Raw genomic sequence first — 111,423 nt, 5'->3', positions numbered from 1 at the left:
ATGGGCGAGGACGTCGGCAAGCTCGGCGGCGTCTTCCGCGTCACCGACGGGCTGCAGAAGGACTTCGGCGAGGAGCGGGTGATCGACACGCCGCTGGCCGAGTCCGGCATCGTCGGCACCGCCATCGGCATGGCGCTGCGCGGCTACCGGCCGGTGGTGGAGATCCAGTTCGACGGTTTCGTCTTCCCCGCGTACGACCAGATCGTCACCCAGCTCGCCAAGATGCACGCCCGCGCGCTCGGCAAGATCAAGATGCCGGTCGTCATCCGTATCCCCTACGGCGGCGGCATCGGCGCGGTCGAGCACCACTCCGAGTCCCCGGAGGCGCTGTTCGCGCACGTCGCGGGCCTGAAGTGCGTCTCGCCCTCGAACGCCTCGGACGCGTACTGGATGATGCGTCAGGCCATCGAGAGCGACGACCCGGTCATCTACTTCGAGCCCAAGCGCCGCTACCACGACAAGGGCCGCCTGGACACCGAGGCGATCCCGGACCCGTTGCACGTGGCGCGGGTGGCGCAGGCCGGTACGGACGTGACGCTGGCCGCGTACGGCCCGATGGTCAAGGTCTGTCTGGACGTCGCCAAGGTCGCCGCCGAGGAGGGCAAGTCGGTCGAGGTCCTGGACCTGCGCTCGATCTCGCCCATGGACTTCGACGCGATCCAGTCCTCGGTGGAGAAGACCCGGCGGCTGGTCGTCGTCCACGAGGCACCGGTCTTCCTCGGTTCGGGCTCGGAGATCGCCGCCCGCATCACCGAGCGGTGCTTCTACCACCTGGAGGCGCCGGTGCTGCGGGTGGGCGGTTTCCACGCGCCGTACCCGCCGTCCAGGCTGGAGGACGAATACCTGCCGGGACTCGACCGGGTGCTCGACGCGGTCGACCGCGCGCTGGCGTACTGAAGGGCTTGAGGAGTAGTGACCATGACCGCAGCCGAGCAGCGCTTCCGCGAGTTCAAGATGCCCGACGTGGGCGAGGGACTCACCGAGGCCGAAATCCTCAAGTGGTACGTGAAGCCGGGTGACACCGTCACCGACGGGCAGGTCATCTGCGAGGTGGAGACCGCCAAGGCCGCCGTGGAGCTGCCCTGCCCGTACGAGGGCGTGGTGCACGCGGTGCATTTCGAGGAGGGCGCCACGGTCGACGTGGGCACCTCGATCATCGCCGTGGACACCGACCCCGGCGCCGGCCCGGCCGAGGCACCCGCCCCGGCCGCCGAGGCTGGGCCCGCTCCGGCCGCCGACGAGGAGGAGGCCGAGTCGCAGGGCCGGCAGGCCGTCCTCGTCGGGTACGGCGCGGCCCCGTCGTCCACCAAGCGGCGGGCGCGCAAGCCGCAGCCGGGCGCACCGGCGCGGGAGCCGGCCGCCGCGGCGGTCCAGGCGGAGCTGAACGGCCACACCGCGGCGTCGGCCCCGGCCGCCCCCGCCACTCCGGCACCTCCGGCCCCCTCCGCCCCGGCTGCCGTCCCCGCGGCCGGGCGCCCGCTGGCCAAGCCCCCGGTCCGTAAGCTGGCCAAGGACCTCGGCATCGACCTGGCCACGGTCACCCCGACCGGCCCGGACGGCGTGATCACCCGCGAGGACGTGCACGCCGCCGCGGCCCCCGCGCCCGCGGCCGAGGCCCCGGCCCCGGCCGCGCAGCCGGCCGCCACCGGAGCCGCCGCGTCCGTCCCGGGCTCCGAGGCGTTCCGCGCGCGGGAGACCCGTATCCCGGTCAAGGGCGTACGGAAGGCCACCGCGCAGGCGATGGTCAACAGCGCCTTCACCGCGCCGCACGTCACGGAGTTCGTCACCGTCGACGTGACCCGCACGATGAAGCTCGTCCAGGAGCTGAAGCAGGACCCCGACATGGCGGGCCTGCGCGTCAACCCGCTGCTGCTCGTCGCCAAGGCGCTGCTGGTCGCCATCAAGCGCAACCCCGAGATCAGCGCGGCCTGGGACGAGGAGAACCAGGAGATCGTCCGCAAGCACTACGTGAACCTGGGCATCGCCGCGGCCACCCCCGCGGTCTGATCGTCCCGAACATCAAGGACGCGGACGCCAAGACCCTGCCGCAGCTGGCCGCCGCGCTCGGCGAGCTGGTCACCACGGCCCGCGAGGGCAGGACGGCGCCCGGCGACATGGCGGGCGGCACGGTGACCATCACCAACGTGGGCGTCTTCGGCGTCGACACCGGCACTCCGATCCTCAACCCCGGGGAGCCGGCGATCCTCGCCTTCGGCGCGGTCAAGCTCCAGCCCTGGGTGCACAAGGGCAAGGTCAAGCCCCGTCAGGTCACCACGCTGGCGCTCTCCTTCGACCACCGGCTGGTCGACGGCGAGCTGGGCTCCAAGGTCCTCGCGGACATCGCGGCGATCCTGGAGCAGCCCAAGCGGCTGATCACCTGGGCCTGACGGGTCACGGCCCGGGCTCCGGCCCCGGCCCCCGCACCGCAAGAGGGCGGGCCCGGAGGCGACCGAAACGGTTCGCCTCCGGGCCCGCCCTCACGACGTTCTGCTCTGCTCAGCCCCGGATGATCTCGACGGCGCGGCTGAGGTGCCCCACGGGCCCGTCCGTCGCCGCGTGGTCGGCCTGTGCCGCGCCCTTCGTCAGCGCGATACCGCCCCACAGCGCGGCCACGAGCAGTGCGACCATGACGGTGGTCCGAGCACGTCGGCCGGCGTTCGTCCTGGACTGCATGGTGGTCTCCCCTTGCGTACGGTTCGGAGCCTGACTTCCAGCCCCTCCCTTCCATTACGTCACGGGAAAACGCCGATGTCGTACGCGCCAGGTACAGACTCACGTCAGCCTTAAGTCGGACACCGGCGGGGCTCCGGATACATCCTTCGGCAGATTGCGGCGGCGCGACGGGGGCGCCGGAGCCGCTGCGGCCCGCAAATGCAGTTGCCGACTCCCCCGTCCTCCCTACCGTCGACCGGATGAGCAGCGCGACGATCATCCGCCCCTACCGCCCGGCTGACGAGCCCGCCGTCATGGACCTGTGGTCCCGCGCCGTACGCCGGGCCCACCCGTTCATCGAGGGCGAGGGTACGGGTGAGCGCGCCCGCGAGGTCCGCGAGGTGTACCTCGTGCAGGCCGACAACTGGGTGGCTGAGGACCGTCAAGACGGCACCGTCCTGGGCCTTCTCGGCCTCCTGGACTCCGAGATCGGCGGCCTCTTCGTCGCCCCCGAGGCGCAGGGCCGCGGCATCGGCGCCCAGCTCCTCGAACACGCCGCGTCTCTCCACGGCGCCCTCACCCTCGGAGTCTTCGCCCGCAACGAGGCGGCCCGCGCGTTCTACGCCCACCTCGGCTTCACGGAACGCGACCGCCGCACGGACGAGGCCACCGGCGAGGAGGTGATCACCCTGGCCCGCCCGGCGCCCCTGCGCTCCGTGGGCTGGCTGCACGTACGCGACGGCCGCCTGCTCAGCGTCCGTACGCGCGGCAACGACACGTTCTACCTGCCCGGCGGCAAGTACGAACCGGGGGAGACCGCCCCCGAGGCGCTGTCCCGCGAACTCTCCGAGGAACTGGGCCTGACGGTCCCGGCCGCCGACCTCACCGAGGCCTTCACCGTCCACGCCACGGCCCACGGCGCGAACGCCGGCCGCCCCCTGCACATGACGTGCTTCACCGGCGGCCCCCAGGACATCGCCCCCGCGCCCGGCCGCGAGATCGCCGAATACGCCTGGTTCGACCGCCACGAGGCGCGCGAGCGCTGCGCGCCGGCTCACATGCGGGTGGTCAGCCGCCTGATCGCGCAGGGCCGCATGACCGCTTGACGGCGCGGGGCCGGAGCCCCAGCTCCGCCCACACGGTCTTGCCGACGGTACGGGGCTCGACCCCCCACCGGTCGGCGAGGCCGTTGACGAGCACGAGCCCGTGCCCCGAAGTGGAGGCCACCCCGCGCCTCTTCCGCGGCACGCGCTCCCCACGCGGATCACTCACCTCGACCCGCAACAGCGACGGCCCCATCACCAGCCGCACCCGGAAAAGCCGCCCCCGCAACGTCCCGTGCAGCAGCGCGTTGGTGGCCAGCTCCGAAACGATCAGCGCCGCGTCCCCGGCGGCTTCGGCCTGCCCCCACTCCGCCACCAGCCGCGCCGCCCGCCGCCGGGCGAGGGAGACGCTGCGGGCGGTGGGGGTGTAGTCGAGCTTGTCTTCGTGGACGAGTTGGGAAACTGGCATGGCTGATCGCCTCCGTCTTGGGGCCAACGTTCTCGCTGTGCGAGCGAGTGGCAACAGACGGTAGTGTTGCTGTGCGTGATGAGGCAAGTTGCTCGCGCAGAAATATTTACTGGTACTGGCTTGGTCAACTCAGAGGGAAGGGGCGGGACATGACGGAAGGCCGACCCGAACGGGGGACCTCGGTATCGACGGTGCTGGGCCGCAGACTGGGCGGCGAACTGCTGCGCATGCGCGAGGCGCGCGACCTGCGTCAGGCCCACGCGGCGGAGGCGCTCACGGCTTCGGTCCCGAAGGTCGCGAAGATGGAGCGCGGGCTGGTCCCGATGCGCGATCCGGACATTCGTGCGCTGTGTCATCTCTACGGGATGGATGACTCCGGCACGGTGACGCGGCTGTTGAGCTTGGCGAAGCTGGACCGGGAGCGGCGGAAGGCGAAGGGGTGGTGGCACCATTCCCCCAACGCGGGGGCCTTGGCCGAGTACGTCGCTTTGGAGGATGTGGCGAGTCGGATTCGGAACTGGCAGTTGTCGCTGGTTCCCGGGCTGTGTCAGACCCGCGAATACGCTCGCGCGCTGGAGGTGAGTTATGGGGCGTGGCAAGATCCGGACGAGATCGAGCACATCGTCGAGGTCAGGCTGCGCAGACAGGCGAGGCTCGGCGGGGAGCGTCCCCTTCAGTTGTACGCCGTGGTCTGGGAGGCCGCCCTCCGGCAACTGGTGGGCGGCGCCGAGGTCATGCGCCAGCAATTGGAGCAACTGATCGACCTGGCAGGGCTGCCCAATGTAAAGCTGCAGGTCCTGCCGTACCGGGCGGGCGGCCACCCGTGCATTACGAGCCCGTTCAACATCGTCTCGTTCGCCGAGAACGAGGCGGTGGACGTCGTGCACGTCGACGGCATCGCCTCTACTGTCTGGATGGAGGACGCGGAGGACAGCGCCACTTACGCCACCTTCTTCGATCGGACCGCCAGATTGAGTCTGGCGCCGCGCGACTCAGTCACCCTGATCGACACCATCCGCAAGGAGTTATGACACGTGCGCGAATTCCAGTTCATGAAGTCCAGCCACAGCGCCCCGGGCGGCGGCGAGTGCGTAGAGGTCGCGACCAACGTGCCCGCCGTCGTCGCCGTCCGCGACTCCAAGTACCCGTCCGGACGCACCTTGCTCTTCGGCGACCGTGATTGGCTCGCCTTCCGTTCCGCCGTGATCGACGGGCAGATACGCGCGGCCTCGGTCACCGCGTAACCCCTCCTCCCTCCCGCGCAGCGTGCCGGGGAACAGGAGGGCGCCGATCATGCTGAGCCACGGCGTGGCCAGGATCGCGGCGGCGCACAGCAGCCGGCCGCGCAGGTTGCGGCGCTGCCGCCACAGGGTGAGGGTCAGCCCGATGGCGCCGAGGAGCACCGTCATCACCATGTACTGGGCGTCGTGGAACTTGGCGTGGGGCGGCCACCCGGGGTTGAAGGCGTGCTGGGCCGCCAGGTCTGGGACGACGAGATCGGCCAGTACGGCGCTGACCGTGGTGATCGCTCCGACGAAGGCCATCACGATGCGCGGGAGGAGGTGTCGTGTTGCAACACCGCGTCCCCTCTCAGTAGGGCGCCAGGGTGACCTGGAGAATGTGGACGCACTGGTGTCGCGGAATGACCTGGTGTAGGAACATGCCGCCGGAGATCACCACTTCGCTGACCTTCGGGGAGGCGCCCCGGTAGGGGGAGCCGTCGAGGAATTGGGCGGCAGCCGCCCGCACCAATTCGTCGGCTGTCTCCTCGACCCTCGCGATGAACGCCAGGTCGTCGAGGCCGCCGATCACGTGGTCTGCGGTGGGGTCGTACTCCCAGCGCCACTCAGCCACCGGTCACCGCGCGGCGTGCCTCGTTGTATACATCCCGGACCTCGTCCATGGCGGCTCGCCACTTCGGGTCGTCACGGTCGAGGGTGTGTACGAGGTGCTGTGCGGCTTCCATGCGCTGATCGAGGTCGCGGCGCCGCTTCACCTCGATGACGGTCGCCCACTTGAGCTGGAAGCCCTTGATGGGTTCGAACGACCCTGCCTCCGTGGCCCTGGTGAACTGCACGTCACGGTCGGCCAGCATCTCGGGCACCTGGGCGGGGGCGACTCGGGAAAGCGCAGTGCGCAGGCTGGGGAAGGACAGGTCCGGGCGGGGAACCAGTTCCTGGGGCCGTTCTTCGGGTTGGGCACTCATGCCGCTGCCCTCTCCTTCGTGCCGGGTATTGGCCGGGGGCGCCGTGCTCGCGCATCCTAGGGCGGCAGGCGGGGTGCGTGCTGCTGAAGCGAGTCGACGGAGCTCACAACCGACGGGCATGGCTCTCCGGGCAGGCGTCGGAAGAGAGCCCCACCGCGTCGGCCAGTGACCCGATTTCGAGAGTGAGGAGCGTCGCGGAGTCGTGGCCCATGCCTTGGAAGCTGCCCTGGACTTCGAGGCTGACGATGCCGTGCATACGGGACCAGGCGAGCACGGAGGCCGCGAGCGGGTGGACCGGGTCGTCGGCGGCGGGGGCGTGGGCGGCGACCCACTCGGCGACCGCAGGGGTGCCCTCCACCCAGGCGCGCACCTCGTCGTACAGCGGCTCGGCGGCCGGCCACGGCGTGCCCTCCGCCAGGACGGTCAGGAACGGGCCCATGACCGCGCGGGCGCTGTCCGTGGTGCGGGCGGGGGCCTCGTACGTCGCCGCGGGGGTGCCCGCGAGCAGCAGGTAGCGGTGCGGCTGGGCGAGGGCCCAGTCGCGGTACGCGTGGGCGAGGGCGAGCAGCCGGTCGCGCGGTGACCGGTCGGCGGCCCGGTGCGCGGCCGTGCGGATGGCCTCGGCGGCGTCCTCGTACCCGTCGCTGATCAGTGCGGTGAGCAGGTCGTCGCGGTTGCGGAAGTACTTGTAGAGGGCGGGGCCCGACATGCCGAGGGTCTTGGCGATGGCGTTGATGCTCAGCGCCTCGATGCCGCCGGCCGCGATCTGGGTGAGCGCGGCCTGCTTGATCTCCTGCTGGAGCTGGGCCCGGTAGCGCTGGCGCGGGGTCTGGGCGGTGTCGGGTGTGTTCGGCGGCATGGGGCGGCTCCAGCGGGGGCGGGGACGGGCTCTTCGGAGTAGAGGGTAGCGAGGATCGGATTGCTTGTAGATTTAGTTAGAACCTGTAGCTATGGTGATGGGTAGTAGTGCAGTGCGGTGAAGCCCGCGCTGCCCCGCGCCGCCGAACCTTCGCCCCGGCGTCGCCATTCCTCGGAAGACAGGGGTTCCGCATGTCCGCCGTCACGTCGTCCCGCCCGCTGCACGTCGTCCTCGGCACCGGCCCGGCCGGCACCACGCTGGCCGAGGAACTGCTCCGGCAGGGCCTCCGCGTACGGACTGTCGACCGCTCGGGCCGGGGCGGTCTGCCCGGTGCGGAGGCCGTCGCCGCCGACCTGGGGTCACCGGCCGCCGCACGGGAGGCGGTGGCCGGGGCCGAGGTGGTTTACCACTGCGTCAACGTGGCCTACGAGCTTCAGGTGGAGGTGATGCCCGCCCTCCAGAAGGTCATCGTGGACGCCACGGCGGCGGCCGGTGCCCGGCTGGTGGTGATGGACACCCTCTACCCGTACGGCCCGTCCGGCGGCGCACCGCTGACCGAGGACTCCCCGTGGCGGGCCACCTCCCGCAAGGGACGTATGCGGGCCGAGCTGGACGGCGCGTACCTGGCGGCCCACGACGCGGGCCGGCTGCCGGTCGTCCTGGCCCGCGCCGCCGACTTCTACGGGCCGCGCGTCCTCAACTCGACGCTGGGCGCCACGGCCTTCCCGGCGGCCCTGACCGGCGGCACGGCCTTGGCCCTCGGCGACCTGGACCTGCCGCACAGCTTCACGTACATCGCGGACGTCGCCCGCGGCCTGGCCCGCCTCGGCCAGGAGCCGGACGCGTACGGGCGGGCCTGGCACCTGCCGACGGCCCCGGCCCCCACGGTGCGCGAGGTGCTGGCTCTCGTGCGGAAGTGCGCCGGGGTCCCGTTCGAGACAGAGGTGCTGGCGGAACCGCGTCCCTGGGGGCCGTTCGACGAGGCGTTCATGGCGGAGTACGCCGAGCTGTTCTACCAGCACACCGAGGCGCAGGCGATGGTCTCGGACGCGTTCGAGCGCCGCTTCGGCATGACGCCGACGCCGCTGCTCGACGGGATCGGCGCGACGGTGGATTGGTACCGGGGCCGGCTCGCGGAGCAGCAGGGGGCGGGGGCGGACGGCGGTACGGCCTGAGCGCCAGTCCCGCGCCCTTTCGCCGGGCAGCGTGCTGCTCGGCGAAAGGGCGCGGGAAATACCAGCGGAAACCCAACTCCCGCTGTGGGATGATGATCAACCGCCCGCGCGGAAATGCGCCGGGCGGTCATCCGCGCGACCGTCGCGGATGAGTTCAGATGCGTACGCCCGGCACCATCGGGCGGAAACGGGGTTCACGGGGAATGCGGATTTCGGGAAAGCGCGGCCGGGCGGCCGGAATCGCGGCCACCGCGGTGTTCGTCGGCGGCATGCTGCTCGGTACGGCCTCGCCCGCCAGCGCCAAGTCGAACGACTACGCGTGCGGCAACTGGAAGAGCGGCCAGCACAAGTGGACCGCGAGCTGCATCGTCTGGAGCGGCAAGGCACGCGCCGAGACCGAGTGCTGGAACAAGAAGCGGAAGACCTACGCCAAGTACGGCGCCTGGGTCGGCCGTGGTTCGTGGTCGTTCGGCGGCAACTGCGGCAAGGACAAGCTGGTGTCGGTCGGTACGAACTGGAAGCGCTGATCCGAAGCGCTGACCTGAAGCACTGAAACGAGAGGGCGTCCGGGGCGGTTCCACCGCCACCCCGGGCGCCTTTTCCGCTACGGAGGCCGGCTCCGGCTGCGCCTTCGCACCGCACCCCGCACACTGGCAACAATTGCCTCGTCGCGTGGCACGAAGCCGTCATTCGCGGCACGAATCCGCCATTCCGGGGGCGCGGCGAATCAAATCAGCGGGACCGAAGGGGCTGATTTGTGATGCGAGTAGCGGTCATAGGACAGGGATATGTGGGCTTGACCGGAGCGGTCGCCCTCGCCCACCAGGGTCACCACGTCACCGGGGTCGAGCAGGACCCGGACCGGCTGCGCGTCCTGGACGCCGGCCGGGCGCCGGTCTTCGAGCCCGGACTGCCGGAGCAACTGGCGGCCGCCCAGGCCACCGGGCGGCTCCACTTCTCCGGCTCCGTCACCGAGAGCCACCGGCGGACGCCGTTCGACATCGTGCTCGTCACGGTCGGCACGCCGCCCGCCCCCGACGGGTCCGCCGACCTGACGCAGGTCACCTCCGTACTGGACGAGGTCCTGCAACTGCTGCCCGCGCCCTGCGTGGTGCTGAAGTCCACCGTGCCGCCCGGCACCAGCGCCGTGCTCGCCGAGACGTACCCCGGACTGCGGGAACGCTTCGCGTACAACCCCGAGTTCCTGAACCAGGGCAGCGCGCTGGAGGACTGGTCGGTGCCCGCCCGTATCGTCGCCGGCACCTGGGGTGAAACCGGCCTGCGGGCGCTGCGCGAACTGTACGAGGGGATCGCGGCGCCGTGGGTCGAGACCACGCCGTCCGGCGCCGAAATGATCAAGTACGCCAGCAACGCCTTCCTCGCCACGAAGATCAGCTTCGCGAACGAGGTGGCCGGCATGTGCTGCGGCCCGGACATCGACGTCGACCACGTGATGCAAGGCGTCGGCTTCGACCCCCGGATCGGCCACGCCTTCCTCCAGCCCGGCCTCGGCTACGGCGACTCCTGCCTGCCCAAGGACACCAACGCGCTGGCCCACTGGGCGAGCACCGCGGGCCTGCCGACCCCGCTGCTGCGCGCCACCATCGCCGTCAACGACGCCCAGTTCGGGCTGGCCGTCCAGCTGCTGCGCACCGAACTCGGCGACGGACCCGCCGGCGGCCTGGCGGACGCGGAGATCGCGGTGCTCGGCGTACGGTACGAGCCCTGGAGCGACGACCTGCGCGCGGCGCCCAGCCGTACGGTGGTCCCGGCGCTGCTCGGCCAGGGCGCGCGCGTACGGGTGTGGGACCCGGGCACCGACACGGACGCCGTCGCGGCGCTCTTCCCCGGCGCCCGCCCGGCGGCCGGCCTGACGGAGGCGGTCGAGGGCGCGCACGCCGTCGTGGTGCTCACCGAGTGGCCGCAGGCGATCGAGGCGGACTGGCGGGCCCTGGCCGCCCTGCTGTACGAGCCGCGGCTGGTCATCGACGGGAAGAACTGTCTGAGCCCCGAGCAGATGGCCGCCCTTCCGGTCCGTTACCGCAGCATCGGCACCCGGCTGCCCGCCTCGGCCGTCAGCGGCAGATCCGGCCCGGCGGCCGGTGCCCGCGGCGCGGAACCGGCACCGGGGGCCGCGGTCCGCAGCCGCCCTCCGGAGCCGCCGCCCTCTTCCCCGGAACCACCCTCCCTGCCGGAACCGCCCTCCCTCCCGGAACCGCCCCCTCTCCCAGACCGGTGAATCTCGGGATGTAAGAGACCTTTCCCGGGCGTCGCGGGTACGGACACAAGGACACAGCGGTCGGTGCCCACGGCGAGGAGAGCGTTTCCGGTGAATCAGCCACCCGTGCTGGACGAGCCGCCCCCGGACGAAGCGCCTCCGGAGGCGGCCCGTCCGGAACCGTCGGCGTGGGCCCCGATGCGCCGCCGGATGTTCCGGGCGCTGTGGATCGCCCAGCTCGCCGCCAACATGGGCACCTGGATGCAGACCGTCGGCGCCCAGTGGCTGATGGGCGACCTCGGCGGCGGCCCGCTGGAGGTCGCCCTCGTCCAGACCGCCACCACCCTGCCGGTCTTCGCGCTGGTGGTGCCCGCCGGAGCGCTCGGCGACATCCTCGACCAGCGGCGGCTGCTCCTCGGCGGGCAGTTGCTGATGTTCATGGGGGCGGCCGGCCTGTCCGCCGTCACCGCCGCCGACGAGGCGACCCCCGCCTCGCTGCTCTGGCTCACGGCCCTGATGGGCGTCGGTGAGGCCTTCTGCATCTCCTCCTTCCAGTCCATCCAGCCCGAACTGGTCACCAAGGACGAGATCCCCCAGGCGGCCCTCCTCAACAGCGCCAACGGCAACGTCGCACGCGCCGCCGGACCCGCCCTCGGCGGCCTGCTCATCTCCGCCGCCGGCCCGGCGGCCACCTTCGGGATCAACGCGCTGTCCTTCCTGGGTGTCATGGTCGTCCTGTACGCCTGGCGGCGGCCCGCCACCCACCGGCCGCTGGGCTCGGAGCACGTACGCGGCGCGATCCGCGCGGGCGCCCGGTACGTCCGCAGGGCGCCCATGTTCGGTGCCGTACTCGGCCGCTCGGGGCTGTTCATGCTCTTCGCGGGCGGGCTGTGGGCGCTGCTCCCGGCCATCGCCCGCGGCCCGCTGGGCATGAGCGCGGGCGGCTACGGGCTGCTGCTCGGATGCGTCGGGGTGGGCGCGGTGGGCGGCGCGCTGGCGCTGCCCGCGGTACGACCGCGTACGACGACGAACGGCCTGGTCACCGTCGCGATGATCCTCTACGCGGCCACCATGGCCGTGATCGGACTGGTGACCTCGTCGCTCGTCGCCGCCGTCGCGCTGATCATCTCGGGGCTGGCCTGGGTGGCGGTGCTGTCCACCCTCTCCGCCTCCGCCCAGATCCTGCTGCCCGTCTGGGCGCGCACCCGCGCGCTCGCCTACTACCAGTTGGTCTTCATGGGCGGCCAGGCGGTGGGCGGGGTGGGCTGGGGGCTGGTGGCCGACTGGTTCGGCGTACAGAGCGCGTTCGTGATCGCGGGCGTCGGGCTGGCGCTGACCACGGTGGTCGGCATGCGGACGATGCCGATGCCCGCGGGCCACATCGACATGGAACACGTCCAGCACTGGCCCGAGGCGGAGAGCATGCAGACGCCGGGCCGCAACATCGGGCCCGTCATGGTCATCGTGGAGTGGCGGGTGGACCGGCCGGACGCGGAGGCGTTCATCCGGGCCATGCGGCCGGTCGGCCAGGCCCGGCGGCGGACCGGCGCCACGATGTGGGGCCTGTACGAGGACATGGACGATCCGACGCTGTTCCTCGAAACGTTCACCGTCGTCTCCGAGCGGGAGCACCTGCGCCAGCACCTGGAACGCGGGACCAAGGAGGACCAGGAGCTGGAGATCCGGGCGCGCGGCCTGACCCGTCCCGGAAGCGCTCCCCGTGTACGGCACCTGATCTGGGCGTACGCCCTGGACCGCGACGAGGAGCTGTCGGCGCACGAGCACTGAGCGCCCTCTGCGCCCCTGCCGGGCTCCCTGCGCCCCCGCCCGGCCCCCTGCGCCCCCGCCCCGCTCCCTCCCTGCCCCCGCCCCGCTCCCGTCCGCATCCTGGACCGCCCTGCCTGACGCATACGTGTTGTATCTATGCTGTGCGCATGTCCTCAGCCGCCGCTCCGGTCACTTCTGCCCCGGACACCCCACGCGCCACGAACGCCCCCGCCCCCGCTCCGGCCAAGGCCCCGCCCGCCGCTGAACGCGTCTACGCCTACGTCAAGCAGGCCGTACTGGAGCGCCACTACGAGGGCGGCATGCTGCTCACCGAAGGGGAGCTGGCCGAGGCCGTCGGCGTGTCGCGCACGCCCGTACGGGAAGCGCTGCTGCGCCTGGAGGTCGAAGGGCTGCTGAAGCTCTACCCGAAGAAGGGCGCCATGGTCCTGCCGGTCTCCGCCCAGGAGATCGCCGACGTGGTGGAGACCCGGCTGCTCGTCGAGGAACACGCCGCGCGCAAGGCCGTGCCGGCTGCCCCCGCGCTCATCGCCGAGCTGGAGGAACAGCTCGCCAAGATGGTGGAGCTGGCCGCCTCCGGCGACCTCGCCGCCGTCTCCGTGGCCGACCGCTGCTTCCACGCCGCAATCGTCCGCAACGCCGGCAACCAGATCCTGGACCGGCTGTACGAGCAAATGCGGGACCGGCAGCTGCGAATGGGCGTCGCCGTGATGCACGCCAACCCGGACCGGATCGCGAAGAACATCGCGGAGCACGGCGAGATCCTCCAGGCGCTGCGCGCCGGAGACGCGGCGGCGGCCGTGGACGCCGTGCACCGCCACGTCAGCTGGGTGCGGAACCTCGCGCGGGGAGACGTCCGATGAGCGGCGGCACCACCGCGGGCCGGGGCACCCTGCTGCCCGGAGACCCGCCCGGCGGCCGCAGAGCCGTGGCCGTCTGGGGCATCGGCGTCGCCGTCTACTTCGTGGCGATCACCTACCGTACGAGCCTCGGCGTGGCCGGACTGGACGCGGCGGAACGTTTCCACATCAACGCCTCCGCGCTCTCCACCTTCTCCATCCTCCAGCTGCTCGTCTACGCGGGCATGCAGATACCCGTCGGCCTGATGGTCGACCGGCTCGGCACCAAGAAGGTGCTGATCCTGGGCGTCGTGCTCTACACCGTCGGCCAGTTCGGCTTCGCGCTGTCGCAGTCGTACGCCATGGCGCTGGGCTCCCGGGCGCTGCTCGGCTGCGGCGACGCGCTGACGTTCATCAGCGTGCTGCGGCTCGGCGCGCGCTGGTTCCCGGCCCGCCGGGGCCCGCTGATAGCCCAGATCGCCGCCCTCATCGGCATGGCGGGCAACCTCGTCTCCACCCTCGTCCTGGCCCGCCTCCTGCACACCTTCGGCTGGACCCCGACCTTCGTGGCCAGCGCGGCCGGCGGCTTCGTCGTCCTCGCCCTGGTGCTGGCCTTCCTCAAGGACCACCCCGAGGGCTTCGAACCGGCCCCGGCGCCCGCCCACCACACCGGCGGCGCGTACGTCCGGCGCCAGATAGCCGACGCCTGGCGCGAGCCGGGCACCCGGCTGGGCATGTGGGTGCACTTCACCACCCAGTTCCCGGCGATGGTCTTCCTGCTGCTGTGGGGCCTGCCGTTCCTCGTCGAGGCCCAGGGCCTGACGCGCGGCGAGGCGGGCGAACTGCTCACCCTCGTCGTGCTGTCCAACATGGCCGTCGGCCTGGTCTACGGGCAGGTCATCGCCCGCCACCACAACGCCCGTACGCCACTGGCGCTCGGCACCGTCGCGGCCACCGCGCTGCTGTGGGCGGTCACCCTGGCCTGGCCTGCCGACCACGCGCCCGTATGGCTGCTGATCGTCCTGTGCGTGGTGCTCGGCGCCTGCGGCCCCGCCTCGATGATCGGCTTCGACTTCGCCCGCCCGGCCAACCCGCCGGAGCGCCAGGGCACCGCCTCCGGCATCGTCAACATGGGCGGCTTCACCGCGTCGATGACCACGCTGCTGGCGATCGGCGTCCTGCTGGACGCCACCGGCGACAACTACCGGATCGCGTTCATCTCCGTCTTCGTCCTGGAGGCGCTGGGCGTCGCGCAGATCCTGCGGCTGCGCGGACCGGCGCACCGGCGGGAGCGGGAGCGGGTGGTGACCAGCCGGGTGGAGGCGGTGCACGTACCGGTGTGAGGGCGGCGGCAGCGCGCCCCGGCCGTTACGGCGTGACCGCGAAATGCTCCAGCACCGCTTCCGCCAGCGGCCGGTCGCCGTCGATCTTCACCTGCCCGGCGACGGCGGCGGGCCGCACCCGGCCGCAGGCCAGCCGGAAGAACGTCTCCCAGTCCATCGAGAGCGTCACGGCCGGGCCGAGCGAGACGCTCTCGTCGATCGAGCCGGTGCCCTGCGCGTCCACCCGGACCGTCCGCATGAACTCCAGCGCGCCGCCCACGTCGAAGACCACGGTCGCATCGGCGGGCGCGCCCGCGTCCTTGGCGACCACCTTCGGCAGCGCGAGCAGCAGCAGGTCCCGGGTGAGCTGCGCGCCGGGGGAGTCGAGGTTGCCGGGCAGGTTCAGCGCGTGGCGCAGGTCCTGTTCGTGGACCCAGACGTCGAACGCCCGCTGCCGCAGGGCGTACGCCAGCGTGCGGTCCTCACCGAGCGGGGTACGCAGCACCGTCTCGGGGTCGCGGGTCTCGTTGCGCAGCGACCGCGCGCGGCGGATGACCATGTACTCCAGTTCGGCGGTCATCTCCGGGCCGGTGTGGTGCCGCCGGACGTCCACCTGGAGTTCCATCCGGCGGGCGAATTCCGTGCGTACGTGGTAGAGGTCGCGCGGCAGGGAATGGATGGGCCGGGGGTCCCCGAGCATCTCGCTCTCCAGGCCGATGATGTGCGAGACGACGTCGCGCACGGACCACCCCGGGAGGTCCGTCGCCCGGTTCCACTCGCTTTCCACAAGTGGCTTGACCAGCTCGGATATCGCCTCGATGGAGTGCGACCAGGCATCGATGGAGGGCTGCAGGCTGGGATGGACGGTCACGGGACCCCTCGGACGGTTCGTACGCGGGCTGCGGTCTGTTCAGTTAAGTTACGCTGCGCACGGGCACCCCGGCAGCGCTTTCGGGTGACCATCGTAGGCTGATTTTTGACGGCGGACCGGTTCGAATGCTTAGGCGGTGGTACTGTGCGCGCTTCATTGATCCAGATGCACGTGGACCCGGCGGAACCCGTCAACTCACGCCATGAACGGGCCGGTTCACTGATCCGCGAGCGAGCGGCCGGCGACTTGGTCGTCCTCCCCGAACTGTGGCCGGTCGGCGCCTTCGCGTTCGAGACGTTCGCCGACGCGGCGGAACCCTTCGAAGGCCCCACCCACCAGGCGATGTCGCAGGCCGCGCGCGACGCCGGCGTCTGGCTGCACGCGGGCTCCTTCGTCGAACGGGCCCCCGACGGCACCCTCTACAACACCTCCCTCGTCTTCTCCCCGGACGGGCAGCTCGCCGCCTCCTACCGCAAGATCCACCGCTTCGGCTTCGACAAGGGCGAGGCGGTCCTGATGGGCGCCGGCGACACCCCCGTCACCGTGCCGCTCCCCGACACCACCCTGGGCCTCGCCACCTGCTACGACCTGCGCTTCCCCGAACTCTTCCGGCAGTTGACGGACGCCGGCGCGCAGACCCTCGTCATCCCCGCGGGCTGGCCCGCCCGCCGCCGCGCGCACTGGTCGCTGCTGGCCCGCGCCCGCGCGGTCGAGAACCAGAGCTACGTACTGGCCTGCGGCACCGCGGGCACCAACGGCGGCGTCGAACAGGCGGGCCACAGCGTCGTCGTCGACCCGTGGGGCGAGGTCCTCGCGGAGGCCGGACCGTACGAGGAAGTGCTGACGGTGGACCTGGACCCGGCCAAGGTCGCCAAGACCCGCGCCGACTTCCCGGTCCTGCGCGACCGCGTACTGGGGCGTTCTTGACGGCTCTTGGACGGTGTCGCGGAGCCAGATGAAGATCGCGGTGACGGTGAGAGTGCCGTTGAAGGTGTAGTCACGCCGCCAGTGTGCGTCGGCCGATTCATGTCGCCGCACCATGCCGACGTCTGCCCAGCTCAAGGCTTGGCCACCCCGCCCGACACAAGTCATCAGAAACGCCCTGGGCGCAGGCGGGCGCGTGCGGTACAACCAGGCTATGGAGGAAAGGCGCCTGCCGGGCGGCCGGACCGTGGGGGCGGTGCGAATCGGTGGGACGGTCCACCGCCCCGCACAGCCCTGGACCCCTGCCGTGCACGCAGTGCTGCATCATCTGGAGGAGGCGGGGTTCGACGGCGCGCCCCGGGTGGTGGGGATGGACGGGCAAGGGCGTGAGGTCTTGACTCTCTTGGAGGGTGAGACCGCTGGCGAGGACCTTCCGTGGCCCGCATGGGTGTACTCGGACACCGCGTTGGTGAGCGTCGGCCGCTGGGCCCGTCGGCTGCACGATACGACGGAGACGTTTGTGCCGCCGCCGGGCGTGCACTGGCTGGCCGGACAGACGTGGCGGCCGGGCCTGGTCATCGGGCACCATGACGCCGCCCCGTGGAACGCGGTATGGCGCGAGGGCGAGGTGGCCGGGTTCTTCGACTGGGACACCGCGGGCCCTTCGTCGCGCGAGTTCGATCTGGCGTACATGGCGTTGACCTGGGTACCGTTGCACGCCCGTCGACTGGCCGAGCGGACGGGTTACACCGCGTTCGACGACCGGTCCCGGCGCCTGCACCTGCTGCTCGACGCTTATGGCTACGACGGCGACCGTTCCGCCTTCGGGACGGTGGTTGCCGCCCGGGCCCGGACCAACGCCCATGTCATCGGCCGCATGGCCGCCGCCGGCGACTCGGTCTACGTCGCGCTGGGACCGATCGCCGACGACCTACGCCAAGCTGCCCACGAAGTCGAGGCGCTGCCTGTCTGCTTCTGGAACCCCGCCCGCGGCTAGGCCGTGTCCGATGGCGCTCGGCCGGGCGTTGGACTGATCGTCGACGCAGCGTGAGCCACCTCGTGATGCGCCGGCGGCCCTTCCGGGCACGCCAGTGACAGCCATCGGACGGTTCCGAGGTCCATCAGAACCGCCCTAGGCCTCGACACCCCGTAAAACCCGGCCTGCTCCGCCCCCTCATTCCTCCCTCTCCCGCTCCGCCAGCCGAATCACACACGCCGCCACGGCGATCAGCAGCGCCGCGTCGGCGTCCTCCCGCACCACGTGCACCGCATAGGTGTCCCGTACGGACAGCCGGCGGCGCGAGATGTCCGCCAGCAGTTCGCCGTCGTACTCGACGGCGAACTCGCGGTCCAGGATCTTGCCGCTGACGTCCAGCTCGGTGCCGTCCACCAGCTCCACCCGGTAGTGGTTGCGCAGCAGCGACAGCCGCTTGCGCCGGACGGTGGCCAGCGGCCGGTCGTCCCGCTCGATCGTCATGGTGTCCCGCAGGGCGAGCCACTTCTTGCGGATGGTCACCAGCACCCGCCGCTCGGTGTCCTTCAGCTCGAAGGTCTCCCGCAGCCGCAGCGCCTTGCCGTCGACGAGATAGGCATGCCGTCCGTGCTCGTCGTCGATCCAGTAGTCGTCACCGATGCCGAAGATCCGGTCGTGCACGAGATACCTCATGCCGCCCATGTTCCCGGCCACCCTGCCCCCACGCGCCCGTACACCCCGGGACACGCCGCCACCCGGCCCGCCCGCGCACCCAGGTGACCTTCCCCGCCCCCGCGCGGGTCCTTCACCCCCACAGGCCACCGCACCCGGACCATGACCCCATGGCAGACGCGGCGACGACACGGCGGTTCACCCCGGTCCCGGGCTGCACCCGCTGCACCCACCTGAACACAGCACGCCGCCACGCGGCAGCCACCCGCGACCACAGCGCCGAGACGGACGCCCGGGTCCTGATCAGACAGCACATGCGCGGGGCGCACGGGACGGAGCTGGAGGAGGGGTGGGTGTGAGGCGCGGGGGATCAGCCCAGATGAGCGGGCAGCTCGCCGTGCTGCCGTTCACACCTGTCGTACTGCAAGTGCAGACGACGGAGGTCTTGCAGAGCAGCAACGGGAAATGGGTGCTGAACCCACTTCTCCCGGTAGCCGTCCTCCCCATGGAGCCGGACCACCGATTGAGCAGCCTCCAAGACGACGTGTCCGAGGAGACTGAGGGGCTGAGTGGAAGTCCACGCGAGTGTGCCTGCCTGGTCCGGCGCGTCGAAGCTCGCGGACATGTCGGGAAACCGGTAGATCGCGACGTTCACGTCTGAGCTTGTGCGGCGCAGCACCCACCGCACTTCGTCCGGCTCAAGATCGAAGGAGAAACGCTGGACGGAGGTGCGACCGTAGAGCCCTGCGACACCGTGGAGCACGTCCGCAAGGGCGTCCGTGCAGTAGCTCACGAAGTCTTTCCGCTCCGAGACACCGTCCGCGATGCGGCAGGTCGCCCAACCACTACCACTGAGTTCCCAGCTGAATTCAAGCTGACTCATCCCGCCCCCTGCCAGTGATCTTCTCCCGAAGACGACGGTACAGCGGCGCTGCCTTGGCGGAGATCACGGCAACCGCGTGGTGCCTGAATCCGGGCCGCCGATGGACCTCTGAGCCGAGGGGGAAGGGCCTGACTGAGCAGGCGTTTCGTACGGGCGTGACCCCGCGTTCACGGACGGGTGGCACCCTTGAACCATGAACGACGCCGCCCCCGCTTCGAACGCCCCGCGCCGTGCCCGTGTCCGCGCCCCCGAGCTGATCGGCAAGGGCGGCTGGCTGAACACCGGCGGTAAGGACTACACCCTCGCTGACCTGCGGGGACGCATCGTCATTCTCGATTTTTGGACCTTCTGCTGCGTGAACTGCCTGCACGTCCTCGACGAGCTGCGGGAGCTGGAGGAGCGGCACCGGGACACCGTGGTGATCATCGGGGTGCACTCGCCGAAGTTCGTGCACGAGGCCGAGCACCAGGCCGTCGTGGACGCCGTCGAGCGGTACGAGGTCGAGCACCCCGTGCTGGACGACCCCGAGCTGGCCACCTGGAAGCAGTACGCGGTGCGGGCCTGGCCGACGCTCGTCGTCATCGACCCCGAGGGGTACGTCGTCGCCCAGCACGCCGGCGAGGGGCACGCGCACGCCATCGAGACGCTGGTGGCGGAGCTGGAGGCCGAGCACGAGGCGAAGGGCACGCTGCGGCGCGGTGACGGCCCGTACGTACCGCCGGAGCCGGTCGCCACCGACCTGCGCTTCCCCGGCAAGGCACTGCGCCTGCCCGGCGGCACGTTCCTGGTCTCCGACACCACCCGGCACCAGCTCGTGGAGCTGGCCGCGGACGGCGAGACCGTACTGCGCCGCATCGGCAGCGGCGAGCGCGGCTTCGGCCCGGACTCCTTCAGCGAGCCGCAGGGCCTGGCGCTGCTCCCGGACGGCAAGGTCGCCGTCGCCGACACCGTCAACCACGCCATCCGTACGTTCGACCCGGAGACCGGCGAGGTCGCGACCGTGGCCGGCACCGGCAAGCAGTGGTGGCAGGGCTCGGCGACCTCCGGGCCCGCCCGCGAGGTGGACCTGTCCTCGCCGTGGGACGTGGCCTGGTGGCAGGACCGGATGTGGATCGCGATGGCCGGCGTGCACCAGCTGTGGACGTACGACCCGGCCACGGGGACCGTCGAAGCGGTCGCCGGTACGACGAACGAGGGCCTGGTGGACGGCCCGGCGGCCGAGGCGTGGTTCGCGCAGCCGTCCGGGCTGGCGGCGGGCGGCGACCGGCTGTGGGTCGCCGACTCCGAGACCAGCGCGGTCCGCTGGCTCGACACGGACCTGGTCGTGCACACGGCGGTCGGCACCGGTCTGTTCGACTTCGGGCACCGGGACGGCGACGCGGCCCAGGCGCTGCTCCAGCACCCGCTCGGCGTCACCGCGCTGCCCGACGGCTCGGTGGCCGTCTCCGACACGTACAACCACGCGCTGCGCCGCTACGACCCGGCGACCGGCGAGGTCACCACGCTCGCCACCGACCTGCGCGAGCCGTCGGACGCGGTGCTGGTGGGCGGCGAGGGCTCCGGCGACCCGGAGATCGTGGTGGTCGAGTCGGCGCGGCACCGCCTGACCCGTCTGCGGCTGCCCGAGGAGGCCGTACGGGTCGAGTCCGTCGCGCACCGCACCCAGCGCGCGGCGACCGAGGTCGGCCCCGGCAAGCTCAGCCTCGACGTCATCTTCCAGGCCCCGGCCGGCCAGAAGCTGGACCTTCGCTACGGCCCGTCCACCCGCCTCCTGGTCAGCTCGACCCCGCCCGAACTGCTGGCCTCCGGCGACGGCGCGGACACCGACCTCAGCCGGGACCTGGTCCTCGCGGACGGCGTGACGGAAGGCGTGCTGCACGTTTCCGCGATGGCGGCGTCCTGCGACGACGACCCGGCGATCGAGTACCCGGCCTGCCATGTGCACCAGCAGGACTGGGGCGTCCCGGTACGGGTGGTCGAGGGCGGCACGGGCCGGCTGGCGCTCGTGCTGGCGGGGATGGACGAGGCGAGCGCGGAGTGACGCGGAGCGGTCCGGGCCGCGTGCCCGGACCGCCACCCTCACCCCTTCGGCTTCGTGTAGCTCTCCGCCCGGTTCAGCGTGCTCTGCCAGTACGTGACCTGAGAGGCGCCCACCGCCACCGGCGCCGTCGGGAAGGAGACCCGCTGCGGCGGCCCCTTCGGGGCACCGTTCAGATCGCTGCCGCTGAACTCGATCGTCGCGTACGTCTTCTTGCCGCTGCCCTTCTGGGCGGCGGTGGCGGTCGGGATGCTCGCCCAGACCGCGCCCTTGGGCCGGACGGTCTCCACGTCCCCACCCATGGTGTTGCTGCCCTTGAGCAGCGGCAACGGGTCCTTGGCACCGCCGAAGCGGATCAGCGGGTGATTGTAGACCAGGCAGGAGCGGGTGCTGCTGGTGTTCACGGCCTTGATCACGACGTGATCGTTCGGCGTATGCGAATACACCTCGAAGCGGAACATTCCCGGACCGCACGCCCGCGCACTCCGCGACCCGGCCGCGGCCCCGGCACCCGCCGCCGCGCCGCCACCGATGATCTTTTTCTTCTTGCTCTTCGACGAGGACTTCGAGGACTTGGAAGACGACTTCTTCGCGCTCTTCTTGCTCTTCGAATTCCCGGAACAGCCGGTCAGAGCAAGCGATCCGGCCATCGCGACAGCGAGCGCCGCATAAGCGGCGGAGCGGCGGGAGCGGCGTGCGGTCATGGTTCCCCCAGTGGTGTCACTGCGATCAGTGGTACGGGTGCGGCGGCGGTGCGTGTGACGGTGTCATGGCACGGACACCATAGCGAGTGGAGCGCGGGACGCCAGCGCCGTCACCTTCGGCACCAAATCCCCACACGTCGCCGGTACGTGTCCTCAGTGACGCGTGTCGCCGACCAAGTTGGCTTTTATGCGGACGAGAAGGTCGCGGAATGCATGGCGTCCGGACGTGATGGTGCGAGTGGCGTCATCGCTTTCGCGGAGTGCCACGTCTGTGTCCACGGCGGTGATCTCTATGCAGGCGTTGCCGGAAGATTCGGAGAACGAAGACTTGATCCACCGGGACTCGGCCAAGGCGATACCTCTCAAATCTGCTTGATGATGTCGAGGATGAGGTCCCGCGACTTATCCGGATTCAACGCCACCTGTTCGACCACGTCCAGACGGCGCCGGAAGTTGCCGAGGTGAGTCGGTGAGTCGAAAAACACGGCACCTACCGGGGAATCCATCTCCACGGTGTCCAGGTGGGGGTTGGCGGCGGTCGCGTACATCAACGTGTCTCCGGCCATGGGAAATCCCCCGGCCGCGAAGGGGATGACGAGGAGTTTCACATTGGCGCGCTCGCTCTCGTGCAGCAGGCAGTCCAGTTGCGCCCTGGCGGTCTCGCGGCCCCCTACCTCCAGGCGAAGCGCCGCCTCATGTACCAGGCCCACATACGGGATGCCCGGCTCTCGTGTCACCTTCTCGCGCCGCGCCAGCCTGTGCGCCACCCGCAACTCAAGCTCCAGCCGAGGCAGCGCCGGGATGAAGAGATCGAACAGCGCCCGGGCGTGGTCCTCGGTCTGGAACAGCCCGGGAATGTGCACCGTTTGCAGCGTCCGCAAGCTCGTCGCGTGGTGCTCCAGCTCCGCGACGTCCAGGAAGTCCGGCGGGATCTTTCCCCGGTACTCGTCCCACCATCCCTTCGACCGGCCACCGGTCATCGTGGCGAGGGCGTCGACCAGATCGGGGTCGTCACATTCGTAGATGCTGGCCAGGCGGCGCAGACGCTCCTCGCTGATGCCGAACCGGCCCGCTTCGATGTTGGAGATCATCGTCCGGTCCGCGCCCAGCCGTTCACCGGCCACCGGGGCGGTCATGCCGACGGCTTCGCGCAGACGCCGGAGTTCGGTGCCGAAGCGGCGCTGGCGGACGGTGGGTACTTGGCGTGGGGCCATGGGCAACTCCTTGCTCGGGTGCCACAGCGTCGCGGTCTCGGAGGTCGGCTGTCCGTCGAATATGTAGGAGACACTCGTTGGAGTGACGGAAGTAGCACCCGTTCAAAACGCAGGGCTACGGTGTGAGCCACGTCACCCGGCTGCCCCGGTGGCGACCCGTACGGCACGTACGTCCCGTACCCCTTCGCGCCCCGCATGGAGGTGCCCCGTGAACTTCGAATCCTGGCCCCCGTCCCCCGAACCCCTCGCTTTCACCGACCCGTGGGAGTACGAACTCGCCTTCCCCGGCGACCCGCGCGGCCCCGGCATCGCCCGGCTGACCTTGCGCGCGGTGCTGGCCGCCCACGGTGTGCCTGAACTCATCGAGCGGGCCGAGCTGCTGACCTCGGAACTGGCCACCAACTCCGTACGGCACGCCAAGGGTTCCGCGAGTGTCCGTCTGCGCTGGGCGCATCCCGTCCTGCGGGTCAGCGTCTCGGACACAGCTCCGCTCCTGCCTGCCACGCCACGGTCTCCCTCGCCCGAAGCAGGCAGCGGACGCGGTCTGTTCATCCTCGACCGCGTGGCGGACCGGTGGGGCGGTTGCGCGCTCGGGGACTCGCTGCTCGGACCGGGTGGCAAAAGCATCTGGTTCGAACTGGCGGTACATACCGGCCCGCCGCCGGCAACGACGCCCGCGCTGGCGGCTTGAGTCGTAACGAAAGGACCAGCAGCCGTGCACGGACAGCAGGAAGACATGAGCCGTCCACCCGAACCCGCCCCGGGCTGCGAGACGTGCGCGGCACTCGCCGCGCAGCGCGCCGAGGCGCGGGCGAGGTTCGACGCCAGCGCACAGACCGACGCCGATGTCCTGATGCGTCAGCATCAGCGATCGGAGCATGCCTGATGCCCCGGCGGACGTTCCGGTACGTGCCTTTCACGATCACGCAGGACACGACGGCGGAGCCGGAGTACGCGGCTCGGTGCGTGTCCGGTGACGAAAGCGAGTGTGGTGCGGCGTCCGGTACGCACCACACCCCGCGCCCGGTCGAGGAGTGGCAGCGCAAGCACACGCAGGAGACCGGGCATCGGCGCTATCGCCGGAACTTCGGAGACTACGCGGTGCTACAGCCTCGGTCGGACATCGCGGGGCTCGTGCCGCCGGCCGGCGGCACGACGTGAGTGCCCACCGAGGCGATTCCCGCCGTACACCACCGCATGAAGCGACCAAGGAGGAAACATGGACCCGGAGTTCGTAGGCACGGAGACCGCCGTACCGGCCCCGTGGGGAATGCGCCGTCTGGCACCACTGCGCAACGGTGTCTCCTCGCCGTGGCGGTACGAGGGGATCGACTCCGTTACGCAGACCGGCCGATGGAGCGGGGCGGACGGGACGATCACGCCGGCTGAACTCGGCAAGCACGGTACGAGCGTGAACACCTATCCGCCCACCCAGGTCGGCAAGGACGGCAAGATGGACTCCGACACCGGCCACGATGCCACGCAGGACTAGGCGGCAGCGCGATGGACGAACGCCCGGTGCTGATCTGTACGGAGTATGAGGACGCGACCGCCGACCTCGTCATCGCGGGGCTCAACCGGCGGCGGGTGCCCGTCCTCCGGTTCGACCCGGGGCGCGATTTCCCGGCGTCCGTCTCGCTCGCCGCGCGCATCGGGGCGGGCGACGCCTTCCGTACGCGCCCCGGCGGAGGGTGGGACGGTTACCTGAGAGCCGGGGAGCGTACGGCCGACCTTGCCTCAGTACGGGCCTTGTATCACCGACGGCCGAGCCCCTACCCGACGGGTAGCGGTGAGCAGGCGGCCCGGTTTGCCGCTCAGGAGAATCGCCGTGGCCTGGGTGGTGTACTGGGAGCGCTGCCGGCGTGCCTGTACCTGAGCCATCCGCAGGCCATTGCCCGGGCCGAGTACAAGCCCGCGCAGTTGGCCGTCGCCATGCACGTAGGGCTTGCGGTGCCAGCCACTCTCATCACCAACGACCCACAAGAGGCAGCACGGTTCTGTGCCGAACGCCCGGCGATCTACAAGCCGCTGCACGCCGGTCCGTACGAGGTCGGTGGCGAGCCTGCCGGGATCTGGGCTGCGCCGGTCGAAGCGGAGGAGATCGACGGAGCGGTGAGCCGTAGCGCGCACCTCTTTCAAGCGCGGGTGCCGAAGGAAGCGGATCTGCGGGTGGTCGTCGTCGGTGAGCAGGCGTTCAGCGCGCGGATCACCGCCCCGCCCGGGGTGGTGGACTGGCGGTCCGAGTACCAGAACCTCACTTACGAGCCGGTCGCCTGCCCGAAGGACACCGGCGGTGCGCTGGTGCGATTCCTTGCTGCCTTCGGGCTGAAGTTCGGGGCCTTCGATTTCGCCGTGACTGCGGACGGCACATGGTGGTTCCTGGAGTGCAACCCCAACGGCCAATGGGCGTGGCTCGAAGACGCGGCCCGGCTGCCGATCACGAGAGCTGTCGCAGACCTGTTGGAGAACGGAGCAACCCCGCATGACTGATCCCCGGGATTCTGAACGCCTACGGGCCGACCTGGTCCAGCACCTGCGCAAGTCCGGCGCTCTGCGCAGCCCCGTATGGGAGGCCGCCGTCATGGCGGTGCCTCGCGAGGCGTTTCTCTCTCGTGGGTGGTTCGAGTACGAGGAGGGTGGCTGGTATCGGCCGGTGGCGAAGGATGCCCCGGGCGGTCTCGCGCGGGTCTATGAAGACGACACCCTTGTGACGCAGGTTGCCGGGGGTGTCTTCCCCGATCAGGTCGAGGGACGCATCGCCGCGGCTCCGTCGTCGTCATCCACTCTGCCGAGCCTGGTGGTGCGGATGCTCGAAGAGCTGCGGGCGGCCGAAGGCATGCGGGTCCTGGAAATCGGTACGGGAACGGGCTACTCGACCGCGCTGCTCTGCCATGCCGTCGGTGAGGACAACGTGACCACGGTCGAGGTCGATGCCGAGGTGTCCGCCCGGTCCGGAATGGCTCTTGCAAGCGCTGGTCATTGGCCTGTCCGCGTGGTTGGTGACGGTCTCGCGGGCCATGAGGAGGGCGGTCCGTACGATCGCGTGATCGCTACGTGCGGTGTGCACACCGTGCCGTCCGACTGGCTCGCTCAGACCCGGCCCGGGGGTGAGGTGCTGGTCACGGTCGGCGGGTGGCTGCACGCGTCCGAACTCGTGCGGCTGACGGTCTCCCGCGATGGCGCGGCCAGTGGCCCGGTACTCGGCGGCCAGGTCTCGTTCATGCTGGCCCGCCCGCACCTACCGCCTCCGTTGGGCCTTCTGCCGGATCTCAGTGAGGGGAGGCGGTGCCCGTCGAGCTGGGTGCGGATGCGCTCGATGACTGGACGGCTCGGTTCGTCGCACAGTTCGCGGCACCGCGGGCGCAGCGGATCATGCTGGAGCGGGACGGCCGGGCGGAATGTGTCGTCATGGATGTGGGTGCCGGGGCGTGGGCGGTCGTCTTCCACGACGGCTCGCGGTGGATGGTGCGGCAGGGCGGGCCCGGGCGGCTGTGGGACGAGATCACTGAGCGGGTGAGGGAGTGGCAGGCGGATGGGTGTCCGTCGGCCGAGCGTATGCGGCTGCACGTCGGCCCTGGCGGGCAACGTCTCACGTGGCGGTGACGGGCCCCAACCGGTAAACCGACACATGCGACCCCGACTCGGCCGTGAACTCGCCGCCCTTCCAGTCCGCATGCCGGGATTCCAGCTCGAAGCCGGCGAGTTGACCCATGAGGTCGAGTTCGGCGGGCCAGATGTAGCGGTGGGGGCTGCGGGCCAGGCGGGCCTGGCCGTCTTCGGTGTAGTGGAAGTGGTGGGAGGTGAGGTGCTGGTGGAGGGGGTCGTAGGTGTCCACGCCCAGGTAGCCGGGGCCCGAGGTGAAGACCACGGCGTGCTGGCCGGGTGGGAGTTTTCGCAGGTCCGGTACGTGCAGTTCGATGACGAAGCGGCCGCCCGGGATGAGGTGGCGGGCGGCGTTGCGGAAGCACTCGACCTGTTCGGGCTGGGTGAGGAGGTTGGAGATGGTGTTGAAGACGAGGTAGACGAGGTGGAAGGGGCCGGGGGCGGAGGCGGTTGCCATGTCGCCGACGACGACCGGGATGGTTGCTTCGTCCGTCTTCGAGCGGAGTTGGGCGATCATCGGCTGGGACAGTTCGATACCGGTGACCGGTACGCCGTGCCGTGCCAGCGGGACCGCGATGCGGCCGGTGCCGATGGCGAACTCCAGGGCCCGGCCGCCGTCCGCGAGCTCCGCGAGGCGGTGTACGGCGGGCTCCACCACGTCCGGTGCAAACATGCCGGTGCCGGGCGTGTCATAACGCTGGGTGGTGTCCTCGCCCCACAACTCGTCCTGTCGCATGGCGTACACGATCCTCGCAACGTCCCTTGGTGTCGAAGGGATTTGTGGCGCCTGCGGGGGAGGGGCGAGCAGATCAGTCCTCGTAGTGCATGCGGTGGGTCTCCTCGACCACCGGGGCCGCCGGGCTCGGCGGCTGCATGCGGCGGCGCTTGAAGATGCTGACGTACGCCGCGATGCCGATGATGCCGACCGCCATCAGGATCAGGCCGACGAGGTGGAGGTTGACTCCGGCCATCTGCCAGTCCACCGCGAAGGTCAGGATGCCTCCCAGCGCGAGCAGACCGATGCACCATCCGATGCCCATGGTTGTTGCCTCCGTACGCAATTGGATGTTCCGGGCCGGTCGTTGACCGGGTACCCGGGGCCGGTGGGGGCAATCGCGTGACTCGGGGGTGGGGCGGTATGGCCGGACTGTGCCGTTCCGGCGGGCGGAACGTTACGGCCGGACCGCGCGGTTCACGTCGTACTGCCAGTAGGTGACCTGCGCGGCGTCGTCGAACCGGACACCACCGGGCAGCCGGACGTGCGCGCGGGCCCCCGCCCCGGGTATGCCGTGGCCGTGCTGGTCCGTGAAGCCGACCGAGAGGGTGTGCCGCTCGGGGGCGGAACTGGCGGCGGACGGCGTGAGGGCGGCGTACGCGGTGCCGCCGGGGGCGAGGGTGAGGGGCGAGCGGGGCGCGCTGCGGGCGTTCGGGGCGGTGGTGGGGGAAGCGTCGCCGTCCCGCAGGCGCGGGAAGCCGTACAGGTCGCAGGCGGCGGCGGAGGTGTTGGTGACCTGGAGGAGGATGCGGCCGGGCGGCTGGGGGACGGGTTTGGCCGCGACCACCACCTTCGAGGCGTCGCAGGCCGGGCGGCCGCTGTTGCCGACGGCCTGGTCGGTGCGGGAACTGCTGGGCATGCCCGGACCCAGCGGCTCGTCCGAGCCGCCGGAGTCCTTCCCGAAGGGGTGGAACGGCTTGGCGTCGCTGGTCTTGAGCGCCTCCTGCCCGCCGCAGGCGGTGAGCAGACCGAGGGCGGCCACGGCCGTGAGTCCGGCGGCGACGGTCCGCAGCGTGCGGGTACGAGCACGCCTGCCGTCGGCACGGCGGCGGGCGCTGTGGGCGGTGGCGGCCTCCGTAACGGTGTGGCGCGGCATGGGGTCTCCCGGGGTCGCTACGTTCGCTGCATGCTGTACTGCCACCCTGACGTGCTCCCCTGGCGCCTGGCTAACGCTTGCCTAACGGAACCGGCGCGGATCGGCCGCGGACCGGCGCGGTGCTCCCGGGCGCCGCTTCAGCACGGTCCGCCGACGACGGTGCGGAGCGCTCCGCCCGCGTTCTCGTCGTCGGTGCCGAGTACGCCGTGGCGGGAGTGCGGCAGGCAGGCCAGCGCCTCTATCTTGTGGCCGGCGTAGCGGCCGAGGGGCTTCGGGGACTGCCGTATGGTCAGCCGTATCGTGCCCCGGCCGTCCACGGACACCGTACCCGCGTCGTAGAGGGCGGAGTCGAACGGGCCGTCGTCGCCGTTGTCCGAGGCCGCGGAGACCTTGAGCGCGCCGGACGCGCCGATCTTCAGGTCGCTGACGTGCCGTACGTGCTCGGCGGGGTACGGCGCACGGAAGGTGGCCGTGACCGGGGCGGCGAAGGCGCGCCGGGTGAGGTCGAGGTGGGCGGCGTGCAGGGTGCCGGGGCGGCTGTCCTCGCCGCGGTCCGCCCACACGGAGACGAGCCGGTGCCCCTGGGAGGTGAGCGCGAAGCCCTCGTAGTTGTCGTCCTCCGAGGCGCCGGGGACGGTGAAGGTGCCGAGGACGCGCGCGGTTCCCGCCGCCGCGTCCAGGCGCAGGTGGTAGCCGGTGCCGGCGCTGGCCAGGGCGACGTACTCGCCGGGCCGGCCGGGGACCGCGTCGAGCGCTTCCAGGTCGGCGGGTGCCCGGCTGCCCCGCCAGGTCAGCGGGCGGACCTGGGGGCGGTCGCCGGGGCGCAGGCGTATGAGGGCCAGCCGGTTCTCGCCGGGCTTCTTGTTGTCGCGGGCGACGAGGAGGTCGGTCCGGTCGGTCCGGCCCGCCCGGGAGCCCGGTACGACGGCGAGGCCGCTTATCCCTGACGTGATGCCGTCGCCCACCTGCTGCCAGGCCGGGGCAGCCGGCCGGGCCGTGGCGGACTGGGCGGCGAAGAGGGACGCCGTGCAGGCGAGAGCGGTGGCAGCGGCCGTGTACCGGCTTTTGATCATGTGCATCCGGTGACGGTAGGGGGTACCGGCCGGGAAGGGAACAGTGCGAACGGGAGGTAGGGGCAGGCGCGTTGCGGAAAGGTGGGGGTTCGGCGAGAGGTGTCTGTTACGTCCCTCGGGGCCGGGACGGAGCGTACGCCGGGTCAGCCCCTGGCACGTGCTGCGACAACCCGTCCTGGGCGCCTGCTGCTACGAACCGCCCCGCCCCTTGTGCCCGCCCTCCGGACCGTCCCCCGTTGTCCGGCGTCTCCGCCGGCGGCCCGTCGGTCGTGCGTCCGCCCTCGGTCGTGCGTCCGGCCTCGGTCGTGCGTCCGGCCTCGCGCCGGCTGCCGCTCTCAGCTGCCGCTCTCAGTTGCCGCCGGTTCCTCCGCCCGACGCTCCCTCCGGCCCCCCGGAAGACCCCCGGAAGACCCCCGGCCGGCCCTTCGTCGCGCGCGAACAGCTGGGTCAGCGTGCTGATCGTGTAGACGTCGGTGGCCTCCTCGTCGACCAGGTGCATCTCGGTGAGCCGGTCCAGGCCCTCCTGGATGAGTTCCGGGTCGGTACCGGCCAACGCCGCCGCGACGGACGCGTTCAGATGGCCGTCGGCGTTCGCGGCGAGCGCGCTGAGCAGGCGCGCGTCGTCCGCCGAGAGGCGGGCGACGGACATCCGCAGGGCCGCCGCGACCCCGGTGTCCTCGGCGGACAGCAGGGCCAGGCGCCGCCGTTCGTCGCGCAGGGCGGCGGCCAGGCGGGCCAGCCGCCAGCGCGGCCGGGCCGTCAGCTGCGCGGCCGCCGCGCGCAGGGCCAGCGGGAGCCCGTCGCACAGGGCGACCAGTTCCTGCGCGGCGTCCGGGTCGTCGGCGACCCGCTCCGCGCCGAGCATCGCCCCGAGCAGGGCGGTGCCTTCCGCCGCGCCGAGCGCCTGGACGGGCACCGGCCGGGCCACGTCGGTGGCGACCAGGCCGTCCAGGCGGCTGCGGCTGGTGACGACCGTCGCGCAGTGCGCGCCGCCGGGCAGCAGCGGGCGTACCTGGGCGGAGCTCTGCGCGTTGTCGAGGACGACCAGCAGCCGGCGTTCGGCGACCAGCGACCTGAACAGCGCGGAGGCCGACTGCGCGGATGTCGGTACGCGGTCCGGGGGCGTGCCGAGCGCGAGCAGGAAGTCGCGCAGGATCTCGACGGGTTCGGCCGCCGCGCCCTCGTTGAAGCCGCGCAGGTCCGCGAAGAGCTGGCCGTCGGGGAAGGCCCCGGCGTACGCGTGGGACCACTGGACCGCGCAGGCGGTCTTACCGACACCGGCCGGCCCGGTGACGACGGCGAGCGGGCTCTCACCGGGTACGGCGGACTGCACCACCGTGGTGAGCGCGGCGAGTTGCTGCTCCCGTCCCAGGAAGCGGGCGGGTGGCCGGGGGAGCAGGCGGGGTACGGCGGGCGGGCCGGTGGTACGGCCGGGTGCGCCGCCCGTGGGGCCGCGGCCGCCCTGGGCGGGTACGCGGGGGTCCGCGGCGGTGGTGCGGCGCGGGTCGGAGGCGCCCGCCTCCTGCTCCGCGCCCTGCGCTGCTCGTCCCGCGCCGCCTGCCGGGCCGGTCGCACCGCCGCCTCGGCCGGTGCCGGAATCCGCGCCGCCTCGTGTGTCGCCCCCGGCTCCCGCTTCCTCCGCGCGGAGGATCTCCTCGTAGGCGCCCTTGAGCCGCGCCCCGGGGCCGACGCCCAGTTCCTCGTCGAGCAGCCGCCGGGTCCGGTGGAACCACTCCATCGCGTCCGACTGTCGCCCCGTACGGAACAGCGCGCGCATCAGCTCGGCGACCATCCCCTCCCGCAGCGGGTTGTTGACCGCGGCCGTGTAGAGGATCGCCGCGGCCTGTTCGTGCTCGCCGAGCGTGCCGTGCGCCCTGGCCAGCGCCTCGGTCGCGGCCAGCCGCTGCTCCTCCAGCGCGTGCGCGGCGGCGGCGAACGGCGGGCTGGTGACCGTGCCGGTGAGGGCCGGGCCGCGCCACAGTCCGAGCGCCTCGCGCAGCAGCGGCACCGCGTCGGCGGGCGCCGCCTCGGGGCGGGCCAGCGCGACCAGTTCGGCGAAGCGGTGGGCGTCGATCAGCTCCTCGGGCAGGCGCAGCAGGTACGCCGAGCCGTGGGTGGCCAGTTCGATGCCGTACGCCTCGGCGCCGCCGCGGGCCAGCGTGGCGCGCAGCCGTGAGACATGGCCCTGGACGACCGTACGGGCGTGTTCGGGTGGTTCCTCCTCCCACAGGGAGTCGATCAACTGCTCCAGGGGAACAGTCGTATTGGGCTGCAACAGCAGCAGCGCGAGCACGCTGCTCCGTTTGGCGGGCCCGAGCGCCAGCTCACCGGCACCGGTGGTGACGGATATCGGGCCCAGCAGGGAGAAGTCCAACTCAGCCCTCCAGGAAGGCCGTCAGGGCGCTCGCCAGCAGGTGCGGGTCCTCGCTGCCGCACAGCTCGCGCGCCGAGTGCATCGACAGGATGGCAACGCCGATGTCGACCGTGGCGATTCCGTGCCGGGCCGCGGTGATCGGCCCGATGGTGGTGCCGCAGGGCATGGCGTTGTTCGAGACGAAGGACTGCCACGGCACGCCGGCCCGCTCGCAGGCGTCCGCGAAGACCGCGCGGCCGCTGCCGTCGGTGGCGTACCGCTGGTTGACGTTGACCTTCAGGATCGGCCCGCCGTTGGGCAGCGGGTGGTGTCCGGGGTCGTGCCGCTCGGTGTAGTTGGGGTGCAGGGCGTGGCCGGTGTCGGAGGACAGGCAGACCGTGCCGGCGAAGGCGCGGGCGCGGTCCTCGTACGCGCCGCCGCGGGCGAAGACCGAACGTTCCAGCACCGTACCGAGCAGCGGGCCGTCGGCGCCGGTGTCGGACTGGCTGCCGTTCTCCTCGTGGTCGAAGGCGGCGAGCACCGGGATGTACGGCGGCTCCTCGCCGGACGTCGCGACCGCCGCCAGCGCGGCCGTACCAGCGTGCACGGACAGCAGGTTGTCCATCCGCGGCCCGGCCACCAGCTCGCGGTCGCGGCCGAGGTAGGCGGGCGGCTCGATGCTGTGGAGCATCAGGTCCCAGCCGCGTATGTCGCCGGCCGGCACCCCGATCTCCTCCTCCACGAAGGCGACCAGGTCGCCCTCGCGCACCTCGCCCAGGCCCCAGATCGGCGTCATGTGGCGCTGCTTGTCGAGCTTGAGGCCGTCGGCGTTGACCGAGCGGTCCAGGTGCACGGCGAGCTGCGGCACCCGCAGCAGGGCGCGGTCGACGTTGACCAGCCGGCTGGTGCCGTCGCGCAGCGTGACCCGGCCGCTCAGGCCCAGGTCACGGTCGAGCCAGGTGTTGAGCAGGGTGCCGCCGTAGACCTCGACGGCGACCTGCCGCCAGCCGCGGTGGCCGGTGTCCGGGATGGGTTTGACGCGCAGGTTGGGCGAGTCGGTGTGGGCGCCGACGATGCGGTACGGAGTGGCTGCCGTGGCGCTCTCCGGGACGTACCAGGCGATGATCGCCCCGCCGCGCAGGACGTACTTGCCGCCGCTCTCCCCGTCCCAGGCGTCGGTCTCGGCCACCTGCCGGAATCCCGCCTTCTCCAGCCGCTCGGCCGCGTTGGCCACTGCGTGGTACGGCGAGGGGGAGGCGGCGAGGAAGGACATCAGGTCGTCGGTGTGGCCGCGGTCGAAGCGGGCGGAATGGCTCATGGATTCAGCATAAGGACTAGTGGGTGCCCTTCCCCGGTATACGAATCGGCATGCATCACGGTATGGGAACCGGAACGCCCCGACGGCGGCCCGGCGACCGGCGCGGGCGCGGCTCCGGAAGGCCCGTGACCGCATCCCCCGCAGGTCCGTACGGGAAGTCGGGCGGCCCGTTCGGGCACCTCCTGGAATCCCGTTCGGAACCCTCGGCCAGGCCCGTTCGGGCACGGTCCGCCAGGTCCGTACGGCAGCTTCCCGAACGACGATGCCCGCCTCCCCGGGGGATGGGAGGCGGGCAACGCCAGCTTGGCGCGCTTGTCTGAGAACGCTGTGAGAGCGTCCCGTAAACCGGTTTTTTCCGGACGGGTTTTAAGCCGCCCTTAGAAGACCCGCAGAGCGCGCCAGGCCCCTCGGGTCACCTCAGAACGCGGCCTCGTCCAGCTCCATCAGCGACTGGTCGACGGTCTCGGCCAGGCCACGCTGCACGGACACGCCCGGCAGCACGTTGTGCGCGAAGAACTTCGCCGCCGCGATCTTGCCCTCGTAGAACGGCTTGTCCTTGCTGGAGGCGCCCGCCAGCTTCTCGCTCGCGACCGCGGCGCCCTTCAGGAGCAGGTAGCCGATGACGACGTCACCGGAGGCCATCAGCAGGCGGGTGGTGTTCAGCCCCACCTTGTAGATGGACTTCACGTCCTTCTCGGTGCCGGCCAGGTCGGTCAGCATCGCGCCGACGATCGCCTCCAGGTCGGCGGCGGCCTTGGCCAGCTCGCCGCGGGCCGTCTCCAGCGCCTCGCCGCCGACGGCCTCCGCGAGGAACTTCTTGATCTCCTCGGAGAGCGCGGTCATGGCCTGGCCCTGGTCCCGGACGATCTTCCGGAAGAAGAAGTCCTGGCCCTGGATGGCGGTGGTGCCCTCGTAGAGGGTGTCGATCTTGGCGTCCCGGATGTACTGCTCGATCGGGTACTCCTGGAGGTACCCGGAGCCGCCGAAGGTCTGGAGCGACTGGGCCAGCTGCTCGTAGGACTTCTCCGAGCCGTAGCCCTTGACGATCGGCAGCAGCAGGTCGTTCAGGCGGGTCGCGGCGGAGGCGTCCTCGCCCGCGGCCTCCTTGGCGATGATCTCGTCCTGGACGGTCGCGGTGTAGAGCACCAGGGCGCGCATGCCCTCGGCGTACGCCTTCTGCGTCATCAGCGCGCGGCGCACGTCGGGGTGGTGGGTGATGGTGACGCGCGGCGCGGTCTTGTCGGTGAAGGCGGCCAGGTCCGGGCCCTGCACGCGCTCCTTGGCGTACTCCAGGGCGTTGAGGTAGCCGGTGGAGAGGGTGGCGATGGCCTTCGTGCCGACCATCATCCGCGCGAACTCGATGATCTTGAACATCTGGCGGATGCCGTCGTGCTTCTCGCCCAGCAGCCAGCCCTTGGCCGGGTGGTTGGCGCCGAAGGTCATCTCGCAGGTGTTGGAGGCCTTCAGGCCCATCTTGTGCTCGACGTTGGTGGCGTAGACGCCGTTGCGCTCGCCCAGCTCGCCGGTCTCCCAGTCGAAGTCGTACTTCGGCACGATGAACAGCGACAGGCCCTTGGTGCCCGGACCGGCACCCTCGGGGCGGGCCAGCACGAAGTGCACGATGTTCTCGGACATGTCGTGCTCACCGGAGGTGATGAAGCGCTTGACGCCCTCGATGTGCCAGGTGCCGTCCGCCTGCTGCGTGGCCTTGGTGCGGCCGGCGCCGACGTCCGAACCCGCGTCGGGCTCGGTCAGCACCATGGTGGAGCCCCACTGCTTGTCCACCATCAGCTGCGCGATGCGGTGCTGCTCCTCGGTGCCCTCCTCGTGCAGTACACCCGCGAAGGCCGGGCCGGAGGCGTACATCCAGATGGCCGGGTTGGCGCCCAGGATGGTCTCGGCGAAGGCCCACAGCAGGGAGCGCGGCGCGGTGGTGCCGCCGATCTCCTCCGGGATGCCCAGGCGCCACCACTCGGCGTCCATGTACGCCTGGTAGCTCTTCTTGAAGGTGTCGGGCACCGGCGCGGTGTTGGTGTCCGGGTCGAAGACCGGCGGGTTGCGGTCGGTGTCCGCGAAGGAGTCCGCCAGCTCGTTCTCGGAGAGCCGGGCGATCTCGCTCAGCACGCTCTTGGCGGTGTCGACGTCCATCTCCGCGAACGGTCCGGTGCCGTACACGCTGTCGCGCCCGAGCACCTCGAAGAGGTTGAACTCGATGTCGCGGAGATTCGACTTGTAGTGGCCCATGGGTACGGCTCCGTAAGGTTCGGGAGGAGACCCAGCGCTTGGAAGCGAGGGACCTCAAACGCAATACCAGCAAGTAGCTACGATGATGCTACCCGTCGGTAATAAGAAGCAACCCCTGACCGCCCATCTGTGACGAGCGTCAATGAGCGGCGCCAGGGCCCCTGCCGTACGTCTCCGGGGGCCGTGATGCCCTGTTTGTGCAGCTCCGGAGGGGCCGGACGGTCCTTCCGTACGCCCTTGTACCTCCTCCTACGCCTCCTGCGTCCCTACCGCCACTGCTGCGACGTCTCACTGGTGGTCACCCGGCACACGGCGGGCTCGCCTCGCCCCGGCGACTTCCCCGAGGCGACCTGGCGCTGGCCGTCGAGCAGAATCCGGCAGGAAGCCGTCCCGTTCCCGGCCGGCCGCACCTCCAGCCGCGCCTCCTCGCCGGCGTCCACGACCACCGTTTCCCGCCAGGGCAGGCGCGTCCCGCCGGTCTCCTCCTCGTGCTGGTCGCCGCCCTCGGAGTGCCGGTAGCGCACCTCGGCGGCCCGCGGCGGCCCTCCCGTGGAGGTGGCCTCGTACGTCAGGGCCCAGGAAACCTGCGCATTCCTGAGCTGGACGGCGCCGAAGAGCATCAGCCCGCAGGCGGTCACGGCGCTGACGGTGAGCAGCACGCCGCCGCGGGTGATGCGCGGCTTCGGTCGGTCGCGGTCGGTCATCGGTGTGTGGCCTCGATCGGTCGGGCGGGCTCGGAGCTCTTCAAACGTAGCGGCGTATGTGCCGCGCCGACTCAGTACGCTGTGCCGCATGTACGGCTACGACCAGAACGCGGGCGCCGGGCAGCAGCAGTACGGTGCGCCCCCGCCGCAGCACCCGGCCCCCGGCGGCTACGGCGAGCAGCCCCTCTACCCCGAGCCGTCGCCGCCCTCCCTCGCCGACGCGGTGCGGGCCTTCACCACCGGCTCGATGTCGGCGGAGGACTTCCAGGGCATCTTCTCCACCTCCAAGGTCTACTGCCCGCGCGGCGACAACCCCGGGTTCCTGGCGCTGCACAACACGCAGCAGCCGGTCATCCCGATGTTCACCTCGCTCAAGGAGCTGCGCCGGTACGCGGGCAAGGAGTCCAAGTACTTCGTGATCACCGGCGCCGAGGTCCTGGACCTGCTCCCCACCGGCTACGGCTTCGTCCTGGACATGGAGGGCGACCACCGCATGGTCTTCGACGCCAAGTCGGTGGAGCAGATGGTCGACTTCGCGATGCGCCGGATGTACGGCTGACACACGCCTGGCGGCGGCCCCGTACGGTGCCGCCGCGCTCCTTCCGCTTCCGCGCCCGTCAGTCCAGCCCGGCCTGCGCCTTCGCCACCAGCTTCCCGTCGGAGAAGGTGAGCGAGGCGTTGCCGAGCCCGTCGGCGGCGGTGCAGGTGTAGCCGGTCGCCGAGCTGCCCGCGATGTCGGTGTCGGAGTTCTTCTCGCACGTCCCCGCGACGGCCAGCGCTTCCTTCTCGGGCATCCCGGTCCGCAGCCGGTCGTACTTCGCCTTCGTCATCGACCCCTTCCGTGCCTGGCCGCCGCCGAGCCCCACCTGCCCCTTGGCGGCCAGCCGCCCGTTGCTGAAGGTGAACGTCGCCGCGCTGAACAGCTCGCTGCCCCGGCAGGTCAGCACCTTGCCCTTGACCCCCGCCACCTCGTCCTCCGCCGAGGACTCGCACGGGCCGGTGATCGCGGTGACCTGCTGTTCGGTCATGCCCGTACGGACCCGGTCGTACATCTCCTTGGTGATCTTTCCCCGCCCGGCGGAGGCGGACGACGACCCGGAGGGGCCGGAACCGCTCTTGTCCTTGCCGCCGTCGGAACCGCTGACGGAGACGACCACGAGGACGATGACGATCACCGCCCCGACGGCCGCGGCGATGCCGCAGGTCATACAGCCTCTGCGGCGCTTGCGCCCAGGTGGCGGTGGTGGTGCCGCGTACGGCGAGCCGGGCGGTGCCGGCTGCCCTTGGTCCGAGGCGGCCGGGGGACCCTGGCCCGGCTGCCTCCACTCGTCCTTGCGGCCCGCTGGGTCCGGAGCGGATGTGCTCATGCGGTCCAGAGTGCTCCCGTCGCGTGCCCGGCGCGAGAGGCGTGCGTGTGCCGGAAGTGGTGTCCTGCGTACCGCTTACCGGCGAGGCTGTGACCAGCGGATTTCCCGTCGTCGGCGAGCGGGGAATGAGCGACGCCTTGCAGGTTGTTCAGAGTTCAACTAAGTTGAAAGTCGAACGACCGAGGAGGCCGTCATGCCCGCAGTGACCGTAGAGAACCCGCTGACCCTGCCGCGCGTGGCGGCGCCCGCCGACGCCCGGCCGCGGGCCGTGCTCGCGGTGTCCACAGCGCCCGGCGGCTTCGAGGGGGAGGGTTTCCCGGTACGCCGTGCCTTCGCCGGCATCGACTACACGCACCTGGACCCGTTCATCATGATGGATCAGATGGGCGAGGTGGAGTACGCGCCGGGCGAGCCCAAGGGCACCCCCTGGCACCCGCACCGCGGCTTCGAGACCGTCACGTACCTGATCGACGGCAGCTTCATCCACCGTGACTCGCACGGCGGCGGTGGCGTGATCAACGACGGCGACACCCAGTGGATGACGGCGGGCTCCGGCCTGCTGCACATCGAGGCGCCGCCGGAGGAGCTGGTCATGACGGGCGGGCTCTTCCACGGCCTCCAGCTGTGGGTGAACCTGCCCAAGAAGGACAAGATGATGGCGCCGCGCTACCAGGACATCGGCGGCGGCCAGGTCAAGCTGCTGACCTCGGCGGACGGCGGCGCGCTGCTGCGGCTGATCGCGGGCGACATCGACGGTCATGAAGGACCCGGGATCACCCACACGCCGATCACGATGATGCACGTCTCGGTCAATCCGGGGGCCGAGGTGACCATCCCGTGGCGGTCGGACTTCAACGCGCTGGCGTACGCGCTGGCCGGGCGCGGCACCGCGGGCCCGCTCGGGCGGCCGTTCCGTACCGGGCAGGCCGTCGTGTTCGGCCCCGGCGGCGACTCGCTCACCCTCCGGGCGGACGCCACGCAGGAGTCCCGCAGCCCCAACCTGGAGGTCGTGCTGCTCGGCGGGCAGCCGATCCGCGAGCCGATGATGCACTACGGCCCGTTCGTCATGAACACCCACGCCGAACTGGCCCAGGCCTTCGAGGACTTCCAGGCGGGGCGGCTGGGGACGGTGCCCGCCGAGGGCCACTGAGCCGGGAGGGCGGGTACGGGCCGGGGCCACTGGGCGGCCGCGGACGGGTACGGGCCGGCGGCGGCCCGTACCCGCCCGCGCCCGTATCAGCCCTGCATCCGCTCGCGGCGGAAAGCCGCCCCGTACGGGCGGCCCCGTGATCCACTGGCGGGGTGCGAAACGATCTGAGATCCCCGGACCGTCAGCCACTGCTCCCGGACGCCGCCCGCCGCGCCGCGGCCTGGTGCGGTGTGGGCCTGCTCGTCGCCGCCGTGGCGGCCGTCGGCGTCTGGCTGTGCGTGACCCTGAGCGCCGCCGTCACCCCCGTCCTGCTGGCCCTGCTCGGCAGTGCGCTGCTGGGGCCGGTCTACCGGCGGCTGGTGGCGATGAAGCTGAACCGTTCGCTGGCCGCCGGGCTGACCTGCGCCCTGCTGATCGTGGTGGTCGGCGGCGCCGGCTACATCGTCGTCAGCGCGCTGATCGACACCGGTGACCAGATCATCGCCTCGCTCAAGGACGCCGCCAAGGAGGTGTCCCGGCACTTCGGCGCCGCCGGCACCTCGCTGGACGACATCGTCTCCAACGCCAAGCCCTTCATAGGGAAGTTCGGCGGCACCGCGGCCACCGGCGTCCTGGAAGGCGTCGGCGTGGTCGCGGCCACCCTCGCCGCTTCCGTACTCGCCCTGTTCCTGACGTTCTTCTTCCTGCGCGACGCGGACAAGGCCGTCCGCGCCCTGCACGACTGGGCGCCCGGCGACTCCGGGCCGGGGCTGGAGCAGATGGCCCGCCGCGGCTACCAGGCCATCGAGGGCTTCATGCGCGGTACGACGCTGATCGCGCTGATCGACGCGGTCGGCATCACCGTCGGCCTGCTGATCCTCCAGGTGCCCGGCGCGTTCGGCCTGGGCGCGCTGGTCTTCGTGGGCGCCTACATCCCGTACCTGGGCTCGTTCCTGTCCGGCTCGGTGGCCGTACTGGTCGCGTTCGCCGACGACCGGGGCCCGGCCATCGCGCTCTGGACGCTGGGCATCGTCCTGGTGGTGTTCTTCCTGGAGGGCCACATCCTCCAGCCGATTGTGCAGAGCCGTACGGTCCAGATGCACCCGGCGATCGTGATGCTCGCGATCACCGCGGGCGCCAGCGTCGCCGGGGTGATGGGGATGCTGCTGTCCGTGCCGCTGACCGCGGCGGCGTTCGGCGTGCTCTCCGAGCTGCGCCGGCACTACGCCGCGGGTTCGGGCAGCGGGCCGGCCGGCGGATCGGCCGACGGGGCCGCCGGCGGGGCGGAGAGGTCCGCCAGCGACGGCTCGGCGCCGCCCGCCGCGTCCTCGTAGAGCTCGAACCACGTCGACTTGCCGTCGCCGCGCGGGTCCACGCCCCACGCGCCCGCCAGCAGTTCCATCAGCACCAGGCCGCGCCCCGAGGACGCCAGCTCGCCCGGGGTGCGGCGGTGCGGCAGCTCGTCGCTGCTGTCGGCGACGTCCACGCGGATCCGGCGGCTGCCCTTCTCGCCGGTGATCTCCGCGACCAGCAGCGCGTCGCCGTCCGTGTGCATCAGCACATTGGTGACCATCTCGGAGACCATCAGGACGGCCGAGTCGACCTGGTCCTCGTCGGTCCAGTCGTGCAGCACGTCGCGGACCTGGTGACGGGCCTCCGCTATCCGCTCGGGCTCGGCCTGCTTGACGGTCAGCACCGTACGGCGGACGGGCCGGTGCGCCGCCGTGCCGCCCGTACCGACCCCGCAGCTGCCGCCCTCGCGGCACAGCAGCAGCATCGCTATGTCGTCCTCGCGGCGGTCCATGAACGGACCGGTGGTGTGGTACGACGGCGGCCCGTGCACCGCCTGGACGAGCGCGTCGGCGAGCTTCTCCAGGCCCGCCGCGTCCTCCAGCGTCGGCGCGACCACGTCCGTGGCGTTCCCGGACGGGTCCTCGGCCCCGTACGTCTCGATGACGTGGCGCAGCCGCGCCCAGCCCGACTCCAGGTCGTGTCCGCCGGTCTCGATCAGCCCGTCCGTGCAGACCAGCATCGTCTCGCCGGGCTCCAGGACGAGCCGGGTGGTCGGGTAGTCGGTGTCCGGCACGATGCCCAGCGGCAGGCCGCCCGCGGTGGGCCGGACGAGTACGGTCCCGTCGGCCATCCGGATGGTCGGGTCGGGGTGCCCGGCCCGCGCGATGTCCAGCAGGCCGGTCGCCGGGTCCACCTCGATGTAGAGGCAGGTGGCGAAGCGCGGGTCCTCGCCGCCGAACTCGGTGTCGTTGATGCCGGCGAGGAAGCGGGAGGCGCGGGAGAGCACCGCGTCGGGGTGGTGGCCCTCGGAGGCGTAGGCGCGCAGCGCGATCCGCAGCTGTCCCATCAGGCCGGCGGCCCGTACGTCGTGGCCCTGCACGTCGCCGATGACCAGCGCGAACCGGCCGGACGGCAGCGTGATCATGTCGTACCAGTCGCCGCCGACCTCCAGGCCGCCGCCGGTCGGCACGTACCGCGCCGCCACCGTCATGCCGGGGATGTCCGGGTGCACCGTCGGCATCATGCTGCGCTGGAGGCCGTCGGTCAGCTCGCGCCGTGACTCCTGGTCGCCGGCGCGGGCCAGCGCCTGGGCGAGCATCCGGGCGACGGTGGTGAGCACCGAGCGCTCGTCGGGCGTGAAGGCGACCGGTGTGCCGAAGGCCGCCATCCAGGCGCCGATCGTGCGGCCCGCGCTCACCAGGGGCAGGAAGGCCCAGGACTCCCGGCGGAAGGCGGCGGCCAGCGGCCAGGTGGCGGGGTAGCGGCGGCGGTAGTCGCCGGGGGTGGGCAGGTAGACGGCGCGGCCGGTCCGTACCACCTCGGCGGCCGGGTAGTCGGTGTCCAGCGGCATGTCGACGAAGGGGGCGAGGTCGCCCTGCCGGTGCCCGTGGTGGCCGATGACGGAGATCCGGTCGCCCTCGATGCCGAAGACGGCCAGGCCGTCCGGGCTGAAGCCGGGCATGGACAGGCCGGCGGCGACCCGCAGCACCTCGGCGGTGGAGTGCGCCTCGGCGAGCGCGCGGCCGGCGTCCAGCAGGAACGCCTCGCGGGAGCGGCGCCAGTCGCCGGTGGCCGGGGCGTGCGGGGAGGCGGTGCCGGGCTGGGTCTCGAAGATCTCCTGGACGGTGCCGACCAGCTCGTAGTCCGTGTCGTCGGTGTCGCTGCGCAGGAAGGCGCGGGAGCGGGTGCGGACGGTGCGCAGCACCCGGCCGGCGCTGTCCATGACGCGCAGCCGGCCCTCGGCGATGCTGCTCTCGGTGACGGCGAGGTTGACGATGCCGGTGATCTCGGCGAAGTCGGCGGGGTGGAGGCGGGAGCGCATGGCCGCCTCGGACAGCTCGGTGGGCTCCGCGGGCAGCCCCAGCAGCCGGGCGGTCTCGGCGTCGAGGGTCACTTCCCCCGAGACGTTGTCCCAGCGCCACAGGCCGGTCGCGGTGGCGGCCAGGAGGTCCTTGGTGCGCATTGCATCACTTTATGTGGGTTTGACGGGAGCCGACCAGCGCGGCGGGCACCGCGGCGGACACCCCCATCTTCGCATGGCCCACTTGACGCGGATATGTCAATCGGCGGCCCAGGTCGACCGGTAACCTGGAGCAGTTAACTCTCACACTCCAACTTGCGACGACTTGGATGAGCGATGCATCGGTACCGGTCCCATAACTGTGGCGAGCTCCGAGCCTCGGACGTCGACACCGACGTCCGCCTCAGCGGCTGGCTGCACAATCGACGTGACCTGGGCGGCATCCTCTTCATCGATCTGCGCGACCACTACGGCCTGGTCCAGCTCGTCGCCCGTCCCGGCACCCCCGCCAACGAGGCGCTCGGCTCGCTGACCAAGGAGTCCGTCGTCCGTATCGACGGCAAGGTCAGCGCCCGCGGCGCGGACAACGTCAACCCCGACCTGCCCACCGGCGAGATCGAGGTCGAGGTCACCGCCGTCGAGGTGCTGGGCGCCGCCGAGCAGATCCCCTTCACGATCAACGCCGAGGACGGCGTCAACGAGGAGAAGCGCCTCGAATACCGCTTCCTCGACCTGCGCCGCGAGCGGATGCACCGCAACCTGATGCTGCGCACCGCCGTCATCTCCGCCATCCGGCACAAGATGACCGCGCTCGGCTTCAACGAGATGGCGACGCCGATCCTGTCCGCGACCTCTCCCGAGGGCGCCCGCGACTTCCTCGTCCCGTCCCGGCTGCACGCCGGCAAGTTCTACGCGCTGCCGCAGGCCCCGCAGCAGTTCAAGCAGCTGCTGATGATCGCGGGCTTCGACCGCTACTTCCAGATCGCGCCCTGCTTCCGTGACGAGGACGCCCGCGCCGACCGCTCGCCGGGCGAGTTCTACCAGCTCGACGTCGAGATGAGCTTCGTCGAGCAGGAGGACGTCTTCGGCCCGATCGAGCAGCTGATGACCGAGCTGTTCACCGAGTTCGGCGGCGGCCGCACGGTCACCTCGCCGTTCCCGCGCATCCCGTTCCGCGAGTCGATGCTCAAGTACGGCTCCGACAAGCCGGACCTCCGCGCCGAGCTGGAGCTGGTCGACGTCTCGTCGGTCTTCGCCGGCTCCGGCTTCAAGGCCTTCGCCGACAAGCACGTCCGCGCCCTGGCCGTGCCGGACACCGCCGACCAGCCGCGGAAGTTCTTCGACCAGATGGGTGACTTCGCCGTCCAGCAGGGCGCGAAGGGCCTGGCCTGGGTCCGCGTCGGCGAGTCCAACGCCCTGTCCGGCCCGATCGCCAAGTTCCTCACCGAGGACGACGTGAAGGCGCTGGTCGAGGCCCTGGACCTGAAGCCCGGCTCGGCCGTCTTCTTCGGCGCCGGCGAGTTCGACGAGGTCTCCAAGATCATGGGCGCGGTCCGCGTCGAGGCGGCCAAGCGCACCGGCCACTTCGTCGAGGGCGAGTTCCGCTTCTGCTGGATCGTCGACTTCCCGATGTTCGAGAAGGACGAGGACACCGGCAAGATCGAGTTCTCCCACAACCCGTTCTCCATGCCCCAGGGCGGCCTGGAAGCACTGGAGACCAAGGACCCGCTGGACATCCTCGCCTGGCAGTACGACATCGTCTGCAACGGCGTCGAGCTGTCCTCCGGCGCCATCCGCAACCACGAGCCGGACGTCATGTACAAGGCGTTCGCCATCGCCGGTTACGACAAGGACACCGTCGAGGCCGAGTTCGGCGGCATGCTCCGCGCCTTCAAGTTCGGCGCCCCGCCGCACGGCGGCATCGCCCCGGGCGTGGACCGCATCGTCATGCTCCTCGCCGACGAGCCCAACATCCGCGAGACCATCGCCTTCCCCCTCAACGGCAACGCCCAGGACCTGCTCATGGGCGCCCCGTCGGAGGTCGAGGAGTCGCGGCTGAAGGAGCTGCACCTGTCGATCCGCAAGCCGCAGGTGAAGTAGTTCGTTCGTACGTGTGAAGGGCCCGCGATCGTATGATCGCGGGCCCTTCGCGTGCCACGCTCCGGGCATGGTGAGGCGCTGGCGGAAGCCCAGAAGCTCCTCGGCACGAAGACCGGGAACGGCACCGAACATGGCGTTGATGGAGGCGGTCAAGCGGCGTAGTCGGGCCGTAGCGCTCGCCGAGCTGCGCGAAATGGGAGCGAACGGCGACTTCGACACGGGCTCCGCGCCCTAAGCTGGACCTGAGCCAGTGCGTCGGGAAGGCCTCCAGTGGACAGCAACATCAACGCGCTCATCAAGATGTGGCACGAGCAGGACATTCCCGATGGTCTGCGTGCCGAGCTGCTCGACGGCGAACTCGTCATGCAGACGAATCCGGGGATCGTTCATGACCTCCCCGCCCGCAGCCTCGTCCGGCACACTCCAGAGCCTTTCGAGGCATGGAGCGAGCGCGGCATCTTGGTGGCCGATGATTACCGGCCCCGTGCCGACGCCGTCATCATCCGTGCGGAAGACCGCCCGGCCCCCGACTTCGCAGAAGCGGACCTGCCGCCGCAGATCGTCCTCGCCGTCGTGGAAACGGTCTCCACGACCCGTACGGCCATCAAGCGGGACTGGGAGGACAAGCGCGAGCGGTACGCCGAAGCCGGCATCCCCGTCTACCTGATCGTCGACCCCAACGACGCCACCTGGCACGTGCTCCAGCTGGACGGCCGCCACTACGTCGAGACCGCGAAGGGCATCTTCGGCCAGGAGATCCCTCTGCCCGAGCCCATGGGCTTCACGGTACGGACGGCGGACTGGCATCCGTACGGCGGTACGTCCGCGTAGGCGCCACTCGTGAATGCCGAGGGGCCCGGAACCGTTTACCGGTACCGGGCCCCTCGCCATACGTCGTCGGCCTGCCTACTCCGCCGCCCCGAACCGCTCCCGGTACGCCGCCAGGTCATCCTCCGTGATCTTCGCGAAGAGCACCGGCGGCACGGTGAACGCCGTACCCGCCGGGACCGAGGACAGGGCCCGCGCCTCCTCCGCCGTCACCCAGGCCGCCGTGTCGCCGTCCAGCGCGAACGCGCCGCGCATCGCCTTCGCCGCCGCCGGGATGAACGGCTCCGAGACGATCGCGTACAGGTGGATCAGGTTCATCGCCGTACGCAGCGTCAGCGCCGCCGCTTCCTGGTCGGTCTTGATCTCCAGCCAGGGGGCCTTCTCCTCCAGGTAGGAGTTGCCCGCGCTCCACAGCGCGCGCAGAGCCGCCGCCGCCTTGCGGAACTGAAGGGCCTCCATGTGGCCCTCGTACTCCGCGAGCAGCTCGGCGATCTGCTCGCCCAGCTTCGCCTCGGCCTCCCCGGCCGCCGCGCCCGCCGGCACCTCGTCGCCGAAGCGCTTGCGGGAGAAGGACAGCACCCGGTTGACGAAGTTGCCGAGGGTGTCGGCCAGGTCCTTGTTGACCGAGGAGGAGAACAGCTCCCAGGTGAAGGACGTGTCGTCGGACTCCGGGGCGTTGGCGATCAGGAAGTAGCGCCAGTAGTCGGCGGGCAGCAGCTCCAGCGCCGCGTCGGTGAAGATGCCGCGCTTCTGCGAGGTGGAGAACTTGCCGCCGTAGTACGTCAGCCAGTTGAACGCCTTGAGGAAGTCGACCTTCTTCCACGGCTCGCGGGTGCCCAGCTCGGTGGCCGGGAACATCACCGAGTGGAACGGGACGTTGTCCTTGGCCATGAACTCCGTGTAGCGCACGTCGTCGGCCTCGTACCACCACGACTTCCAGTCGCGGTGCGCCGGGTCGGCGTCCGCCCACTCCTTCGTCGAGGCGATGTACTCGATCGGCGCGTCGAACCAGACGTAGAAGACCTTGCCCTCGGCGGCCAGCTCCGGCCACACGTCGGCCGGCACCGGCACGCCCCAGTCCAGGTCACGGGTGATCGCCCGGTCGTGCAGGCCCTCGGTCAGCCACTTGCGGGCGATGGACGACGCCAGCGTCGGCCACTCCTCGCTGTTGTCGTCGATCCACTGCTCGACCTCGCCCTGGAGCTCGGACTGGAGCAGGAAGAGGTGCTTGGTCTCGCGCACCTCCAGGTCGCTGCTGCCGCTGATCGCCGAGCGGGCGTCGATCAGGTCGGTCGGGTCCAGGACGCGGGTGCAGTTCTCGCACTGGTCGCCGCGCGCCTTGTCGTAGCCGCAGTGCGGGCACGTGCCGACGATGTAGCGGTCCGGCAGGAAGCGCTCGTCGGCGATCGAGTAGACCTGCCGGATGGCGCGCTCCTCGATGAAGCCGTTCTCGTGCAGCTTGCGCGCGAAGTGCTGGGTCAGCTCCACGTTCTGCTGCGAGGAGCTGCGCCCGAAGTGGTCGAACCGCAGGTGGAAGCCGTCGTAGATGGCCTTCTGCGCGTCGTGCTGCTCGCCGCAGTACGCGTCGACGGACTGGCCGGCGCCCTTGGCCGCCAGCTCGGCGGGCGTGCCGTGCTCGTCCGTCGCGCAGATGTAGAGCACCTCGTGGCCGCGCTGGCGCAGATACCGTCCGTACACGTCGGCCGGGAGCATGGACCCCACCATGTTGCCCAGGTGCTTGATCCCGTTGATGTACGGAAGGGCGCTGGTGATGAGGTGTCGAGCCATTGCCGGCTGCTCCCAAGTCGCTACGGTGAGTGAGGTTTTGTTCTACGGAACGTCAATATCGTACTGGACGGGTACGGGGCCACCGCGCCCGGTTTTCCGCACCCGGTACGGCCCTTGATCGTCTCCTTCGGGTGATCAGGACCGTCGGGCCACCACGAGCGCCCAGCCGGGGCTGCCGTCGGGGCGGCGGGCCGCCCCTCGCACCGGTTCGAGCGCCACGGTGAACCCCGCCGCGCGCAGGCCGGCCCGTATCTCGCGCAGCGCGCACGTCCGGTAGTACATGACGAACGGGGGCCGCCACAGCACGTTCCGTACGCGCATCACCGCGTCGAAGCCGAGCAGGGTCCAGTACAGAACGGAGCCGGGCGACGGCGGCGCGGCGATCGGGAAGGCGAAGATCCCGCCCGGACGCAGCGCCCGGTGCACTCCGGCGAAGACCGCGGCGCGCTCGGCGGGCAGGAAGTGGCCGAGGGCGCCGAAGGTGACGGCGAGGTCGAAGGCGGAGGCGAAGGGGAGGGCGCGGGCGTCGGCGCGTACGTACGCGACGGTGGGCTCCGTACCCGGGGGCGGGGGCGTGGCCACGGTCCGGCGTGCCGCCGCGAGCATCCCCGTACTGAAGTCGGCCCCCACGATCCGCTCCCGGCACAGGGACCGCAGCACGCCCATGCCCGCCCCCGTGCCGCAGCAGACGTCGAGCCCGGACGCGAACGGGCCGAGACCCCGCAGCGCCTCGGCCGTCGCGTCGAGAATCCGGTCCGGCGTACGGAACGGCGTGTGGTCGAACTTCGGGGCCAGCAGGTCGTAGCCGCGCTCCACGGAGGAGAGCGCCTGCACGGTCAGCTCGCGGAGCGTCGGTCCCTCGGGGGTGAACACGGGGCCAGCGTACTGAGCGCCGGCCTGCCGCGAGTGGTCCCGGCGCGTCCCGTCAGGGGGACCCGCGGGCGTTGAGGCGGGCGGCCTGGCGCGTCAGGTGGTCGCGCTCGGCGAGGTTGGACGCCTTCCGGGCAGCCTCCGCGTACAGCCGCGCCGCCGTCGCCGGGTCACCGTCCCGCTCGTGGAGGTACGCCGCCACGGCGGTGTGCCGGGGCAGCGCCGCGTCCAGCTCCGCGAGCGCCGTCAGGCCGGCCCGCGGCCCGTCGGCCTCACCGACCGCCACCGCGCGGTTGAGCCGGACGACCGGGCTGTCGGTCAGGCGCGCCAGCTCGTCGTACCACTCGACGATCTGCACCCAGTCGGTCTCCGCCGCGGTGGGCGCGTCGGCGTGCAGCGCCGCGATGGCGGCCTGGGCCTGGAACTCGCCCAGCCGGTCGCGGGCGAGCGCCGCCTGCAAGATCCCGACGCCCTCCGCGACGGCCTCGGTGTCCCACCGGTCCCGGTCCTGCTCGGCGAGCGGCACCAGACTGCCGTCGGGCGCGGTACGGGCGGCACGGCGCGCGTGGTGGAGCAGCATCAGGGCGAGCAGGCCCGCCACCTCGGGGTGGTCGATCACGGCCGCGAGCTGCCGGGTGAGCCGGACGGCCTCGGCGGCGAGGTCGACGTCGCCGGAGTACCCCTCGTTGAAGACCAGGTAGAGGACGCGCAGCACGGTGGCGACGTCGCCGGGCCGGTCGAGACGGACGCCGGACACGGTCCGTTTCGCCCGGCTGATCCGCTGCGCCATCGTCGCCTCGGGCACCAGGTACGCCCGGGCGATCTGGCGGGTGGTGAGCCCGCCGACCGCCCGCAGCGTGAGCGCGACCGCGGACGACGGCGACAGCGACGGGTGGGCGCACAGGAAGTACAGCTGAAGCGTGTCGTCCGCGGCGGGCGCGGGCCCGGGCGGCGGCTCCTGGTCGACGAGGTCCTCCCGCCGGCGGCGGGACACGTCCGCCCGGGTCGCGTCGAGGAACCGCCGCCAGGCCACGGTGACCAGCCAGCCCTTGGGATCGCGCGGCATCTCGGCGGGCCAGACGCGGACCGCCTCGACCAGCGCCTCCTGTACGGCGTCCTCGGCCGCCGCGAAGTCGGCTCCGCGGCGGACGAGGACCCCGATCACGCTCGGCGTGAGGCTCCGCAGCAGCGCCTCGTCCATCCGCGTCACCGGGGAGGTCACTCCGTGACGGTGGGCGGCGCGGCCAGGAACGGGCGCACCTCCAGCCACTCGTGAATCGGCTTCCCGCCCGCCCCGGGAGCGGCCGACAGCTCCCCGGCCAGCTCGACGGCGCGCTCGTAACTGTCAACGTCGATGATCATCCACCCGGCGATCAGATCCTTGGTCTCGGCGAACGGCCCGTCGGTCACCGGCGGGCGCCCTCCCCGTCGTACCGGACCCACGCCCCCTCGGAGGCGAGCGCCTGACCGTCCACGAACTCGCCGGTCTTCTCCAGCCGGTCGGCGAAGTCCTGCATGTACTGCATGTGGGCGGAGATCTCCTCCGGCGTCCACCGGTCCATGGGCACGTCGTTCACCGGGGCCGGCGCGCCGCGGTAGTGCTTCAGCAGCAGGTACTTGGCCATCGTGGGTCTCCTCCGTACTGGTGCGGCCCATTGTGGCCGCGTGCACTACGGGGACGGAGCCGATCGGGAGTTCTCGACATCGGCGGCCGGAGAATTTTGCTTCGGCGCCTTCCCGTTCACCAGCACGCCCGCGACCACCCCCGCCAGCAGCATGATCCCCGCACCCCACCCGATGGCCACCGTGAACCCGTGCACCACGCCGTCCTTCACGACCCCGTCCCGCACCGCGGGGGCAGGTGGCCTCCCGCCTCCTTCGCCGCCGTGGCCAGGTGACTCCCGATGTACGTCGCGCTCGCCGACGTGGCGATGGTGTTCAGCAGCGCCGTACCGATGGAACCGCCCACCTGCTGCGCCGTGTTGACGGTCGCGGACGTCACCCCGGAGTCCTGCGGCGCGACGCCCGCCGTGGCCGTGGACATCACCGGCATGAAGATCAGGCCCATCCCGAGGCCGACCAGCAGCTCCGACGGCAGTACGTGCGAGACGTACGCGGGCTCGGCGGTGAGCGTCGTCAGCCAAGCCAGCCCCGCCGCCGCGGAGACCGCGCCCGGCACCATCAGCACGCGGGGCGGCAGGTGGTGCAGCAGCCGGGCCGATATCTGCGTCGACCCCACGATGATCGCCGCCGTGACCGGCAGGAACGCCAGTCCCGTCTTCACCGGCGAATATCCCAGCACCACCTGCAAGTAGTACGTCATGAAAAGGAACATCCCGAACATGGCGATGACCGCCAACGCCATGGTCAGAAACGCACCCGCGCGATTCCGGTCCCGCACGATGTGCAACGGCAGCAACGGATGGCGCGCCCGCCCCTGCCACCACGCGAAAACCACCAGCATGACGGCCCCGCCCACCAACAACCCGATGACCAGACCATCGCTCCATCCCCGCGGCTGCGCCTCACTGCACCCGTAGACGATGGCGACCAGCCCACCGCACCCCAGCACCACACCGGGGACATCCAGCCGAGCCCCGCCGTGCCCCCGCCGGTCGTGCAGAAAAATCCAGGCCCCCGCGATGGCCACCATCGCGATCGGCACATTCACGTAAAGACACCAGCGCCAGTCCAGATACTCCGTCAGCAATCCGCCGGCCATCAGCCCGATGGCGGAGCCGCCGCCCGCGATGGCGCCGTAAATCCCGAACGCTTTGCTCCGCTCTTTCCCGTCCGTGAAGGTCGTCGTCAACAACGACAACGCGGACGGTGCCAGCACGGCAGCGAAAGCGCCCTGCAATGCCCGGGCCCCGAACAGCAATCCCTGCCCGGACGCCGCCCCGCCCAGCGCGGAAGCGACCGCGAACCCCACCAGCCCGATGATGAACGCCCGCTTCCGCCCCACCAGGTCAGCGATCCGCCCGCCCAGCAGCAACAGCCCGCCGAACGCGAGCGTGTACGCCGTAATGACCCACTGCCGGTTGGCGTCCGACATGTGAAGCTCCCGCTGCGCGGACGGCAACGCGATATTCACGATCGTCGCGTCCAGCACCACCATCAACTGGGCCACGGCAATGACGACGAGTCCCCACCATCGCCGTGGATCAGGCTCCCCCGCCGTATCCGTCCGTTCCCGCGTCCGACTCTGGCCCTGGCTCATGGACATCCGCCTCCGCCGTTGGACAACGGACAGCGGTCACCCGCCGGGCGAGTACCGCAGCCCGGAACCAGCGTAGGCGCTGCCCCGCCCCCTCGCCTGTCGGCCGCCCGGGCTCCGGCTATTTCCCGATCGGTACCTTGATCTCGCTGCGGATGCGGTCCGTCTTTTCCGCGAGCGCTTCCAGATCCACCGAGAAGGGATCGGCGTCGATCCGCTCCGCGTCCGTCTCCATCACATTCCCGGTCGTACTCGAATCCGCCCAGGTGCAGAACGGCGCGGTGAATTTCTGGCCCATCTGCCGCTTCACGAAGACACCGCAGTACACCGGTTCCTTGGTGCCGTGTGGCCGTTCTTCCTGCTTCGGTACGGCCAGTTCGCCGCCGCTGCTCTCCATACCGTGAATCGTCTGCTTGACGGCTTCCAGCGGATCGCTCACGGAGCCGTACATCGAGAGCAGCACCAGCGATGTGGAGCCGGACTCGTACTGCCCGCCCACCGTGGTCATGTCGTGCGTGTTCGAGCCGTTGCGCGGGACCTGGGCAGCCGCCGTGGAGCTCAGGTCCTTCGTGAGGGTGTACTTCCCGTCGACGAGCGTCTTCGGCACCACCGTCTTGTACTTCGGACCACCGGCACCGCTCAGCGCCACCGCCGCCACGATCCCGCCGACCACCACGAGCGCGACCGCGCCCCCGACGATGCCCAGCACCTTTCCGGTGCTGCTCTTGCGCGGGGGCTGCGCCATCGGCGGCATTCCGTTCCAGCCTCCGCCGTATCCGGGCGGGGGCGGCTGCTGCCCGTAGGGGCCGCCGGCCGGGGGCGCGGGCGGTATGCCGTAGGGGGCTGCGCCTGGCCGTACGGTCCCTGGGGCACACCTCCGTACCCGCTCCCGGGGGGCTGCGGTGGGGGCGGCATGCTCACGTGTCTCTCGCTTCGCTGAGGGTGTGGCGGACATGCGGTCGGCCGCGGTGGGGCGGAAGCCCGGCCGCGGCCGACGGGTGGTGCAGGGGAGCGCAGGGGGTGGTGCGTCAGGAGGGGAGGATGCCGGCGGTGCGGGCTTCCTGGAGCCAGGCGGGGAACTCGACCATGAGCTGCTGGTAGAGGTCGGCGTCGGCGAGGGCGCGCGGGTCGCGGCCGGCGTGGAAGAAGCCCGCGTTGTCGACCACGCGCTTCTCCGGTACGGCCAGGTCGTCCAGCTTGCGGAGGAAGTCGAAGCCCTTGGCGTCCGGGTCGCCGAAGCCGACGAACTGCCAGAAGATGGGCAGCTTCGCGGCCTCGCAGAGCGCCTTCTCGGCGGCCGGCTTGGAGGTGGGAGCGCCGTCCGTCTGGAAGATGACGAAGGCGGGGTCGGTCGCGCCGGACTTCTCGTAGTGCTCGATGACGGCGTTGATCGCCCAGTGGTAGTTCGTACGGCCCATGTGGCCCAGGCCCGCGTGCAACTCCTCGATGCGGCCGGCGTAGTTGGCCAGGTCGAGATCGGCGGTCCCGTCGACGTCGGTGGAGAAGAAGACCACCGGGACGGTGCCGTCGTCGTCGAGGTTGGCGGACAGGCCGAGGGCCTGCTCGGCCAGGTGCTGGACCGTGCCGTCCTTGTAGTAGTTGCGCATCGAGCCCGAGCGGTCGAGGACGAGGTAGACCGCGGCGCGCTGGGTGGCCAGCCCCTGCTTCTCCAGGGAGACCCGGGCGGCCTTGTAGAGGCTGACGAGGGCGGGGGCCTGGGCTTCTACCTTGGTCAGGGAGGTAGGGGCGGAGGTGGGGTCGGTCCCGGTTACGGGTTCCGGGGCGGCCACCTGTGCCGCCTCGGTTACGGGCTCGGGCTGGGTCTTGGGCTGGGCCTCGGTCGTCACCTCGGGTTCGGGCTTCGCGTCGGCCGCGGGCACCGGCTCCGCCTCGGTCACCGGCTTCGGTTCGACTACGGCTTCCGGTTTCGCCTCGACCACCGGTTCCGGCTTCGCCTCGACCACCGGCTCCGGCTTCGCCTCGGGCGCCTCGCCTTCGGGCTTCGGCTCGCTCTCGTGCGCCGCCTCGCTCTCGCGCTTCGCCTCGGCTTCCGCAGCCGTTTCCGCAGCCGCTTCCGTCGCCGTCGCCGCCGCCGTCGGCTCACCCTCCGCCTCCCGCGTCGCCTTCGGCGCGTCGAAGGCCTGGGAGACCAGGTCGGAGGCCGAGTCCTCGGCCGAGGGCGCGGTGTCGGGGCGGGTGGCCTGGGCCGGGAGGGAGGCGGCCGGGGGATCGGCGGGGGCCGTACGGGCGGTGGGGACGGCGGGGTCGCGGGGGAGGCGGGGTCCGGGGTGGCCTCTTCGCGGGCCTCCGGGATCGTCGCCGTTTCCGGCGCCCCGGTGCCGCTCGCCGCGGTGTTCGATTCTTCGCGGGCCGCCTTGGAGCGACCGAAAGCGTTGCGCAGCAGACTCCGAATGCCCATCGGCGAACCTCTCTAGCGTGTGTGGGGTGCGGCGAATGTCCGAGAAGCGCGGACATGTCCCTGACCAGGCCGGACACGTAAGGGTAGCCGCCTGGGCCGGTCCCATCGTGGGAGCCCGCGCGTCTCGCGGCACGCCCCGTTTGGGTGTTTTGCGTAGCGGGGTGGTGTAGGGGTGCGAGTGGTGGTGGGGGGTGTGCGGGTGGGGCGTGTGTGTGGAGAGCGTATGTGCGGTGGGCGGATGTGCGAAGGGGCGGGAGTGGCGGAGAGGGAGCGAGCGGTAGGGAAGAGGTGTGACGGCCGGGCGAGGCGGATGTTTGTGCGGTGCGGGGTGGTGAGGGAGGGGTGGAGGTTGCGGAGAGACGGCGTGCGAGGGGGGTGGCGTATGCGTCTGCGCACGTCAAGTGGGGGTCTGGCGGGAGGGGCGGGCGGGTCGGAGCGCGGCGGCGGAGGCGGCGGGCCCGTGGTGGGCGTGGCCCGTGTGGTGACCCATCGACCGGACGTCCGTTGACCCTGGCGGCGGTCCGGAGGACCGGACAACCCTCGTACGGGTGACGGGAGATGTGGGCGCATGGGGCTGACCAGTCAGTCGCTCGAAATCACGGTGATCACACTGGCCGTGGCCTGTGTGGCCCTGACGGTGTGGCTGTGGCCGCGGCTGTCCCCGCGCGGTGTGCTCCCCGTACTGGGCCGGCTCGCGACCGTCCTCGTCACCCAGGTGGCGGTCCTGTGCTCGCTCGCGCTGGCCGTGAACTCCAGTTTCGAGTTCTACAGCAGTTGGGACGAGCTGCTGGGCACCGGCGACGAGGGACCGGTGGCGGTGAGCAAGGGCGGCGGCCCGCGGTACGCCGACGCCCGCAGCCTCCGGGGCGGGCTGGTCCAGCCGGCCGGGCCGCAGGGCCTGGACCGGGTGACCGGGCTGCCGGAGGGCCCGCCCCACGAGGTCGGCAGGGTGGAGTCCGTACGGATCGTCGGGCGCCGGACCCGTGTCGTCAACCCGGCCTTCGTCTATCTGCCGCCGCAGTACTTCCAGCACCAGTACCGCCGTCAGCGTTTCCCCGTCTCCGTCGTGATCAGCGGCTACCCGGGCGGCATCATGAACCTCGCGCAGCACCTCCGGATCCCGCACACCGCGGGGCGGCTGATCGAGGAGGGCCGGATGCAGCCGACCGTGCTGGTGATGGTCCGGCCGACGATCGCGCCGCCGCGGGACACCGAGTGCGTGGACGTGCCGGGCGGTCCGCAGGCCGAGACGTTCTTCACCCGGGACCTGCCGGAGGCCGTCAAGGCGGCCTACCGGGTCGGTCACGACCCCAGCGCGTGGGGCGCGTTCGGTTACTCCTCCGGCGGTACGTGTTCGCTGCTGCTGTCCCTGCGCAACCCGGGCAGCTACACGTCCGCGGTCTCGCTCTCCGGTGACTACGCCGTCAAGGACGACCTGACCACCGGGAACCTGTTCGGCAGCGGTGCGGCCGCCGGGCGGCGGGAGCGCGAGCACGATCTGCTGTGGCGGCTGGCGCACCGTCCCGTACCGCGGGTCTCGGTGCTGGTGGCCAGCAGCCGCCTGGGCGAGCCGAACTACCGGGACACCCTGCGGTTCATCGAGGCGGTGAGGCCCCCGATGGCCGTCGACTCCATCATCCTGCCGAGGGGCAGCCATCAGTTCTCGACATGGCGGCGGGAGGTGGCGCCGGCCCTGGAGTGGCAGGGGCGTCAGCTGACGTTCCCGCAGGACGTGGAGGCCGCGCACGCGCCGCCGAAGCGGCCGGGGGCGGGGGCGACACCGTCCCCGTCACCGTCAGCGCCGTCCCGGTCCCCGTCGCCGCCCCCGTCCCCATCGGCGTAGGGGAAGCACCGGTGCCGGCCCTCACCCGTCCGGCCCGCCCGACAGGACACCCGCCCCGCGGCGCGGTGGACTGCTCTCGTGACCGCCCCTCCGGACGACTGCCTGGCCCGCAACGACTGGATCTGCGGCGATTACCTCGCCACCCGCCGCCACATCCTCCTCGACGCGACGCTCCAGCACCTGCACCTGACCGTGGTGTCCGTGCTGCTCGGCCTGGTGGTCGCGCTGCCGCTGGCGCTGATCGCGAGCCGGTGGCGCTGGACGGCGGGCCCGGTGCTGGGCGTCACCACCGTGCTCTACACGATTCCGTCGCTGGCGATGTTCTCGCTGCTGCTGCCGCTGTACGGGCTGTCGTCCACCTTGGTCGTCGTGGGCCTGGCGCTGTACTCCCTGACCCTGCTCGTACGGAACATCCTGGCGGGCCTGGCCGGCGTACCGGAGGAGGCCAAGGAGGCGGCCCGCGGCATGGGGTACGGGCCGCTGCGGCAACTGCTGGCCGTCGAACTGCCGCTGGCGGTGCCCGCCGCGATGGCCGGGCTGCGCATCGCGACCGTCTCCGCCGTCGCACTGACGACGATCGGTGCGATCGTCGGCCACGGCGGGCTGGGAAACCTGATCTACGCCGGGATGAACGCGTTCTTCAAAGCGCAGGTGCTGACGGCGTCCGTGCTGTGTGTCGTCATCGCCGTCGCCTTCGACCTGCTGCTGCTCGGCCTGGAACGGCTGCTGACGCCGTGGCGGCGCGCATGAGCACACGGGAGCGGTGCGCATGAGCACGCTCGGAGACGTCTGGACCTGGCTCGGTACGGGCACCAACTGGGCCGGCGAGAACGGGATCTGGCACCGCCTCACGGAACACCTGCTGCTGACGGTCGGCTGCCTGCTCGCCGCCTGCCTGATCGCGCTGCCCGTCGCCGTCACCCTCGGGCACCTCGGCCGCGGCGGCGCGCTGGCCGTCAACCTCGCCAACGTCGGACGCGCCGTGCCCACCTTCGCGGTGCTGGTGCTGCTCCTGCTGACCCCGCTCGGCCGGCACGGGGACTGGCCGACGTTCATCGCGTTGGTGCTGTTCGCGCTGCCGCCGCTGCTCACCAACGCCTACGTCGGGATGCGGGGAGTGGACCGGGACGTGGTGGAGGCGGCGCGCGGGATGGGGATGTCCGGTGGGCAGCTGGTGCGGCGGGTGGAGGTGCCGCTGGCGCTGCCGCTGATGCTGACCGGGGTGCGGATCGCGGCGGTGCAGCTGGTCGCCACGGCGACGCTGGCCGCGCTGGTCGGCGGGGGCGGGCTCGGGCGGATCATCACCGCGGGGTTCAACCTGGCGAGTACGCCGCAGGTGGTCGCGGGGGCGGTGATCGTGGCGGTGTTCGCGCTGCTGATGGAGGTGCTGTTCGAGGTGGTGCAGCGGCTGGGGCCGGCGTGGGCGCGGGGGCGGACGCGGTGAGCGGGCCACGAGGAGACGCGGCGACCGGACGGTTCCGTACGCGCGAAAGGGCCCGCCGCTTCGCCGTCACCGCGGCGCTGATGGCGGCGGCCCTCCCCGGCTGTGCCACCGGCCCCTCCCTGGAGAACCGCGGGCAGGTCACCGCCGCGCCCGGCGACAGCCGCCGCCTCTCGATCGGCTCGGCCGGCTTCACCGAGAGCGAGCTGCTGGCCCGGATGTACGCGGTGCTGCTCGACAAGGCCGGGTACGCGACCGACGTCCTCACCGTCGGCAACCGGGAGCTGTACGAGCCGTCCCTGGAGAGCGGCCAGATCGACGTCGTACCCGAGTACGCGGCGACCTTCGCCGACTGGCTGAACGCCAAGACCAAGGGCGCCGACGCCGACCCGGTCGCCTCGCCGGACCTCGGCACGACGATGGAGGCACTGCGCGAGCTGGCCACGCCCCGCGGCCTGACCGTGCTGCCGCCGGGCCGGGCCGTCGACCAGAACGCGTTCGCCGTCACCGCCTCGTACGCGCGGCAGCACCGCCTGAAGACCCTCAGCGACCTGGGGCGCGCCAAGCTGCCGGTACGGCTGGCGGCGGGTGACGAGTGCGTGCGGCGGCCGTTCTGCGCACCCGGCCTGAAGCGTACGTACGGGATCGACATCACGGCCGTCGACCCGAAGGGGTGGGCACCACGCCCGCCAAGCAGGCCGTGCAGAACGGGCAGGACCAGATGGTGCTGACGACCAGCACGGACGCGACGATCGAGCAGTTCGGGCTGGTCTTCCTGGAGGACGACAAGAAGCTCCAGAACGCGGACTACCTCGTCCCGGTGGTCAACCGGGCCCGCGCGGGCAGCGACCGGGTCGCCGAGGCCCTCGGCAAGCTCAACTCCGTACTGACGACGGAGGACCTGGCCGATCTCAACCAGCGGGTGGACAGCTGGCGGCGGCTCCCGGAGGACGTGGCGCGGGACTATCTGCGGAAGAAGGGGCTGCTGTAGTTCCGGGAGTACGGAGCTCAGGGCCGGCCCGTCCCCTCACTCCGTGGGCACCGAGTCCACCTCCGCCTCCTCCCGCGGCACCCCCTGCTCGTCGGACCCGATCGTGCGCCGCAGCGCCTCGTGCAGCCGGGCCGGGGTCAGGACGCCCAGGAAGCGGGTGCCGTCCACGACGGCGATCCAGCCCGCGTCGTACTTGAGCATCTCGCTGAAGGCGTCCTTGAGGGAGCCGCTCACCGGGACCCACGCCTCCATCCGGCGCGCGTGCGCCGAAACGTTCCCCCGCGCTTCGGACACCTCCTCCGTCCCCACCCACCCGTGCAGCCCGCCCTCCTCGTCCAGGACCACGGCCCAGCGCGCGCCCTCCGCGCGCAGCCGCTCCGCCGCCCGGCCGGCCGGTTCGCCGAGCCGGGCGAACGGCGGGCGCTCCAGGTCGCCGGGGGCGATGCCGGTGACCGCGAGCTGCTTCAGGGCCCGGTCGCCGCCGACGAACTCGGCGACGTACGGGGAGGCCGGCGCGCCCAGCACGCTCGCCGGAGTGTCGTACTGCTCGATCCGGCCCTGCCCGTAGACCGCGATCCGGTCGCCCAGCCGGATGGCCTCCTCGATGTCGTGCGTGACCAGCAGCACCGTCTTGTGCAGGGACGCCTGAAGGCGCAGGAACTCCTTCTGGAGCCGGTCGCGGACGACCGGGTCGACCGCGCCGAACGGTTCGTCCATCAGCAGGACGGGCGGGTCCGCGGCCAGCGCGCGCGCCACGCCGACGCGCTGCCGCTCGCCGCCGGAGAGCTGGTCCGGGTAGCGCGGCCCGTGGAGGTCAGGGTCCAGGCCCACCAGGTCCAGGAGTTCGGCGGCGCGGGCGCGGGCCTTCTTGCGCGCCCACCCGAGGAGGTGCGGCACGGTGGCCGTGTTGTCGAGGACGGTGCGGTGCGGGAAGAGGCCGGTCTGCTGGATGACGTAGCCGATACGGCGGCGCAGGCGTACGGGGTCGGCCGACGCGATGTCCTCGCCCTCGACGAGGATGCGGCCGCCGGTCGGGTCGATGAGCCGGTTGACCATCTTCATCGTCGTGGTCTTGCCGCACCCGGACGGCCCGACCAGCGTCACCAGCTCGCCCTCGCCGACCTCGAAGGACAGGTCGTCCACGGCGGTGGTGCCGTCCGGGTAGCGCTTGGTGACGGACTCGAACCGGATCATTGGTCCATTGAAGCCCGCGGCCCGGGGCCGGTCGCCTTATGCGGGCAAACGGGCGGGACCGTACGCGTACCGGCGCGCCCGCCGTCCGAGCAGGCGGCGTCGCGGCAGGGCGAGCGCCCCCGCCCCTACTCCTCCAACGCCTCCAGCCGCTCCCGCGCCGCCCGGACCGACCGGCCGCGCCAGGACAGCCCGGACCACGGGTCGTCCTCGGCGAGACGGTCGGGGAGGGTGGCGACCGTCCACCGCTGCGCCGTCAGGCCGGGGTCGTCCAGCTCCTCGCGGGAGATCGGGGTGGCCACCGGCGCGCCCGGCTTCGCCCGTACGGAATAGGGCGCGACCGCGGTCTGCGCGTACGCGTTGCGCTGCACGTCCAGGTAGATCCGGCCCTTGCGGTCGGCCTTGCGCTGCTCGGTGGTGAGGCGGTCCGGGTGCTGCCGGGCGAGCCGTCCGGCGGCCAGGTGCGCGAAGTCGCGCACCGCGTCGAAGTCGGAGTTGCCGTCCAGCGGCGCGATGACGTGCAGGCCGCGCGAGCCGGTGGTCATCAGGCGGGCGGGCAGTTTCAGCGCGTCCCACAGTTCGCAGACCCGGTGGGCGGCCCACCGTACGTCCTCGAAGTCCGCGCCCTCCGACGGGTCGAGGTCGAAGATGATCAGGTCCGGGTGGTCGGGGCGGTGCTCGCGGGAGAGCCAGCGGTGGACGGTGACGGTGGCCTGGTCCGCGAGGTAGACGAGGGTCGCCGGGTCGTCGCACACGACGTGGGTGACGGTGCCGCCCTCCTTGGACTGCTCGGAACGCCGTACCCAGTCGGGGAAGTAATCGGGCGCGTTCTTCTGCATCAGGGGCTTGCCGCCGATGCCGTCGGGGTGCCGCTCCATCATCAGCGGCCGGTCGCGCAGCTGCGGCACCGCGCGCCGGGCGACCGCCTTGTAGTGGTCGGCCAGGTCGGCCTTGGTGAGCCCGTCGTCCGGGAAGAGCACCTTGTCGGGCCGGCTGACCTTGATCGTGCGCCGCCCCGCCTTGATGGTGTGTGCGTCGTCCGTGCCGCTGCTGCCGCTCATACCGAGGACGGGTAACCGGCCGGGCCGCGGGGCAAACGCGGCGCGCCGCGGGGCGGGCGGCACCGGTTCGGCGGGGGCCGTACGAGTTGCTTCCGGGGCACCGCCCCTCGTCCTGCCGGATACGCCCGGTTCGCGTGCTTACGATCCTGTGGGCTGTCGTCACCTGGCGTCGTTTCACCCGAAGGCGGGCCGCGACGGGCGCCATGTTGACGGCGGCCCTTGCCCTGCCACCGGTCGGGAGGGTGGATCGAGGATCGTTCGGGCGGAAGGGAACGCGACGATGAAGGCCGTAGCAGTCACCGCATTCGGCGAACAGCCCCAGCTCATGGAACTCTCGGAGCCCGATCCCGGACCGGGCGAGGTCCTGGTGCGGATGTCCGCCGCCGGGATCAACCCCTCGACTGGAAGATCGCCGACGGTCTCCTCAAGGACGCGACACCGCACACCTTCCCGCTCGTCCTGGGGTCGGACGGCGCGGGCGAGGTGGTCGCCGTCGGCACCGGCGTGCGCCGCTTCACGGTGGGCGACTCGGTGTTCGGCCAGTTCCAGCGGCCGGCACGGGGCAGCGGCTCGTACGGCGAGTTCGCGGCGGCCGAGGAGAAGGCGCTGGCCGGCGCGGCCCGCACCGTCACGTACGCGAACTCGGCGGCCGTCCCCACGGCCGGGACGTCGGCCTACAACCTGGTGGAGGAGACCCGGATCAGCGAGGGCAAGCGGGTCCTGATCGTCGGCGCGACCGGCGGCGTCGGCACCTTCGCCACCCAGCTCGCGGCCGGCCGGGGCGCCGAGGTGATCGTCACCGCGCGGCCGGGTACGGCGGACGTGATGACCACCCTGGGCGCCGCCGAGACGGTGGACCACACGCTGGGCCCGGTGGCCGACCAGGTGCTGGCCGCCCACCCGGACGGGGTGGACGTACTGCTCGACCTGGTCAGCGGCCCGGCCGCGTTCGGCGAGATGACCCGGACCGTACGGGACGGCGGGACGGCCGTCTCCACCGTCGGGTCCGCCGACGCGGACGTGCTGACCGACCACAACCTGCGCGGCTTCAACTTCCAGAACCGGCCGTCGCCGCAGCTGCTGGAGATCCTCGCCGGGCAGCTCGACGCGGGGCGGCTGACCGTGATTTTCGGCAACGAGATCACGCTGGGGGAGGCCCCGGAGGCGCTGGAGACCAGCCGTGCGGGGCATACGCAGGGCAAGACGGTCATCACCTTCTGACGGCCGGCGCTTCCTGACGGACTCGCCTCAGTGGTCGTGCGGGCCCGGCCGGTGCACCGGCCCGTGCGTGCCCTCGCAGTGCGGGGGCACGAGCGCCGCGTCGTCCGGCCCCGCCGCTATGTGCAGCACCTCGCCGGACCGGGGCAGCTCGTCCACGTGGTCGACCTGGAGGGTGGCGTGGGTGATGCCGTACTTCAGGCTCAGCAGCTCGTGCAGGCACCGCCGTACGGCGTGGCAGTCGCCGCCGGGTGCCACCAGGATGTGCGCGGACAGGGCCGGTTCCCCGGACGTGATCTCCCAGATGTGCAGGTCGTGGACCTCCACGACCTGGTCCACCTCGACGAGGCGGTCCCCCAGCGCGTCCGGGTCCACACCGTTCGGCGCGGCCTCCATGAAGATCCGTCCGGACTCGCGGACCAGCCCGGTGCCGGCCCGCAGCATCAGGACGACGACGACGAGCGAGGCGATGGCGTCGGCGCGCGCGAAGCCGGTGGTCAGGACGACCGCACCGGCGACGGCGGTGGCGATGAAGCCGAACAGGTCGGTGAGGATGTGCTGGTAGGCGCCCTCGACGTTCAGGCTGCTGCGGTTGGCCCGGGAGATGCACCAGGCGGCCGCGATGTTGACGACGACCCCGGCCAGCGCGGTGACCAGGACCAGGCCGCCGGTCACTTCGGGCGGTGACACCAGGCGGGTGATCGCCTCGTACCCGAGCCAGAGGGACAGCACGAGCAGGGTGATGCCGTTGGCCTGCGCGGACAGGATCTCGGCGCGCTTGAGTCCGTACGTGTAGCCACCACGCGCGGGCCGCGCGGCCAGCCGCATCGCGACCAGGGCGAGCACGATCGAGGCGGCGTCGGTGAGCATGTGGGCCGCGTCGGAGATCAGCGCCAGGGAGCCGGCCAGGAAACCGATCACCACCTCCACGGCCATGAACGCGGTGATCAGCACCAGCGCGGCCCGCAGCCAGCGGCGGTCGGCGTCGGGCGAGAGGGTGTGCGAGTGCGAATGCCCGTGGCTGTGGTCGTGGTGGTGGCTGTGGGCGTGCTCGGTCATGGGGCGCGCTCCTCCCTGGGGCGTCCAAAAGGACGTGCGCAAGGAAGCAAACCGCACTTCTCCGCTAGATCCAAAGGCTGCACCGGTGACCGTTGTCATTACCGTCGGATGGCGCATTGCCGCAGGTCAGGAGGGTGAGGGGCGGTGACGGCCGAGAGGGCCGGCGCAGGTCTTGCGCCGGCCCCTCGGAGCGACTGACGACGGACGCGAGCGTCTACGTCGGTATGCATATCCTCGCGACCGTGCGCATGGTGGGTGTCGCGGTGGCGGACACCATGCTGTGGGCGGCCCGATGATCTTCGGCCGCTGTGGGCGAGGCGGTCGCTACGGTCAGCGCCAGCAAGGCAGCGGCGCTGGCCAGTGCTAAGGCGACGAGGCGCCTAGTTACGCAATTGAGCACTTCGCATGGTCCTATATCGATTTTTGACTGATCTTGGTGGGCGCATTGGACCATGCCTGTTGCCAGGAAGACAACACTTGCTCATCAGTAACTTACTCCCGACGCATGTCAGTTGACAATGCTGTCAACTATTGGCGTCTTTTGTCTCAAGGCGCCGAGCCACCCGGGACGCCTCCGCCTTGTCCAGACCACTGAACAATTCGAACGCCTGTCGCCACAGCTCCTGGGCGGCCTCGCGGGCACCCTCCCGGAGGCGTACCTCCGCCAGCACATCCGTCGCCCGCGCCTCTTCCTCCGGGAAGTGAATGCGGTGGGCGAGCGAAATCGCCGCGCAAAGGTGCTCCGCGGCGGCGGCGAGACTGTCGAGCGCCGCCTCCGCGCTTCCCAGGCGCCGCAAGGCGCGCGCCTCTTCCTGGGCGGCGCCGATGCTCCGGGCCAGGGCCAGGGCCTGCTGATGGTGGGTGGCCGCCTCGGTGAACTGTCCGAGGCCGAAGTGGGCCGTACCCAGACCGATCAGGGCATTGCCCTCGTTCTTACGGTCGCCGAGCCGACGGAAGGTGAACAGGCACTCTCTAAACATGTCCATGCCAGAAACGACGTCGTGCCGGTCGGCCGAGGCGGAGAGCAGTCCGGCGAGATTGGCCTGCATCGTCGCCACGTCGGAGAGACTTCCGACATTCTTGGTGAGGGCGAGGGAGGTTTCGTACGTCTGGCGTGCCAGCTCCACATTCCCCACTTGCAGGTGCAGATCACCCAAATTATTGATGCACTTGGCGGAATTCCGGCGGTCGCCGGCCTGCTGGAATGTGTCGATCGCCCGGGTGAAATACTCCAGGGCTTCCTCGTGCTCGCCCAAGTGTAATAGGGAGATCGCGTAATTGTTCTCGCAGCGGGCCTGGCCCCAGGTGTTGCCCGAGCGGACGTGTACGGCGATGGCTTCCCGGTGTGCGGCGAGCGCCTCGTGGTTCTGGCCGTGATTCCAGTGCAGGATGCCCAGTTTCCGCAGTGCGTCGGCTTCCGCGTCCGGGGCGTCCGTGGCGCGTGCCAGTTCCAGGGCGTGGCGGGCGGCCGCCATGGCCTCGGGGTAGTGGCCGGTGTTGGTGCGGGTCGCGCTGAGGTCGAGCAGGGCCAGACACAGTGCGTGTTGGTCACCCGTCTGCTTCCAGTGGTCGACGGCGTGCCGCTGCATCCGGTCGGTGTCCACCCAGTGGCATTCGGCGTCCAGGAACTCCGACAGGGCGTGACTCAGAAGCGCGGCCTGACGGGGGACGCCGTGGGTGCGCGCATACCGCTCCACGGTGAGGAGGTTGGAGCGCTCGGTGGCGAGCCATTCCTTCGCCGCCTCGGCATCGCGCCAAGGCAGACGGCGGCCGCCCGTTCCGGCGGTGCCGTCGGCGCGCTGACGGGCCGTCCGGGGACGCTGCGGATAGACGAGGGCGTCGGCGGCCTCGGTGGCGGACAGGTAGTGGTCGATCAGACGCCGCACGGCCTGGTCGCGGGTTTCCTCGTCGTCCTCGGAATGCGCCAGGGCCCGCGCGTACTCGCCGAGCAGGTCGTGGAACCGGTACCGGTCGGGTCGGGGTTCCTGGAGCAAATGGCAGTACAGCAGGCTTTCGAGAAGCCGTTCCGTCTGCTGCTGGGGAAGGCCCAGCAGAGCGGACGCCGCTTGCGGGCCGAATTCGGCACCCAGGTGGAGGGCGAGACGGCGGAACGCGGACTGCTGGGCGGGCGTCAATGTCTGGTACGACATCTCGAAGGCGCGGGCCACTTCCGAGTAACCGTCGTACAGTTCCGCGAGCCGGCCGGGGCCTCGGGTGAGCCGTTCGCGGAGATCGGCCAGGGACCAGGACGGGCGGGCGTTGAACCGGTTCGCGGCGATCTCGATGGCCAGCGGCAGATGTCCGCAGAGATCGACGACGCGGGATATGCCGGTGGTGTCCTGGGTGCGTTCCCGGCCGGAGAACGCCCGGAAGAGATCCACGGCGTCCTGCGGGGGCAGCACGTCTAGGGCGAGGGAATAAGCGCCGGGCAGGCCTGCCAAATGGCGGCGGCTGGTGATGATGACGAGCGAGGGGGACGGGCCGGGGAGAAGCGGGCGTACCTGGTCGGTGTCCGCGGCGTCGTCCAGGATGACGACGGCCCTTTTGTGCGACAGCAGCGTCCGCCACAGGTCCGTACGCTCTTCCAGCGCGGAAGGAATGGAGTTGGCCGGGACCCCCAGAAGGCGGAGCAGCGTCGCCAGCGCGGTGGAGGCGCTCAGCGGTTCCTGGACGCGGGCATGGGTGCGCAGGTCGATGTAGAGCTGTCCGTCGGGGAAATGGCGGCCCAGCGCGCCGGCGGCGTTCACGGCCAGGGCTGTCTTTCCCACGCCCGCCATACCGGAAATCGCTTCCAGGGCCACGATGGGGGCGTAACCGTCTCCCTCCGTGCGGCTCGCGGCGGCGATCACGGCGTGGAACCGCCGCATTTCCGTCCGGCGGCCGACGAGAGCGGCCTGACGTGGCAGGTTGCGCGGGGCGTACGCGGTGTGGAAAGTGTCAGGGGCATGTGGCGGGCCGTCGAAAAGGACCTCACGTGCCGGGACGCGGCGCAGGATTCTCTGATGGATGCGGGCGAGTTCTTCGCTCGGGTCGCAGCCCAGTTCCGCCCGGAGTTTCCGGCGGGCGTCCTGGTAGATCCGTAAGGCGTCCGCGTGCCGTCCACAGCCGTAGCAGGCCAGCATGTGATAGCCGATAAGGGTCTCGTCGTCGGGGAACTGGCCGACCAGGGAGGAGAGAACGCCGATCACCTCGCTGAAGCGTCCCAGGCGCAACTGCATGGCGATACGCGAGGTGGTCGCGCTGAGGCGCTGTTCGGTCAGGCTCGTCCGCGTCCGCTCGGCCCATGACCCCGGCAGGCCGGCGAGGGGATCACCGCGCCACAGATCGTCCGCCTGGTGGAGCAGTGTGACCGCCTCGTCGCCGCATCCGTCGTCCGACAGGCGCCTGGCTCGGGCGACGAGATCCTGAAATCGGTGCCAGTCAATGCGTTCGGGCAGAATTTCGAGGGTATATGTGTGCGCATGATGCTTGATCGCTGCGCATTCGGTCCCGCCGGAGACGGCGGCGGCCACGCGTATGGATTTGCGAATGCGTGACACGTACGTGTGAACCGACTCGCGGGCTTTGCCCGGCGGTGCGCCGTCCCAAAGACGGTCGATCAAGGCGTCCAGAGCGACGGGCCGGCCCGCGGACAAGGCCAGCGACGCGAGAACGCCACGCTCTTTGTCGGAGCCGAGACCGACCCGGTGCGTGGCCGAGCCGAGGCAAATGGGGCCGAGGATGAAAATCTCCATCAGCGCCTCCCGTCATCGGCGCCCCATACCGGTTCGGTGAGCATGGCACTCAATGGTTGAAGTGGCCAGTAGGCACCGGACGGGCGGTGGCCGGTTCGGGTCCTTTGCCGGACTTCGCGGCATCCGCCGCCCTTGCGGAGGACTTCCGCCGTCCTTCCATGGGTAGAGCTGAAGTGATCACTGACGTACCGGACGGGGGTGGGGGATGCGCCGGGATGTGAACGCCATTGGCGGTTCGGCCAGGATTCACGGGACGAGTATCCAGGCGGGGGATGTCAGCGGCGGCATACACGTGCACGCGGACTCCGCCGCGCGGCTTCCCGTTCCACGGCAACTGCTCTCCGTCACGCCGCTTTTCACCGACCGGGAAAATGATCTGTCGGCACTGACGGCGCTGCACGCGCGATTTCCCGAGCTGTCCACCCCGTTGATCGTCGTCAGCGGGCCCGCCGGAATAGGCAAGACGGCCCTGGTGTCCCGATGGCTGCGCGGGATGGCCGAGAGATTCCCCGACGGCCAGTTGTACGCCGATCTCCGCGGGCACGCGGAGGACGGGCCGGCCGCCCCGGGCGACGTCATGAGCCAGTTCCTGCGCGCCCTGGGCGTCGTGCAGGTGCCGCACGCCCTGGACGAGAGAGCCGCGCTGTGGCGCTCGGTCACCGACGGCCTGCACCTGTCGATCATGCTCGACAACGTCCTGTCCGCGGCCCAGGCCCGGTCCCTGCTGCCCGGCGGCCGGCCCAGCCTGGTCGTGGTGACCAGCAGGTACCGCCTGACCGGGCTGCGCGCCGACGGAGCGCTGTACCACGAGCTGGGCCTGCTGGAGCAGCACGCGGCCGTCGAGATTCTCTCCCGTGGCATAGGGGCTGAGCGCGTGGAGCGTGAGGACAGCGCGGTGCGCCAGGTCGTGACCCTGTGCGCCGGCCTGCCCCTGGCGGTGTGCCTGGCGTCCGCCCGGCTCGCGTCCCGCCCCCGGCAGCCGGTGCGCACCATGGTGGAAGCGTTGGAGCAGGACCGAGGACGGCTGGCGGCGCTGGCCGTGGAGGGGAGTTGTCGGTGTACGCGGCGCTCGACGAGTCGTATGCGGTACTGGCACCCGAGGCGGCCCGGCTGTACCGGTGCCTCGCACTGCTGCCGGCCAGGGAACTGGACTCGCGGCTGGCGGCGGTGGCCCTCGGTGTGCCCCTCGGGGAGGCGGAGCGGCTGCTGGACGCGCTGGTCGAGGCCAACCTGGTGGAGGACACGGGCCCGGACGCCTACCGCTTCCACGATCTGGTCCGGCTGCACGCCGAGGCGCGCGGCCGGGCGGAAGAAAGTCCGACGGCCCGGGAAGAAACGTCCCGGCGCGTGGCTGACTGGCACCTGCACACCGCGTCAGCAGCGCAGGCGCTGCTCTCCCCCATACAGTTCACCCTCGGCCGTACGTACGTCTACGAACCGGACCTCCCCTGCCCCTTCACGGACGAGAGCGGCGCGCTCGCCTGGCTGGAGACCCGCCGCGCGGACCTGGTGGCGACCGTGCGCACCGCCGACGAGAAACGCTGGGACGAGCTGGCCTGGCAACTCGTCGACGCGTTATGGCCCTTGTTCCACCGGCTGCGCCACTACGACCTCTGGATCGAGGCTCACACCATCGGCCGCCGGGCCGCGCACCGGACCGGGGACCGCAGGGCGGAACGCCAGATGCTGAATTCCGGAGCCATCGGCCTCAACGCGGCCGGGCGCACCGAGGACGCCATCGACTGGTTCACGCAGTCGCTGCGGGCCGCCCGCGAGGCCGGCGACATCCGTGACGAGGGGCAGGCGCTGCTCGGTATCGGCGCCGCGCACCGGGAGGCGGGGCGCTTCCCGGAGGCGGAGGGCCACCTCCGCCGGGCCATCTCGGCCTGGGAGAACGCGGGTTACGAGCGTGGAGTGGCGCTGGCGCGGATCATACTGGGCGAAATGGCACTGGAGGAGGCGGAGAGAGAGCGGTCCGGCGCCGGGGGCCCGGCCGAGCGGGCAGCGGAACTCTTCTCGCAGGCCCACGAAGCGCTGGTCGCGCTGAACGATCCGTACGACGCCGCGCGGGCGCTCGCCTTCTCCGGGCGCGTGAGTGCGCTGAGAGACGCGTACGACACGGCGGTGGAACGCCTCGGCCAGGCCTTGCGATTCTTCGAATCCGCCGGGTCCGTCCACTGGCAGGCGCGTGTCTCGGAAATGCTGGGAGCGTGCGCGCGCGAGCACTCCCTTCCGGACACCGCACGGGACCACTGGGAGCACGCCAGGAGGCTGTACGCGTCGCAGAGTCCTTCGAACGCCCAACGGGTAGGGGACCTGCTGGCCGGCCTGGGTGGTGCGAGCAGGCCGGTGGATCCAGCAGGCCCCCGGGAGGAGCGCCCTACGGGCCCGTCAGAAAGCTGACGGCACGCAGCCCGTCCAGGGTGTGCCCCGTCGCGAGCAGGCCGTGCAGACACGACGCGGCCTGCGACCATCTCTCCGGCCCTGCCCACCCCGTCCCCTCGACGGCGAGGCGCCGCAAGCCTCCGGCGCCGTCGCGGTACGCCACGGCGCAGGTGCCGTCCAGAAGAGGCACGGCCGCGAGCCGACAGCCGACATGGTGACCCAGTACGCGATCGAGTCGGCGCCACGCCCCACGCCGCTGCCGTGGACGGCTGTGGACCAGGACGTCCGCACAGCCGAGCCAGGACTCTTCGGCGCAGGTGTCGGCGTCGACGGCGAAGTGGTCGTCGGTGCCGAGGAGCGCCTGGCGCGTGGCCGGTCCGGGCGGCTGCCCGGCGTGGACGAGCACGGTGCGTATGCCGGTAGGCGTGGCGACGGTGATGCCGGGCACCGCGACGGGCCCCGTGCGGAGGGCGCCGGCGGTCGGCGGTCCGGACAGCACCTGTACCGAACGGTGCCAGTGGTGGCGGGAGGGAGGCGGGGCGGCGGTACCGATGGCCGGCTCGGTGCCGGCCGTACCCCACATGCCGGTCATGCTGTCGCCTCCGTACCGGTACCGCTGTCCGGGGCGCACCAGGAGTCCAGCCGCGGCGGCAGCGGCAGCTCCCGCGTGACGGCCGGGTGCGCGGGCTGCCCCAGCCCCAGGATCCGGTACATCAGCCGCCGCATGTTTCTGGTGAACCGCCTCGGCTCCGAGGTGATCCGGGACGCGATGGCCGCGTACTCCTCGCCCTGGTGCTCCGCGTACTCGGCAGCGGCGTACGCCAGCTGGCTCGGGAGCGAATGGCCCGGCGACAGGGCCGGAGCGGTCCGCGCCAGGGTGGCGGCGGGCGACATGGGGTTGATCTCCCCTTCCGGCGACGAGGCGAGCAGTATCGGGGCGCGGGTCAGCGTTCCGTACAGCGTCACCGACCCGTGGTCCCCGATGATCCAGTCCGCCGCCACCAGTACGGACCGCCAGTCCGCCTCGGGCGGTACGACGGCGATGCCGTGCCGCCGGCACTGCGCCAGCCAGGCCCGTACCTGCCAGGCGCCGTGCCCCGACCAGACGTTGGGATGGATCAGCAGCGCCACCCGCCGGTTCTTGCCCGACAACTCGTTGATGAGGCGCGGGAGCAGCGCTTCGATCGCCCCGAAGGACGACAGCGCACCCCAGGTGGACACCACGGCGACGAGTTTCTGCCCCTTGCGCAGCCCGAGCGCGCGCCGGTAGGCGGGGCGGCGGGGCAGGCTGGCCACGATGCGGTCGTGCACCGGGTCCCCGACCACGGACGCCACGGGCAGGGCCTCCGGGCACGACTGCGCCAGGCCGTGCAGGTCGTCCCGGTGGGGCAGGACGACGGCGGCGGGCAGGCACCGGCCGTCCGGAACGATGTCCGGGCGCCCGAGGCCGGCGACGCGGGCGTCCGTGCCTTCGATGATGCGCTTGAGGTAGTTGGCCCCGTGCGGCAGCGTGATCAGCGGCGCGCTGATCTCTCCCAGCCCGCGCGGCCCCGCGGCGAGCGCGAGGTCGTATTCGAGCCGGGCCGCCTTCTCCCAGGGCAGTACCGCGCTGCCGAGCCGGTGGAGGAACGCGGCCACCCCGTCGCCGAACGGGTGCGGAGGGGCCGTGAACAGGACCTGGACGCGGAGGTCGGACTCCAGGAGCGAGAACACTTCCTGGAGGCGTTTGATGTACGTCACCGTGTGGGCGACGACGAGGACGCGTTTGCGGCCGGTGAGGGTCAGCCACTCGCGTAACTGATGTGGTGAATTCTTGTCGAAAGCGCTCAATGCCCCCATGACATCCCCCTGTCGGATCAAGCCGGCGTGTTCCGGACCGGACACGTCGGCCGGTTGGGGAGGGGATGCCCACGGGGTGGGACGAAAGCCTTGACCGGCCCTTGCGAAAACCTTGCCCCGGTGGCCGGCGGAGGTGTCGGGTCCGCGCGTGGTGTGCACGGGGCGGGTGGGGCGCCGCGGCAGGTGTGTACTCCTTCATGTCCGCGCGGAGGTGTCGCCACACCTGCACCACTGTGCGCAGGGCTCGCACGCCGCGTCGAGGGGCCTGCCGGGAGACCTGTCGAGGAGCCTGCCGCCGGCCCTGTCGTGCTGAGGAGGGCGGGGCGCAGTCATCCGCCGTCGGCGTGGCCCACGCGTCAGTGGCACGCCGCCGCGGTGCGGGTGTGCGGGCTCCGCCCCAGCCAGGTCCTCGGGTCGTGCGCGGGCGCTCAGAGCCGGATGCGCATCGATTCCGGATCGGCCTCAGCGAGTACTACGGGCGCGGGGGCCGCAGCTCGTCGAGCCCGCCTTCTCCGGGCCGTTCACCGGCCGCCGAGCCTCACCGCTCCCGGCCCGTACACCGCAGCGCGGCCGCGAGCCGCCGGGCCACGTCGGGCGCGCAGCGGCCCAGCTCCACCAGCGGCCGTGGTGCGTCGGCCGCCAGGGACGGGCCGTCCAGGCCCAGTGACGGCAGGGTGATGCCCACTCCGGCCAGCGCGGCCTGGAGTTCGTCCCGCGCCGCCTCCGCGTCCGTGATCTTCTCGCCCGCCGTCGCGCGTTCCACTGTGTCCATGATCGCAGCGCCTTCCCTCGATGCCCGGTGCGTGCCTCACCGAGCAGCATCGCTCGGTGAATCCACGACTACTAGGAGTAGCCAATTATGCGCCCGTGAAACGAATTCGGCGGCGGTTCCGCGGGCACCGCGCGCACCGGCGCCCGCAGCCCGCCGGTGAGGGCCCTGCGCGCCGCCTCTTACTCTGGAAACGCACCGACCGGGTGGTCTGCTCCCGGTTGACTTTCCGCGTCCACCGGACCCCGTCGTGCCGCCCGTACGGCGGCCGACCCGAAGCCATGAGGTAACCGGCAGTGAGCCCCGCCCCGCCGCCCGCAGCGCCCGCGCCGGGTGCCCCTGAGCCGTCACCCGCGGTCCCCGCACCGCGCGTCCCCGGTCCCGGTCCGGGCTCCGGCCCCGGCCCCGCACGAGTCACCGTCGTCGGGATCGGCGCGGACGGCTGGGACGGGCTGCCGGCCGCCTCACGAGAGGTGCTGCGGGGCGCGGGGGCGCTCGTCGGGGGCGTACGGCAGCTCGACCTGTTGCCCGCGGAGTGCGCGGGCGAGCGGGTTCCGTGGCCGTCGCCGCTGCGGCCCGCCGTACCGGGGCTGCTCGCCGCGTACGCCGGACGCGAGGTGTGCGTCCTGGCCAGCGGTGACCCGATGTTCTACGGCATCGGGCGGACGCTCACCGAGGTGCTCGCCGAGGCGGGGGCCGCGCCGCCGCGCGTGCTGCCGCACCCGTCCTCCGTCGCGTACGCGTGCGCCCGGCTCGGCTGGCCCGTCGAGGACACCGAGGTCGTCACCCTCGTCGGCCGCCCCCTCGCGGGCCTGGCGGCCGTCCTGCACGACGGCCGCCGGCTGCTCGTCCTCTCCGCGGGCGCCGAGACTCCCGCGCAGGTCGCCGGACTGCTGCGGGAGCGCGGCTTCGGGCCGACCCGGATGCGCGTACTGCAACAGCTCGGCGGCCCGCGCGAACGACAGGCCGAGGGCACGGCCGCGGACTGGCCGCCCACGCCCGCAACCGGCGGCACCGGCCCCCTCCCCGCGATCGACCCGCTCAACGTCATCGCCCTGGACTGCGCCCGCGCCCCGGAAGCCCTCCGGCTCTCCGCCGCCCCCGGCCTGCCGGACGACGCGTACGAGCACGACGGCCAGCTGACCAAGCGCCACGTACGCGCCGCCACCCTCGCCGCACTCGCCCCCGCCCCCGGCGAACTCCTGTGGGACATCGGCGGCGGCTCCGGCTCCATCGGCATCGAGTGGATGCGGACGCACCGCACCTGCCGCGCCGTCGCCGTCGAGCGGAACGCCGTACGGGCCGGACGCATCACCCGCAACGCGGACGCGCTCGGCGTACCGGCGCTGCGCGTGGTCACCGGCCCCGCGCCCGAAGCCCTCGCCGGACTCCCGGCCCCGCACGCCGTGTTCATCGGCGGCGGCCTGACCGCGCCCGGCCTCCTGGAGGCGTGCTGGGCGGCGCTGCCGCCGGGCGGCCGGCTGGTCGCCAACACCGTCACGCTGGAGTCCGAGGCGCTGCTCGCCGACTGGTACCGGCGGCACGGCGGCGACCTCGTACGGCTCGCGGTCGCGCACGCCGTACCGGTGGGGGCTTCACCGGCTGGCGGCAGGCGATGCCGGTCACCCAGTGGTCGGTGACGAAGCCCGTGGCCCCCGAGCCTCCCGCCCCCGACGCCCCCGCCACCCCCACACCCCCACCGTCCCCAACGCCCCCTTCGTCCCAGGAGACGCACAGTGACCGTCCACTTCATCGGCGCCGGACCGGGCGCGGCCGACCTGATCACGCTGCGCGGCGCCCGCACCCTGGCCCGCTGCGAGGTCTGCCTGTACGCGGGCAGCCTGGTGCCGCGCGAACTGCTCGACGAGTGCCCGCCCGGCGCCCGCCTGGTCGACACCGCCAACCTGGACCTCGACCAGATCACCGCCGAACTGGTCCGCGCCCACGAGGCCGGCCAGGACGTCGCCCGGCTGCACTCCGGCGACCCGTCCGTCTTCAGCGCCGTGGCCGAGCAGATGCGCCGCCTGGACGCGGCGGGCGTGCCGTACGAGGTCGTCCCCGGCGTCCCGGCGTTCGCCGCCGCGGCGGCCGCCCTCAAGCGCGAACTGACCGTCCCCACCGTCGGCCAGACCGTCATCCTCACCCGCATCGCCCAGCAGGCCACCCCCATGCCCGAGGGCGAGGACCTGGCCACCCTGGGCCGCAGCGGTGCCCTCCTGGTCCTGCACCTCGCGGCCCGCTACGTGGACCGGGTCGTCGGCGAACTCCTGCCGCACTACGGCGCCGACTGCCCCGCCGCGGTCGTCGCGATGGCCTCCCGCCCCGACGAACTGGTGCTGCGCGGCACCCTCGCCGACATCGCGGACCAGGTGAAGGCGGCGGGTGTGGTCCGTACGGCGGTCATCATGGTCGGCCGCACGCTGGGCGCCTCGCAGTTCCGCGACAGCCACCTGTACTCGACGGAGCGGGAGCGGGCATGTGCGGCGGAATCCGGTCAACTCCGGGACGCCCAGGCCGAATAAGCGGTTGATCGGGTACGGCGGCTCCAGCAGCATCGACAGGATGAACGCGAAGCCGCAGCCCGAGCCCGTGAAGACCCCGCCCGAGCCCGCCAAGTCCCTGCCCGAGCCCGTCGAAGCCCTGATCGTCGTCGACGTCCAGTCGGCCTTCTTCGCGGGCGAGGGCGCGGCACCGCACGCGGCGGCCGTCCAGGAGCGCACCGAGGACCTGGTCGACCGGGCGCGGGCGGCCGACGCGCTGATCGTCCACCTCCAGAACGACGGCGCGCCCGGCACGTCCGACGAGCCGGGCACCCAGGGCTGGGAGCTGCACCTGCCCGTCGCGCCCGGCCCGCGCGAGGTCGTGATCCGCAAGACACTGGACGACGGCTTCCACGAAACCCCGCTGGGCGAACTGCTCACCGAGACCGGGGTACGGTCCCTCGCCGTCTGCGGCGTGATGTCCGAGATGTGTGTACTGGGGACCGCGCGTGCCGCCCTGGAGCGCAAGTATCGCGTCGTCCTGCCGCACGACGCGCACGGCACGTACGACGTACCGCCCGCGCCGGGCGAGACGGAGGGCGTCCCGGCGGCGATGGCCTCGCGCGTCGCGGAGTGGGCCCTCGGCGACGAGGTCGAGATCGTCGCGTACGCGAAGGACGTACCGTTCCAGGCGCCGCCGGGGCCGGCCGCCACCTGACGGAACGCGTCACTCCGGGGTACGCGGCCACGACGGCGGGCCCGCGCCTGTCACCCCCCGTCCCGCGGCCCCCGGGGCTCGGCCCGCCCCACCACATTCCCCGCCCGGTCGATGCAGATCACATCCACCGCGACCGGCGCGCCCCGCAGGACCGCCAGGGCCTCGTCGCGGGCCGTCCTGGCGACCAGGTCACCGAGCGGCACGCCGCGCGCCGCGCACAACTGGAGTGCGGCCAGCCCCGTATTGGCCACGGCGACCTCGCCCGCCAGCTCCGCATCGGCACCGCCCCGCCGCGCCAACTCCGCCAGGAACCCCTTGTCCACCTGCGACCGCGCCGAGTGCAGGTCCAGATGGCCCGCCGCCAGCTTGGACAGCTTCGCGAAGCCGCCGCAGACCGTCAGCCGCGGTACGGGATGCCGTCGTACGTACTTCAGCACCGCGCCCGCGAAGTCGCCCATGTCCAGCAGCGCGTCCTCGGGCAGGCCGTGTTCGGCGACGACGACCTTCTCCGAGGTGGAGCCGGTGCACCCGGCCACATGCGTACGCCCCACCGCACGCGCCACATCCACACCCCTCCGGATCGAGTCGATCCACGCCGAGCACGAGTACGGCACCACGATCCCGGTGGTCCCCAGGATCGACAGCCCGCCCAGAATCCCCAGCCGCGGATTCCACGTACTCCGCGCGATCTCCTCGCCATGATCGACCGACAGCTCGACCTCGACGTCCCCGCTGCCCCCGTACCGCCGCGCGACCTCCGCGACGTGCTCCCGCATCATCTGCCGGGGCACGGGGTTGACCGCCGGCTCGCCCACGTCCAGCGGCAGCCCGGGGCGGGTGACCGTACCCACCCCCGGCCCGGCCTTGAACACCACCCCGCTGCCCGCCGGGAGCCGGCGCACGGTGGCCCGGATCAGCGCACCGTGCGTCACATCGGGATCGTCCCCCGCGTCCTTGACGACGGCCGCCATGGCGCTGGACCGGTCCGGGACCAGCTCCTCGGCGGCCAGCGCGAACGCGGGCGTCTGCCCCTTCGGCAGGGTGATCGTCACCGGGTCCGGGAAATCGCCGGTCAGCAGCGCCGTGTACGCGGCGGTCGTCGCCGCCGTCGCGCAGGCCCCGGTCGTCCAGCCGTGCCGCAGCCCGGTGTGCGCGAGCTGCGCCGTACGGCCGCCGGCGGCGCCTGTGCCGGTACTGGTCCCGGCCGCGCTCCCGCCCGTACGTCCGCCTCCCGTACCGTTCGTGTCCGTACCTGTCTCACCCATGGAGAAGACCGCCCGCCATGAGCGTCCCCGCCGGAGCCGTACGCGTCCCCCACGTTCTGATCCTCGGCGGCACGACCGAGGCCCGCCGGCTGGCCGCCGGCCTGGCGGACCGACGGCCCGACTGGCGCGTCACGACATCCCTGGCAGGCCGGGTGGCCGCCCCCGGCTCCCGGCCGGAGAGGTCCGCGTCGGCGGATTCGGAGGCCCGGACGGCCTCGCACACTGGCTGCGCGAGCACGCGGTGGACGCGCTCATCGACGCCACCCATCCCTTCGCCGGCACGATCAGTTTCAACGCGGCACAGGCGGCCGCCACCGCCCATGTTCCCCTGCTCGCCCTCCGCAGGCCCGGCTGGGTCCCCGGCCCGGGTGACGACTGGCACCCGGTCGCCTCCCTCGAAGAGGCCGCCGCCACCCTCCCCACCCTCGGCCACCGCGTCTTCCTCACCACCGGCCGCATGGGCCTCGCCACCTTCGCCCACCTCACCGGCCTCTGGTTCCTCGTCCGCTCCGTGGACGCTCCGGAACCACCCCACCCACCCCACATGCGGACCGTCCTCGCCCGAGGCCCCTTCACCCTCGAAGGCGAACGCGCCCTCCTCCGCGACCACCGCGTCGACGTCCTGGTGACGAAGGACAGCGGCGCGACGGCCACCGCCCCGAAACTGACGGCGGCGCGGGAGGCGGGGGTGCCGGTGGTGGTCGTACAGAGGCCGCCGGTACCGCCCGGCGTCCCGGTCGTCGAGAGTCCGGGTCAGGCGGTCGACTGGCTGGCGGGGCTGTGAGCGCGCGGCGCTAGCGCAGGGTGAGGAGATGGTCGTCCAGTTCCGCCACGAAGTGTTCACCGTGCCAGGGGCGGAGTGCGTGGCGGGCGCTGCGCAGGCGCAGGGCGGGGACTCGGCCGCCGGTGGTGGTCAGTTCGTCGGCGCAGGTGTGCAGAAGAGCGGTGCCCGCAACCGGGTCGCCACACTGGATACGTGCGAGTGCCTGGTCGGTGGTGACGATGGTGCGTTGCAGGCGGTCGCGGGGGTGCGTCAGGGCCGCTGCCGCGCCGGCGAAGAGGGACTCGGCTGTTTCGGCGTCTCCGGTGTGGAGTGCGCAGAGACCTTCGAAGCCTCGGAGGTGGCCGGGGGAGAACGGCAGGCCTGACGGGCCGCACTCGGGTCCGCCACCGACGTCGTGCCGGGCCAGGGAGAGCGCGGTCAGCGCTACGCGCCGGTCGCCGGAGCGGGCGGCGATCTCCGAGTGCAGGGCGTGGGCGCGGCCGCGTACGGCGGGGGCGTCCCCCGTGCGCGCGTCGCGGATGGCGGCGTCGACGAGTACGCGGGTGGCGTCGGTGCCGGGCGTGGAGTAGAGCGTGACAAGGGCGTGGCTCATGCGCACGACCGCGCGGTGCCAGGTGGGGAGGTGTTCGGTGGCTTCGATGGCCGCGGCGTACAGGACGTGTGACGTGGCGTCGTCGTGGGTCTCGAAGGCGATGCGGCCGGCGAGGGTGAAGGTCCGGGCCGCGACGGTACGGAGAGCGGGGAGCAGCGGGGGCGGCAGGTCGCCGGCGAGGAGGCGGCGACACGTCTCGACGACGGGCGAGAGCAGCAGTTGGAGCCGTACGAAGGGGAGGGCGCCCACGTGCCGGTTCGCGTGGTCGACCGCGGAGTTCAGATCGTCGAACAGGGAGGCGTCGATGCCGGCGGGGCCTCCGAGGGCTTCGGCGATCCTGGCTTGGGAGCGCGGGCCGAGGAGGGCGAGCAGGCCGCCGTTGCCGACGGTCACCGTACGGGTGATCAGCAAGCGCAGCTCGTTCAGTTGGTGTTCGCTCTCGCCGTAGTGCGCCAGCGCGGCGAGGAGTTCGGCGAAGTCGCTTCCGGGCCCGAGGTGCGGGGCGCCGCCCTGGCGCGCGTAGACGTGGGCCAGGAGGAGTTGGTAGTGGTGGCTGGGGCGGACGGGTGAGGTGGCGCTCTCCCAACGGGCCACGCTGCGCTGCACGCCGGCCGTGGAAGCGGCCAGGGGGACGCCCAGTCCTGAGGCGATGCCGTCGAGGGCCCGGGCGAGGCCGGCCAGCGACCAGCCACGGGACGTGCGCAAGCGCTTCAGCGTGCGGGCGGCAACCGCGGTGTCACGCGCGTTCATGGGCTCATGATGCCCGTACGGCAGCTCAAATCGGCACGATGAGGCGGGGCTTACCCAGTGAAGCCGTATAGTCGAGGGTTTGCCAGGTGCCGGTCCGGCTGGTCGTCCCGTCCGGGGCTGCCAAGGGGAATCCGATGGTGAGTTCGCTCCGGTCCACCATCCAGCGGTTACGTGCGTGATACGCGGTGCGATGAAGCCCGGGAGACTGTAATTCCACGATGTCGGTGATACGGCTCCGGCTTCGCTCGACGGCCGCTCGGGCCGCTTCCGGTTGCTGCGCGACGGTCGCCGGTACCACCACGGTGATGGCGGAGCGGCTGTTGGCCGCCAGCCACATCAGTGCCAGAGAATCGACGCCTTCGGCACCGCCCAGGAAGAAGTGCGCCCGGGGGCCGGCGAACGGCGCGAGATAGGAGCCGAATGCCGTCGCGTACCACTGGTCCGGGTGGTGGCCGGTGGAACGCGTACCGGTGATGGCGATGGTTTCAGGCATGATCAACTCCGTGTCACAGGTTGTCGTCTGCCGCGTCCGCCGAAGCGGAGCTGGAATCGGTGCATGGACACGAAAGCATCGTCGGCGTGCGGTACGGCCGACTGCAACGAGAACACCCGGACCGGAACGGCGCGGACGGGTCCGCCGCTCGCCTTCATCTACGACCGCAGCGCGACAAGGTCGCACAGTCTGCTGGACCTGCGCCTCGTCGGATGCCAGAACTACGCCACCCGGTGGGGCTGGGAAGTGGCCGGTACGTGGGTCGACTTCGGTGACCACGCCATCGGCGTCCAGCGGCCGCGTTTCCACGACCTCCTCGACGCCATGCGGCCACAGGCGGAACGGCGGAAAGTGATCTGCCTGGTGCACAACTGGGGGCGGCTGGCCCAGGCCGACGAGGTGCGTCTGCGGCAGCAGGAGCTGGTGGCACAGACGGGAGGCTGCACGGCGACGACTTTCGACGAGTCGGACGAACGGCGGCGGGCAGTGCTGTCCGGCGTGGGCTGCTGGTAGGGGCGGAGTCACGTGGAGAAGACGTACAGGGGAAATCCTGCTCGCGCGCTGCTGCCCACAGCGGAATTCCTGGCCGTGCGCGACACCATCGCCACCGGTAACCGCGGAATGCCCCGGCTCACGGCAGAGCGCATTCTCGTACAGGCATTGGCATTCGTGGCCACGGCTGCTCGGTACCGGGGTGCGGCCATCGCGCCGTCCCGCGTCGTCGACGAGGGCTGGCACGCGCTGATTCTGCACACGAAATCCTATGCCGCGCTGTGTGACCGGCTCGGCGGATTTGTCCACCACTACCCGCAGCCGCCGGACCCGCGACGCCAGCCGCAAACGGTCATCGACCACACGACAGCCCTCATGGGGGAGGCCGGATTCATGGTCGACGGGGAATTGTGGCGTACGCCTGCCGAAGAACTCGTGACGGTGGCCGCCGACTGCGGGCACACGCCGCCCGGCGGCTGCGGACCGATCGGGCCGTCTCCGCGGCCCGGCCCCATGCCCAGGAAACCGGGGCAGTCGGCGCGCGGCGCCGACCGTCAGGAGGTGACGCGTGGAGTGGATCGATCCGCGCTATGAGCAGGTCGTCGCGGACCTGCGGGCCCGACAGCGTGCCGAGGCGGAAGAAGGCCGGTTGCCCCGGCTGCTGAGGGGATTCGTCGTCCCTGTGCCGGAGAGCGGCGACGAGGACTGAATGAGCGGGTGGCCGGGCCCGGGGGCGGGTCCGGCCACCACGGCTCGTCGTCCTGCCCCGGCTCAGTCGCCCTGCCGCGTCAGCGTGAAGACGTGGCACTCCTTCGGGTCTCCGACCCGGGTGTAGAGGACCGGGTGGTTCTTCTCCTCGCCGATCCGCAGGGTGTGGAGGGTGCTGCGTTCCAGGTCGGCGTCCAGGCGGTCGAAGGTGAGGGTCAGGGTGGTGTGGTCGGTGGAGAGGGACCAGGTGCCCTTGCCGAAGAGGCCGCCTTCGAGGGGGCGTCGTTGACGGTCTGGTCGAGGGTGGCGTTCTTCGGCCAGCCCTGGGAGCTGAAGGTCTGGCCCAGTTTTCCGCCGAGGTCGCTGAGTTTGAGGTGGCCCTTCAAGGCGGTCCACGTGCCGTGGAGGTCCGTGGCGCGGTAGCGCGACGAGGGGGCCGGGCCGCAGCGTTCGTTTTCGGTGGCGCAGCCGGTGGCTGTGGCTGCTAGCAGGAGTGCCGTGGTGGTGGCGACGGCGGTGCGCAAGTGTGTGTGCTCGCTGGTGGATCTGCCGGTCATGTGGTGCTGTCCCCGTTTGTGTGCCCCGTTGAGCGGTTCGCCGGGTTGGCGGGGCCGCGCCGAGATTAAGTGATCGGCGGGCGGGATGGTTCGGGGGTGGCTGGAATCGCCTGCTGGGTGGGGACCTTTTGGCGGGTGTTCGACCGGAGGGAGCGGGGCGGACGGGGCGGCCGGGACGGGCGGACCGGGGTGTTTGCCGGCCCCGCCCGTCGCGCGGGCTCTTACTTCTCCGGGTACCGCCGTGGCGTCCAGACCGTGTCCCGGTCGGCGTTTTCGCGCCGTACCGACTCCGTCTGCGACGAGCCGATCAGGAGGATCGTGCGCATGTCGACCTCCTCGGGGGCCAGGTCGGCCAAGGGGACGACGCGTACGGACTCCGTCGGGCCGCCGACGTCGCGGGCCATGACCACCGGGGTGTCGGGGGCGCGGTGTTCCAGGAGGAGTTCGCGGGCCTTGGCGACCTGCCAGGTGCGGGTGCGGGAGCCGGGGTTGTAGAGGGCCATCGCCAGGTCGGCGGAGGCGGCCGCGTGGAGGCGGTCGGCGATGACGTCCCAGGGCTTGAGGCGGTCGGAGAGGGAGATGACCGCGTAGTCGTGGCCGAGGGGGCGCCGGCGCGGGCGGCGGCCGCGTTGGCGGCGGTGACGCCGGGGAGGACCTGGACGGGGACGGACCGGTAGGCGGGCTGGGCGGCTACTTCGAGGACGGCCGTGGCCATGGCGAAGACGCCGGGGTCGCCGCCGGAGACGACCGCGACCCGGCGGCCGCGGCGGGCCAGGTCCAGGGCGAGTTCGGCGCGTTCGGACTCGACCTTGTTGTCGGAGGCGTGGCGCTCCTGGCCGGGGCGTACGGGGACGCGGTCCAGGTAGGTGGTGTAGCCGACGAGGTCGGTGGCGGAGGCGAGGGCGCCGCGGGACTCCGGGGTGAGCCACAGCGGGCCTGCCGGGCCGGTGCCGACGACCACGACCGAGCCGGTGGCGGGGGCCGGGGGCGGGGTGGCGATGCGGCTGGGGACGACGGCGACGGAGAAGTAGGGGACGGTGGACGGGTCCACCTCCGCGAGGGGCGCCGTGCGTTCGCCGGGCATCGTGGCGCGTTCGACGTAGTCGGCCTCCGGGAGGCGGCCGGAGTCGGTGAGGGCCTGGTGCACGGAGGGGAAGGTGCGGCCGAGCTTCATGACGACGGCGGCGTCGGTGGCGGCGAGGCGGGCGGTCAGTTCCTCGGTGGGCAGGGTGCCGGGGAGGATGGTGAGGACCTCGTCGGCTTCGCACAGGGGCTTGCCGAGGCGGGCTGCCGCGGCGCTCACGGAGGTGACGCCGGGGATGACCTCGGTCTCGTAGCGGTCGGCCAGACGCTGGTGCATGTGCTGGTACGAGCCGTAGAAGAGGGGGTCGCCCTCGGCGAGTACGGCGACGGTGCGGCCCGCGTCGAGGTGCGCGGCGAGGCGGGCGGCGGCCTCGGTGTAGAAGTCGTTGAGGGCGCCCCGGTAGCCGTCGGGGTGGTCGGTCGTCTCGGTGGTGACCGGGTAGATCAGGGGTTCTTCGTGGTGGTCCGGGCGGATGTGACGCTCGGCGATGGAGCGGGCGATCGAGCGGCCGTGCCGGGCGCTGTGGTACGCGATCACGTCGGCGGAGGAGATGACCTCGACGGCGCGCAGCGTCATCAGGTTCGGGTCGCCGGGGCCGAGGCCGACCCCGTACAGGCGGCCCGGGGCAGGGGCGGAGGACTGCTCGGCCTGGCGGCCTGCGGTGTGCTGCTCGGTCACTCTTCCACGCTCGCTATCGCGTTGATCGCTGCCGCGGCCATGGCGCTGCCGCCGCGCCGGCCGCGTACCACCAGGTGTTCCAGGCCCGCGGGGTGCTGGGCCAGCGCGTCCTTGGACTCGGCCGCGCCGATGAAGCCCACCGGGATGCCGATGACGGCGGCCGGGCGGGGCGCGCCCTCCTCGATCATCTCCAGGAGGCGGAAGAGGGCGGTGGGGGCGTTGCCGACGGCGACCACCGCGCCGTCCAGGCGGTCGCGCCACAGTTCGAGGGCGGCGGCGCTGCGGGTGGTGCCCATCCGCTTGGCCAGGTCCGGTACGGACGGGTCGGCGAGGGTGCAGAGCACCTCGTTGTCCGCGGGCAGCCGCTTGCGGGTGACGCCGCTGGCGACCATGTTGGCGTCGCAGAGGATCGGGGCGCCGTTGCGCAGGGCCTCGCTCGCGCTGGCGACGACCTTCGGGGAGTACGCCAGGTCGCGTACGAGGTCGGTCATGCCGCAGGCGTGGATCATGCGGACGGCGACCCGGCTGACGTCGTCGGGCAGGTCCGCGAGGTCCGCCTCGGCGCGGATGGTGGCGAAGGACTGGCGGTAGATCTCCGCGCCGTCCTTCTCGTAGTCGAACTCGCTCACTGTGTTTCGTTGCCCTCGGTCATGTCATCGGTCATGTCAGGTGTGCGGGTGGCCGTCATGGCGTGGTGCGGCCGGCCGCGCGGGCCGACGCGACGGCGTCGGCGAGGCGGCCGGGTTCGGTCAGGGGGACGGTGGCCGTGGCGGGCGCCGCGAGCCGGGTGCCCCGTACGGACACCTCGTAGGCGTCGCCGGTGGCGACGACATCGACCCATGCGCCGTGCGGGTGGCCGCAGCGGCGGGCGCAGCCCGACCAGTGGACGGGGAGGAGCCCGGTGGCGCCCTGGGGTGGGCCGCCGGTGCTGTCCGTACGAAGGCCGGTCACGGCGTCCGCCCGTACGTCGGACAGGGACTTGGCGCAGCCGGGCCGGCCGGTGCAGGCGCCGAGCCCGTACCAGGGGGAGGCCGGATCGGTGACCAGGCCTGCCGTGGCCAGTTCGCGCAGCCGGGGGCCGGCCGTCCCGGGCGAGAGGCCGGGCAGGACCACGCCGCGCCAGGGTGTCATACGGAGTTCGCCGAGGCCGTCCTGGGCCGCCACGTCGGCCAGCCGCCGCAGCTGGGCGGTGGTGAGGCGGCCGAGGGGGCGAGGAGGGAGAGGGCGGCCCGGGTGCCGTCGGGGGTGGTGAGGACGCCGGGGCGAGGCGGGTGGGGTGCGGTAGGTGCCGGGGACGTGGTCGTTTCGTACGGCTGCGGGAGCTGGTCGCGGAGGAGGGCGCGTACGGCGGTGGCGTCGTGGCCGGGCGGGAGTTCCCGGACGCGCCAGGAGCCGTGGCCGGCCTCGTGGGCGACCGCGAGGAACGCTTCTGCGGCGGTGCGGGCGGCGCGGGGGCCTCGCTGCCGGGGAGGCGCAGGGCCTCGGAGTCGTCGCCGAGGCGCAGCAGCGCCGTGCCGCCGGGTTCTGCGACCAACGTCACATCGCCGCCGAGCGCGGCCACGTCGCCGCGGCCGTCATCCAGCGCGAAGAGGAAGCGGCCGGAGAGGGCGGGGGCCGCGTCGCTCGCGCACAGCAGGCGGTCCAGCTCACGGGCCCACTCCTGGACGGGGGCGCCGCCGTCGGCGCCCTGTCCGTCCAGGCCCGCGAGCGGGGAGGCGACGATGTTGCGGACGCGTTCGTGCTGGTCGGAGGGGAGGAGACCGGCGGCGCGCAGCAGGTCGGCGAGCGGCGCGGCGCAGCCGTCGCCCAGGCCGCGCAGCTCCGCGTTGCCGCGGGAGGTGAGGGAGAGGTGGCCGTCGCCGAGGCGGTCCGCGGCGTCGGCGAGGGCGCGTGCCTGAGGTGCGGTCAGGAGACCGGCGGGGAGCCGGAGTCGGGCCAGCGAACCGTCGGCGGCGGAGTGCAGCCGCAGCGCGCCGGGGCAGGCGTCCCCACGGTCGCGTACGGGGGTGTCTCCACGGGCCGGTGCGGCCGGTACGCGGGTGTCCGCACGGTCCTGCACCTGGGCGTCCGCACGCTCCCGTACGGCCTCTCCGCGGGGCTCCACGGCCTCTCCGCCGGCCTCCACGGCATCGCCACGCTCCTGTACGCGGGCAGCACCGCTGTCCCGTACGAGGGGTTCGTCCCGGTGCGGGGGTATCGCGGGGGTGGGCGGCATGGCGGCGAGCATACCGACGATGGTCTGTACGGTCTGCCGCCCGCCGTTCGATCGCAGCCTCTACTATGCAGGTCGGTGGGTCAGCTGACCCACCGGACGCCAGCGACGGCGCCAAGGGAGGAAGCCCGGTGGAAACCCGGCGCGGTCCCGCCACTGTGAGCCCGGCCACCGCCGGGCGAGCCAGGAACTCCCGCCGTCCGTGAACCGCCCGGGGCGCGGACCCCGAGGAAGGCCAGACGCCGCCATGATCCTGCTGCTGTCGACGTCCGACACCGACCTGCTGAGCGCCCGCGCGGCCGCCGGTCCCGTGCCGTACCGGCTCGCCAACCCCGCCCGTCTCGACCTCGCCGAGCTGCCCGCCCTGCTGGACGGCGCCGACCTGGTCGTCGTCCGTCTCCTCGGCGGCCTGCGCGCCTGGCAGGAGGGCCTGGACCAGCTCCTCGCCGCCGGCCAGACCCGGCCCGTCGTGGTGCTCACCGGTGAACAGGCGCCGGACGCGCAGCTCATGGAGGCGTCCACCGTCCCCATCGGCATCGCGGCCGAGGCGCACGCCTACCTGGCGCACGGCGGCCCCGCCAACCTGGAGCAGCTCGCCCGCTTCCTGTCCGACACCGTGCTGCTGACCGGCCACGGCTTCGAGCCGCCGGCCGCCGCGCCCTCCTGGGGCCACCTGGAGCGCTCGAAGCACCTGGCGGCCGAGGCGCGTACGGGCGCGGAGGTCGTGGCCCGTACGGACGACACGGGCGCCGCGACCGGCCCGCTGGTCGCCGTGCTCTACTACCGCGCCCACCACATGAGCGGCAACACCGGCTTCATAGAGTCGCTGTGCGAGCGGATCGAGGAGGCCGGCGGCCGCCCGATGCCGCTGTTCGTCGCCTCGCTGCGGGCGCCCGAGCCGGAGCTGATCGAGGAGCTGCGGGCCGCCGACGCCATCGTGACGACCGTGCTGGCGGCGGGCGGCACCAAGCCCGCCGAGGCGTCGGCCGGCGGCGACGACGAGTCCTGGGACGCGGGCGCGCTGGCCGCGCTGGACGTGCCGATCCTCCAGGCCCTGTGCCTGACCGGGCCGCGCAGCGCCTGGGAGGAGAACGACGAGGGCCTGTCGCCGCTGGACGCGGCCAGCCAGATCGCGGTGCCGGAGTTCGACGGCCGGCTGATCACCGTCCCGTTCTCCTTCAAGGAGACCGACGAGGACGGCCTGCCGGTGTACGTCGCCGACCCCGAGCGCGCCGCCCGGGTCGCCGGCATCGCCGTACGCCACGCCCGGCTGCGCCACATCGCCCCCGCCGACAAGCGCCTGGCGCTGGTGCTGTCCGCGTACCCGACCAAGCACTCCCGCATCGGCAACGCGGTGGGCCTGGACACCCCGGCGAGCGCGGTGGCGCTGCTGCGCCGCCTCCGTGAAGAGGGCTACGACTACGGCGACGAGCCCGTACCCGGTCTGGAGTCCGGCGTCGGCGACGAGCTGATCTACGCGCTGATCGAGGCGGGCGGCCACGACCAGGAGTGGCTCACCGAGGAGCAGCTGGCCCGCAATCCCGTCCGTATCCCGGCCGCCGACTACAAGCGCTGGTACGGCACGCTGCCGAAGGAACTGCGCGAGCAGGTCGAGGAGCACTGGGGCCCGCCGCCCGGCGAGATGTTCGTGGACCGGAGCCGGAATCCGGACGGCGACATCGTGCTGGCGGCGCTGCGCCGCGGCAATCTGCTCATTCTCATCCAGCCGCCGCGCGGTTTCGGCGAGAACCCGATCGCGATCTACCACGACCCCGATCTGCCGCCCTCGCACCACTACCTGGCCGCCTACCGCTGGATCGCCGCCTCCCAGGAGGACGGCGGCTTCGGCGCCGACGCCATGGTCCACCTGGGCAAGCACGGCAACCTGGAGTGGCTGCCCGGCAAGAACGCCGGCCTGTCCGCCGCCTGCGGCCCGGACGCGGCCCTCGGCGACCTGCCGCTGATCTACCCGTTCCTGGTCAACGACCCGGGCGAGGGCACCCAGGCCAAGCGCCGGGTGCACGCCACCCTCGTCGACCACCTGGTGCCGCCGATGGCCCGCGCCGAGTCGTACGGCGACATCGCGCGCCTGGAGCAGCTGCTGGACGAGTACGCGGCGATCTCCGCCATGGACCCGGCCAAGCTGCCCGCCATCCGCGCCCAGATCTGGACGCTGATCCAGGCCGCCAAGCTCCACCACGACCTCGGCCTGGAGGAGCGCCCGGACGACGAGGGCTTCGACGACTTCCTGCTGCACGTCGACGGCTGGCTGTGCGAGGTCAAGGACGCGCAGATCCGCGACGGACTGCACGTCCTCGGCGGCGCGCCCGCCGGTGAGGCCCGCGTCAACCTCGTGCTCGCCATCCTGCGGGCCCGCCAGATCTGGGGCGGCACGTCCTCGCTGCCGGGCCTGCGCGAGGCGCTGGGCCTGGACGAGTCGGCCGCGACCCGCACGACCGCCGACGCGGTCGAGGAGCAGGCCCGCGGCCTGGTGCAGGCCATGGACGACGCGGACTGGGACCTGGCGGCCGTCGAGCGGGTCACCGCCGAGCTGCCGGACGATCAGCGCGAGCCGGTGGCGGCGATCCTCGCCTTCGCCGCTCGCGAGGTCGTGCCGCGCCTGGCCGCCACCACCGACGAGATCGACCACGCGGTGCACGCGCTGGCCGGCGGCTTCGTCCCGGCGGGCCCGTCCGGATCGCCGCTGCGCGGTCTGGTCAACGTCCTGCCGACCGGCCGTAACTTCTACTCGGTCGACCCCAAGGCCGTCCCCAGCAAGCTGGCCTGGGAGACCGGCCAGGCCCTCGCCGACAGCCTCCTGGAGCGCTACCGCGCCGACCACGACGACTGGCCGACCTCGGTGGGCCTGTCCCTGTGGGGGACGAGCGCCATGCGTACGTCCGGTGACGACGTGGCCGAGGCGATGGCGCTGCTCGGCATCCGGCCCGTGTGGGACGACGCCTCGCGCCGGGTGACCGGCCTGGAGCCGATCCCGGCGGACGAACTGGGGCGCCCGCGCGTCGATGTGACGCTGCGGATCTCCGGCTTCTTCCGCGACGCGTTCCCGCACGTCATCGGCCTGCTGGACGACGCCGTACGGCTCGCCGCGTCCCTGGACGAGCCCGCCGACGTCAACTACGTGCGCGCGCACGCCCAGGCCGACCTGGCCGCGCACGGTGACGAGCGCCGCGCCACCACCCGCATCTTCGGCTCCCGCCCCGGCACGTACGGCGCGGGCCTGCTCCAGCTCATCGACTCGCGTGACTGGCGTACGGACGCCGACCTCGCCGAGGTCTACACGGTGTGGGGCGGGTACGCGTACGGGCGCGGCCTGGAGGGCTGCCCCGCGCGCGAGGAGATGGAGACCGCGTACAAGCGGATCGCGGTGGCGGCGAAGAACACCGACACCCGCGAGCACGACATCGCCGACTCGGACGACTACTTCCAGTACCACGGCGGCATGGTCGCGACCGTGCGCGCGCTCAAGGGCACCGCGCCCGAGGCGTACATCGGCGACTCGACGCGCCCCGAGACGGTCCGCACCCGCACGCTGGTCGAGGAGACCTCCCGGGTCTTCCGTGCCCGCGTGGTCAACCCGCGCTGGATCGAGGCGATGCGCCGCCACGGCTACAAGGGCGCCTTCGAACTCGCCGCGACCGTCGACTACCTGTTCGGATATGACGCCACGACCGGCGTCGTCGCCGACTGGATGTACGACAAGCTCGCCCAGACGTACGTCCTGGACCCGGAGAACCGCGCGTTCCTCCAGGAGGCCAACCCCTGGGCCCTGCACGGCATCGCGGAACGCCTTCTGGAGGCGGAGTCGCGCGGCATGTGGGCCGAGCCGGACAAGGAGACGCTGACGGCGCTCCGGGAGGCGTTCCTGGAGACCGAGGGCGACCTGGAGGAGAAGAGCTGACGGGCGCTCAGGCGTAGGCAGAAGCCGGAGCGCCGGACGGGCTGAGTGGTCAGCCTGTCCGGCGCTCCGGCTTCTGCGCGACGGTGACGTGCGACGACGGTGCCGTACGTCGCGGGAGGGGGTCAGCCCGTCGTACTGAACCCGTCGCCGACCGTCAGCGTCACCACGCCGGGACCGGCGGCCGTCGCGTCCGCCGACTTCTCCGTCTTGGCACCCGCGAGCCGGGCGGAAAGCACCTTGGCCTGCGCCTCCAGCGCCGCGGGGTAGGTGATGGCCGTCTCGCTGCCGGGGGGCGCGTTGTCGGTGGAGACGACCGTGAAGCCCATCTTGCGCAGGTCCGCCGCCACCTCGGCCGCGTAACCCGTCCTCCCCGTGCCGTTGAGGACCCGTACCTTCACCGAGCGCGCCGTGACGAGCTTCTTGCCCTCGGCGGCCAGCTTGTCCTTGTCGATCTCCTTGTCGTGCGCCAGGTCGCTGAAGAGACCGCCGGCCTGCGGGTACTGCCACACCACGTTCGCCTTGTCGGTGGGCACGTCCGCCTCGCGCGGGTAGTTCGGCACGGTCAGGAAGGTGAGCCGGTTGCTGGGCACGTCCTTGACCGTGGAGGCCAGCTCGGACAGCGGTTTGACGCCCGCCAGGTCGTTGTCCGTGGTGATCGACTTGGTGGCCGAGTCGAGGAAGTCGTACAGCGCGCCGGGGCTGGTCAGCTTGGACTGCGCCTTCTCGCCGAGCGCCTTCATGAACTCCTGCTGGCGGCCGATGCGGCCCAGGTCGGAGCCGTCGCCGACGCTGTAGCGGGTACGGACGTAGCCGAGCGCCTTCTCGTCCTGGACGTTCTGGCAGCCCGCCTCCATGTCCAGGTGGGCCTTCTTGTCGTGGATCGCGGTCTTCGGGCAGACCTCTATGCCCCCCAGCGCGTTGACCATGCCCTTGAAGCCCTGGAAGTCGACCGAGACGAAGTGGTCGATGCGCAGCCCGGTGTTCTTCTCGACGGTCTTGATCGTGCAGGCCGCCGCGCTGGCGACGTCACCGCCCTCGCCGCCGATGGTGAACGCTTCGTTGATCTTGAAGTGGTGGGGCTTGGACTTCCGGCCGTTGCCGCTGTCGCAGGACGGGATGGACACCCAGGAGTCCCGTGGGAAGGAGACGGCGGTGGCCCACTCGCGGTTGGCGGCGATGTGCAGCACCATCAGGGTGTCCGACTGCATCGTGTCCAGGTTCTTGCCGTACTTGGCGTTGGCGCCCGCACGGCTGTCCGACCCGACGACGAGGATGTTCTTGGACCCGGGGCTGAGATTGGCGGGGCGGTCGCCGCCGAGACGGCTGCCGACGTCCGCGCCGTGGATGTTGCCGTCCAGCTTGAAGTAGACCCAGCCGCCGACCCCGGCCGTGATCAGCAGCAGGACGCCGATGATGCCGCCGGTCCAGGCGAGGATGCGCCCGCGCCGGGTCATCCGGGCCTTGCCGGGCTTGCGCCCGCGGCCGGATCCGGCGGCACGGCGGGAGCCGCCGGAGCCCGCGCGGCCGGCCCGGCGGGAGCCCCCGCCGGGGCCGGTGCGGCCGGCGGAGCTGCCGGGGCCGGTGCGGCCCGTGGGGCCGGAGGTGACGGAAGTGCCGGTCTGGCCGGAGGGTGCGCCCCGCCGGGGCCGGTGCCTGTCTTGCACGCTCTATGGTCCTTCTGGTGCGTCAGATGCCCGTGCTCGGCAGAACGAGAATCCGGTCGGGGTCGTACGGAAACCACTGCGGGCAACTGCCGCCGCTGCCGCGCATCGTACGCAACCTGCACCACAGTTCGCCTGCCCCGTCCCGCCACCAGGCAGTGATGCGGCCCAATTCCCACCCGCCGTCGGGGTGTTGCAGCTCCACCGGCTGGTAGACCCAGCGCACCTCCGCCTCCGGAGGAGGGCCGCCTCCCGGCGGGGGCCCGGACCTCGTCGTCATCTCCCCCTCCGGCCACGTCCGTTGCGCACGTTTCGGCGCACTCTACAGCCCAGTTCTACAGGGCTGTAGAAGCTAGCGGGTGTGGGGCGGATCACATCGGGGTGGCGGGGAAAGGGCGGGGAACGGGCTGACGGGGACCGGTGGGTGGGGGGCTGACGGGGGTACGGGCCGGCGGGGACCGGCCGGCGGGGCGTCAGAGCGGCGTGGCCGCCTTGAGGACGAGGAAGAGGGCCACCGCCGCGTTGAGCGAGGAGAGCGCCGAGGCGGCGGTGCCCGCGGCGGCCACCAGGGCGGCCAGACCCGCCGGGGTGAGGGCGGGCGGCCAGCTGCGGGCCGTCGGCGCCGGGCCGAGGAGCGCCGCCACCCGGCGCGGCACGGGGCCCGGCTCCGGGGTGGCGAAGCCCGCCAGTACGGGCCCGGGGGTGGGCCGGGAGACGAGGGCGGCCTTGCCGACGGCCCGCGCGGTCAGCCGCCGGTCGCCGACGGTCCGCGCCGCCTCCTCGTCGGCCCAGCGCTCGGCGCTGAAGGCGACCGCCGTACGCAGCGGCCGCAGCAGCGGGTTGGCGCAGCCCGCGAGCCGTACGGCGAGCTGGAAGCGGTGGTGGCGCTCCGTCAGGTGGGCGCGCTCGTGGGCGAGCAGCGCGCGCCGCTCGTCGCTGTCCAGGCTGCACAGCATGCCGCGGGAGACGGCGATCCGGCCGGGCCGCGCGGGCCTGCCGGGGCGGGCGGGCAGGCCGGGTACGGCGTAGGCGTACGGGGAATCGTCGGGCAGTACCGCCAGTTCCGTGGCGGACGGCAGGCCGTCCAGCGCGCGGTGCGTACGGGAGCGGACGCGGTAGTGGCGGCGCAGCTCGGTGCCACCGGCCGCCAGGACGGCGGCGAGCGCGGCGATCGCCGCCGTACCGGCCACCTCGGCGAACGGCACCGCCGCGCGCACCTCCGGGTCGGACCAGCCGTCGGGCAGCGGGTTGCCGGGGAGCTGGGCGGTGCCCACCACCATCAGCAGCCCCAGGCACAGCGTGCTGCACACACCGAGGACCACGGACAGGGCGGTCAGCAGACGGGTGGTGCTGCGCGGGTGCAGATGCTGGCCGGCGAGGCGGGCGATCGGCAGCGCGGTCAGCGGCAGGACGAGCGGGAGGAAGACGAACACGCCCATGGGTCAGTCAGTCTCCGTGCGGGGGCGGCCCGTGCCGGGGCCGGGGCCGGTGGTGTGGCCGGGGTCTTCGCCGGTGGCGCGCTCCAGCAGGGTGCGCAGCAGCTCTTCGTCCTGGGCGGAGAGCGCCGAGACGAAGCTGGCCAGGACGGCGTCCCGGTCGGACTCGCTGTCCAGGACGCGGCGCATCCGCAGCGCGGCGAGCCCGGCCTCGTCGGCGGCCGGGGTCCACACGTAGGAGCGGCCGACGCGTTCGCGGGTGACGGCCTTCTTGGCGTGCAGGCGGGAGAGGATCGTCATCACCGTCGTGTACGCGAGGTCGTCACCGAGGTGGTCCTGCACCCAGGCGGCGGTGGCCGGGCCGGGCGCCTGGCGCAGCGCGGCGAGTACCTGGGCCTCCAGCTCGCCCTGGCCCCGGCGGCGCGCACGGTCGCGGCCGCCCGGGCTGTCGAATCCGCCGGGATGGTCGCCGGGACCGCCCGTACGGCCGTCCGGCCCGCCCGTACGGCTGCCGGGTCCGCCCGTATGGCCGCCGAGCCTGCCCGTACGGCCGTCGAAGGGGTCCCCGTTCATCGCCGTCGCCTTCCGTTCGTGCCGTACGCCCCGCGCGGCGGGGGCGTCGCCGCATCCTACTGAGCGGTCCGGGAACGCGTCCCGCTTCCCGTTCGTCATCTTCTACAGCACTGTAGATTTTGTGGCCCGCCGCACACGGCGGGCCGCATCCCGACCCGGGAGGAACATCCATGGGAGTCTCGCTGGCCAAGGGCGGCAACGTCTCGCTGTCGAAGGAGGCGCCCGGCCTGACCGCCGTGACGGTGGGCCTCGGCTGGGACGTCCGTACGACCACCGGCGCCGACTACGACCTGGACGCGAGCGCCCTGCTGTGCAACGAGTCGGGCAAGGTCGTCTCGGACCGGCACTTCGTCTTCTACAACAACCTCACCAGCCCGGACGGCTCGGTCCAGCACACCGGCGACAACCTGACCGGTGAGGGCGAGGGCGACGACGAGTCCGTCAACGTGAACCTGGCGGGCGTGCCCGCCGAGGTCACCAAGATCGTCTTCCCGGTGTCCATCCACGACGCGCAGACCCGCGGCCAGAGCTTCGGCCAGGTCCGCAACGCGTTCATCCGCGTCGTCAACCAGGCCGACGGCAATGAGCTGGCCCGCTACGACCTGACCGAGGACGCCTCCACCGAGACCGCCATGGTCTTCGGCGAGCTGTACCGGCACGGCACGGAGTGGAAGTTCCGCGCCGTCGGCCAGGGCTACGCGTCCGGCCTGGCCGGCATCGCGGCGGACTTCGGCGTCAACGTCTGACCCGTGTCCGGAGACGAGCGGTACGACGGCGGGCCCGCGGCAGGTGTGCCGCGGGCCCGCCGCCGTATGACGCGCTCGTGCGGCGCGCCCGAGTGACGCGCCCGTGTGACGCGCCCGAGTGACGCGCTCCGGTCAGAGGTCGAACTCGGCCGGCGGGATGTCCAGCGCGTAGCAGACCTCGCGCACGACGGCCTGCTCGGTCTTGTCGAAGTCGCCGTCGGCGCCGCCGATGACGATGCCGATCTGGATGACGGCGCGCGCCTCGACCGGCTTCTTCTTCACCTTGCCGATCTCCTGCATGAGGCCGACCTTGCCGAAGTCGAAGTCGGCGGTCAGCTTGTCCAGGTAGGTGTCGAAGCGCCGGCGCAGATCGTCGGCGTCGAAGTTCCCCAGCACCTCGTTGGTGGCGATGAGCTGGGCGACCCGCTGCCGCTCGGAGGGGTCGACGTGCCCGTCGGCGGCGGCGACGAGCGCGCACATCGCCATGCTCGCGTCCCGGAAGGCGCCGCTCTTCAGTTCGTTCTTCTTCGCGACGAGCTGGGTCTGCATCGTCTGGGCGGAATCCTTGATCCGGTCCCACAGAGCCATGTGGATCTCCTTGTCGTTCCCGCGCATCGCTGCCGGTCGAGTCATGCGCGAGTAAAATCTACAGCGTTGTAGATTCTGGTGCGTCGGGGCGGTGGGCCGCGGGGGCGGCGAGCGCGGGCAGTGAGTGTGGGCGGTCCGGACCGGGACGGCCGTGCACGTGTGAAGGGCCGGGGCACCGGCCCCGGCCCTTCACATCCCCGTTCCCCCGTCCCCCGTCCCCCGTAAAGCCCCCTCGGGAGACCTCAGGCGGCCGGACTTCGCAGTCAGCAGTCAGCAGTCAGCAGTCAGCAGTCAGCAGTCAGCAGTCCGCAGCCCGCAGCCCGCAGTCCGCAGCCCGGACTCCGCAGTCCGCCGCCCGCCCGCCGTCCGTCAGCGCAGTCGCAGCGCGGTGCGCAGGGTGCTGAACAGCTGCGTCTGGTCGGTGACACCGAGGACGCGGTACGCCTGCGGGCCCTGCGCGGCGATCCGGACCTGCGTACCGGTGTGCTCCTGCGACTTGCCCGGCGTGTTCGTCGAGTAGTTGACCTTCAGCTTGCCGCCCTCGTCGGTGACGAGCGTCGAGGAGAGGCCGGGCGGGTTGGCGTCCAGCGGCACGATCTGGCTGGAGTGGCCGTGGTCGGCGGTGGTGACCACGAGTGTGTCGGGGTGCTTGGCGGCGTAGTCGCGGGCCACCTTCACCGCGCGGTCGAACGCCGCGGTCTCACCGATCTGCCCGCAGGGGTCGGCCGCGTGGTCCTGCTTGTCGATCGAGGCGCCCTCGACCTGGAGGAAGAAGCCCTTGTCCCGGCCGTGGCCGCGCTGCGCCTTCTGCTTCTTCTCCAGCAGTTGGATGGCCTTGGCCGCCTGCTCGTCCAGGGCGGGCGTGCCCTGGGGCCGCTGCGGGTTGCCGGTGGTGCACCGCTGCGGGTCGGTACCGCCGACGGCGGCGGTCTTGCCGGTCCACTCCACGGGCACGTTGCCCGGCGCGAAGAGGCCGAGCACCGGCTTGCCGTGCGCGACACTCCGTACCCGCTTGAGCGCGTCGCGGTCCGTGACGACCTGGTAGCCCAGCTTGCGGGCCTGCTCGGCCACCGTCAGGCCCTTGTACGGGCCTTCGGTGATCTTCTGGTCGAAGCGCTGCCTGCCGCCGCCGAGGAGCACGTCCACCTTGTGGTTGACGCTCTGCTCGGCGATCGAGCCGGGGCCGCCCTTGCTGATCTTGTCGGTGGGGCACTTGGCCATGTCGGCCGGGCCCTGGCAACTGCGGTCGGTGGCGTGCGAGGCGAGCACGGCCGGGGTGGCGTCGGTCAGCTCGGCGGTGGTGACGGAGCCGGTGGCGTAACCGTTCTGCTGCGCCAGCTCCAGGATCGTCGGCAGCGCCTTGTCGGTGTCCGGCGTCTTGGAGATCCGGCCGTTGACCGTCTTGTGGCCGGTGGCCCAGCCGCTGCCGCTGGCCGCGGAGTCCGTGACGTAGTCCGGCTTCTTCCGCTTGTCCACGGCGTACGTCGTGTAGGTGCCGGTCATCGGGAACTTGTCCATGTTCAGCCGTCCGGCGGCGCCCACGGTGTAGTCCCTGGCCAGGGTGATCTCGCTGTCGCCCATCCCGTCGCCGATCAGCAGGATGACGTTCTTCGCCGCTCCGCCCCTGACCGCCCGCTCCGCCTGGTCCTCGGACCCGAACGCGGCGGCTCCCGCGGGTACGGCCACCGCGGTGGCGAGCACCACGGCGGCACCGGTGATGACGCTGCGGCGGGACAGGCGCAGTCTTCGCATGAGTACTCCTCTTCGTACGCCGGCCGGATGCCGACGCAGCGAAGCCCACCAGCCCCCGGTGAATGCGGGGTGACCACCACACGGCGCTCCGGCCGCCGCCACCCCAACGGAGGGCACGGATGCGGGAGGGCGCGAGGTGCGGCGGGCACGGACCGACCGGCCGGCGCGAGCCGGGATGGGCCGACCGGGTGGTGTTCATCCGAAGAACGGCGAATCGCGGTGGCCGGTGCTCGTCTTCCGGCGGCGTCTACACATCATGAGGAAAGTACGCAAATCGGTCATCGGGACAAGCGCCTCAGCGGCGCCGCGCCACCGCTTCACCGCGGCGCCGCCCCGACGGCCCGGAACCACCGCAGGACCGAGCAGAGAAGAGAGGGATCATGGCCACCACCAAGGTCACGAAACTCTGGACCGCCTTCCTCGTCGTCATCGTCAAGTTCCTCGCCGCCCTGGGGTTCCGCACCCCCGCCGCGGCCTCCTCCGTGGCCTTCGCCACGATCCCCGCCCCCGCCGAGGGGAGGCGCGCGGCACGGCCGCCGCGCTCTCCGCCGGGGCGAGGGAGGTGACCGCGCCGCCCGGCAGCAGGACGCACGCGGCGCCGTACCCGGCGACGGGCGCTGCCGAAAGCCCGCACGCCGAGCGTGACTTCGGGTGCCCGGGCGCCGCGCCACTGTTCGCCGCACCCCGGATGATGTACGGGCGGACCCTTCCGCCGACGATGAAGCAGCGCATCCGCGCCGAGGCGCACGGCGCGGCACCCAGCTCCCGCTGCGTGCAGACCGACGCCTTCGACACCCCGCGCGCCGCCTCGTACTCCGCGTCGTACACCGCCCCCGTGGGCGCCCCGCCGGCCCGTGCCGCCGCGGTGCCGTCGCCCCGCGGCGCGGTGCCCGCCGCCCGGCGCCCCGAGCGCGTCCTCTGCCCGGCCTGAGCCGTACGGAGTACGTGCGCGGGGCGTGCCGAGGATCCGTACCGAGTACGCGCCCGATCCGTACCGAGTACGCGCCCGATCCGTACCGAGTACGCGCCCGAACCGCATCGAAGTGCGCGCCCGAACCGTTCCGCGTGAGCCCGTGAGCCCGTGAGCCCGTGAGCCTTCTGGGCCGTACGGCGCAGGTGACGTGACGGCGGACGTACCGGAAACCGGAAGCAGCTCCTCCGGTCCCGGCCGGCTTACGGAAGCGGCCTCTTGGCGGCTCCGTGGGTGAGGTCGAGGTCGAGGCGGCGTTCCCGGTCACCGGCGGCGAGCGTGACCCGGTCGGCGTGCGGCGGACAGCCGGCGGCCGTCAGCGTGTAGGCGCCGCTAGCGAGACCGGTGAAGGCGAAGGTGCCGTCCGGACCGGTCACGGTGTGGAGGGCGGACGCACCGCCCTGATCCTGAAGAGTGACGGCGGCGTCCGGCAGCGGACGTCCGTGCGGGTCCCGTACGGTGCCGCGGACCGCGGTCGCCGGGACGAGCCGGGCATCCTGCCGTGCGGGTGTGCCGGGAGACGTGAAGGAGCGCGCGTGCGGGCGGTGGCCCGCGGCGCTCAGTACCAGGGTGAAGTCACCGGGCGTGAGTCCGGTCAGCTCCCAACCGCCCTGCGCGTCGGCCGTCGTGGTCGCCACGACCGCGCCGTGCGCGTCGGTGAGGACGACGCGGCCGCCGTCGAGCGGGGTGCCGTCGGTGCCGCCGAGCAGGGTGCCGTGGACGCGGCGGGAGCCGGTCCCGGGTGTGGTGACGAGGGTCGACGCGGGCGTGGTGGCGCCCGCGGGACCTGTCGGATGCCCGCCGTCCGAAACGCTCCCCTGCCCGCCGTCCGAAGCGCTGTCCTTCCCGCCGTCCGAGCCGCTTCCGCCGTTCGAAACGCCGGCCTTCCCGCCGCCCTGAGCGGCCCCCTTCCCGCCGCCCGGAGCGGCCCCCTTCCCGCCGTCCGGCGCGGTCCCCTCCCCGCCGCCCGGAGCGACCGACTCGAACTCCCCGCTCTCCTCCCCGCCGCGCGCGAGCAGCTGCGGGCGGGACGTCGCGCGCTGGGACGGGAGGAACGCCGCCAGGACGAGTCCGACGGCGACCGCGCCGGTGGCGATGGCGAACGAGGTGCGGAACCCGGCCATGGTCGGCACCGAGGAGGCCCCCGCCGGGGCGGACATGTGGGCCAGCACCATGCCGATGACGGCGCTCGACACGGACGTGCCGATGGAGCGCATCAGGGTGTTGAGGCCGTTGGCGGCGCTGGTCTCCGACGGGTCGACGGCGCCGACGATCAGGGCGGGCAGCGAGGAGTACGCCAGGCCGATGCCCGCGCCCACGATCACCGAGATGATCACGGTCTGCCAGGCGGCGCTCATCAGGCCGAGCCCGGCGCCGTACCCGACGGCGATGATCAGCATGCCGAGCATGAGGGTGGCCTTGGGCCCGCGCCGGGCGGAGATGCGCGCGTACACGGGGGCGGTGAGCATCATCGTCAGGCCGAGCGGGGCCACGCACAGGCCCGCCACCACCATCGACCGGCCCAGGCCGTACCCGGTGGACGCCGGGAGCTGGAGGAGCTGCGGCAGGACGAGGGAGATCGCGTAGAAGGCGACACCGACCATGATGGACGTGAGGTTGGTGAGCAGGACCTCGCGGCGGGCGGTGGTGCGCAGGTCCACCAGCGGTGCGGCGACACGGAGTTCGAAGACGCCCCACAGGAGCAGGAGGGCGACCGCGCCGCCGAACAGCCCGAGCGTGGTGGGCGAACCCCAGCCCCAGTCACTGCCCTTGGTGATCGGCAGCAGCAGACAGACCAGGCCGACGGTCAGTCCGACGGCGCCGAACACGTCGAAGCGGCCGGTGGCCCGTACGGAGGTCTCCGGGACGAAGGCCACGCTCAGCAGTATGGCCAGCACGCCCAGGCCCGCGGAGCCGAAGAACAGCGCGTGCCAGTCGGCCTGCTGGGCGACCAGGGACGCGGCGGGCAGCGCGAGGCCGCCGCCGACGCCGATGGAGGAACTCATCAGCGCCATGGCCGAGGCGAGGCGTTCGCGGGGCAGCTCGTCGCGCATGATGCCGATGCCGAGCGGGATGGCGCCCATGGCGAAGCCCTGGAGCGCCCTGCCCACCAGCATCGTGGTCATGTCAACCGTGAAGCCGCAGATCAGCGAGCCGACGACCATGAACGCCAGGCTCGTCAGCAGCATCCGGCGCTTGCCGTACAGATCGCCGAGCCGGCCCATGATGGGGGTGGCGACGGCGCCGGTGAGCAGCGTCGCCGTCATCACCCAGGTGGCGTTGCTCGGTGCGGTGGCCAGGAGGGCCGGCAGGTCCTTGATGACCGGTACGAGCATCGTCTGCATGACGGCGACGACGATGCCGGCGAAGGCGAGGACGGGGACGACGGCGCCGCTCCCGGTCCGCCGGGCCCCTTCGGGTGCTGCCAGGGCTGCTTCGGTGGGGTCGGGCAGGGGATGCGCGGCGGTGCGCGCCGGTTCCCCGGTGCGCCGTTCCGTCGTCTGTGGCATAGGTGGGGCCTCCGGTGGGGACAAGTGGATGCCCCCTGAACGCTTTTGCCGTGGTGGGCATTCCAACGGCCGCTGAAAGGCCGCGCTGCGGCCGTCCGCGATGCGCAACTCGCCGTCAAGTGACCGGTTTACGCGTCATTGCCCAGATGCCCGGACCACCCCCGGGAGCGGGTGGTCGACCGTCACCTCACAGACTCAGGACATCACCGTCAACACGCAGGGCACCTGGAAGCTGACGATCGTCGGGCCGCCCGCCGGGCTGCTGATGCCCAGGGTGCCGTCGAAGGCGGCCAGTCGCCGCTGGATGCCCTGAAGGCCGCTGCCGTTCTCCAGGCCCGCGCCGCCGTTGCCGTCATCGGTGACGCTGACGGCCAGCGCGCCGGAGCGGTACTGGATGTCGACCAGCACCCGCCGTGCACCGGAGTGCTTGGTGGCGTTGGTGAGCAACTCGCAGACGGCGAAGTAGGCGGCGGACTCCACGGCCGGTTCCGGGCGGGACGGCAGATTCGCGGTCACCTGGACCTGGAGGCGGCTCTCCAGGGCGAGCGAGCGGACGGCGTCCACGAGGCCGCGGTCGGCGAGCACCGGGGGTGGATGCCGCGGACGAGGTCGCGCAGTTCCTCCAGCGCGCGCATGGAGGCGTCACGGGTCTCGGCCAGCAGCGTACGGACGGCCTCGGGGTTCTCGTCCAGAAGCGATTCGGCGGCGCCCAGCTTCATGCCCATGGCCAGCAGCCGGGCCTGTGCCCCGTCGTGCAGGTCGCGCTCGATACGGCGGATCTCGGCCGCGGACGAGTCGACGGCATCCGTACGGGTACGGGCCAGGTGCGCCACCCGCGAGCCCATCTCGGCCTTGGCGGTGGGCGCCAGCAGGGAGCGCGTGATGCGGGCGTGCAGGCGCAGCACGTACGGGGCGATCAGCAGGCCGACGGGGATCTCGGCCAGGCCGAGGCCGGCGGCGATCCAGGCGGACTCCTGGCCGCGCACGGGCACGAACAGGTACCAGGTGCCGTCCCAGGCCCCGGTCACCGGCTCCCAGATAAACGGCAGCGCCATCCCGAACAGGCCGTGCGCGAGCATCGCGAACGGGACGATCGCGAGGAGGCCCGTCACGGTGACGGCGCACTGCGCCCACAGCACATCACGCCAGGTGGCGCTGTCGGTGAAGACCGCCTCGCAGCGTCGCCAGGCGCCCTTCCAGCCGCCCCCGCGCGGGGCACGGGCCGGTACGGCGCGGCGATCGGCACCCCCGTCTTCCCGGTCAGGCGCCGCTGCGCGCCCGCGGCCCGGCGCAGGACCGCGACCAGGCCCGGCACGAGGAACAGACCGAACCCGACCAGCACCAGGGACATGCCGGCGAGGGCGACCCAGGCGAGGACGACGGCGAGCACACCGAGGAAGAACATGCTCAGGCCGCGCCCCATGGCCGACCATCCGGCGGTGAACCAGTCGCGTCCCTGGCGCACGCCCTGAACGTCGCTTACCGGACCTGGATCTTCGGCCATCTCACTCGTCTCCGTGTCGGTGCGCGTGCCCGGGCCGGAGCCCGGGGGCGGTCGCTCGGTGCGGTGCCTGCGCGGTGTCGTACGCATACGGATTCGCATACGCGTCCATCGTCCGGCGCGCGGCGCCGGTAATCAGTGGTGCTAGCCCTACTTCCGCACGACGGCCGCGCCGGTGGCCGCCCCCGGCCTGACCGGGTCGTGGTGCACGTAGGTCAGGTACGCCAGGACCGCCTGCACCCGGCGGTTGTCGTCCTTGGACGGCAGCAACTGGAGCTTCGTGAAGATGCTGTTGATGTGCTTGTCGATCGCCTTGTGCGTGACGAACAGCGACTCGGCGACGGCCGCGTTCGACCTGCCCTCGGCCATCAGGCCCAGCACCTCCAGCTCGCGCCGGGTGAGGAGGTCCAGGGGCTCGCGGCGCGACCCGTTGTGCAGCAGCCGCTCGACGACCGCGGGGTCCATGGCCGTACCGCCGTTAGCGACGCGGCGCACCGCCTCGATGAACTGGCGGCTGTCGAGCACCCGGTCCTTGAGCAGGTAGCCGACCGAGCCCGCGCCGTCCGCGAGCAGTTCGCGGGCGTACAGCTGCTCCACGTACTGCGACAGGACCAGGACCGGCAGGCCGGGGACGCGGCGGCGGGCCTCCAGCGCGACCTGGATGCCCTCGTCGGAGAAGGCCGGCGGTAACCGTACGTCCACGACGGCCACGTCGGGCCGCTCGTCGAGCAGTGCGCGCAACAGCTCCGGCGCGCTGCCGACGGAGGCGACGACCGTGCAGCCGTGCGCCGTCAGCAGATGCTCCATGCCCTCCCTCAGGAGGAACAGGTCTTCCCCGAGGACGACGCGCATCCGAGCCTCCCCCGCGGCAGCCGCTTCCCGGGTGCCGCCCCCGTACACAGCGCCTCACGACGCCTGCGCTATGCCGTCTCGATGACGCCCCTCCGTTTTCGGGACCTTACCCGGTGCCTCTGACACCCCAGGGGCAATCCGGTGGAGTCCGTCGGTATCCGGCAAACCGCCGTCGTACTTCCGCAAGTCGCTCGCCCGGCGCGGGGTTCGGCGCCGGGGCCCGACGAGCGCGTACCGCCGGCCGTGCAGTTTGATGTACAGGGCATCCTCTGCATGCTTGTCCCGCACGGGAGCACAGTTCGTCAAGAAGCACGACAGTGATGGAGCGTTCCGACTTGACCGCAAGAGTCCTGACTTCGCGAGTAGCAGCCGTCGCAGGCGGCGCCCTGCTCGCTCTCTCCCCTCTGACCGCGCAGGCCGCTCAGGCCACACCCCCCACGCAGAACGCCCCCTCCACCCACACCTTCCAGACCCGGCAGACCCCGCAGACCTCGCGGCCCGCCCAGACCGCGCCCGTCATCGCGGCCAAGGGCGCGGCCCTGGTCGACGGCGCGACCGGCAGGTCGCTCTTCGGCAAGGAGGCGGACACGGCCCGCCCCATAGCCAGCACGGCGAAGATCATGGCCGCCTCCGTGGTGCTCGACACCAAGGGTGTCGACCTGGAGCGGCGGGTCCCCGTCAAGCAGGAGTACCGGGACTTCGTCACCCAGCACGGCTCCAGCACCGCGGACCTCCAGACCGGTGACAAGCTCACCGTCCGCCAGCTGCTCTACGCCGCCCTGCTGCCCTCCGGCGCGGACGCCGCCTACGCCCTCGCCGACACCTTCGGCACCGGCAGCACCAACGACGAGCGCACCGCGTCCTTCATCGCCCAGATGAACGACAAGGCCGGCGAACTCGGCCTCAGCCACACCAAATTCGACTCCTTCGACGGCGCGGGCACCGACGCCAGCACCCCCGACGAGCTGGTGAAGCTCGCCCGCCACGCCATGCAGAACGACACGTTCCGCACGGTCGTCAAGACCAAGCAGTACAAGGGCGAGGCACCCGCGGCCAACGGTCGCACCCGCTACTACACCTGGAACAACACCAACCAGCTGCTCGGCTCGTACGACGGCGTGACCGGCATCAAGACCGGCACCACCACCCCGGCCGGCGACTGCCTGGTCTTCGCCGCCACCCGCGGCGACAAGACCCTCTACGGCACCGTCCTCAACAGCAAGGACCGCTACGCCGACGCCGCTAAGCTGCTCGACCACGGCTTCGGCACCACCAAGGCGAAGTCCCTGAAGCTGCGCGCCCTCCCGGCGAACACCCAGCGCGACTGATCCGTCCCACCGGCACCGACACCGGCAACGACTCCGACACCGGTACGGACACGACAGGGCGCGACCGCCGAAGCGGCCGCGCCCTCCGCGCGAGCCGGGCCCGCCCGCTTCACCGCTCCCAGTACGAGGCCACCGCCTGCGCATACGCCACCCGGAGATCCAGCCACCCGCCCCGCACCCGGAAGCGACCACGCGCCGTCTCGGTCATCACCGCCCGGCCGAAGGGCTTGCCAGGACGCTTCCAGGCCGCCGCGTCGGTGAAGAGCTGGAAGATACCGTCACTGCCCTGCCGACGGCGCGGTGTGCGGAACGGTGACCGCGGTGAGGATGAGGGACTGATCCGCCAGCCAGGTGCCGGTGAAGAAGTGGGTCGCGGCCGGGGTGTTGGGGGCAGGGCCCGGAGCGGGAAGGATTCGGGCGTGGAAGGTGCCCGTGCGGGGTGGGGTGCCGGTGGGTGAGGTGGGCATCGCGGGTGGGCAGTGGAGACGGATCTGGAGGTGTTGGGGGCGTAGTGGGCGGTGGGTCAGGGGGAACCACGCCTTGTAGGCCGACTCCTTCGCGCTGAAGAGGAGGCGGTCGTGGTGCACGCCGGAGTGGTGGGGGCAGGGGCGGAGGCTGTCGCGTTCCTCGGGCAGGGCGAAGGTGTTCAGGACGGCCGGGGGAGGGGCGCGTTGGGTTCGGCGTCGATGCCCAGGGACAGGAGGTCGGTGCTGCGCGCGAGGGCGGCGGCGCAGTAGCCCTGGCGGTGGGTCATGCTGCCCACGATGCCTGCGGGCCACTGGGGGGCTCCGTGTGGCCCGGGCAGTATCGGTGCCGGCGGGGCACCGAGTGCGTGCAGGGCGCGGCGGGCACAGGACCGGGTGAGGGCGAACTCGCGGCGGCGTTTGGGGACGGCGTGCTGGAGGTGCGCGCGTTCCTCAGGGTGCAGGGTGGTGTTGGGGTCTTCGTGGTGGTGGGCAGCGTGGGTAGGGCCTGGGGGACTGGGGGAGGGGTTGGGGTTGGTGGTGGTGCGTACTTCGGCTGCGCGGGCCGTGGGAGGGAGGAGGGCGGTGATCACGGGTACGGGACGGGGGCGGGCTGCGGGGTACTCGGGACGGGTTGCGGGGCACTCGGGGTGGGCTGTGGGGCGTTCGGTACGGGCTGGGGGGCGCGCTGTTTCAGGTGGGTGGCGAAGCCGTCGAGGGCTCGTAGGTGGTACGTGCGGGCGGCCCATCCGAGGCTGAGGTTGTGGCCGGCGTCGGGCTGGCGCTCCACCTGGGCGGGTGCGTCGGCCAGTGCGCCTCGTATCTCGTCCACCGCCCGTGCGTCATGGCACCACCAGCGCTCGTGTTCGGCGAAGGTGAGGCGGACCGGGACGCGGATGCGCGGGGCGAGTTGCCGGAAGGCCTCGGGCCAGCTCAGGGCGTCCGCCGTCTCGCGCGGAGGCATCGGCGTGACCAGGTCGCGGCTGGTGGTGTGGGTGCCGGCGGGGTACAGGCGGAGCGGGCCCCAGTGGAACTGCCAGGCCGCGCGCCCGTCGCGGGAGCGGAGGGTCTGCTCGGCACCGGGGGCGTAGCGGTGGCCGCAGCCTGAGATGTCCACGCCGAGGAGGTCGTCGGCGGGGTGTTCCGCGGCGTGGGTGAGGGCCAGTTTGCCGCCGAAGGAGTGCGCCAGCAGGAACACGCCGGCCCCGGTCGCGTACCGGTGGCGGATGGCGTCGAGTGCGCCGCGGAGGACGGCGGACTGTTCGGGCAGGGGAGCCCGTCGGGGAAGTCGGCGGCGGACAGGCCGTAGCCGGGGCGGTCCAGTGCCAGTACGGAGAAGCCGAGCGCGGCGCCCAGGGTGAGCAGGGAGAGGTCGGGGTGGGCGGGGCCGTGGAAGTACCCGGCGCGCATTCCGGCGCCGTGCAGCGCCACGACCATGGCGCGGGGCGGGCCGGAGAGGGGCGCGCAGTGCAGTCCGGAGAGCTGGACGCCGTCGGCCTGCACGACGACCTGGCGTACGGGGGCGAGGGGCGTGGCGTCGAGGGTGGGGACGCCGAGGGGCGGGGTCGGGGGAAGCCCGACGGCGGGCACGCGAGGTCGGTCACGGTCTACTCCTTGACGTCGCAGATCGGGGATCCGGCGGAGACGGACGCGCCGACTCCGGCGGTCAGGCCCACGATCGTGCCGGCCTTGTGAGCGGTGAGCGGCTGCTCCATCTTCATGGCTTCGAGGACGACGACCAGGTCGCCTTCGGCGACCTGCTGGCCTTCTTCGACGGCGATTTTGACGATGGTGCCCTGCATGGGGGAGGCGAGGGTGTCGCCGGAGGCGGCGGAGCCGGTCTTCTTGGCGGCCTTGCGCTTGGGCTTGGCGCCGCCGGCGACCGCGGCGCGGGCCAGCGGCATGCCCAGGGAGGACGGCAGGGAGACTTCCAGGCGTTTGCCGCCGACCTCGACGACGACCGTCTCGCGGGTGTCGGCCTCGGCTTCGTCGGTGCCGGGCGCGGCGAAGGGCTTGATGGTGTTGACGAACTCGGTCTCGATCCAGCGGGTGTGGACCTGGAACGGTGCGGTGGAGCCGGTCAGTTCGGGCGCGAAGGCCGGGTCGGTGACGACGGTGCGGTGGAAGGGGATGGCGGTGGCCATGCCTTCGACGGTGAACTCGTTCAGTGCGCGGGCGGCGCGCTGGAGGGCCTGCTGGCGGGTGGCGCCGGTGACGATGAGTTTGGCGAGCAGGGAGTCCCAGGCCGGGCCGATGACCGAGCCGGACTCCACGCCGGCGTCCAGCCGCACGCCCGGGCCGGCGGGGGCTTCGAAGGTGGTGACGGTGCCGGGGGCCGGGAGGAAGTTGCGGCCGGGGTCTTCGCCGTTGATGCGGAATTCGAAGGAGTGGCCGCGTACCGGCGGGTCGTCGTAGCCGAGTTCTTCGCCGTCGGCGATGCGGAACATCTCGCGGACCAGGTCCAGGCCGGTGACTTCTTCGGTGACCGGGTGTTCGACCTGGAGGCGGGTGTTGACCTCCAGGAAGGAGATGGTGCCGTCCTGGCCGACGAGGAACTCGCAGGTGCCCGCGCCCTGGTAGCCGGCTTCCTTGAGGATGGCCTTGGAGGCGCGGTAGAGCTCGGCGTTCTGTGCCTGGCTCAGGAACGGTGCGGGGGCTTCCTCGACCAGTTTCTGGTGGCGGCGCTGGAGCGAGCAGTCACGGGTGGAGACCACGACGACGTTGCCGTGCTTGTCGGCCAGGCACTGGGTCTCCACGTGGCGGGGGCGGTCGAGGTAGCGCTCGACGAAGCACTCCCCACGGCCGAAGGCGGCGACGGCCTCGCGGACGGCGGAGTCGTACAGCTCCGGGACTTCTTCGAGGGTGCGGGCGACTTTGAGGCCGCGTCCGCCGCCGCCGAAGGCGGCCTTGATGGCGATGGGCAGGCCGTGCTCTTCGGCGAAGGCCACGACCTCCTCGGCGCCGGAGACGGGGTCGGGGGTGCCGGCGACCAGGGGGCGCCGGCGCGCTGGGCGATGTGGCGGGCGGCGACCTTGTCGCCGAGGTCGCGGATGGCCTGGGGCGGGGGCCGATCCAGGTGAGTCCGGCGTCCAGGACGGCCTGGGCGAATTCGGCGTTCTCGGACAGGAAGCCGTAGCCGGGGTGGACGGCGTCGGCGCCGGAGTCGGCGGCGGCGGTCAGGACCTTGGTGATGTCGAGGTAGCTGGTGGCCGGGGTGTCACCGCCCAGTGCGTAGGCCTCGTCCGCCGCGCGTACGTGCAGGGCGTCGCGGTCGGGGTCGGCGTAGACGGCCACACTCCCGATGCCGGCGTCCCGGCACGCCCGGGCAACGCGGACAGCGATTTCGCCTCGGTTGGCGATGAGCACCTTGCGCACGACGTGGTCAGCCTTTCTGGGCCGGGAGGGAGGCGGAGGGAGAGGGGGACGGGGGCGGTGAGGTGAGGGCCGCGGGGCGTCCGGGAGGCGGAAGCGGTCAGCGCTGCCAGCTTGCCGGGGAGCGGTACGGGCGGCCGAGGTCACCGGCTCCCCACGGCGGGGCAGCCGGGACGGGCCGGGACGGCGCGTCCCGGTGGTCGCGCCCACGGGTGAGGAGGAGGGCGGTCAGTACGGCGATCTCGTCGCTGCTGGGACGGCCGCGCACGATACGGAACAGGCTCTCCGCCCGCGGCAGAGGCTCTTCGACGGCATCAGCGGTACTGACGGCATCGGTGGCATCGACGGTCACAGGTGCACTCCTCGAAGACGTCACTGGGGCTGGTTGCCGTGCTTGCGGCTCGGCAGTCCGGCGTGCTTGCCGCGCAGCATGGCCAGCGAGCCGATGAGGACCTGCCGGGTGTCGGCGGGGTCGATCACGTCGTCGACCAGGCCGCGCTCGGCCGCGTAGTACGGGTGCATCAGCTCGGACTTGTACTCCTTGACCATCTGCGCGCGCATCGCCTCGGGGTCGTCCGCCGCCGCGATCTGCTTGCGGAAGATGACGTTGGCTGCGCCCTCCGCGCCCATCACCGCGATCTCGTTCGTCGGCCAGGCCAGCGAGACGTCCGCGCCGATGGAGCGCGAGTCCATGACGATGTACGCGCCTCCGTACGCCTTGCGCAGCACCACCGAGATGCGCGGCACCGTGGCGTTGCAGTACGCGTACAGCAGCTTCGCGCCGTGCCGGATGATGCCGCCGTGCTCCTGGTCCACGCCGGGCAGGAAGCCGGGCACGTCCACCAGGGTCACCAGCGGGATGTTGAAGGAGTCGCAGAACTGGACGAAGCGCGCGGCCTTCTCGCTGGAGTGGATGTCCAGGACGCCGGCCATGGCGCGGGGCTGGTTGGCCACCACGCCCACGACCTGGCCGTCGAGCCGGGCCAGCGCGCACACGATGTTCTGCGCCCAGGTGGCGCTGATCTCGAAGTAGTCGCCGCCGTCCACGATCTCGGCCACCACCTCCCGCACGTCGTACGGCTGGTTCCCCTCGGCCGGCACCAGGTCGCGCAGGATCTCGGTGGTGCGGCCGGGGTCGTCGGCGCAGGGTTCGGACGGGGGAGTTCCCGGTTGTTCTGCGGGAGCATCGAGAGCAGGTAGCGGACCTCTTCGATGCAGGTCTCCTCGTCGTCGTACGCGAAGTGGGCCACACCGGAGGTCCGGGCGTGCACGTCCGCGCCGCCCAGGCCGTTCTGGGTGATCTCCTCGCCGGTCACCGCCTTGACCACGTCGGGGCCCGTGATGAACATCTGCGAGGTGTCGCGGACCATGAAGACGAAGTCGGTGAGCGCCGGGGAGTAGGCGGCGCCGCCCGCGCACGGGCCGAGCATCACGCTGATCTGCGGGATGACGCCGGACGCCTGGGTGTTGCGCTGGAAGATGCCGCCGTACCCGGCCAGGGCGGTCACGCCCTCCTGGATGCGGGCCCCGGCGCCGTCGTTGAGGGACACCAGCGGCGCGCCCGCGGCGATGGCCCGGTCCATCAGCTTGTGGATCTTGTCGGCGTGGGCTTCGCCGAGGGCGCCACCGAAGATCCGGAAGTCATGGGCGTACACGAACACGGTCCGGCCGAACACCGTGCCCCAGCCGGTGATCACACCGTCGGTGTACGGCTTCTTGTGCTCCAGGCCGAAACCGGCGGCCCGGTGGCGGCGCAGCTGCTCCACCTCCTGGAAGGAACCGTCGTCCAGGAGGAGGTCGATCCGTTCCCTGGCCGTCAGTTTTCCCTTGGCGTGCTGGCGCTCGGTGGCGCGTGGGTCCGGGCCGTCGGCCGCCGCCCGGCGTCTGCCCCTGAGCTCGCTGAGAGATTCCTGCATCATGCGTTGTCCCCGTCCGTGTGAACCAGAAGTGGGCCCGAAGGTGCTCCGCTGGTGGTGGGCGAGCGGCGGGCCGGTGCCGCGGCGACGCGCCTGGGCCGGTGCGTCGCCGCGGCGTCCGGCCGCGATGGTGCCGGACGTACGAGGCGGGCCGGGTGGAGCTCCGGCCCGTCCGGCGCCTACGCGGCGGCGGTGACCCGGTCCAGCTGGCCGTTGACGTAGTCGACGAGGGCCTGCGGGGTGGTCAGTTCGTCCATCGGGGCCTCGTCCGCCGCCACCCCGAGTTCCTGCTCGATACGGGAGAGGGTCTCCAGCAGGGCGATGGAGTCGTAGCCAAGGTCCTCGAAGGTGAGCGTGGCGACGTCGCCGTCGAGGTCGCCGTTCTCGGGCTCGCCGGCGCAGTCGCGCAGGATGGTACGGAGCCCGCCGAGGGTGAAGGTCATGTCTGGGTCCTTTCGGTGAGGAACGTGGAAGGGGTGGGGGCCACAGGCCGGGTACGGCGGTGCGGGCCGGGCAGTCCGGTGGGGGCCGGTCAGGAGACCCGCGAGACCACCGCGGCGGAGTTGAAGCCGCCGTCTCCGCGGGCGAGCACCAGCACGTGGTCCAGTGCCGCCGGGCGCGGGCCGCCGAGTACCAGGTCCAGGCCCAGTTCCTCGGCGAGGCCGCCGGTGCCGACCGTCGGCGGGATCTCTCCGTCGCGGATGGCCAGCAGGGCGCTGACGACATCGGTCGCGGCACCGGCGCCGTACGTCCGCCCGGTCATGGTCTTGGGCAGGGCCACCGGCACCCGCCCCGGGCCGAACAGGTCGACGATGGCGGCGGCCTCGGCCCGGTCGGCGCCGGCCTCGGCCGCGCCGTCGGCGAAGACCGCACCGATGTCCTGCGGGGTCAGGCCGGCGTCGTCCAGGGCGATCCGGGCGGCCCTGGCCAGCGTCGGCGGCTGTCCGGTCGCCGGGTGCGGGTCGAAGGTGGACCCGTAGCCGGTGATGGCGCCGTAGATGTTCCGGGCGCCGCGTTCCCGGGCGGCGCCGAGCGGTTCCACGATCATCATGGCGCTGCCCTCACCGGGCACGTGGCCGCGGGCGGAGCCGTCGAACGGGGCGTACGCGGTGGCCGGGTCGGCGCCGGTGCTCAGGTTTCCGGCGGTCATGGCGGCGGTGAGGCCGTACGGGCAGACCGGGGCGTCGGCGCCGCCGGCGACCACGAACCGCTGCCCGGCACGCAGCCGCCGCCGGGCCTGGGCGAGGGCGTCGATGCCGCCGACCTGCCCGGTGACGACCACGCCGCTGGGGCCCTTGAGCTGGTGGCGGATGGAGGCCTGGCCGGTGTTGACGCCGTAGAACCAGGCGTAGGACATGTACGCGGTGACGTAGCGGGGGCCCTTGCTCCACAGGCTCTGCAGCTCCCGCTGGATGAACTCCACCCCGCCCACGGCGTTGGCGGTGACCACCGAACCGGCGAACTCCTCGAAGGCGGCCGGGTCCAGCTCCGCGTCGCGCAGCGCCCACTCGGTGGTGGCCAGGGACAGCTGGGTGGCGCGGTCCGTGGCCGGGAGGAGACGGCTGGGGATGTGCTCCCGGGCTTCGAAGCCGTCGATCTCACCGGCGACCCGGACGGGGTAGGCGGAGGCGTCGAAGCGGGTGATGGGGCCGAGCCCGCTGACGCCCTTGCGGGTAGCGGTCCAGAAGTCCTCGGTACCCAGCCCGTTGGGGGCTGCTACGGATACGCCGGTGACGACCGGCAGTTCGTCGTCGGTCACCGCACGGGGCCCGGTGGCCGCCGGTCCGTGTGCTGTCCGGTGTTCCGCGTTCATCGGTTGGCGCCTTCCTTGACGAGTACGGCCGCGCTCTGGAAGCCGCCGAAGCCGCTGCCGACGCTCAGGGCCACGTCGACCCGCTGCTCGCGTGCCTCCAGGGGCACGTAGTCCAGGTCGCAGTCCGGGTCGGGGGTGTGCAGGTTGGCCGTGGGCGGGATGACGCCGTGCTCGATGGCCAAGGCGCAGGCCGCCAGCTCGATGGAGCCGATCGCGCCCAGGGAGTGGCCGATCACGGACTTGATGGAGCTGACCGGTGTCGTGCGCGCGGCGTCGCCGAGGCTGCGCTTGTACGCGGCCGTCTCGTGCCGGTCGTTCTGCTTGGTGCCCGAGCCGTGGGCGTTGATGTAGTCGATGGCCTCCGGGGCGATCCGCGCGGTGGCCAGCGCGGAGTCGATCGCGGCGGACATCTCCCGGCCGTCCGGGCGCAGCGCCGTCATGTGGTGGGCGTTGCACCGGGCGGCGAACGCCGCGACCTCGGCGATGACATGGGCGCCGCGGGCGTGGGCGTGCTCGGCGGTCTCCAGGACGAAGACCGCGGCGCCCTCGCCGAGCACGAACCCGTCACGGTCGCGGTCGAAGGGCCGCGAGGCGTGGCCGGGGTCCGCGTTGTTGGCGGAGGTGGCCTTGATCGCGTCGAAGCAGGCCACGGTGATGGGTGTGATGGGGGCGTCGGTGGCCCCGGCGATCACGACGTCCGCGCTGCCCTCGCGCAGGATGTCGCAGGCGTACCCGACGGAGTCCAGCCCCGAGGTGCAGCCCGCGGAGATCATGGCGGCCGGGCCCTGGGCGCCGGTGAGCCAGGCGATCTCCCGGACCAGCGAGCTGGGGGTGTTGTAGTCCGCCAGGTACGGGCCGGCCTTGCCCGGCGTCAGCTCCCAGGAGGCGCCGTCCCCGCTGATGTCGCGGTAGGCGCGGTCGAGTTCGCGTACCGAGCCCACGGCACTGCCCAGGGCGACGCCCATCCGGGCCGCGACCCGGTCGGTGACCTCCAGGCCGGACTGTTCCAGGGCCTCCCGGGCGGCCACGTGGGCGAACTGGGAGGAGCGGCTCATGCGCTGTGCCTGTTCCTCGGTGAGCCCGTTCTCCTCGGGCCGGAAGTCGCACTCGGCCGCTATGCGTGAGCGAAATCCGGTGGCGTCGAATGCGGTGATGTTCCGGGTGGCGCTCCGCCCGCTCGTCAAGGTTTCCCAGAAATTCTTGACACCGATTCCACGCGGGGCCACCACGCCGATTCCGGTGATCACTACGCGCCTTGGCGGCAGCATGCTCGAATCCCCCTAAGCCTTACCGTCTTGAATTGCGGATGTCCGCAACGTGTTCCTGAATGCTGACGGTGTCGCGGTGGCTGCTGGAAGGGTCCGGGGACCCAACGGGGAAATGTTGTCAGGCGGCATGGATTCCGTGTGCCCGGCTGCGGCCACTCCTGGCCCGTGGCCCGGCCGCACCCCTGTGACGTGGAGTTTCGTAACCTCGGCGGCTCTTTGGGCCCTGAGGCCCTGTCTCGCTCCGGGCGCACCTGGAAGGCTGCGTGAAAGACGGTCCATTTCGTGCTGCATTCGAGGAGGCAAGGGGACACAGTGGAAATCTGTGACGTGGCCGTGGTCGGTTACGGCCCGGTGGCACAAGTGCTGAGCGCCCTGCTGGGACAGTCCGGGTACAAAGTCGCCGCCTTCGAGAAACAACCGGCCATCGCCTGCTCGCCGCGCGCCATCCATATCGATGACGAGATCATGCGGCTCATGGAGAAGATCGGCGCGGGCGCGGAGATCCGCGAAGGCGCCGTGTGCTGGGACACGTACGACACCAGGACCGCGGCATTCGGCGGTGAACTCCTGCGCCATTTCGACTGGAGCGGCATCGGCCGGCACGGCTGGCGCGAGCACTGGAGCTTCTACCAGCCCCGTCTCGAAGCCGCCGTCGACCGCCGGGTGCGGGACTGCCCCTCGGTCGCGGTCCACTTCGGTACCGAGGCCGTCGCGCTGGCGCAGGACGCGGACGGCGTGACGCTGACCGTGGCCGACTCCGCCACCGGTGAACGCCGTACCGTACGGGCCCGCCACCTGGTCGGCGCCGACGGTGCGGACGGCTTCGTCCGCGAGGCGCTCGGCATCGCCGTGACCCGCGGAGCCGGCGGGCCCCGCCGGCTCGTGCTGGACGTCGAGGAGAAGCACCCGATGTCCTTCGCGTTCGAGAACGGGCACTTCCTGGACCCCGAGCGGCCCGGCTGCCTCTTCCGCCTGGGCGCCGCCCACCGCCGCTTCGAGTTCCAGCTCTTCGACCACGAGGCCGCCGAGGACTTCACCGAGGAACGGGCCTGGGAGCTGCTGTCCCCGTGGGGCGGACCCGACGACTTCACGCTGCTGCGCCGGCCGGTGATCGCCTTCCGCGAGCTGATGGCGGAGACCTGGCAGGCCGGCCGCTGCTTCCTGGCCGGTGACGCGGCCCACGCCATGTGGCCGTTCGCGGGGCAGGGCATGTGCTCGGGCATGCGCGACGCCGCGGCGCTGGCCTGGCGGCTGGACCTGCTGTACCGCGGCGCCGCCGACGCCTCGGTCCTCGACACCTACACGGCCGACCGCAAGGACGACGTACAGAGCTGCATGGACCAGGCGCGGCAGGTCGGCGAGCCGT

General features: G+C 71.9%; 96 protein-coding genes, 12 pseudogenes and 1 riboswitch (2 of these 109 only partly in view). Of the genes and pseudogenes, 46 read left to right on the top strand and 62 right to left on the bottom strand.

Going from position 1 to position 111,423, the window contains the following annotated elements; translation table 11 throughout:
• Together ACEXOX_RS24385 and ACEXOX_RS24380 are read left to right on the top strand one after the other, a co-directional pair.
• Positions 1–897: the 3' portion of an alpha-ketoacid dehydrogenase subunit beta gene (locus tag ACEXOX_RS24385; RefSeq protein WP_406523257.1), read on the top strand. The gene continues 87 nt to the left of window position 1, outside the view; the window shows 897 of its 984 coding nt (coding positions 88–984); its start codon lies off the left edge, out of view; the stop codon is at positions 895–897.
• 21 nt (positions 898–918) lie between these two features.
• Positions 919–2,387, top strand: a pseudogene (locus ACEXOX_RS24380) (dihydrolipoamide acetyltransferase family protein).
• Between the two features lie 109 nt (positions 2,388–2,496).
• Here ACEXOX_RS24380 and ACEXOX_RS24375 read toward each other — a convergent pair.
• Positions 2,497–2,673, bottom strand: coding sequence for a hypothetical protein (locus ACEXOX_RS24375; RefSeq protein WP_406523256.1), 177 nt, complete (start codon positions 2,671–2,673; stop codon positions 2,497–2,499).
• A 239-nt stretch (positions 2,674–2,912) separates the two neighbouring features.
• Here ACEXOX_RS24375 and ACEXOX_RS24370 point away from each other — a divergent pair, with 239 nt between their 5' ends.
• Positions 2,913–3,758, top strand: a complete 846-nt coding sequence (locus ACEXOX_RS24370; protein WP_406523255.1) for a GNAT family N-acetyltransferase — start codon at positions 2,913–2,915, stop codon at positions 3,756–3,758.
• On the opposite strand, the gene ACEXOX_RS24365 is transcribed toward ACEXOX_RS24370, so the two are convergent.
• A complete protein-coding gene (locus ACEXOX_RS24365) occupies positions 3,721–4,164 on the bottom strand; it encodes an ATP-binding protein (RefSeq protein WP_406523253.1) in 444 nt (147 codons plus the stop codon). The genes ACEXOX_RS24370 and ACEXOX_RS24365 overlap by 38 nt on opposite strands.
• A 149-nt stretch (positions 4,165–4,313) precedes the next feature.
• On the opposite strand from ACEXOX_RS24365, the gene ACEXOX_RS24360 reads away from it, so the two are divergent.
• Together ACEXOX_RS24360 and ACEXOX_RS24355 are read left to right on the top strand one after the other, a co-directional pair.
• Complete coding sequence (locus ACEXOX_RS24360) at positions 4,314–5,195, top strand: helix-turn-helix domain-containing protein (protein WP_406523251.1); 882 nt, start codon at positions 4,314–4,316, stop codon at positions 5,193–5,195.
• 21 nt (positions 5,196–5,216) lie between these two features.
• Positions 5,217–5,408: a DUF397 domain-containing protein gene (locus ACEXOX_RS24355; protein ID WP_406526453.1), complete on the top strand. Its 192-nt coding sequence runs from the start codon at positions 5,217–5,219 to the stop codon at positions 5,406–5,408.
• 33 nt (positions 5,409–5,441) lie between these two features.
• Here ACEXOX_RS24355 and ACEXOX_RS24350 read toward each other — a convergent pair.
• From ACEXOX_RS24350 to ACEXOX_RS24335, 4 genes and pseudogenes are all read right to left on the bottom strand, one after another.
• Positions 5,442–5,708 (bottom strand): annotated as a pseudogene (locus tag ACEXOX_RS24350) (DUF6640 family protein); the annotation flags it as partial.
• Between the two features lie 46 nt (positions 5,709–5,754).
• Complete coding sequence (locus tag ACEXOX_RS24345; RefSeq protein ID WP_406523250.1) at positions 5,755–6,018, bottom strand: hypothetical protein; 264 nt, start codon at positions 6,016–6,018, stop codon at positions 5,755–5,757.
• Positions 6,011–6,370: a hypothetical protein gene (locus tag ACEXOX_RS24340; protein ID WP_406523248.1), complete on the bottom strand. Its 360-nt coding sequence runs from the start codon at positions 6,368–6,370 to the stop codon at positions 6,011–6,013. Before ACEXOX_RS24340 ends, ACEXOX_RS24345 begins: the two co-directional genes overlap by 8 nt.
• Before the next feature lie 103 nt (positions 6,371–6,473).
• Positions 6,474–7,229 (bottom strand): TetR/AcrR family transcriptional regulator, encoded by a 756-nt coding sequence (locus ACEXOX_RS24335; protein WP_406523246.1) that lies wholly within the window; start codon positions 7,227–7,229, stop codon positions 6,474–6,476.
• Between the two features lie 191 nt (positions 7,230–7,420).
• Between ACEXOX_RS24335 and ACEXOX_RS24330 the strand changes: the two genes are divergently transcribed.
• The 6 genes from ACEXOX_RS24330 (at position 7,421) to ACEXOX_RS24305 (ending at position 14,589) form a co-directional block, all read left to right on the top strand.
• Positions 7,421–8,404 carry an NAD-dependent epimerase/dehydratase family protein gene (locus ACEXOX_RS24330; RefSeq protein ID WP_406523244.1) on the top strand — a complete coding sequence of 328 codons (984 nt, stop codon included), beginning with the start codon at positions 7,421–7,423 and terminating at the stop codon, positions 8,402–8,404.
• A gap of 203 nt (positions 8,405–8,607) precedes the next feature.
• Entirely contained in the window at positions 8,608–8,931 is a 324-nt protein-coding gene (locus ACEXOX_RS24325; protein ID WP_406523242.1) for a hypothetical protein, read from the top strand.
• 233 nt (positions 8,932–9,164) lie between these two features.
• Positions 9,165–10,643, top strand: a complete 1,479-nt coding sequence (locus ACEXOX_RS24320) for a UDP-glucose dehydrogenase family protein (RefSeq protein WP_406523240.1) — start codon at positions 9,165–9,167, stop codon at positions 10,641–10,643.
• Between the two features lie 90 nt (positions 10,644–10,733).
• The gene (locus ACEXOX_RS24315) at positions 10,734–12,410 is read left to right on the top strand and encodes an MFS transporter (RefSeq protein WP_406523239.1); all 1,677 of its coding nucleotides are present in this window, start codon (positions 10,734–10,736) and stop codon (positions 12,408–12,410) included.
• 146 nt (positions 12,411–12,556) lie between these two features.
• Positions 12,557–13,270, top strand: a complete 714-nt coding sequence (locus ACEXOX_RS24310) for a GntR family transcriptional regulator (RefSeq protein WP_406523237.1) — start codon at positions 12,557–12,559, stop codon at positions 13,268–13,270.
• Complete coding sequence (locus tag ACEXOX_RS24305) at positions 13,267–14,589, top strand: nitrate/nitrite transporter (RefSeq protein ID WP_406523235.1); 1,323 nt, start codon at positions 13,267–13,269, stop codon at positions 14,587–14,589. The genes ACEXOX_RS24310 and ACEXOX_RS24305 overlap by 4 nt, the downstream gene beginning before the upstream one ends.
• Positions 14,590–14,614: 25 nt before the next feature.
• On the opposite strand, the gene ACEXOX_RS24300 is transcribed toward ACEXOX_RS24305, so the two are convergent.
• On the bottom strand, positions 14,615–15,439 hold the full coding sequence (locus ACEXOX_RS24300) for a maleylpyruvate isomerase family mycothiol-dependent enzyme (protein WP_406523233.1): 825 nt from the start codon (positions 15,437–15,439) through the stop codon (positions 14,615–14,617).
• Between the two features lie 144 nt (positions 15,440–15,583).
• Between ACEXOX_RS24300 and ACEXOX_RS24295 the strand changes: the two genes are divergently transcribed.
• Together ACEXOX_RS24295 and ACEXOX_RS24290 are read left to right on the top strand one after the other, a co-directional pair.
• Positions 15,584–16,366, top strand: coding sequence for a carbon-nitrogen family hydrolase (locus ACEXOX_RS24295; protein ID WP_406523231.1), 783 nt, complete (start codon positions 15,584–15,586; stop codon positions 16,364–16,366).
• Between the two features lie 313 nt (positions 16,367–16,679).
• Positions 16,680–17,360 (top strand): phosphotransferase, encoded by a 681-nt coding sequence (locus tag ACEXOX_RS24290; RefSeq protein WP_406523229.1) that lies wholly within the window; start codon positions 16,680–16,682, stop codon positions 17,358–17,360.
• A 177-nt stretch (positions 17,361–17,537) separates the two neighbouring features.
• On the opposite strand, the gene ACEXOX_RS24285 is transcribed toward ACEXOX_RS24290, so the two are convergent.
• Positions 17,538–18,029 carry an LURP-one-related/scramblase family protein gene (locus ACEXOX_RS24285; protein WP_406523228.1) on the bottom strand — a complete coding sequence of 164 codons (492 nt, stop codon included), beginning with the start codon at positions 18,027–18,029 and terminating at the stop codon, positions 17,538–17,540.
• A gap of 149 nt (positions 18,030–18,178) precedes the next feature.
• Here ACEXOX_RS24285 and ACEXOX_RS24280 point away from each other — a divergent pair, with 149 nt between their 5' ends.
• Entirely contained in the window at positions 18,179–18,367 is a 189-nt protein-coding gene (locus ACEXOX_RS24280; RefSeq protein ID WP_406523226.1) for a hypothetical protein, read from the top strand.
• Between the two features lie 11 nt (positions 18,368–18,378).
• On the opposite strand, the gene ACEXOX_RS24275 is transcribed toward ACEXOX_RS24280, so the two are convergent.
• Positions 18,379–18,891, bottom strand: coding sequence for a hypothetical protein (locus ACEXOX_RS24275; protein ID WP_406523225.1), 513 nt, complete (start codon positions 18,889–18,891; stop codon positions 18,379–18,381).
• A gap of 193 nt (positions 18,892–19,084) precedes the next feature.
• Here ACEXOX_RS24275 and ACEXOX_RS24270 point away from each other — a divergent pair, with 193 nt between their 5' ends.
• Positions 19,085–20,932, top strand: a complete 1,848-nt coding sequence (locus ACEXOX_RS24270; protein WP_406523224.1) for an NHL domain-containing thioredoxin family protein — start codon at positions 19,085–19,087, stop codon at positions 20,930–20,932.
• A gap of 38 nt (positions 20,933–20,970) precedes the next feature.
• On the opposite strand, the gene ACEXOX_RS24265 is transcribed toward ACEXOX_RS24270, so the two are convergent.
• The 3 genes from ACEXOX_RS24265 to ACEXOX_RS24255 form a co-directional block, all read right to left on the bottom strand.
• Positions 20,971–21,633 carry a DUF4232 domain-containing protein gene (locus ACEXOX_RS24265; protein WP_406523223.1) on the bottom strand — a complete coding sequence of 221 codons (663 nt, stop codon included), beginning with the start codon at positions 21,631–21,633 and terminating at the stop codon, positions 20,971–20,973.
• 153 nt (positions 21,634–21,786) lie between these two features.
• Positions 21,787–21,984 carry a DUF397 domain-containing protein gene (locus ACEXOX_RS24260; protein ID WP_406523222.1) on the bottom strand — a complete coding sequence of 66 codons (198 nt, stop codon included), beginning with the start codon at positions 21,982–21,984 and terminating at the stop codon, positions 21,787–21,789.
• An 11-nt stretch (positions 21,985–21,995) separates the two neighbouring features.
• A complete protein-coding gene (locus ACEXOX_RS24255; RefSeq protein ID WP_406523221.1) occupies positions 21,996–22,847 on the bottom strand; it encodes a helix-turn-helix domain-containing protein in 852 nt (283 codons plus the stop codon).
• 208 nt (positions 22,848–23,055) lie between these two features.
• Here ACEXOX_RS24255 and ACEXOX_RS24250 point away from each other — a divergent pair, with 208 nt between their 5' ends.
• The 6 genes from ACEXOX_RS24250 to ACEXOX_RS24225 all read left to right on the top strand — a co-directional run bounded on the left by ACEXOX_RS24250 (position 23,056) and on the right by ACEXOX_RS24225 (position 26,364).
• On the top strand, positions 23,056–23,538 hold the full coding sequence (locus tag ACEXOX_RS24250) for an ATP-binding protein (protein ID WP_406523219.1): 483 nt from the start codon (positions 23,056–23,058) through the stop codon (positions 23,536–23,538).
• Positions 23,539–23,562: 24 nt separating this feature from the next.
• The gene (locus tag ACEXOX_RS24245; protein WP_406523217.1) at positions 23,563–23,733 is read left to right on the top strand and encodes a hypothetical protein; all 171 of its coding nucleotides are present in this window, start codon (positions 23,563–23,565) and stop codon (positions 23,731–23,733) included.
• Between the two features lie 23 nt (positions 23,734–23,756).
• Entirely contained in the window at positions 23,757–24,008 is a 252-nt protein-coding gene (locus tag ACEXOX_RS24240) for a hypothetical protein (RefSeq protein ID WP_406523215.1), read from the top strand.
• 58 nt (positions 24,009–24,066) lie between these two features.
• Positions 24,067–24,339, top strand: a complete 273-nt coding sequence (gene tgmA, locus ACEXOX_RS24235; RefSeq protein WP_406523213.1) for a putative ATP-grasp-modified RiPP — start codon at positions 24,067–24,069, stop codon at positions 24,337–24,339.
• Positions 24,340–24,350: 11 nt separating this feature from the next.
• On the top strand, positions 24,351–25,337 hold the full coding sequence (tgmB, locus tag ACEXOX_RS24230) for an ATP-grasp ribosomal peptide maturase (protein ID WP_406523211.1): 987 nt from the start codon (positions 24,351–24,353) through the stop codon (positions 25,335–25,337).
• 91 nt (positions 25,338–25,428) lie between these two features.
• Positions 25,429–26,364: a methyltransferase gene (locus ACEXOX_RS24225; protein WP_406523210.1), complete on the top strand. Its 936-nt coding sequence runs from the start codon at positions 25,429–25,431 to the stop codon at positions 26,362–26,364.
• Positions 26,365–26,436: 72 nt separating this feature from the next.
• On the opposite strand, the gene ACEXOX_RS24220 is transcribed toward ACEXOX_RS24225, so the two are convergent.
• The 8 genes from ACEXOX_RS24220 to ACEXOX_RS24185 form a co-directional block, all read right to left on the bottom strand.
• Complete coding sequence (locus ACEXOX_RS24220; protein ID WP_406523209.1) at positions 26,437–27,186, bottom strand: class I SAM-dependent methyltransferase; 750 nt, start codon at positions 27,184–27,186, stop codon at positions 26,437–26,439.
• 73 nt (positions 27,187–27,259) lie between these two features.
• A complete protein-coding gene (locus ACEXOX_RS24215; RefSeq protein ID WP_030021168.1) occupies positions 27,260–27,490 on the bottom strand; it encodes a DUF6458 family protein in 231 nt (76 codons plus the stop codon).
• Between the two features lie 132 nt (positions 27,491–27,622).
• On the bottom strand, positions 27,623–28,321 hold the full coding sequence (locus tag ACEXOX_RS24210; protein ID WP_406523208.1) for a DUF4232 domain-containing protein: 699 nt from the start codon (positions 28,319–28,321) through the stop codon (positions 27,623–27,625).
• 137 nt (positions 28,322–28,458) lie between these two features.
• Entirely contained in the window at positions 28,459–29,400 is a 942-nt protein-coding gene (locus tag ACEXOX_RS24205) for a hypothetical protein (RefSeq protein WP_406523207.1), read from the bottom strand.
• A 100-nt stretch (positions 29,401–29,500) separates the two neighbouring features.
• A complete protein-coding gene (locus ACEXOX_RS24200) occupies positions 29,501–31,768 on the bottom strand; it encodes a BTAD domain-containing putative transcriptional regulator (protein ID WP_406523205.1) in 2,268 nt (755 codons plus the stop codon).
• Between the two features lies 1 nt (position 31,769).
• Positions 31,770–33,065, bottom strand: a complete 1,296-nt coding sequence (locus ACEXOX_RS24195) for a M18 family aminopeptidase (RefSeq protein WP_406523203.1) — start codon at positions 33,063–33,065, stop codon at positions 31,770–31,772.
• Between the two features lie 417 nt (positions 33,066–33,482).
• Positions 33,483–35,309, bottom strand: a complete 1,827-nt coding sequence (locus tag ACEXOX_RS24190; protein ID WP_406523201.1) for an acyl-CoA dehydrogenase — start codon at positions 35,307–35,309, stop codon at positions 33,483–33,485.
• Positions 35,310–35,575: 266 nt separating this feature from the next.
• Positions 35,576–36,013, bottom strand: coding sequence for a hypothetical protein (locus tag ACEXOX_RS24185; protein ID WP_406523199.1), 438 nt, complete (start codon positions 36,011–36,013; stop codon positions 35,576–35,578).
• 88 nt (positions 36,014–36,101) lie between these two features.
• Here ACEXOX_RS24185 and ACEXOX_RS24180 point away from each other — a divergent pair, with 88 nt between their 5' ends.
• Positions 36,102–36,572 (top strand): SseB family protein, encoded by a 471-nt coding sequence (locus ACEXOX_RS24180; protein WP_003980379.1) that lies wholly within the window; start codon positions 36,102–36,104, stop codon positions 36,570–36,572.
• 58 nt (positions 36,573–36,630) lie between these two features.
• On the opposite strand, the gene ACEXOX_RS24175 is transcribed toward ACEXOX_RS24180, so the two are convergent.
• Positions 36,631–37,380, bottom strand: a complete 750-nt coding sequence (locus ACEXOX_RS24175; protein WP_406523197.1) for a hypothetical protein — start codon at positions 37,378–37,380, stop codon at positions 36,631–36,633.
• Between the two features lie 193 nt (positions 37,381–37,573).
• Between ACEXOX_RS24175 and ACEXOX_RS24170 the strand changes: the two genes are divergently transcribed.
• Together ACEXOX_RS24170 and ACEXOX_RS24165 are read left to right on the top strand one after the other, a co-directional pair.
• On the top strand, positions 37,574–38,530 hold the full coding sequence (locus ACEXOX_RS24170; protein WP_406523195.1) for a pirin family protein: 957 nt from the start codon (positions 37,574–37,576) through the stop codon (positions 38,528–38,530).
• Positions 38,531–38,682: 152 nt separating this feature from the next.
• Positions 38,683–39,843: an AI-2E family transporter gene (locus tag ACEXOX_RS24165; RefSeq protein ID WP_406523194.1), complete on the top strand. Its 1,161-nt coding sequence runs from the start codon at positions 38,683–38,685 to the stop codon at positions 39,841–39,843.
• Here ACEXOX_RS24165 and ACEXOX_RS24160 read toward each other — a convergent pair.
• Positions 39,732–41,984: a SpoIIE family protein phosphatase gene (locus ACEXOX_RS24160; protein ID WP_406523192.1), complete on the bottom strand. Its 2,253-nt coding sequence runs from the start codon at positions 41,982–41,984 to the stop codon at positions 39,732–39,734. The two genes, ACEXOX_RS24165 and ACEXOX_RS24160, sit on opposite strands and share 112 nt — an antisense overlap.
• Positions 41,985–42,158: 174 nt before the next feature.
• Between ACEXOX_RS24160 and aspS the strand changes: the two genes are divergently transcribed.
• Complete coding sequence (aspS, locus tag ACEXOX_RS24155; RefSeq protein WP_406523190.1) at positions 42,159–43,922, top strand: aspartate--tRNA ligase; 1,764 nt, start codon at positions 42,159–42,161, stop codon at positions 43,920–43,922.
• 270 nt (positions 43,923–44,192) lie between these two features.
• Positions 44,193–44,753, top strand: a complete 561-nt coding sequence (locus ACEXOX_RS24150; protein ID WP_406523188.1) for a Uma2 family endonuclease — start codon at positions 44,193–44,195, stop codon at positions 44,751–44,753.
• A 75-nt stretch (positions 44,754–44,828) separates the two neighbouring features.
• On the opposite strand, the gene metG is transcribed toward ACEXOX_RS24150, so the two are convergent.
• From metG to ACEXOX_RS24115, 7 genes and pseudogenes are all read right to left on the bottom strand, one after another.
• Positions 44,829–46,538 (bottom strand): methionine--tRNA ligase, encoded by a 1,710-nt coding sequence (gene metG, locus ACEXOX_RS24145; protein ID WP_406523186.1) that lies wholly within the window; start codon positions 46,536–46,538, stop codon positions 44,829–44,831.
• Between the two features lie 135 nt (positions 46,539–46,673).
• Complete coding sequence (locus ACEXOX_RS24140; RefSeq protein WP_406523184.1) at positions 46,674–47,411, bottom strand: class I SAM-dependent methyltransferase; 738 nt, start codon at positions 47,409–47,411, stop codon at positions 46,674–46,676.
• Positions 47,412–47,463: 52 nt separating this feature from the next.
• Positions 47,464–48,609, bottom strand: a complete 1,146-nt coding sequence (locus ACEXOX_RS24135; RefSeq protein WP_406526452.1) for an RNA polymerase sigma factor — start codon at positions 48,607–48,609, stop codon at positions 47,464–47,466.
• Positions 48,610–48,626: 17 nt separating this feature from the next.
• A pseudogene (locus tag ACEXOX_RS24130) lies at positions 48,627–49,033 on the bottom strand (YciI family protein).
• Between the two features lie 45 nt (positions 49,034–49,078).
• Positions 49,079–50,628: pseudogene (locus tag ACEXOX_RS24125) on the bottom strand (MFS transporter).
• A gap of 118 nt (positions 50,629–50,746) precedes the next feature.
• The gene (locus ACEXOX_RS24120; protein ID WP_406523182.1) at positions 50,747–51,370 is read right to left on the bottom strand and encodes a hypothetical protein; all 624 of its coding nucleotides are present in this window, start codon (positions 51,368–51,370) and stop codon (positions 50,747–50,749) included.
• A 283-nt stretch (positions 51,371–51,653) separates the two neighbouring features.
• A complete protein-coding gene (locus ACEXOX_RS24115; RefSeq protein ID WP_406523181.1) occupies positions 51,654–53,150 on the bottom strand; it encodes a VWA domain-containing protein in 1,497 nt (498 codons plus the stop codon).
• A gap of 462 nt (positions 53,151–53,612) precedes the next feature.
• On the opposite strand from ACEXOX_RS24115, the gene ACEXOX_RS24110 reads away from it, so the two are divergent.
• The 4 genes and pseudogenes from ACEXOX_RS24110 (at position 53,613) to ACEXOX_RS24095 (ending at position 57,319) form a co-directional block, all read left to right on the top strand.
• Positions 53,613–54,887 (top strand): alpha/beta hydrolase, encoded by a 1,275-nt coding sequence (locus tag ACEXOX_RS24110; RefSeq protein WP_406523179.1) that lies wholly within the window; start codon positions 53,613–53,615, stop codon positions 54,885–54,887.
• Between the two features lie 78 nt (positions 54,888–54,965).
• The gene (locus ACEXOX_RS24105) at positions 54,966–55,637 is read left to right on the top strand and encodes an ABC transporter permease (RefSeq protein ID WP_406523178.1); all 672 of its coding nucleotides are present in this window, start codon (positions 54,966–54,968) and stop codon (positions 55,635–55,637) included.
• Between the two features lie 19 nt (positions 55,638–55,656).
• Positions 55,657–56,331: an ABC transporter permease gene (locus ACEXOX_RS24100; RefSeq protein ID WP_406523176.1), complete on the top strand. Its 675-nt coding sequence runs from the start codon at positions 55,657–55,659 to the stop codon at positions 56,329–56,331.
• An 80-nt stretch (positions 56,332–56,411) separates the two neighbouring features.
• Positions 56,412–57,319 (top strand): annotated as a pseudogene (locus ACEXOX_RS24095) (ABC transporter substrate-binding protein).
• A 36-nt stretch (positions 57,320–57,355) separates the two neighbouring features.
• On the opposite strand, the gene ACEXOX_RS24090 reads toward ACEXOX_RS24095, so the two are convergent.
• On the bottom strand, positions 57,356–58,513 hold the full coding sequence (locus ACEXOX_RS24090) for an ABC transporter ATP-binding protein (RefSeq protein ID WP_406523174.1): 1,158 nt from the start codon (positions 58,511–58,513) through the stop codon (positions 57,356–57,358).
• Positions 58,514–58,638: 125 nt separating this feature from the next.
• On the bottom strand, positions 58,639–59,571 hold the full coding sequence (gene ligD, locus ACEXOX_RS24085) for a non-homologous end-joining DNA ligase (protein ID WP_406523172.1): 933 nt from the start codon (positions 59,569–59,571) through the stop codon (positions 58,639–58,641).
• A gap of 219 nt (positions 59,572–59,790) precedes the next feature.
• On the opposite strand from ligD, the gene ACEXOX_RS24080 reads away from it, so the two are divergent.
• Positions 59,791–60,792, top strand: a complete 1,002-nt coding sequence (locus ACEXOX_RS24080; protein ID WP_406523171.1) for an NADP-dependent oxidoreductase — start codon at positions 59,791–59,793, stop codon at positions 60,790–60,792.
• 27 nt (positions 60,793–60,819) lie between these two features.
• On the opposite strand, the gene ACEXOX_RS24075 is transcribed toward ACEXOX_RS24080, so the two are convergent.
• Positions 60,820–61,848, bottom strand: a complete 1,029-nt coding sequence (locus tag ACEXOX_RS24075) for a cation diffusion facilitator family transporter (protein ID WP_406523170.1) — start codon at positions 61,846–61,848, stop codon at positions 60,820–60,822.
• 524 nt (positions 61,849–62,372) lie between these two features.
• Entirely contained in the window at positions 62,373–65,582 is a 3,210-nt protein-coding gene (locus ACEXOX_RS24070; RefSeq protein ID WP_406523169.1) for an AfsR/SARP family transcriptional regulator, read from the bottom strand.
• Between the two features lie 205 nt (positions 65,583–65,787).
• Between ACEXOX_RS24070 and ACEXOX_RS24065 the strand changes: the two are divergent.
• Both ACEXOX_RS24065 and ACEXOX_RS24060 read left to right on the top strand, forming a co-directional pair.
• A pseudogene (locus ACEXOX_RS24065) lies at positions 65,788–66,198 on the top strand (AAA family ATPase); the annotation flags it as partial.
• Between the two features lie 440 nt (positions 66,199–66,638).
• On the top strand, positions 66,639–67,985 hold the full coding sequence (locus ACEXOX_RS24060; RefSeq protein ID WP_406526451.1) for a tetratricopeptide repeat protein: 1,347 nt from the start codon (positions 66,639–66,641) through the stop codon (positions 67,983–67,985).
• Here the strand turns inward: ACEXOX_RS24060 and ACEXOX_RS24055 are convergent.
• The 3 genes from ACEXOX_RS24055 to ACEXOX_RS24045 all read right to left on the bottom strand — a co-directional run bounded on the left by ACEXOX_RS24055 (position 67,963) and on the right by ACEXOX_RS24045 (position 70,578).
• Complete coding sequence (locus ACEXOX_RS24055; RefSeq protein WP_406523168.1) at positions 67,963–68,559, bottom strand: hypothetical protein; 597 nt, start codon at positions 68,557–68,559, stop codon at positions 67,963–67,965. The genes ACEXOX_RS24060 and ACEXOX_RS24055 overlap by 23 nt on opposite strands.
• Positions 68,556–69,806: a hypothetical protein gene (locus ACEXOX_RS24050; RefSeq protein ID WP_406523166.1), complete on the bottom strand. Its 1,251-nt coding sequence runs from the start codon at positions 69,804–69,806 to the stop codon at positions 68,556–68,558. Before ACEXOX_RS24050 ends, ACEXOX_RS24055 begins: the two co-directional genes overlap by 4 nt.
• A 538-nt stretch (positions 69,807–70,344) precedes the next feature.
• Complete coding sequence (locus tag ACEXOX_RS24045; protein ID WP_125055401.1) at positions 70,345–70,578, bottom strand: hypothetical protein; 234 nt, start codon at positions 70,576–70,578, stop codon at positions 70,345–70,347.
• A 425-nt stretch (positions 70,579–71,003) separates the two neighbouring features.
• Here ACEXOX_RS24045 and cbiE point away from each other — a divergent pair.
• The 3 genes and pseudogenes from cbiE to ACEXOX_RS24030 form a co-directional block, all read left to right on the top strand.
• Positions 71,004–72,238 (top strand): annotated as a pseudogene (cbiE, locus tag ACEXOX_RS24040) (precorrin-6y C5,15-methyltransferase (decarboxylating) subunit CbiE); the annotation flags it as partial.
• Positions 72,239–72,311: 73 nt separating this feature from the next.
• The gene (gene cobM, locus ACEXOX_RS24035; protein WP_406523165.1) at positions 72,312–73,097 is read left to right on the top strand and encodes a precorrin-4 C(11)-methyltransferase; all 786 of its coding nucleotides are present in this window, start codon (positions 72,312–72,314) and stop codon (positions 73,095–73,097) included.
• Positions 73,098–73,137: 40 nt separating this feature from the next.
• Entirely contained in the window at positions 73,138–73,773 is a 636-nt protein-coding gene (locus tag ACEXOX_RS24030) for a cysteine hydrolase family protein (protein WP_406523164.1), read from the top strand.
• Between the two features lie 50 nt (positions 73,774–73,823).
• On the opposite strand, the gene ACEXOX_RS24025 is transcribed toward ACEXOX_RS24030, so the two are convergent.
• A complete protein-coding gene (locus tag ACEXOX_RS24025; protein ID WP_406523162.1) occupies positions 73,824–75,038 on the bottom strand; it encodes a cobalt-precorrin-5B (C(1))-methyltransferase in 1,215 nt (404 codons plus the stop codon).
• A gap of 17 nt (positions 75,039–75,055) precedes the next feature.
• On the opposite strand from ACEXOX_RS24025, the pseudogene ACEXOX_RS24020 reads away from it, so the two are divergent.
• Positions 75,056–75,822, top strand: a pseudogene (locus ACEXOX_RS24020) (cobalt-precorrin-6A reductase).
• Positions 75,823–75,832: 10 nt separating this feature from the next.
• Here ACEXOX_RS24020 and ACEXOX_RS24015 read toward each other — a convergent pair.
• Both ACEXOX_RS24015 and ACEXOX_RS24010 read right to left on the bottom strand, forming a co-directional pair.
• The gene (locus tag ACEXOX_RS24015; protein ID WP_406523160.1) at positions 75,833–77,164 is read right to left on the bottom strand and encodes a hypothetical protein; all 1,332 of its coding nucleotides are present in this window, start codon (positions 77,162–77,164) and stop codon (positions 75,833–75,835) included.
• Between the two features lie 25 nt (positions 77,165–77,189).
• Positions 77,190–77,657 carry a hypothetical protein gene (locus ACEXOX_RS24010; protein WP_406523158.1) on the bottom strand — a complete coding sequence of 156 codons (468 nt, stop codon included), beginning with the start codon at positions 77,655–77,657 and terminating at the stop codon, positions 77,190–77,192.
• A gap of 63 nt (positions 77,658–77,720) precedes the next feature.
• On the opposite strand from ACEXOX_RS24010, the gene ACEXOX_RS24005 reads away from it, so the two are divergent.
• From ACEXOX_RS24005 to ACEXOX_RS23995, 3 genes are read left to right on the top strand one after another with little or no spacing between them, the layout of a single operon-like run.
• Positions 77,721–78,170 (top strand): hypothetical protein, encoded by a 450-nt coding sequence (locus ACEXOX_RS24005; RefSeq protein WP_406523157.1) that lies wholly within the window; start codon positions 77,721–77,723, stop codon positions 78,168–78,170.
• A gap of 12 nt (positions 78,171–78,182) precedes the next feature.
• A complete protein-coding gene (locus ACEXOX_RS24000) occupies positions 78,183–78,743 on the top strand; it encodes a glycine-rich domain-containing protein (protein WP_406523156.1) in 561 nt (186 codons plus the stop codon).
• A complete protein-coding gene (locus ACEXOX_RS23995) occupies positions 78,718–78,858 on the top strand; it encodes a hypothetical protein (RefSeq protein ID WP_406523155.1) in 141 nt (46 codons plus the stop codon). The genes ACEXOX_RS24000 and ACEXOX_RS23995 overlap by 26 nt, the downstream gene beginning before the upstream one ends.
• A gap of 62 nt (positions 78,859–78,920) precedes the next feature.
• On the opposite strand, the gene ACEXOX_RS23990 is transcribed toward ACEXOX_RS23995, so the two are convergent.
• From ACEXOX_RS23990 to cobG, 4 genes and pseudogenes are all read right to left on the bottom strand, one after another.
• Positions 78,921–79,253 carry a hypothetical protein gene (locus tag ACEXOX_RS23990; protein WP_406523153.1) on the bottom strand — a complete coding sequence of 111 codons (333 nt, stop codon included), beginning with the start codon at positions 79,251–79,253 and terminating at the stop codon, positions 78,921–78,923.
• A gap of 382 nt (positions 79,254–79,635) precedes the next feature.
• A pseudogene (gene cobJ, locus ACEXOX_RS23985) lies at positions 79,636–81,074 on the bottom strand (precorrin-3B C(17)-methyltransferase).
• 98 nt (positions 81,075–81,172) lie between these two features.
• Positions 81,173–81,805 (bottom strand): precorrin-8X methylmutase, encoded by a 633-nt coding sequence (locus ACEXOX_RS23980; RefSeq protein WP_406523152.1) that lies wholly within the window; start codon positions 81,803–81,805, stop codon positions 81,173–81,175.
• Positions 81,806–81,860: 55 nt separating this feature from the next.
• Positions 81,861–83,403: pseudogene (cobG, locus tag ACEXOX_RS23975) on the bottom strand (precorrin-3B synthase).
• 105 nt (positions 83,404–83,508) lie between these two features.
• Positions 83,509–83,581: riboswitch (cobalamin riboswitch) on the top strand.
• A gap of 54 nt (positions 83,582–83,635) precedes the next feature.
• Between cobG and cobN the strand changes: the two are divergent.
• Positions 83,636–87,307, top strand: coding sequence for a cobaltochelatase subunit CobN (gene cobN, locus ACEXOX_RS23970; RefSeq protein ID WP_406523151.1), 3,672 nt, complete (start codon positions 83,636–83,638; stop codon positions 87,305–87,307).
• Between the two features lie 122 nt (positions 87,308–87,429).
• Here the strand turns inward: cobN and ACEXOX_RS23965 are convergent, their stop codons facing one another.
• The 4 genes from ACEXOX_RS23965 to ACEXOX_RS23950 form a co-directional block, all read right to left on the bottom strand.
• Positions 87,430–88,761 carry an LCP family protein gene (locus tag ACEXOX_RS23965; protein WP_406526450.1) on the bottom strand — a complete coding sequence of 444 codons (1,332 nt, stop codon included), beginning with the start codon at positions 88,759–88,761 and terminating at the stop codon, positions 87,430–87,432.
• Positions 88,762–88,993: 232 nt separating this feature from the next.
• On the bottom strand, positions 88,994–89,248 hold the full coding sequence (locus ACEXOX_RS23960) for a hypothetical protein (protein ID WP_406523150.1): 255 nt from the start codon (positions 89,246–89,248) through the stop codon (positions 88,994–88,996).
• Positions 89,249–89,441: 193 nt separating this feature from the next.
• Positions 89,442–90,407: a M56 family metallopeptidase gene (locus tag ACEXOX_RS23955; protein WP_406523148.1), complete on the bottom strand. Its 966-nt coding sequence runs from the start codon at positions 90,405–90,407 to the stop codon at positions 89,442–89,444.
• 3 nt (positions 90,408–90,410) lie between these two features.
• Positions 90,411–90,806, bottom strand: a complete 396-nt coding sequence (locus ACEXOX_RS23950) for a BlaI/MecI/CopY family transcriptional regulator (protein ID WP_406526449.1) — start codon at positions 90,804–90,806, stop codon at positions 90,411–90,413.
• A gap of 341 nt (positions 90,807–91,147) precedes the next feature.
• On the opposite strand from ACEXOX_RS23950, the gene ACEXOX_RS23945 reads away from it, so the two are divergent.
• Positions 91,148–91,723 carry a TerD family protein gene (locus ACEXOX_RS23945; RefSeq protein ID WP_406523146.1) on the top strand — a complete coding sequence of 192 codons (576 nt, stop codon included), beginning with the start codon at positions 91,148–91,150 and terminating at the stop codon, positions 91,721–91,723.
• 132 nt (positions 91,724–91,855) lie between these two features.
• On the opposite strand, the gene ACEXOX_RS23940 is transcribed toward ACEXOX_RS23945, so the two are convergent.
• Together ACEXOX_RS23940 and ACEXOX_RS23935 are read right to left on the bottom strand one after the other, a co-directional pair.
• A complete protein-coding gene (locus tag ACEXOX_RS23940) occupies positions 91,856–92,311 on the bottom strand; it encodes a tellurite resistance TerB family protein (RefSeq protein ID WP_406526448.1) in 456 nt (151 codons plus the stop codon).
• A 369-nt stretch (positions 92,312–92,680) separates the two neighbouring features.
• Positions 92,681–94,063 carry an alkaline phosphatase gene (locus ACEXOX_RS23935; protein WP_406523145.1) on the bottom strand — a complete coding sequence of 461 codons (1,383 nt, stop codon included), beginning with the start codon at positions 94,061–94,063 and terminating at the stop codon, positions 92,681–92,683.
• Between the two features lie 380 nt (positions 94,064–94,443).
• Here ACEXOX_RS23935 and ACEXOX_RS23930 point away from each other — a divergent pair, with 380 nt between their 5' ends.
• Together ACEXOX_RS23930 and ACEXOX_RS23925 are read left to right on the top strand one after the other, a co-directional pair.
• The gene (locus tag ACEXOX_RS23930; RefSeq protein ID WP_406523143.1) at positions 94,444–94,629 is read left to right on the top strand and encodes a hypothetical protein; all 186 of its coding nucleotides are present in this window, start codon (positions 94,444–94,446) and stop codon (positions 94,627–94,629) included.
• Positions 94,626–94,994, top strand: coding sequence for a DUF6344 domain-containing protein (locus tag ACEXOX_RS23925; RefSeq protein ID WP_406523142.1), 369 nt, complete (start codon positions 94,626–94,628; stop codon positions 94,992–94,994). The genes ACEXOX_RS23930 and ACEXOX_RS23925 overlap by 4 nt, the downstream gene beginning before the upstream one ends.
• Before the next feature lie 242 nt (positions 94,995–95,236).
• Here ACEXOX_RS23925 and ACEXOX_RS23920 read toward each other — a convergent pair whose 3' ends face one another.
• The 4 genes from ACEXOX_RS23920 to ACEXOX_RS23905 all read right to left on the bottom strand — a co-directional run bounded on the left by ACEXOX_RS23920 (position 95,237) and on the right by ACEXOX_RS23905 (position 99,896).
• The gene (locus tag ACEXOX_RS23920; protein ID WP_406523141.1) at positions 95,237–97,543 is read right to left on the bottom strand and encodes an MFS transporter; all 2,307 of its coding nucleotides are present in this window, start codon (positions 97,541–97,543) and stop codon (positions 95,237–95,239) included.
• Between the two features lie 195 nt (positions 97,544–97,738).
• A complete protein-coding gene (locus tag ACEXOX_RS23915) occupies positions 97,739–98,107 on the bottom strand; it encodes a sensor histidine kinase (RefSeq protein WP_406523139.1) in 369 nt (122 codons plus the stop codon).
• Complete coding sequence (locus tag ACEXOX_RS23910; RefSeq protein ID WP_406523138.1) at positions 98,056–98,976, bottom strand: histidine kinase; 921 nt, start codon at positions 98,974–98,976, stop codon at positions 98,056–98,058. The genes ACEXOX_RS23915 and ACEXOX_RS23910 overlap by 52 nt, the downstream gene beginning before the upstream one ends.
• Before the next feature lie 218 nt (positions 98,977–99,194).
• The gene (locus ACEXOX_RS23905) at positions 99,195–99,896 is read right to left on the bottom strand and encodes a response regulator (RefSeq protein WP_406523136.1); all 702 of its coding nucleotides are present in this window, start codon (positions 99,894–99,896) and stop codon (positions 99,195–99,197) included.
• Between the two features lie 320 nt (positions 99,897–100,216).
• Between ACEXOX_RS23905 and ACEXOX_RS23900 the strand changes: the two genes are divergently transcribed.
• Positions 100,217–101,224, top strand: a complete 1,008-nt coding sequence (locus ACEXOX_RS23900; protein WP_406523134.1) for a serine hydrolase — start codon at positions 100,217–100,219, stop codon at positions 101,222–101,224.
• Between the two features lie 278 nt (positions 101,225–101,502).
• Here the strand turns inward: ACEXOX_RS23900 and ACEXOX_RS23895 are convergent, their stop codons facing one another.
• From ACEXOX_RS23895 to ACEXOX_RS23855, 9 genes and pseudogenes are all read right to left on the bottom strand, one after another.
• Entirely contained in the window at positions 101,503–101,859 is a 357-nt protein-coding gene (locus ACEXOX_RS23895; protein ID WP_406526447.1) for a 4'-phosphopantetheinyl transferase superfamily protein, read from the bottom strand.
• Positions 101,860–101,870: 11 nt separating this feature from the next.
• Positions 101,871–102,281, bottom strand: coding sequence for a 4'-phosphopantetheinyl transferase (locus tag ACEXOX_RS23890; protein WP_406523132.1), 411 nt, complete (start codon positions 102,279–102,281; stop codon positions 101,871–101,873).
• The gene (locus ACEXOX_RS23885) at positions 102,278–102,886 is read right to left on the bottom strand and encodes a hypothetical protein (RefSeq protein ID WP_406523131.1); all 609 of its coding nucleotides are present in this window, start codon (positions 102,884–102,886) and stop codon (positions 102,278–102,280) included. Before ACEXOX_RS23885 ends, ACEXOX_RS23890 begins: the two co-directional genes overlap by 4 nt.
• Before the next feature lie 409 nt (positions 102,887–103,295).
• Positions 103,296–105,063 (bottom strand): annotated as a pseudogene (locus ACEXOX_RS23880) (acetyl/propionyl/methylcrotonyl-CoA carboxylase subunit alpha).
• Positions 105,064–105,160: 97 nt separating this feature from the next.
• A complete protein-coding gene (locus tag ACEXOX_RS23875) occupies positions 105,161–105,412 on the bottom strand; it encodes an acyl-CoA carboxylase subunit epsilon (RefSeq protein ID WP_406523129.1) in 252 nt (83 codons plus the stop codon).
• Between the two features lie 20 nt (positions 105,413–105,432).
• A pseudogene (locus tag ACEXOX_RS23870) lies at positions 105,433–106,979 on the bottom strand (acyl-CoA carboxylase subunit beta).
• A 176-nt stretch (positions 106,980–107,155) separates the two neighbouring features.
• On the bottom strand, positions 107,156–107,419 hold the full coding sequence (locus ACEXOX_RS23865) for an acyl carrier protein (RefSeq protein WP_406523127.1): 264 nt from the start codon (positions 107,417–107,419) through the stop codon (positions 107,156–107,158).
• Positions 107,420–107,508: 89 nt separating this feature from the next.
• On the bottom strand, positions 107,509–108,789 hold the full coding sequence (locus tag ACEXOX_RS23860) for a beta-ketoacyl synthase N-terminal-like domain-containing protein (RefSeq protein WP_406523125.1): 1,281 nt from the start codon (positions 108,787–108,789) through the stop codon (positions 107,509–107,511).
• The gene (locus tag ACEXOX_RS23855; RefSeq protein WP_406523123.1) at positions 108,786–110,057 is read right to left on the bottom strand and encodes a beta-ketoacyl-[acyl-carrier-protein] synthase family protein; all 1,272 of its coding nucleotides are present in this window, start codon (positions 110,055–110,057) and stop codon (positions 108,786–108,788) included. The genes ACEXOX_RS23860 and ACEXOX_RS23855 overlap by 4 nt, the downstream gene beginning before the upstream one ends.
• A 312-nt stretch (positions 110,058–110,369) precedes the next feature.
• Between ACEXOX_RS23855 and ACEXOX_RS23850 the strand changes: the two genes are divergently transcribed.
• On the top strand, positions 110,370–111,423 hold the 5' portion of the coding sequence (locus ACEXOX_RS23850) for a bifunctional 3-(3-hydroxy-phenyl)propionate/3-hydroxycinnamic acid hydroxylase (protein ID WP_406523121.1). The gene runs 515 nt beyond the window's last position; 1,054 of the gene's 1,569 nt are visible here — the first part of the coding sequence; its start codon is at positions 110,370–110,372; the stop codon falls past the right edge of the window.

Origin of the sequence: Streptomyces sp. Ac-502 (genome assembly GCF_045222935.1) — a bacterium.
GTDB lineage: Bacteria > Actinomycetota > Actinomycetes > Streptomycetales > Streptomycetaceae > Streptomyces > Streptomyces monomycini.
This window is presented reverse-complemented; position numbering and strand designations above follow the sequence as displayed.

What these genes read in the sequence shown, in the direction of transcription:
- ACEXOX_RS24375 (WP_406523256.1), bottom strand. Translation starts at nt 2,673, where the DNA reads ATGCAGTCCAGGACGAACGCCGGCCGACGTGCTCGGACCACCGTCATG.
- ACEXOX_RS24370 (WP_406523255.1), top strand. Translation starts at nt 2,913, where the DNA reads ATGAGCAGCGCGACGATCATCCGCCCCTACCGCCCGGCTGACGAGCCC.
- ACEXOX_RS24365 (WP_406523253.1), bottom strand. Translation starts at nt 4,164, where the DNA reads ATGCCAGTTTCCCAACTCGTCCACGAAGACAAGCTCGACTACACCCCC.
- ACEXOX_RS24360 (WP_406523251.1), top strand. Translation starts at nt 4,314, where the DNA reads ATGACGGAAGGCCGACCCGAACGGGGGACCTCGGTATCGACGGTGCTG.
- ACEXOX_RS24355 (WP_406526453.1), top strand. Translation starts at nt 5,217, where the DNA reads ATGAAGTCCAGCCACAGCGCCCCGGGCGGCGGCGAGTGCGTAGAGGTC.
- ACEXOX_RS24340 (WP_406523248.1), bottom strand. Translation starts at nt 6,370, where the DNA reads ATGAGTGCCCAACCCGAAGAACGGCCCCAGGAACTGGTTCCCCGCCCG.
- ACEXOX_RS24335 (WP_406523246.1), bottom strand. Translation starts at nt 7,229, where the DNA reads ATGCCGCCGAACACACCCGACACCGCCCAGACCCCGCGCCAGCGCTAC.
- ACEXOX_RS24330 (WP_406523244.1), top strand. Translation starts at nt 7,421, where the DNA reads ATGTCCGCCGTCACGTCGTCCCGCCCGCTGCACGTCGTCCTCGGCACC.
- ACEXOX_RS24325 (WP_406523242.1), top strand. Translation starts at nt 8,608, where the DNA reads ATGCGGATTTCGGGAAAGCGCGGCCGGGCGGCCGGAATCGCGGCCACC.
- ACEXOX_RS24320 (WP_406523240.1), top strand. Translation starts at nt 9,165, where the DNA reads ATGCGAGTAGCGGTCATAGGACAGGGATATGTGGGCTTGACCGGAGCG.
- ACEXOX_RS24310 (WP_406523237.1), top strand. Translation starts at nt 12,557, where the DNA reads ATGTCCTCAGCCGCCGCTCCGGTCACTTCTGCCCCGGACACCCCACGC.
- ACEXOX_RS24305 (WP_406523235.1), top strand. Translation starts at nt 13,267, where the DNA reads ATGAGCGGCGGCACCACCGCGGGCCGGGGCACCCTGCTGCCCGGAGAC.
- ACEXOX_RS24285 (WP_406523228.1), bottom strand. Translation starts at nt 18,029, where the DNA reads ATGAGGTATCTCGTGCACGACCGGATCTTCGGCATCGGTGACGACTAC.
- ACEXOX_RS24280 (WP_406523226.1), top strand. Translation starts at nt 18,179, where the DNA reads ATGGCAGACGCGGCGACGACACGGCGGTTCACCCCGGTCCCGGGCTGC.
- ACEXOX_RS24275 (WP_406523225.1), bottom strand. Translation starts at nt 18,891, where the DNA reads ATGAGTCAGCTTGAATTCAGCTGGGAACTCAGTGGTAGTGGTTGGGCG.
- ACEXOX_RS24270 (WP_406523224.1), top strand. Translation starts at nt 19,085, where the DNA reads ATGAACGACGCCGCCCCCGCTTCGAACGCCCCGCGCCGTGCCCGTGTC.
- ACEXOX_RS24265 (WP_406523223.1), bottom strand. Translation starts at nt 21,633, where the DNA reads ATGACCGCACGCCGCTCCCGCCGCTCCGCCGCTTATGCGGCGCTCGCT.
- ACEXOX_RS24255 (WP_406523221.1), bottom strand. Translation starts at nt 22,847, where the DNA reads ATGGCCCCACGCCAAGTACCCACCGTCCGCCAGCGCCGCTTCGGCACC.
- tgmA (WP_406523213.1), top strand. Translation starts at nt 24,067, where the DNA reads ATGGACCCGGAGTTCGTAGGCACGGAGACCGCCGTACCGGCCCCGTGG.
- tgmB (WP_406523211.1), top strand. Translation starts at nt 24,351, where the DNA reads ATGGACGAACGCCCGGTGCTGATCTGTACGGAGTATGAGGACGCGACC.
- ACEXOX_RS24225 (WP_406523210.1), top strand. Translation starts at nt 25,429, where the DNA reads ATGGCGGTGCCTCGCGAGGCGTTTCTCTCTCGTGGGTGGTTCGAGTAC.
- ACEXOX_RS24220 (WP_406523209.1), bottom strand. Translation starts at nt 27,186, where the DNA reads ATGCGACAGGACGAGTTGTGGGGCGAGGACACCACCCAGCGTTATGAC.
- ACEXOX_RS24215 (WP_030021168.1), bottom strand. Translation starts at nt 27,490, where the DNA reads ATGGGCATCGGATGGTGCATCGGTCTGCTCGCGCTGGGAGGCATCCTG.
- ACEXOX_RS24210 (WP_406523208.1), bottom strand. Translation starts at nt 28,321, where the DNA reads ATGCCGCGCCACACCGTTACGGAGGCCGCCACCGCCCACAGCGCCCGC.
- ACEXOX_RS24205 (WP_406523207.1), bottom strand. Translation starts at nt 29,400, where the DNA reads ATGCACATGATCAAAAGCCGGTACACGGCCGCTGCCACCGCTCTCGCC.
- ACEXOX_RS24195 (WP_406523203.1), bottom strand. Translation starts at nt 33,065, where the DNA reads ATGAGCCATTCCGCCCGCTTCGACCGCGGCCACACCGACGACCTGATG.
- ACEXOX_RS24190 (WP_406523201.1), bottom strand. Translation starts at nt 35,309, where the DNA reads ATGGGCCACTACAAGTCGAATCTCCGCGACATCGAGTTCAACCTCTTC.
- ACEXOX_RS24185 (WP_406523199.1), bottom strand. Translation starts at nt 36,013, where the DNA reads ATGACCGACCGCGACCGACCGAAGCCGCGCATCACCCGCGGCGGCGTG.
- ACEXOX_RS24180 (WP_003980379.1), top strand. Translation starts at nt 36,102, where the DNA reads ATGTACGGCTACGACCAGAACGCGGGCGCCGGGCAGCAGCAGTACGGT.
- ACEXOX_RS24175 (WP_406523197.1), bottom strand. Translation starts at nt 37,380, where the DNA reads ATGAGCACATCCGCTCCGGACCCAGCGGGCCGCAAGGACGAGTGGAGG.
- ACEXOX_RS24170 (WP_406523195.1), top strand. Translation starts at nt 37,574, where the DNA reads ATGCCCGCAGTGACCGTAGAGAACCCGCTGACCCTGCCGCGCGTGGCG.
- ACEXOX_RS24160 (WP_406523192.1), bottom strand. Translation starts at nt 41,984, where the DNA reads ATGCGCACCAAGGACCTCCTGGCCGCCACCGCGACCGGCCTGTGGCGC.
- aspS (WP_406523190.1), top strand. Translation starts at nt 42,159, where the DNA reads ATGCATCGGTACCGGTCCCATAACTGTGGCGAGCTCCGAGCCTCGGAC.
- metG (WP_406523186.1), bottom strand. Translation starts at nt 46,538, where the DNA reads ATGGCTCGACACCTCATCACCAGCGCCCTTCCGTACATCAACGGGATC.
- ACEXOX_RS24135 (WP_406526452.1), bottom strand. Translation starts at nt 48,609, where the DNA reads ATGGACGAGGCGCTGCTGCGGAGCCTCACGCCGAGCGTGATCGGGGTC.
- ACEXOX_RS24120 (WP_406523182.1), bottom strand. Translation starts at nt 51,370, where the DNA reads ATGGCGCAGCCCCCGCGCAAGAGCAGCACCGGAAAGGTGCTGGGCATC.
- ACEXOX_RS24115 (WP_406523181.1), bottom strand. Translation starts at nt 53,150, where the DNA reads ATGGGACCGGCCCAGGCGGCTACCCTTACGTGTCCGGCCTGGTCAGGG.
- ACEXOX_RS24110 (WP_406523179.1), top strand. Translation starts at nt 53,613, where the DNA reads ATGGGGCTGACCAGTCAGTCGCTCGAAATCACGGTGATCACACTGGCC.
- ACEXOX_RS24100 (WP_406523176.1), top strand. Translation starts at nt 55,657, where the DNA reads ATGAGCACGCTCGGAGACGTCTGGACCTGGCTCGGTACGGGCACCAAC.
- ACEXOX_RS24090 (WP_406523174.1), bottom strand. Translation starts at nt 58,513, where the DNA reads ATGATCCGGTTCGAGTCCGTCACCAAGCGCTACCCGGACGGCACCACC.
- ligD (WP_406523172.1), bottom strand. Translation starts at nt 59,571, where the DNA reads ATGAGCGGCAGCAGCGGCACGGACGACGCACACACCATCAAGGCGGGG.
- ACEXOX_RS24075 (WP_406523170.1), bottom strand. Translation starts at nt 61,848, where the DNA reads ATGACCGAGCACGCCCACAGCCACCACCACGACCACAGCCACGGGCAT.
- ACEXOX_RS24070 (WP_406523169.1), bottom strand. Translation starts at nt 65,582, where the DNA reads ATGGAGATTTTCATCCTCGGCCCCATTTGCCTCGGCTCGGCCACGCAC.
- ACEXOX_RS24055 (WP_406523168.1), bottom strand. Translation starts at nt 68,559, where the DNA reads ATGACCGGCATGTGGGGTACGGCCGGCACCGAGCCGGCCATCGGTACC.
- ACEXOX_RS24050 (WP_406523166.1), bottom strand. Translation starts at nt 69,806, where the DNA reads ATGGGGGCATTGAGCGCTTTCGACAAGAATTCACCACATCAGTTACGC.
- ACEXOX_RS24045 (WP_125055401.1), bottom strand. Translation starts at nt 70,578, where the DNA reads ATGGACACAGTGGAACGCGCGACGGCGGGCGAGAAGATCACGGACGCG.
- ACEXOX_RS24030 (WP_406523164.1), top strand. Translation starts at nt 73,138, where the DNA reads ATGAACGCGAAGCCGCAGCCCGAGCCCGTGAAGACCCCGCCCGAGCCC.
- ACEXOX_RS24025 (WP_406523162.1), bottom strand. Translation starts at nt 75,038, where the DNA reads ATGGGTGAGACAGGTACGGACACGAACGGTACGGGAGGCGGACGTACG.
- ACEXOX_RS24015 (WP_406523160.1), bottom strand. Translation starts at nt 77,164, where the DNA reads ATGAACGCGCGTGACACCGCGGTTGCCGCCCGCACGCTGAAGCGCTTG.
- ACEXOX_RS24010 (WP_406523158.1), bottom strand. Translation starts at nt 77,657, where the DNA reads ATGCCTGAAACCATCGCCATCACCGGTACGCGTTCCACCGGCCACCAC.
- ACEXOX_RS24005 (WP_406523157.1), top strand. Translation starts at nt 77,721, where the DNA reads ATGGACACGAAAGCATCGTCGGCGTGCGGTACGGCCGACTGCAACGAG.
- cobN (WP_406523151.1), top strand. Translation starts at nt 83,636, where the DNA reads ATGATCCTGCTGCTGTCGACGTCCGACACCGACCTGCTGAGCGCCCGC.
- ACEXOX_RS23965 (WP_406526450.1), bottom strand. Translation starts at nt 88,761, where the DNA reads ATGACCCGGCGCGGGCGCATCCTCGCCTGGACCGGCGGCATCATCGGC.
- ACEXOX_RS23960 (WP_406523150.1), bottom strand. Translation starts at nt 89,248, where the DNA reads ATGACGACGAGGTCCGGGCCCCCGCCGGGAGGCGGCCCTCCTCCGGAG.
- ACEXOX_RS23955 (WP_406523148.1), bottom strand. Translation starts at nt 90,407, where the DNA reads ATGGGCGTGTTCGTCTTCCTCCCGCTCGTCCTGCCGCTGACCGCGCTG.
- ACEXOX_RS23945 (WP_406523146.1), top strand. Translation starts at nt 91,148, where the DNA reads ATGGGAGTCTCGCTGGCCAAGGGCGGCAACGTCTCGCTGTCGAAGGAG.
- ACEXOX_RS23940 (WP_406526448.1), bottom strand. Translation starts at nt 92,311, where the DNA reads ATGGCTCTGTGGGACCGGATCAAGGATTCCGCCCAGACGATGCAGACC.
- ACEXOX_RS23935 (WP_406523145.1), bottom strand. Translation starts at nt 94,063, where the DNA reads ATGCGAAGACTGCGCCTGTCCCGCCGCAGCGTCATCACCGGTGCCGCC.
- ACEXOX_RS23930 (WP_406523143.1), top strand. Translation starts at nt 94,444, where the DNA reads ATGGCCACCACCAAGGTCACGAAACTCTGGACCGCCTTCCTCGTCGTC.
- ACEXOX_RS23920 (WP_406523141.1), bottom strand. Translation starts at nt 97,543, where the DNA reads ATGCCACAGACGACGGAACGGCGCACCGGGGAACCGGCGCGCACCGCC.
- ACEXOX_RS23910 (WP_406523138.1), bottom strand. Translation starts at nt 98,976, where the DNA reads ATGGTCGGCCATGGGGCGCGGCCTGAGCATGTTCTTCCTCGGTGTGCT.
- ACEXOX_RS23905 (WP_406523136.1), bottom strand. Translation starts at nt 99,896, where the DNA reads ATGCGCGTCGTCCTCGGGGAAGACCTGTTCCTCCTGAGGGAGGGCATG.
- ACEXOX_RS23900 (WP_406523134.1), top strand. Translation starts at nt 100,217, where the DNA reads ATGGAGCGTTCCGACTTGACCGCAAGAGTCCTGACTTCGCGAGTAGCA.
- ACEXOX_RS23865 (WP_406523127.1), bottom strand. Translation starts at nt 107,419, where the DNA reads ATGACCTTCACCCTCGGCGGGCTCCGTACCATCCTGCGCGACTGCGCC.
- ACEXOX_RS23860 (WP_406523125.1), bottom strand. Translation starts at nt 108,789, where the DNA reads ATGAACGCGGAACACCGGACAGCACACGGACCGGCGGCCACCGGGCCC.
- ACEXOX_RS23855 (WP_406523123.1), bottom strand. Translation starts at nt 110,057, where the DNA reads ATGCTGCCGCCAAGGCGCGTAGTGATCACCGGAATCGGCGTGGTGGCC.